General features: G+C 51.6%; 93 protein-coding genes and 1 tRNA gene (1 of these 94 running past the window's edge). 66 read left to right on the forward strand and 28 right to left on the reverse strand.

Annotated elements, in window-relative coordinates; translation table 11 throughout:
* Nucleotides 1-192 (forward strand): hypothetical protein (locus AAGJ81_03650; protein ID MEM0965233.1); only part of this gene is annotated, 192 nt, incomplete at its 5' end.
* Between the two features lie 3 nt (nucleotides 193-195).
* Here the strand turns inward: AAGJ81_03650 and AAGJ81_03655 are convergent.
* On the reverse strand, nucleotides 196-540 hold the full coding sequence (locus AAGJ81_03655; protein MEM0965234.1) for a carboxymuconolactone decarboxylase family protein: 345 nt from the start codon (nucleotides 538-540) through the stop codon (nucleotides 196-198).
* 417 nt (nucleotides 541-957) lie between these two features.
* Between AAGJ81_03655 and rpmI the strand changes: the two genes are divergently transcribed.
* The 5 genes from rpmI (at nucleotide 958) to AAGJ81_03680 (ending at nucleotide 7,132) form a co-directional block, all read left to right on the forward strand.
* Nucleotides 958-1,143, forward strand: a complete 186-nt coding sequence (gene rpmI, locus AAGJ81_03660) for a 50S ribosomal protein L35 (GenBank protein MEM0965235.1) — start codon at nucleotides 958-960, stop codon at nucleotides 1,141-1,143.
* Nucleotides 1,144-1,217: 74 nt separating this feature from the next.
* Nucleotides 1,218-1,589, forward strand: a complete 372-nt coding sequence (gene rplT / locus AAGJ81_03665; protein MEM0965236.1) for a 50S ribosomal protein L20 — start codon at nucleotides 1,218-1,220, stop codon at nucleotides 1,587-1,589.
* A gap of 52 nt (nucleotides 1,590-1,641) precedes the next feature.
* On the forward strand, nucleotides 1,642-2,685 hold the full coding sequence (gene pheS, locus AAGJ81_03670) for a phenylalanine--tRNA ligase subunit alpha (protein MEM0965237.1): 1,044 nt from the start codon (nucleotides 1,642-1,644) through the stop codon (nucleotides 2,683-2,685).
* Nucleotides 2,682-5,117 carry a phenylalanine--tRNA ligase subunit beta gene (gene pheT, locus AAGJ81_03675; protein MEM0965238.1) on the forward strand — a complete coding sequence of 812 codons (2,436 nt, stop codon included), beginning with the start codon at nucleotides 2,682-2,684 and terminating at the stop codon, nucleotides 5,115-5,117. Before pheS ends, pheT begins: the two co-directional genes overlap by 4 nt.
* Before the next feature lie 143 nt (nucleotides 5,118-5,260).
* Complete coding sequence (locus AAGJ81_03680; GenBank protein MEM0965239.1) at nucleotides 5,261-7,132, forward strand: serine protease; 1,872 nt, start codon at nucleotides 5,261-5,263, stop codon at nucleotides 7,130-7,132.
* A gap of 54 nt (nucleotides 7,133-7,186) precedes the next feature.
* Here the strand turns inward: AAGJ81_03680 and AAGJ81_03685 are convergent, their stop codons facing one another.
* Nucleotides 7,187-7,366, reverse strand: a complete 180-nt coding sequence (locus AAGJ81_03685) for a hypothetical protein (GenBank protein ID MEM0965240.1) — start codon at nucleotides 7,364-7,366, stop codon at nucleotides 7,187-7,189.
* 84 nt (nucleotides 7,367-7,450) lie between these two features.
* Between AAGJ81_03685 and AAGJ81_03690 the strand changes: the two genes are divergently transcribed.
* On the forward strand, nucleotides 7,451-7,675 hold the full coding sequence (locus AAGJ81_03690) for a hypothetical protein (protein ID MEM0965241.1): 225 nt from the start codon (nucleotides 7,451-7,453) through the stop codon (nucleotides 7,673-7,675).
* On the opposite strand, the gene AAGJ81_03695 is transcribed toward AAGJ81_03690, so the two are convergent.
* Entirely contained in the window at nucleotides 7,657-8,091 is a 435-nt protein-coding gene (locus tag AAGJ81_03695; protein ID MEM0965242.1) for an iron dependent repressor, metal binding and dimerization domain protein, read from the reverse strand. The genes AAGJ81_03690 and AAGJ81_03695 overlap by 19 nt on opposite strands.
* A gap of 85 nt (nucleotides 8,092-8,176) precedes the next feature.
* Here AAGJ81_03695 and AAGJ81_03700 point away from each other — a divergent pair, with 85 nt between their 5' ends.
* From AAGJ81_03700 to ppk2, 7 genes are all read left to right on the forward strand, one after another.
* Nucleotides 8,177-8,950 (forward strand): hypothetical protein, encoded by a 774-nt coding sequence (locus AAGJ81_03700; GenBank protein MEM0965243.1) that lies wholly within the window; start codon nucleotides 8,177-8,179, stop codon nucleotides 8,948-8,950.
* Between the two features lie 312 nt (nucleotides 8,951-9,262).
* On the forward strand, nucleotides 9,263-10,189 hold the full coding sequence (locus AAGJ81_03705; protein MEM0965244.1) for a zinc ABC transporter substrate-binding protein: 927 nt from the start codon (nucleotides 9,263-9,265) through the stop codon (nucleotides 10,187-10,189).
* Nucleotides 10,182-10,970, forward strand: coding sequence for an ABC transporter ATP-binding protein (locus AAGJ81_03710; protein ID MEM0965245.1), 789 nt, complete (start codon nucleotides 10,182-10,184; stop codon nucleotides 10,968-10,970). Before AAGJ81_03705 ends, AAGJ81_03710 begins: the two co-directional genes overlap by 8 nt.
* Nucleotides 10,971-10,975: 5 nt before the next feature.
* Nucleotides 10,976-12,304 (forward strand): iron chelate uptake ABC transporter family permease subunit, encoded by a 1,329-nt coding sequence (locus AAGJ81_03715; GenBank protein ID MEM0965246.1) that lies wholly within the window; start codon nucleotides 10,976-10,978, stop codon nucleotides 12,302-12,304.
* Nucleotides 12,305-12,413: 109 nt separating this feature from the next.
* Nucleotides 12,414-13,379, forward strand: a complete 966-nt coding sequence (locus AAGJ81_03720) for a metal ABC transporter permease (GenBank protein ID MEM0965247.1) — start codon at nucleotides 12,414-12,416, stop codon at nucleotides 13,377-13,379.
* Nucleotides 13,380-13,386: 7 nt separating this feature from the next.
* Nucleotides 13,387-14,040: a hypothetical protein gene (locus AAGJ81_03725; GenBank protein ID MEM0965248.1), complete on the forward strand. Its 654-nt coding sequence runs from the start codon at nucleotides 13,387-13,389 to the stop codon at nucleotides 14,038-14,040.
* Between the two features lie 436 nt (nucleotides 14,041-14,476).
* Nucleotides 14,477-15,454, forward strand: coding sequence for a polyphosphate kinase 2 (gene ppk2, locus AAGJ81_03730; GenBank protein MEM0965249.1), 978 nt, complete (start codon nucleotides 14,477-14,479; stop codon nucleotides 15,452-15,454).
* Nucleotides 15,455-15,537: 83 nt separating this feature from the next.
* Here the strand turns inward: ppk2 and AAGJ81_03735 are convergent, their stop codons facing one another.
* From AAGJ81_03735 to AAGJ81_03755, 5 genes are all read right to left on the reverse strand, one after another.
* Nucleotides 15,538-17,094: an MFS transporter gene (locus AAGJ81_03735; protein MEM0965250.1), complete on the reverse strand. Its 1,557-nt coding sequence runs from the start codon at nucleotides 17,092-17,094 to the stop codon at nucleotides 15,538-15,540.
* Between the two features lie 264 nt (nucleotides 17,095-17,358).
* Nucleotides 17,359-18,027: a lamin tail domain-containing protein gene (locus AAGJ81_03740; protein MEM0965251.1), complete on the reverse strand. Its 669-nt coding sequence runs from the start codon at nucleotides 18,025-18,027 to the stop codon at nucleotides 17,359-17,361.
* A gap of 164 nt (nucleotides 18,028-18,191) precedes the next feature.
* Nucleotides 18,192-22,334, reverse strand: a complete 4,143-nt coding sequence (locus AAGJ81_03745; GenBank protein MEM0965252.1) for a hypothetical protein — start codon at nucleotides 22,332-22,334, stop codon at nucleotides 18,192-18,194.
* Between the two features lie 20 nt (nucleotides 22,335-22,354).
* A complete protein-coding gene (locus AAGJ81_03750) occupies nucleotides 22,355-23,161 on the reverse strand; it encodes a type II secretion system protein (protein ID MEM0965253.1) in 807 nt (268 codons plus the stop codon).
* 153 nt (nucleotides 23,162-23,314) lie between these two features.
* Nucleotides 23,315-25,369 (reverse strand): helicase C-terminal domain-containing protein, encoded by a 2,055-nt coding sequence (locus AAGJ81_03755; GenBank protein MEM0965254.1) that lies wholly within the window; start codon nucleotides 25,367-25,369, stop codon nucleotides 23,315-23,317.
* Nucleotides 25,370-25,707: 338 nt separating this feature from the next.
* On the opposite strand from AAGJ81_03755, the gene AAGJ81_03760 reads away from it, so the two are divergent.
* The 5 genes from AAGJ81_03760 to AAGJ81_03780 all read left to right on the forward strand — a co-directional run bounded on the left by AAGJ81_03760 (nucleotide 25,708) and on the right by AAGJ81_03780 (nucleotide 33,093).
* Nucleotides 25,708-27,927: a carboxy terminal-processing peptidase gene (locus AAGJ81_03760; protein MEM0965255.1), complete on the forward strand. Its 2,220-nt coding sequence runs from the start codon at nucleotides 25,708-25,710 to the stop codon at nucleotides 27,925-27,927.
* Between the two features lie 157 nt (nucleotides 27,928-28,084).
* Entirely contained in the window at nucleotides 28,085-28,633 is a 549-nt protein-coding gene (locus AAGJ81_03765; protein MEM0965256.1) for a DUF5069 domain-containing protein, read from the forward strand.
* 86 nt (nucleotides 28,634-28,719) lie between these two features.
* A complete protein-coding gene (locus AAGJ81_03770) occupies nucleotides 28,720-29,172 on the forward strand; it encodes a flavodoxin domain-containing protein (GenBank protein ID MEM0965257.1) in 453 nt (150 codons plus the stop codon).
* Between the two features lie 598 nt (nucleotides 29,173-29,770).
* Nucleotides 29,771-30,907: a hypothetical protein gene (locus tag AAGJ81_03775; GenBank protein MEM0965258.1), complete on the forward strand. Its 1,137-nt coding sequence runs from the start codon at nucleotides 29,771-29,773 to the stop codon at nucleotides 30,905-30,907.
* A 173-nt stretch (nucleotides 30,908-31,080) separates the two neighbouring features.
* Nucleotides 31,081-33,093, forward strand: coding sequence for a thioredoxin domain-containing protein (locus AAGJ81_03780; GenBank protein MEM0965259.1), 2,013 nt, complete (start codon nucleotides 31,081-31,083; stop codon nucleotides 33,091-33,093).
* Here the strand turns inward: AAGJ81_03780 and AAGJ81_03785 are convergent.
* Nucleotides 32,994-33,677, reverse strand: coding sequence for a TetR/AcrR family transcriptional regulator (locus AAGJ81_03785; protein ID MEM0965260.1), 684 nt, complete (start codon nucleotides 33,675-33,677; stop codon nucleotides 32,994-32,996). The two genes, AAGJ81_03780 and AAGJ81_03785, sit on opposite strands and share 100 nt — an antisense overlap.
* Before the next feature lie 182 nt (nucleotides 33,678-33,859).
* Here AAGJ81_03785 and AAGJ81_03790 point away from each other — a divergent pair, with 182 nt between their 5' ends.
* The 3 genes from AAGJ81_03790 to AAGJ81_03800 are packed head-to-tail and all read left to right on the forward strand — an operon-like array spanning nucleotide 33,860 to nucleotide 39,492.
* Complete coding sequence (locus tag AAGJ81_03790; GenBank protein ID MEM0965261.1) at nucleotides 33,860-34,957, forward strand: efflux RND transporter periplasmic adaptor subunit; 1,098 nt, start codon at nucleotides 33,860-33,862, stop codon at nucleotides 34,955-34,957.
* Nucleotides 34,958-34,978: 21 nt separating this feature from the next.
* Nucleotides 34,979-38,038 (forward strand): efflux RND transporter permease subunit, encoded by a 3,060-nt coding sequence (locus AAGJ81_03795; GenBank protein ID MEM0965262.1) that lies wholly within the window; start codon nucleotides 34,979-34,981, stop codon nucleotides 38,036-38,038.
* The gene (locus AAGJ81_03800; protein ID MEM0965263.1) at nucleotides 38,035-39,492 is read left to right on the forward strand and encodes an efflux transporter outer membrane subunit; all 1,458 of its coding nucleotides are present in this window, start codon (nucleotides 38,035-38,037) and stop codon (nucleotides 39,490-39,492) included. Before AAGJ81_03795 ends, AAGJ81_03800 begins: the two co-directional genes overlap by 4 nt.
* A 45-nt stretch (nucleotides 39,493-39,537) precedes the next feature.
* Here AAGJ81_03800 and AAGJ81_03805 read toward each other — a convergent pair whose 3' ends face one another.
* Entirely contained in the window at nucleotides 39,538-40,251 is a 714-nt protein-coding gene (locus tag AAGJ81_03805; protein MEM0965264.1) for a potassium channel family protein, read from the reverse strand.
* Between the two features lie 147 nt (nucleotides 40,252-40,398).
* On the opposite strand from AAGJ81_03805, the gene cls reads away from it, so the two are divergent.
* Nucleotides 40,399-41,862 carry a cardiolipin synthase gene (gene cls / locus AAGJ81_03810; protein MEM0965265.1) on the forward strand — a complete coding sequence of 488 codons (1,464 nt, stop codon included), beginning with the start codon at nucleotides 40,399-40,401 and terminating at the stop codon, nucleotides 41,860-41,862.
* 265 nt (nucleotides 41,863-42,127) lie between these two features.
* Here the strand turns inward: cls and AAGJ81_03815 are convergent, their stop codons facing one another.
* Entirely contained in the window at nucleotides 42,128-42,925 is a 798-nt protein-coding gene (locus tag AAGJ81_03815) for a superoxide dismutase (protein ID MEM0965266.1), read from the reverse strand.
* 3 nt (nucleotides 42,926-42,928) lie between these two features.
* On the opposite strand from AAGJ81_03815, the gene gatC reads away from it, so the two are divergent.
* The 4 genes from gatC (at nucleotide 42,929) to AAGJ81_03835 (ending at nucleotide 47,868) form a co-directional block, all read left to right on the forward strand.
* Nucleotides 42,929-43,345: an Asp-tRNA(Asn)/Glu-tRNA(Gln) amidotransferase subunit GatC gene (gene gatC / locus AAGJ81_03820; protein MEM0965267.1), complete on the forward strand. Its 417-nt coding sequence runs from the start codon at nucleotides 42,929-42,931 to the stop codon at nucleotides 43,343-43,345.
* Nucleotides 43,346-44,833: an Asp-tRNA(Asn)/Glu-tRNA(Gln) amidotransferase subunit GatA gene (gene gatA, locus AAGJ81_03825; GenBank protein MEM0965268.1), complete on the forward strand. Its 1,488-nt coding sequence runs from the start codon at nucleotides 43,346-43,348 to the stop codon at nucleotides 44,831-44,833.
* Nucleotides 44,833-46,278, forward strand: a complete 1,446-nt coding sequence (gatB, locus tag AAGJ81_03830; GenBank protein MEM0965269.1) for an Asp-tRNA(Asn)/Glu-tRNA(Gln) amidotransferase subunit GatB — start codon at nucleotides 44,833-44,835, stop codon at nucleotides 46,276-46,278. The genes gatA and gatB overlap by 1 nt, the downstream gene beginning before the upstream one ends.
* A 90-nt stretch (nucleotides 46,279-46,368) precedes the next feature.
* A complete protein-coding gene (locus AAGJ81_03835; GenBank protein ID MEM0965270.1) occupies nucleotides 46,369-47,868 on the forward strand; it encodes a cryptochrome/photolyase family protein in 1,500 nt (499 codons plus the stop codon).
* A 283-nt stretch (nucleotides 47,869-48,151) separates the two neighbouring features.
* On the opposite strand, the gene eno is transcribed toward AAGJ81_03835, so the two are convergent.
* Complete coding sequence (gene eno / locus AAGJ81_03840; protein MEM0965271.1) at nucleotides 48,152-49,462, reverse strand: phosphopyruvate hydratase; 1,311 nt, start codon at nucleotides 49,460-49,462, stop codon at nucleotides 48,152-48,154.
* A 239-nt stretch (nucleotides 49,463-49,701) separates the two neighbouring features.
* On the opposite strand from eno, the gene AAGJ81_03845 reads away from it, so the two are divergent.
* The 22 genes from AAGJ81_03845 (at nucleotide 49,702) to AAGJ81_03950 (ending at nucleotide 75,271) form a co-directional block, all read left to right on the forward strand.
* Nucleotides 49,702-50,253 (forward strand): hypothetical protein, encoded by a 552-nt coding sequence (locus AAGJ81_03845; GenBank protein ID MEM0965272.1) that lies wholly within the window; start codon nucleotides 49,702-49,704, stop codon nucleotides 50,251-50,253.
* A gap of 120 nt (nucleotides 50,254-50,373) precedes the next feature.
* The gene (nuoB, locus tag AAGJ81_03850; GenBank protein ID MEM0965273.1) at nucleotides 50,374-50,925 is read left to right on the forward strand and encodes an NADH-quinone oxidoreductase subunit NuoB; all 552 of its coding nucleotides are present in this window, start codon (nucleotides 50,374-50,376) and stop codon (nucleotides 50,923-50,925) included.
* On the forward strand, nucleotides 50,922-51,542 hold the full coding sequence (locus tag AAGJ81_03855; GenBank protein ID MEM0965274.1) for an NADH-quinone oxidoreductase subunit C: 621 nt from the start codon (nucleotides 50,922-50,924) through the stop codon (nucleotides 51,540-51,542). Before nuoB ends, AAGJ81_03855 begins: the two co-directional genes overlap by 4 nt.
* Nucleotides 51,543-51,544: 2 nt before the next feature.
* On the forward strand, nucleotides 51,545-52,783 hold the full coding sequence (gene nuoD / locus AAGJ81_03860; GenBank protein ID MEM0965275.1) for an NADH dehydrogenase (quinone) subunit D: 1,239 nt from the start codon (nucleotides 51,545-51,547) through the stop codon (nucleotides 52,781-52,783).
* Between the two features lie 34 nt (nucleotides 52,784-52,817).
* A complete protein-coding gene (locus AAGJ81_03865; GenBank protein ID MEM0965276.1) occupies nucleotides 52,818-53,336 on the forward strand; it encodes an NAD(P)H-dependent oxidoreductase subunit E in 519 nt (172 codons plus the stop codon).
* Nucleotides 53,337-53,352: 16 nt separating this feature from the next.
* Nucleotides 53,353-54,717 (forward strand): NADH-quinone oxidoreductase subunit NuoF, encoded by a 1,365-nt coding sequence (gene nuoF, locus AAGJ81_03870; protein ID MEM0965277.1) that lies wholly within the window; start codon nucleotides 53,353-53,355, stop codon nucleotides 54,715-54,717.
* 29 nt (nucleotides 54,718-54,746) lie between these two features.
* Nucleotides 54,747-56,456: a 2Fe-2S iron-sulfur cluster-binding protein gene (locus AAGJ81_03875; protein MEM0965278.1), complete on the forward strand. Its 1,710-nt coding sequence runs from the start codon at nucleotides 54,747-54,749 to the stop codon at nucleotides 56,454-56,456.
* A 36-nt stretch (nucleotides 56,457-56,492) separates the two neighbouring features.
* Complete coding sequence (locus AAGJ81_03880; protein MEM0965279.1) at nucleotides 56,493-57,590, forward strand: complex I subunit 1 family protein; 1,098 nt, start codon at nucleotides 56,493-56,495, stop codon at nucleotides 57,588-57,590.
* Between the two features lie 11 nt (nucleotides 57,591-57,601).
* A complete protein-coding gene (locus AAGJ81_03885) occupies nucleotides 57,602-58,153 on the forward strand; it encodes an NADH-quinone oxidoreductase subunit I (GenBank protein MEM0965280.1) in 552 nt (183 codons plus the stop codon).
* A 199-nt stretch (nucleotides 58,154-58,352) separates the two neighbouring features.
* The gene (locus AAGJ81_03890; GenBank protein MEM0965281.1) at nucleotides 58,353-58,949 is read left to right on the forward strand and encodes an NADH-quinone oxidoreductase subunit J; all 597 of its coding nucleotides are present in this window, start codon (nucleotides 58,353-58,355) and stop codon (nucleotides 58,947-58,949) included.
* 32 nt (nucleotides 58,950-58,981) lie between these two features.
* The gene (gene nuoK, locus AAGJ81_03895) at nucleotides 58,982-59,287 is read left to right on the forward strand and encodes an NADH-quinone oxidoreductase subunit NuoK (protein MEM0965282.1); all 306 of its coding nucleotides are present in this window, start codon (nucleotides 58,982-58,984) and stop codon (nucleotides 59,285-59,287) included.
* 4 nt (nucleotides 59,288-59,291) lie between these two features.
* Nucleotides 59,292-61,142, forward strand: a complete 1,851-nt coding sequence (gene nuoL, locus AAGJ81_03900) for an NADH-quinone oxidoreductase subunit L (protein ID MEM0965283.1) — start codon at nucleotides 59,292-59,294, stop codon at nucleotides 61,140-61,142.
* 5 nt (nucleotides 61,143-61,147) lie between these two features.
* Nucleotides 61,148-62,773, forward strand: coding sequence for an NADH-quinone oxidoreductase subunit M (locus AAGJ81_03905; GenBank protein MEM0965284.1), 1,626 nt, complete (start codon nucleotides 61,148-61,150; stop codon nucleotides 62,771-62,773).
* The gene (locus AAGJ81_03910; protein MEM0965285.1) at nucleotides 62,770-64,296 is read left to right on the forward strand and encodes an NADH-quinone oxidoreductase subunit N; all 1,527 of its coding nucleotides are present in this window, start codon (nucleotides 62,770-62,772) and stop codon (nucleotides 64,294-64,296) included. The genes AAGJ81_03905 and AAGJ81_03910 overlap by 4 nt, the downstream gene beginning before the upstream one ends.
* A gap of 77 nt (nucleotides 64,297-64,373) precedes the next feature.
* Nucleotides 64,374-65,804, forward strand: coding sequence for a Mur ligase family protein (locus tag AAGJ81_03915; GenBank protein MEM0965286.1), 1,431 nt, complete (start codon nucleotides 64,374-64,376; stop codon nucleotides 65,802-65,804).
* 55 nt (nucleotides 65,805-65,859) lie between these two features.
* Nucleotides 65,860-66,510: a SprT family zinc-dependent metalloprotease gene (locus tag AAGJ81_03920; GenBank protein ID MEM0965287.1), complete on the forward strand. Its 651-nt coding sequence runs from the start codon at nucleotides 65,860-65,862 to the stop codon at nucleotides 66,508-66,510.
* Nucleotides 66,511-66,534: 24 nt separating this feature from the next.
* Nucleotides 66,535-67,527, forward strand: coding sequence for a 2-enoyl thioester reductase domain-containing protein (locus AAGJ81_03925; protein MEM0965288.1), 993 nt, complete (start codon nucleotides 66,535-66,537; stop codon nucleotides 67,525-67,527).
* Complete coding sequence (gene recR, locus AAGJ81_03930; GenBank protein MEM0965289.1) at nucleotides 67,520-68,128, forward strand: recombination mediator RecR; 609 nt, start codon at nucleotides 67,520-67,522, stop codon at nucleotides 68,126-68,128. The genes AAGJ81_03925 and recR overlap by 8 nt, the downstream gene beginning before the upstream one ends.
* 35 nt (nucleotides 68,129-68,163) lie before the next feature.
* Complete coding sequence (locus AAGJ81_03935; protein ID MEM0965290.1) at nucleotides 68,164-68,880, forward strand: uracil-DNA glycosylase family protein; 717 nt, start codon at nucleotides 68,164-68,166, stop codon at nucleotides 68,878-68,880.
* A gap of 262 nt (nucleotides 68,881-69,142) precedes the next feature.
* Nucleotides 69,143-73,489, forward strand: a complete 4,347-nt coding sequence (locus AAGJ81_03940) for an ankyrin repeat domain-containing protein (protein MEM0965291.1) — start codon at nucleotides 69,143-69,145, stop codon at nucleotides 73,487-73,489.
* A gap of 53 nt (nucleotides 73,490-73,542) precedes the next feature.
* Nucleotides 73,543-74,340 (forward strand): hypothetical protein, encoded by a 798-nt coding sequence (locus AAGJ81_03945; protein ID MEM0965292.1) that lies wholly within the window; start codon nucleotides 73,543-73,545, stop codon nucleotides 74,338-74,340.
* A complete protein-coding gene (locus AAGJ81_03950; GenBank protein ID MEM0965293.1) occupies nucleotides 74,321-75,271 on the forward strand; it encodes a CsgG/HfaB family protein in 951 nt (316 codons plus the stop codon). Before AAGJ81_03945 ends, AAGJ81_03950 begins: the two co-directional genes overlap by 20 nt.
* A gap of 144 nt (nucleotides 75,272-75,415) precedes the next feature.
* Here AAGJ81_03950 and AAGJ81_03955 read toward each other — a convergent pair whose 3' ends face one another.
* Nucleotides 75,416-76,795, reverse strand: a complete 1,380-nt coding sequence (locus AAGJ81_03955; GenBank protein ID MEM0965294.1) for an NAD(P)/FAD-dependent oxidoreductase — start codon at nucleotides 76,793-76,795, stop codon at nucleotides 75,416-75,418.
* Nucleotides 76,796-77,229: 434 nt separating this feature from the next.
* Nucleotides 77,230-77,784, reverse strand: a complete 555-nt coding sequence (locus AAGJ81_03960; protein MEM0965295.1) for a DJ-1 family glyoxalase III — start codon at nucleotides 77,782-77,784, stop codon at nucleotides 77,230-77,232.
* Nucleotides 77,785-77,894: 110 nt separating this feature from the next.
* Here AAGJ81_03960 and uvrB point away from each other — a divergent pair, with 110 nt between their 5' ends.
* The 5 genes from uvrB (at nucleotide 77,895) to AAGJ81_03985 (ending at nucleotide 84,259) form a co-directional block, all read left to right on the forward strand.
* Nucleotides 77,895-79,940, forward strand: a complete 2,046-nt coding sequence (uvrB, locus tag AAGJ81_03965; protein MEM0965296.1) for an excinuclease ABC subunit UvrB — start codon at nucleotides 77,895-77,897, stop codon at nucleotides 79,938-79,940.
* A 257-nt stretch (nucleotides 79,941-80,197) separates the two neighbouring features.
* Nucleotides 80,198-80,689 (forward strand): UvrB/UvrC motif-containing protein, encoded by a 492-nt coding sequence (locus AAGJ81_03970; GenBank protein MEM0965297.1) that lies wholly within the window; start codon nucleotides 80,198-80,200, stop codon nucleotides 80,687-80,689.
* Nucleotides 80,679-81,401, forward strand: coding sequence for a VTT domain-containing protein (locus tag AAGJ81_03975; protein ID MEM0965298.1), 723 nt, complete (start codon nucleotides 80,679-80,681; stop codon nucleotides 81,399-81,401). The genes AAGJ81_03970 and AAGJ81_03975 overlap by 11 nt, the downstream gene beginning before the upstream one ends.
* Nucleotides 81,398-82,750, forward strand: coding sequence for an exodeoxyribonuclease VII large subunit (gene xseA / locus AAGJ81_03980; protein ID MEM0965299.1), 1,353 nt, complete (start codon nucleotides 81,398-81,400; stop codon nucleotides 82,748-82,750). The genes AAGJ81_03975 and xseA overlap by 4 nt, the downstream gene beginning before the upstream one ends.
* Nucleotides 82,751-82,804: 54 nt before the next feature.
* The gene (locus tag AAGJ81_03985) at nucleotides 82,805-84,259 is read left to right on the forward strand and encodes an NAD(P)/FAD-dependent oxidoreductase (GenBank protein MEM0965300.1); all 1,455 of its coding nucleotides are present in this window, start codon (nucleotides 82,805-82,807) and stop codon (nucleotides 84,257-84,259) included.
* Between the two features lie 94 nt (nucleotides 84,260-84,353).
* Here the strand turns inward: AAGJ81_03985 and AAGJ81_03990 are convergent, their stop codons facing one another.
* The gene (locus tag AAGJ81_03990) at nucleotides 84,354-85,514 is read right to left on the reverse strand and encodes an ATP-binding protein (GenBank protein ID MEM0965301.1); all 1,161 of its coding nucleotides are present in this window, start codon (nucleotides 85,512-85,514) and stop codon (nucleotides 84,354-84,356) included.
* Between the two features lie 159 nt (nucleotides 85,515-85,673).
* On the opposite strand from AAGJ81_03990, the gene AAGJ81_03995 reads away from it, so the two are divergent.
* Nucleotides 85,674-85,747: transfer RNA gene (locus AAGJ81_03995), tRNA-Gln, on the forward strand.
* 19 nt (nucleotides 85,748-85,766) lie between these two features.
* Here the strand turns inward: AAGJ81_03995 and AAGJ81_04000 are convergent.
* Nucleotides 85,767-86,645 (reverse strand): sugar phosphate nucleotidyltransferase, encoded by an 879-nt coding sequence (locus AAGJ81_04000; protein ID MEM0965302.1) that lies wholly within the window; start codon nucleotides 86,643-86,645, stop codon nucleotides 85,767-85,769.
* 225 nt (nucleotides 86,646-86,870) lie between these two features.
* Here AAGJ81_04000 and AAGJ81_04005 point away from each other — a divergent pair, with 225 nt between their 5' ends.
* The gene (locus tag AAGJ81_04005) at nucleotides 86,871-87,908 is read left to right on the forward strand and encodes a hypothetical protein (protein ID MEM0965303.1); all 1,038 of its coding nucleotides are present in this window, start codon (nucleotides 86,871-86,873) and stop codon (nucleotides 87,906-87,908) included.
* A 125-nt stretch (nucleotides 87,909-88,033) separates the two neighbouring features.
* Here AAGJ81_04005 and glyA read toward each other — a convergent pair whose 3' ends face one another.
* The 6 genes from glyA to AAGJ81_04035 form a co-directional block, all read right to left on the reverse strand.
* Entirely contained in the window at nucleotides 88,034-89,326 is a 1,293-nt protein-coding gene (glyA, locus tag AAGJ81_04010; protein MEM0965304.1) for a serine hydroxymethyltransferase, read from the reverse strand.
* A gap of 39 nt (nucleotides 89,327-89,365) precedes the next feature.
* Nucleotides 89,366-89,857, reverse strand: a complete 492-nt coding sequence (locus tag AAGJ81_04015; GenBank protein ID MEM0965305.1) for a low molecular weight protein arginine phosphatase — start codon at nucleotides 89,855-89,857, stop codon at nucleotides 89,366-89,368.
* Nucleotides 89,858-89,960: 103 nt separating this feature from the next.
* Complete coding sequence (locus AAGJ81_04020) at nucleotides 89,961-90,647, reverse strand: ribonuclease HII (GenBank protein MEM0965306.1); 687 nt, start codon at nucleotides 90,645-90,647, stop codon at nucleotides 89,961-89,963.
* A gap of 6 nt (nucleotides 90,648-90,653) precedes the next feature.
* Entirely contained in the window at nucleotides 90,654-91,793 is a 1,140-nt protein-coding gene (locus AAGJ81_04025) for a helix-hairpin-helix domain-containing protein (GenBank protein MEM0965307.1), read from the reverse strand.
* A 120-nt stretch (nucleotides 91,794-91,913) separates the two neighbouring features.
* The gene (locus AAGJ81_04030) at nucleotides 91,914-93,488 is read right to left on the reverse strand and encodes an adenylosuccinate synthetase (GenBank protein ID MEM0965308.1); all 1,575 of its coding nucleotides are present in this window, start codon (nucleotides 93,486-93,488) and stop codon (nucleotides 91,914-91,916) included.
* Between the two features lies 1 nt (nucleotide 93,489).
* Nucleotides 93,490-95,046, reverse strand: coding sequence for an IMP dehydrogenase (locus AAGJ81_04035; protein MEM0965309.1), 1,557 nt, complete (start codon nucleotides 95,044-95,046; stop codon nucleotides 93,490-93,492).
* Between the two features lie 597 nt (nucleotides 95,047-95,643).
* Between AAGJ81_04035 and AAGJ81_04040 the strand changes: the two genes are divergently transcribed.
* The 5 genes from AAGJ81_04040 (at nucleotide 95,644) to AAGJ81_04060 (ending at nucleotide 99,659) form a co-directional block, all read left to right on the forward strand.
* Nucleotides 95,644-96,078, forward strand: a complete 435-nt coding sequence (locus AAGJ81_04040; GenBank protein ID MEM0965310.1) for a hypothetical protein — start codon at nucleotides 95,644-95,646, stop codon at nucleotides 96,076-96,078.
* Nucleotides 96,079-96,111: 33 nt separating this feature from the next.
* Nucleotides 96,112-96,981, forward strand: a complete 870-nt coding sequence (locus tag AAGJ81_04045) for an RHS repeat-associated core domain-containing protein (protein MEM0965311.1) — start codon at nucleotides 96,112-96,114, stop codon at nucleotides 96,979-96,981.
* Between the two features lie 158 nt (nucleotides 96,982-97,139).
* Nucleotides 97,140-97,406 carry a transposase gene (locus AAGJ81_04050; protein MEM0965312.1) on the forward strand — a complete coding sequence of 89 codons (267 nt, stop codon included), beginning with the start codon at nucleotides 97,140-97,142 and terminating at the stop codon, nucleotides 97,404-97,406.
* The gene (locus AAGJ81_04055) at nucleotides 97,400-98,311 is read left to right on the forward strand and encodes an IS3 family transposase (protein MEM0965313.1); all 912 of its coding nucleotides are present in this window, start codon (nucleotides 97,400-97,402) and stop codon (nucleotides 98,309-98,311) included. The genes AAGJ81_04050 and AAGJ81_04055 overlap by 7 nt, the downstream gene beginning before the upstream one ends.
* Nucleotides 98,312-98,681: 370 nt before the next feature.
* Complete coding sequence (locus AAGJ81_04060) at nucleotides 98,682-99,659, forward strand: hypothetical protein (GenBank protein ID MEM0965314.1); 978 nt, start codon at nucleotides 98,682-98,684, stop codon at nucleotides 99,657-99,659.
* Between the two features lie 469 nt (nucleotides 99,660-100,128).
* On the opposite strand, the gene AAGJ81_04065 is transcribed toward AAGJ81_04060, so the two are convergent.
* The 4 genes from AAGJ81_04065 to AAGJ81_04080 form a co-directional block, all read right to left on the reverse strand.
* A complete protein-coding gene (locus AAGJ81_04065) occupies nucleotides 100,129-100,842 on the reverse strand; it encodes an SDR family oxidoreductase (protein MEM0965315.1) in 714 nt (237 codons plus the stop codon).
* Nucleotides 100,843-101,149: 307 nt separating this feature from the next.
* Nucleotides 101,150-101,959, reverse strand: a complete 810-nt coding sequence (locus tag AAGJ81_04070; GenBank protein MEM0965316.1) for a PEP-CTERM sorting domain-containing protein — start codon at nucleotides 101,957-101,959, stop codon at nucleotides 101,150-101,152.
* Between the two features lie 208 nt (nucleotides 101,960-102,167).
* A complete protein-coding gene (locus AAGJ81_04075; GenBank protein ID MEM0965317.1) occupies nucleotides 102,168-102,884 on the reverse strand; it encodes a hypothetical protein in 717 nt (238 codons plus the stop codon).
* Between the two features lie 445 nt (nucleotides 102,885-103,329).
* The gene (locus tag AAGJ81_04080; GenBank protein ID MEM0965318.1) at nucleotides 103,330-103,560 is read right to left on the reverse strand and encodes a hypothetical protein; all 231 of its coding nucleotides are present in this window, start codon (nucleotides 103,558-103,560) and stop codon (nucleotides 103,330-103,332) included.
* A gap of 165 nt (nucleotides 103,561-103,725) precedes the next feature.
* Here AAGJ81_04080 and AAGJ81_04085 point away from each other — a divergent pair, with 165 nt between their 5' ends.
* The gene (locus AAGJ81_04085; protein ID MEM0965319.1) at nucleotides 103,726-106,797 is read left to right on the forward strand and encodes a hypothetical protein; all 3,072 of its coding nucleotides are present in this window, start codon (nucleotides 103,726-103,728) and stop codon (nucleotides 106,795-106,797) included.
* A gap of 317 nt (nucleotides 106,798-107,114) precedes the next feature.
* On the opposite strand, the gene AAGJ81_04090 is transcribed toward AAGJ81_04085, so the two are convergent.
* Nucleotides 107,115-109,238 carry an autotransporter-associated beta strand repeat-containing protein gene (locus AAGJ81_04090; GenBank protein ID MEM0965320.1) on the reverse strand — a complete coding sequence of 708 codons (2,124 nt, stop codon included), beginning with the start codon at nucleotides 109,236-109,238 and terminating at the stop codon, nucleotides 107,115-107,117.
* Nucleotides 109,239-109,631: 393 nt separating this feature from the next.
* A complete protein-coding gene (locus AAGJ81_04095) occupies nucleotides 109,632-110,381 on the reverse strand; it encodes an aspartate/glutamate racemase family protein (GenBank protein MEM0965321.1) in 750 nt (249 codons plus the stop codon).
* 386 nt (nucleotides 110,382-110,767) lie between these two features.
* Between AAGJ81_04095 and gltS the strand changes: the two genes are divergently transcribed.
* The 4 genes from gltS to AAGJ81_04115 all read left to right on the forward strand — a co-directional run.
* Complete coding sequence (gltS, locus tag AAGJ81_04100; GenBank protein ID MEM0965322.1) at nucleotides 110,768-111,997, forward strand: sodium/glutamate symporter; 1,230 nt, start codon at nucleotides 110,768-110,770, stop codon at nucleotides 111,995-111,997.
* Nucleotides 111,998-112,280: 283 nt separating this feature from the next.
* On the forward strand, nucleotides 112,281-113,921 hold the full coding sequence (locus tag AAGJ81_04105) for a sulfatase-like hydrolase/transferase (protein ID MEM0965323.1): 1,641 nt from the start codon (nucleotides 112,281-112,283) through the stop codon (nucleotides 113,919-113,921).
* Between the two features lie 224 nt (nucleotides 113,922-114,145).
* Nucleotides 114,146-115,063, forward strand: coding sequence for a 2-dehydropantoate 2-reductase (locus AAGJ81_04110; GenBank protein ID MEM0965324.1), 918 nt, complete (start codon nucleotides 114,146-114,148; stop codon nucleotides 115,061-115,063).
* Nucleotides 115,064-115,156: 93 nt separating this feature from the next.
* Nucleotides 115,157-115,343 carry the 5' end (the start) of a PEP-CTERM sorting domain-containing protein gene (locus AAGJ81_04115; GenBank protein MEM0965325.1) on the forward strand. 341 nt of this gene lie beyond the right edge of the window, so the window shows 187 of its 528 coding nt (coding positions 1-187); its start codon is at nucleotides 115,157-115,159; its stop codon lies beyond the right edge, outside the window.

Consider the following 115,343-nt stretch of genomic DNA (forward strand, 5'->3'; position numbering starts at 1 on the left):
CTGAAGCCCGTGAACACCAAGCTAACGCAGCGAACTCTCAGTTTAACCCCATCCAGAGGACTGGCTGCTTTTGAGCCGCAACAGCGTTCGAGCGACGCTCACGCACTTCTAGTGCGCAGCGCGTCGCTCCGCCTCGTTGAGGCGCAAAAGCAGTTCAGCCTGATGGTTCAAACTAATCGCAAAGTGCTCTAGAACCTAATCGAGTTCTTTCAGGGCCTTCAATGCGTCCAGCCCATGCATGAGAGCCGGGCCTCCGCCCATCAATACTGCCACACCGATTGTCTCGGTGATTTCCTCGGGCGTCGCTCCTTCGCTAAGTGCGGAAGCAACGTGGAGGCTGATACAACGGTGGCACTGCCCGTGGATGCTGATCGCAAGGGAAAGCAGTTCTTTGGTTTTCGATTCCAAAGCACCCCCGCCACCCACGGCGTGGTGCAAGCCTTGAAAAGCCTGCATCAACTTCGGTTGGCTCTTCGCCAGTTCCTGCATCAATGATTTGCTCTCCCGATTGAGAGCACTGTAGCTGATTTCTTCGCTCATGGGCGGACGATGGGTGACATCCTGGCATACAGCAAGGGCGAACGAATGGTATCTTCCGTCTTACACCGGCCATGGCATTTCAAAAGGGTTTTCGATCCATGTCGTAGTTTTAAGTAATTGAGCACTGGTTTCGGCTAGGTGATTTCACTACCCATTGTTTGCAATGGAGTCACGAAATCTGACGCCTTTGAGGATCTTGAGATTGGACCAACCCTCAAATAACTGCTTTCCCTGCGACTGCGTGGACCAAGGCACCGCAATCGTTCCGAAGAGGACTTAGATCGGTTCAAGTCCGACACTTGCCAGATCGAGGAGGTCAAAGGCATCAATTTGATCTTCACTCTATGACTTAGCGCTTAGTCAGGGGAAAAAGTTGACATGCGGTCGGAAAGGAGACTTTCTCTTTCGTTTTTCACCATGCAAAAGACCAAGAAATCGATCGCTAAGCGGTTCAAGGTGACGGGGACGGGTCGTCTCATTCGCCGCAAGCCGGGCAAGCGCCATTTGCTTCGCAAGAAATCTACGAAGCAGCGTCGTGCAATGCGCCAGGACCAGTCGGTTTCCAAGGGCTTTCAGAAGCGCTTGGAGAAGGCTATCCTCTGATTGAAAGATGAATTGACGAGTCCGGGTGAATCCACAGGCGACCCGGCATTCGTCCCAAAAACGAAAGAAACAACATGCCAAGAGCAACAGGAACACCAGCCACCCGCGCCCGCCGCAAAAAGGTTCTCAACAAGGCGAAGGGTTATTACGGGAACAAATCCCGGCTTTTCCGCTACGCAAAAGACGCGGTCGAGCGTGCCGAGAAATTTGCCTACCGCGACCGGCGGAAAAAGAAGTCCGAGATGCGGAAGCTTTGGATCGTTCGGATCAATGCAGCCTGCCGGGCTTCGGGTATCAACTACAGCCGCTTCGTGGCTGGTCTGAAGACAGCGGGAATTGAAATGAACCGCAAGACGCTCTCCGAGCTGGCGATTCACGATCCAGAGGCCTTCGAAGGTCTGGTGAAACAGGCAAAAGAAGCCGGTCTTCCCAGCGGTAAGAACTAAAAAGGGAGATTGGCCTGCGATTGCTGGGCACCCCTGAGATTACTCGCTGGTCATGGACGAGGAGATAACCCGGATAGTTGCCGAGGCGGAGGAACGTCTTTCGGCTGTAACCTCCCGATCAGCTTTGGACGAGGTGAAAGCTCTTTTCTTCGGAGGGAGCGGTTCGTTCACCGCATTTCGAAAGAGAATCGGCGAGTTGCCGAAGGAGGAGAAGCCAGCTTTCGGAAAGAAGGTGAATGAACTCAAGACCCGCCTGGAGGCCGTTTTTGATGAGGCTGTAAGGAAGAGCGAGAACGAGGAGTTTGCCAAGCGGCTGGGTCCCGAGATTGATCCCACGCTTCCGAGTCCGGATCCCCAACGGGGATGCATCCACCCGCTGACGAAGGTTCGCAATCGGATTGTCGAGATTTTCCGTCGGATCGGATTCTCGGTAGTTGAGGGCACGGATGTGGAAACGGAGTACTACTGCTTTGACGCTCTGAATACTCCGCCCGACCATCCTGCACGCGACCTTCACGACACCTACTACCTTAAGTGGGGAACGGACGTTTCCAACGTAACCAAGTCAAGTGCCGAAGAGCGCTATCTGCTGCGCACTCACACCTCAAGCACCCAGATTCGGACGATGCTGGCTAACAAGCCGCCGATCCGGATCATTTCTCCCGGGCGTTGCTTTCGCCGTGATACTGCCGACGCAACTCATAGCGCCAACTTTCACCAGGTGGAGGGTCTCTATGTGGACCGAAACGTCACCGTTCGGGATCTGAAGGCGGTGCTGGATTACTTTGTTGGCGAGCTTTTGGGAAAGGGAGCGAAAACCCGTTTTCGGCCCCACTTTTTTCCCTACACTGAACCGAGTTTTGAGGTCGATTTCCCGAGTGGTCATCTTGGAAAGGTAGGATCCGACTGGATCGAGATCATGGGATGCGGAATGGTGGACCCGGCAGTCTTTGAATCTGTGGGATACGATCCTGAGGAGTATTCCGGGTTTGCCTTTGGGATGGGGGTCGAGCGTGTGGCGATGAATCTCTACGGGATCGACGACATCCGTTACTTTTATCAGAACGACGAACGTTTTCTCAGGCAGTTCTCATGAAGATCAGTTACGAGTGGCTTTCCGATTACGTAAGGCTTGATCAGTCGATTGAAGAGATCGAAGAGGCTCTTACCCTGATTGGTTTTGAAGTAGAAGGAATTGAGACGGTCGGCGTTCCTGCATTGTCAAAAGTGGTGGTGGGGGAGGTCCTCAAAAAGGATCAACACCCGAATGCGGATCGCCTGAGCGTTTGCTCCGTGAAGGTCGACGATGAAAGCGAGCCTCTCGGAATCGTTTGTGGTGCCACAAATTTCAAGGTGGGTGACCGGGTTCCGGTGGCAATGGTCGGTGCCGTGCTGCCCGGAAACTTCAAGATCAAGAAGTCCAAGCTGCGAGGAGTCTCTTCGGAAGGAATGATGTGCTCCGCGAAGGAGCTGAACCTCGGGGATGATCACGCCGGACTCCACATCTTTGATGATCGACCCCAAATCGGGACCCCAATCAATGACCTTTTCCCTCAGCCGGATACGGTTTTTGATATTGAAGTCACCCCCAACCGGCCCGATTGCCTCAGCTACACTGGAATCGCTCGCGAGCTTGCTGCTTGGTTTCGGACAGAGATGAAATTTCCGGAGATTGAGACATCAGTTTCCGGGGGGACGGATGAAGACCATCTTCTGGAGAGTCTCGAGATTCGGGATTCACTAGCCTGTCCCCGCTACACGGCTTGGTCGGTTCGGTCGGTTACAATCAAGGAAAGTCCGGAATGGATGCAGCGACGGCTTCGTGCTGTTGGACTGCGTCCGATTAACAACGTAGTAGATTGTACGAACTATGTTTTGCTTGAAACTGGGCAGCCTCTACACGCATTCGATCACTCGAAAATCAAGGAGGAGCAGCTGGCCGTTAGGCGGGCGCTCGCTGGAGAGGGAATAACCACTCTGGATGGGAAAGAACGGGTCTTGGAAGAAGGGGATCTGGTGATTGCTGACGGAGAACGGCCTCTGGTGATCGCAGGGATCATGGGCTCTTTGGATGCCGAAGTTGATGATCAAACCCGCGATATCGTTTTAGAAGTAGCCGCTTTTGAACCGACTGGGATCCGAGCCACCTCCCGACGGTTGGGCTTGAGTTCGGACAGTTCTCATCGGTTTGAACGAGGTGTTGATCCAGCCGGTATTGAGTTCGCTGCTTCCCGCTGCATCGCTCTCATTCTCGAGACATCCGGTGGCACCCTGGGTGGTCCGCCTCAGATCGTGGGTCATCTTCCGGAAACGATCACAGAGATCCAGGTGACGCCTCAGCAGATCGTTGATCGGATTGGTTTCTCGGTCCAAGAGGATGAAATCGAAGCGGCTTGGGAGCGTTTGGACTTTGAGGTTACGCGTGCCTCGGAGCCTTCTGATCCGTGGACTGTTCGGATTCCGTCGTTTCGATTGGACGTTTTCCGTATTGCGGACTTGGCGGAGGAGTTTTTGCGCATGTATGGGACGGATCGAATTCCTGAGGCGTCGGTGGGTTGCCCGGCTGTATCGGCGTTACCAGAATCGGGTGTCGACCAGTCCGCTTCGCGAATTCGTGAGCACCTGGTCGCCAACGGTTTCAATGAGGCATTCAACTACACGCTGGTCTCCGGCGAAGAGGCGGAATTCTGGCAACCGGGTAACACGGACTTTCTTGAGCTGGAGAACCCTCTGGCGAAGGACCAGAGTCACCTGCGCCCCTCGCTACTCTCCGGTCTCCTCAACGTGCTTCGGTTCAACCGCGGCCGCAGCCGAAAGGACTTTCGTTTTTTCGAGTGCGGACGTGTATTTGGGGGTAATAGCGAATTGATGACCGAGAGTTTCTCGGTAGCGTTTGTCTCCTGCGGGCCTCTGCGAAAGTCCACTTGGTTGGAGCGGGAGTCTTTCGATTTCTATCACGCTTCCCGTTTGCTGCAGGACCTGTGCGAACTCGCCGGAGTTGGCTGGGCTGCTGACAAGGTCGGGACGGTCGTGGATTCCAGGGTTTGGTCGACGAATCGGGCAGCTGAGATCGGGGAACGTTCCGGCGTTCGGCTTTCCTGGGGTGCTCTCAGTCGAGAAGTTCTGGAGAAACATGAAATCGAGGATCCGGTTTTTGCGGGCGAATTGATTGTGGATCCGACTCTTCTTGACGTCTCAAATTCATCCTCAAAGCCTTTTGTCCCTCCGAGCTCCTTTCCTCGATCAGTGAAGGATATTGCGGTGGTTGTAGACCGGGGCGAATTGGCTGAAAAGGTCCGCTCCGAGCTTGAGAAAATGGCCACTGCCGGGGTGGGAGACTTTGCGGTAGAAAAGATTCAAATTTTTGATGTGTTTGAAGGGGCTGGGCTTCCTGAAGGCAAAAAGAGTATCGCATTCACGATCGAATACGGGTCGCCCTCCCGCACTCTCACCGACAAGGAAGTAGGGTTGGCGTTCGAAGATCTACAAAAGCGGATCGGATCCGCATCCGAAATAGAGATGCGTTAGAGCAAGCACTTCGGTTTTTCTCTGAAACAATTTGGTGTCTTTTATGCTCATCGTTTTGTGGGAAACCACGATGCAGGTCTAGACGGAACGAAATTGTTTGTGAATACTTCTAGAAAAGTCATTGTCCTGATATAGGCATGAAAATGAGAAGGTTAGTTCGGATCATCCCACACTCTGTGAGGGCTTCCCTGAACGGACTTTTCTTCGTTGTTTTGGCAGTGATTTTTGCGGGACTGTTCCCAATTAGCGGTTTGGCACTGTCTCTTGAAGATGCTGCGGGTCAGCCGGTAGAGGGCAAAGTTCAGGGAATCGAGGGAGAGGTAGTAATTCTCAAGACCGAAGCAGGAATCACGGCAAAAATTCCACTCTCGGAGCTATCAAAAGAATCGCGCACCAGCGTATTAGACTGGGCCCTTTCGTCGGTTTTCAGCTACGAATCGGCATGGAGGTTGGAGGTAATCGAGAATTCCGGTGGAGGCCTTTGGTCAAGTGATTCCGTCGAGATCAATTTTACAAACCTCTCGCCTATGTCTTTTCCCCCGGAATTAGAGGTACTTTACAACAATTACACCCTGATTTTCGATTTTGTGAGAGTGAGCGGAAATAAGGTCGGTGGTACTGATGGTTATTTCGCTTTAGGAGAGGTCCGCCCTTGGTATACAGATGGTGAATTTGAGGGTTTATCTTCGGGAGAAACCTTTTCTCTCAATTTCGATTTTGAGCGACCGACAACAAACAAGGAGGTGACTTGGGAAGATTTGGTGGAAAAGCGACCAATGGCACTTCCCCCAGTGCCCTCAATCCGGAGGAATCTTGTCGAGGTCCGGATTGTCTTTGAAGGTCATGTTTTAGCTACTGCGTGGAGCCGTCCAGAGGCCAAGGGGTTCGCGTGGGGAAAGTGGATGAACTCCGGCGATTGGTTACCGGATGCAGGGGCCAACAGTGATTCGCGGGAAAGTGGCGGCCCTGTTGATACCTCACCTTTTCAAGCGTCAATTTCGCCGATTTTGGAAGAGGATACGAGAGAACCCGATGTCCCCCTTCCTCCGATCCCAATGGGATCGATTGCGATCATTGATGTCGATGATGCAACCGGAACCGGCTTTATTTCCGAGATAAAAGGAAGACAGTTCCTCGTAACCAATGCTCATGTGATTGCGGGTGCGAGCGAGATTACTTGCAAGACTGCAGAGGGACAGGAAGTTCTACTTCCCAATTTCTGTTTTCTGGCGAAAGATCGCGATCTGGCGATTGTCCCGATTGACGGCAGAGAAGACTTTCTCGAGTGTGCGGAGGATATATTTGCTGAAGTCGAGATTGGTGACGACGTTACCGTTTTTGGAAACGAAGCAGGTGCTGCAGTGGTCACCAAGCTGACGGGAAGGGTAGATGGTATCGGGCCTCGGCAGGTCGAAGTGGATGCTCCGTTCGTAGAAGGAAATAGTGGAAGTCCAATTGTTCACCACAAATCGGGGAAGGTGATCGGCGTTGCTGCATACTACATTGAGTATACGATTCCGGAAGCCGATCGTGAAGATTCCGAGGGTAACTACGAGAACGAGTCGGATGATTCTGAAGAATCCAGCACGAAGAAGCGTAGAAGATTTGCTGAACGGATTGACAACGCGCAAGAGTGGGAACGTCTCACGCTGGAGGAGCTGAATCGAGAGAGGGTAGCTTTGGAGCAATACTCCGACGTTGTCTTTAGCGTGGTTGACATCGCCAACGTGATTCATACCGACGGAAGAGTCCTCTCGCCTGCACGCGGACACGAAGAGCTTCGGCGCCTTCTCACCAAATTCCACAGAGAGTTCGATTCGTCCTACCGCGTCGGTTCAGCAGCAAACGCCCGAGCGCTCAAAGACCTTCGGATGGCTCTCTTCGCATTGATGGACTCCCGTAAAAAGATGGCAGAAGACGAGATCAGGACTACTTACTTTCTAGAGGAGTTTGAGCGGGTCTCTTTATTTTCCGACCGGGTAAAGGATTATTTGAGTTCGGTTCGCTCGCGTTAGGAAACTCCTCAACAAATCGACCGGTAACGAGAATTTGTCGGTCCAACAGAGTGTTTATTTCAAAACCATTGGGACGTGCTCGATTCTCTCAATGGTAGGCTTTCCGTCAATAATTCTGGCGGTGACCCTCACATACTCCAACAAGTCTCCAAGCCTTATGTAGTCCTGCCGAGTGACTCGGTCTAGTTTCAGTTCTTCATCCTCCCAAACATAAACCTCTGTGCTGTGGAGCATGCTGCTGTGTCCTCCTGGCGAAAAGCACTCGATTTCTTCTTTTTCTTGGTTCGGACGGGGATTGTAGAGTTGGCTCAAGCCTAAGTGCCTTTCAAAGGTTTTTGTTGTAGGGGAGAAGAGGTAGATGTCGTAGTAGCCGAGGCGTCCATTGCTTTCTCTCCAGACTCGGTAGTCGTCGTGCCCATCGAAGTTTTAGTCGAAAAACTCTTTCTCGCTGCCGGAGAGAAAAGAGGACAGAACGGCAAGGAGCGGCAAAACGGTTTTTCTCACTTCACGATGGTGTTGCCAGGTTATCTCGATCCCAGATGATTACGGATGGCTTCTAAAGTTTGCGGGCTTAGGTGGTGTTCGATTCCTTCTGCGTCGCTCTCTGCGATCTCTTTTGGCACACCGAGGGACAAGAGAAAGGACTCGACTGTCTCATGGCGTTCGTAACATTCCTCTCCTAGGCGTTTTCCTTTTGCGGTCAGAGTAATGCCCTTCGTGGTTCTCCGTAGAAAACCTGCTCCCTCCAGCTTGTCGAGCGCCCGAATCACCGTGACGTGGGAGACTGCAAATACTTTCTGTAAGTCGACGATTCTCGTGGCTTCGTTTTTACGGGACCTCCGGTAGATGGACTCGACGTAATCTTCGGTCCGTTCTTCACGGTGCTGACCACGGATTAGGCGATGAGCACGTCTGAGACGTTTTCGAGTGTCAGTATCCGCATGTTCGCTGCTGCCCATGGGACGGACGCTAGGAAGAAAGATGGAAACCGAAAAGTCTAAAAACAGCGTTGACTGCCAAGAAGAAAAATGTAGCCAAGGCTACATGAAAGAAAAATACCAATTGATTTTGTCAGGAATGGTCTTGGCTGCAGCGCCAGTGCTCTCACAGACAGAGGCTGAACTCGAGGAACTCGAGAAAGACGCCCCTCTAACGTTTCTCGATGAACTGAAAGGCGAGGCTAATTTTACCGCTGGATGGGACAGTATCTATCTGGCGGAAGGACGGGATGATTTGGGAGATGGCGGTCTGGTTTATGCTGAATTTTCGGGTACGATTGGACCCGCCGCTTTGGGGACCTGGTTCGCCGACGGGACCGAGGTCGATTACAATGAGTGGAACATTTTTGGCGAGTTGTCTGCTGAACTAGCGGATGGCCTCGAGGGTTACATCGGTTACACACACTTGATCTTCTTCGATGATGGAGAAAGATCCGACGACGACGAGCTTGGGGTGGGTCTTACCTATGTGATCCATGAGTTTCTTGAGACTGCTGTTGATGCGGTCTACTCGTTTGAAGCCGGAGGAGCATTTCTCGAATTGGGTCTGGGAGTTCCTGTTGGAGTGACTGATTCGTTTTCTCTGGCGCCCAACGCGATCCTAGGACTCGATTTTGGATATAGGACGGATGAGTACGATGGCTGGAATCACTTTCAAGTTGGAATTGATGCGGAATATTCGATCGGTGAACGACTTGCGATTGGTGGATACGCGGCTTACGCCTTTGCGCTGGAAGACATCGATCGTGAAGAAGACGAAACTGGCGAGGACATTGGAGACAATCCAGCCTTTGGCGTCTTTGCCTCCATTTCATTCTAACGAGGATCTTCCATCGAGTAGGGAAAATCTAAGTGAAGAGTCTGCGAAGGTCCTTTATTCTACTCCCCCTTTTCTCCCTGAGTTTATCCCGGGCATTCTTTCGTACTCGGACACTAGGCTGCGGTTTTTGAAATGACGCTAAGCTCCTTTCGTCGCTGGAAGAAATTGGGGATTGACACACGGTGAAAACAATGTAGCCATAGCTACGAAATGAGAAATCACCGGAAATCCTTCAAACTTTTGACAGTGCTCCTCGGAAAACGTTTTCGCGCTTCCACGACTTTCTTCTTAGGACTGGCAGCTTTTTGCGGAATGACACTTTCCTCTTCTGAAGTCAAAGCGGGCCCGGAGGAATATCCTTATGAGGTAGCGGCTACCGTGGGCATGATTGCGGATATTGTCCGTGAAGTTGCTGGAGATAAAGCTGAGGTGACCGCAATAATCGGTGAAGGGATCGACCCTCACCTGTTCAAGCCCACAAGGAGTGCCCTCGTTGCCTTGGATCAGGCCGATGTGATTTTCTATAATGGACTGATGCTCGAGGGCAAAATGGGAGATGTCCTGGTGCGACTGGCGAGGAAGGGTAAACCAGTGTATGCCGTCACCGAGGTGATCCTCGATGACGGGAATTTCGTTTTAACCGATGAAGAGGATCATTTTGACCCCCATGTGTGGATGGACGTCAAGGGTTGGATTCTTGCCACGGGAGTGGTAGCTGACGCACTTTCCGAATACGACCCAGCCAACGCAGACTTCTACAAGGAGAATGCGGAAACTTACACGACCCAGCTAAGAGCTTTAGAGCAGTATGCGACGGAGGTGATGGAGACGATACCAGAGAGCCAGCGCTACCTTGTCACTGCGCACGACGCCTTTAGCTATCTGGGCCGGGCGTATGGAATTGAAGTGCGAGGAATTCAAGGATTGAGCACCGAGTCGGAAGCGGGTGTGCGGGATATCGAAAACTTGGTTGACTTCCTCGTTGAGCAAGGGATTCCTGCTGTGTTCATAGAGACGTCGGTTTCAGATAAAAATGTGAGAGCACTGATTGAGGGAGCCCGTTCCCGTGGACACGAACTGGTGGTCGGAGGCGAGTTGTTCTCTGACGCAATGGGCCCTGCAGGAACCTACGAGGGTACCTACATCGGTATGATCGATCATAATGTGACTATGATCGCGAATGCTCTTGGCGGCAAGGCCCCTGAGAGTGGAATGAATGGCAAACTCACGCATGAGTAAATCGAGCGAACGTGCGTTTGATCATTCCTCAAACGCGCCTATCTCGATTCACGATCTTACGGTCGCTTACCAACGCAAGCCAGTTTTGTGGGATGTTGATCTTGACATCCCGGAAGGCAAATTGATCGGTGTTGTTGGCCCAAATGGCGCGGGTAAAAGCACGCTCATTAAGGCTTGCCTTGACCTTGTCCCAAAGGCCTCTGGGGATATTCGTTTCTTCGGAAAGCCCTACCGCAAGCAAAGGGCTCTGGTGGGCTACGTTCCCCAAAGGGAAAGCGTAGACTGGGACTTCCCCGTAAGCGCAAGGGATGTAGTCGCAATGGGACTCTACGGCAGGATTGGCTGGTGTCGCCCGGTGGGGAGGAAAAACCGTGATCTTTCCGGGCAGGCGCTGGATCATGTTGGCATTGGCCACTTAGCGGATCGTCAGATTAGTCAGCTTTCCGGTGGGCAGCAGCAACGGGTCTTCCTCGCGAGAGCGCTGGCTCAAGACGCCCAGATTTACTTGATGGACGAGCCTTTTGCTGCGGTCGATGCGGCGACGGAAAGGGCAATTGTTAATCTTCTGAAAGAGCTGAAGGAAAAAAAACGGACTGTGGTCGTCGTTCATCACGATCTCGCTACTGTAAGCCAGTATTTTGATTGGGTGATTCTACTCAACATGCGGGTTGTTGCAGCCGGACCGACCAGTGAGATTTTCAATTCGGAGAATTTGAAAAAAACCTACGGTGGAAAGCTAACGCTGATCGCTGAGGCTGGGCACGCGCTGCAAACCGGCTAGGTTTGATGGAAACCGTTTGGAGAGTCCTCTTCCTCCTGGATTATAACACCCGCCTGGTGGTTCTGAGCACAATCATCCTGGGTGTTGCGTCGGGTTTGATTGGTAGTTTTCTGCTCCTCCGCAAGCGTTCGCTGATGGGCGACGCTCTTTCCCATGCCTGTCTACCGGGCATCGGCCTAGCGTTTCTGGTGATGGTTATGCTGGGCGGTTCAGGGAAGTCGCTTTTAGGGCTTCTGGTTGGTGCGACAATCACAGGAGTGTTGGGTGTGGGCTGTGTTTTGTTGATCCGCAATCTTAGCCGGATAAAAGATGATGCAGCGATGGGGATCGTCCTGAGTGTTTTCTTTGGCTTGGGGGTCGCGATTCTCGGAATGGTTCAGACGGTTCCAAACGTCAGTGCAGCGGGGCTTGAGTTTTTCATCTACGGTAAGACAGCATCGATGTTGTTCAGCGATTTTATCCTCCTTAGCGGGGTGGGTATTCTCGTAGTTCTTGGGTCTATCCTGTTGATGAAAGAGTTTACCTTACTCTGCTTTGATGATGGTTTTGCGCGGTCGCTTGGATGGCCCGTGCACCGACTGGATCTAATCATGTTGGCTTTGGTAAGCGCTGTAACAGTCGTCGGTTTGCAGGCAGTTGGCTTGATTCTGATTATCGCGTTTCTCATCATCCCTGCAGCAGCAGCCCGTTTTTGGACGGATGATCTGCGGACCATGCTCATTCTGGCCGGAGCAATCGGGGGATTGAGCGGATGGCTCGGCTCCTCGGTAAGTGCGCTCCTTCCCAGACTGCCAGCAGGATCGATAATTGTGCTTGTGGCAGCGGCTGTCTTTGGGTTCAGCCTGTTTTTCGGGCGCGCACGTGGCATTCTGCGCCGTTTTGCCGCGCAATTGCGGCTTCGGCGTAAGGTTGGACGGCAGCATTTGTTGCGTGGTGTCTACGAGATCCTCGAACATCGGCAGACGACAGACCCGTCCCACCTGGTGAATGAACCCGTCGATTTTCGAGAATTGTTGGCAAAGCGCACCTGGACGCTGGGTCATTTGCGGAAGTTGATCAAGGATGCTGATCACGAAGACCACATTGATCGGTTCGATGGCCAGTCGCTTCGCCTTTCAGAGTCAGGGTTCGGAGAGGCGGCGAGGACGACTCGCAATCACCGATTGTGGGAGATGTATTTGATTTCGCATGCCGATATTGCTCCGTCGCACGTAGACCGAGATGCGGATGCAGTAGAGCACGTGCTGAGTCCTGACATGGTTCGCGAGCTTGAGGAAAAATTGGGACTGCAGAAGATTCCAGTCAGCCCGCATTCTCTGGAGGTAGCCAGATGACCGGGAAGAGTGATCTAGTGGCAAATCGTTGCGGTTCTCAGTCCACGTCTTTCGGTGCACATGGGACTCTAAGATCTTCTAAGGAGGGAAGGTTGTGACGTGGTTGCCGATGGATTCCTGGATCGTGGCGATCGGGGCCCTGTGCGCAGTTGCCTGCTCTCTGCCGGGCTGCTTTCTCGTCCTGCGTCGGATGAGCATGATGGGTGATGCGATTAGCCATGCGGTTCTCCCCGGACTTGCGATCGCGTTTTTGGTTTCAGGGAGTCGGGCAAGTGTTATTATGTTCGTAGGGGCGGCCATCGTGGGAGTGTTGACGGCAGTCTTTACCCAGTGGATTAGTTCCTGGGGTAAGGTGGATCGGGGTGCTTCGATGGGGATTGTCTTTACAACTCTTTTCGCTCTCGGGCTTCTACTGATTGTGCAGGCTGCAAGTCACGTTGAGCTTGATGCCGGTTGCGTCCTCTACGGGGCACTGGAGTTGACACCGCTAGATGTGGTTGCGGAGATTTCCGTTGGTTCCACTATCCTCGAAGTTCCTCGGGCTTTCATAGTTCTCGGGATTGTGGCTCTACTGAACCTTTTTTTAGTGATCCTTTTCTTCAAAGAATTCCGCTTGAGTTCCTTCGATCCCTCGCTGGGCGATACGATCGGAGTATCCTCCGGACTGATGCATTACCTGCTGATGACGATGGTCGCGGTCACGACTGTCGCTTCCTTTGAAGCAGTTGGGAGTATTATTGTGATAGCGATGCTGGTCGTTCCTGCGGCTACTGCCCAACTTCTTACGGATCGCCTGGGCTGGATGTTGCCGATCAGTGCCGTGTTGGGAATGGTCGCAGCAGCAGCAGGCCATATTATGGCTTTGACGGTTCCGGTTTGGTTTGGCTTTGAGGATACGAACACATCCGGGATGATGGCGGTAGCGGCAGGCCTCCTCTTTCTTGCTGCTTTCGTTTTGAGTCCTCGTTACGGTTTGCTAAGCAAGTACCTTGCGAGGAAAGGGTTGAGTTCGAAGGGAGCGCCACCGATCCCCTCAGAAGCATTTTTTGGTAGAGACAGGAAAGATCCGCTTTGACAGGAGAGTGGGTAGGTCTGAGTTTTCGGAGTTTCCCTGCGTTATCATTCTTTGCCAAACCTACAGCTGTCCTTTTTCGATCTACTGGTTGACCCTGCTCGCAGCCCTATTCTGGTCTCCACATCCCGCTCATGCTGAGGAGGAATCGAATCCAACGAAGGAAGAAAGGAATTGGATGATTACGGTTTTCGGGGGGCAATTGACCGACAACGTGTGGGAAGAAGCAGTGAATCCAGAAAAGACTGACTGGATTGATTCGTATATCGCGGGAGTAGCCGTGGCCCGCGATTTTGCACACGAAGGAAGATTTGATTTTGGGTGGGAGCTGCAGATGGTCGTCCATTTTGGTGACCAGAATCACCTCGAAGGAAACGGTTTGCTCTACTCCCGATACGAAATGCCTTCGAGCTGGCGGATCTGGAAGAGCGCTGCTTTTGGGCTGGGGTTGAGTTATGCGACGGATGTTCCAGAGTCTGAGGTTGACCGCGGGGGAGACTCGACCAACACGCTGGTTTATTGGATGGCTGAGCTTGAGTTTTATCTGCCACCGGACCACCTGACACTAATCGTCCGGCTGCACCACCGTTCCGATGCGTATGGACTGTTTCCGGACGATACCGGGACTAACGCCTTTGTCGCGGGATTACGGTGGCGGTTTTGAGCGATTGGCTTTTTTCGGAACCCTTGAAAGTCCTCGAACTGTTTGCGGTTCTAGAGCACTTTTCGGTTAATTTGAAATGTCAGGCTGAGCTGATTTTGTGACTCAACGAGGCTGAGGGCCGCGCTGCGCACTAGGAGTGCGTGAGCGTCCCTCGAACGCTGTTGGGGCTCAAAATCAGCCAGTCCTTTGGATGGGGAGTAAAGTAGGAGTTCGCTGCGTTAGCTTGGTGTTCACGGGCTTCAGCCCGCTACACACCAAGCCGCCTTGCGCTGCTCCTATTTTTTTCCCACCTGACGGTTCAAATTAAACGAAAAGTGCTCTAAATGTGACGAAGCTGTTTCAAAAAAGGGGGAAGGAGGCTCCTGCTTGCGAATTACTAAAATCCCAGAGAGTTTCGAAACCAGAGACTACATCTATCAATCTTCCAACCTAAAGTATGAGTGAGAGAGACGACAGAACAGACCTAAGCGAGAGAACAGTGCAATTGGGCGGAAAGGAGTTTCCCTTTGAGCAGTTGCATGAAGAGCTGATTGAAGAAGTCGATGCCGAGTTCGAGCTCGATATGGAGGATGTTTTTGAAGACCGGCTACGATCGAAACGAAGTACTGCTACCGAGGATTACTCGGGAGACCGAAAGGGATTTCGGAAGTTCTATTTCCGCGAACTCCGTCGCCTGCAGATTGAGTTGGTGCGACTGCAAGACTGGGTTCAGGCGTCCGGTTTTAAGCTCGCTATTTTATTTGAAGGCCGTGACTCCGCAGGTAAAGGAGGCGTCATAAAACGCATCACCCAGCGACTGAATCCCCGGGTCTGTAAGGTGGTGGCCTTGCCAGCTCCGAATGATCGGCAGAAGACACAGTTTTATTTCCAACGCTACGTTCCTTACCTTCCAGCAGCTGGTGAGATCGTACTTTTTGACCGCTCGTGGTACAACCGAGCAGGCGTAGAGTCCGTGATGGGATTCGCCACAAGTGATCAGGTGGAACAGTTTTACGAAGATGTTCCTCTCTTTGAGAAGCTCATCACGAATGCCGGGATCATGCTTCTGAAGTTTTGGTTTTCCATCGATGATGAAGAGCAGGAACTCAGGTTCCTCTGCCGCATTCATGATCCTTTGAAGCAGTGGAAACTCAGCCCCATGGACCTACAGTCACGGGTCCGCTGGGAGGACTACACGAAGGCGAAGGAGAAGATGCTGTTCGAGACAAGTTTTGACTACGCCCCTTGGCGAGTCGTCGAGGGAAACGACAAGAAGCACGCTCGGTTGAATTGTATTCGTCATATTCTCGAAGTCGTCCCCTACGAGAGCGTGGAACATGAAAAGGTCGAATTGCCCGAGAGAGTCTATCACGAGAACTACATCCGGAAGCCCGTTCCGGAGGAAATGAAGGTTCCGAGATACTATCCGGATTGAACTACAGGAAGAACACCCAGTTTCGGCCGAATAGACCGCTGATTAGGACGGATCTAATGGCAACATTAGCCTCTTCGAGTAGCCTACGGTATCACCCCGATATTCTTGGCAGCAGTTGGCGCTGGATGAGTTGGCTCGTAGGTAGGCTCACCCGCTTCATCTTCAAATTCGACGTCATCGAGCGACTCGAGGTTCATGCCCTTGGTTTCAATACCAAACCAGATAGTGACCGCTGCGCCCAATAGAGAGGTTCCGACGAGGATGTAGAGGAGATTCTCGGTTCCAATTCCATTGAGTAGAATGGGGAATAGGAATGCCGTCGTGACCGCACCTACCTTTGCAAAGGATGCAGCGAAGCCAGCACCCTTGCCGCGAACCCGCGTCGGAAATACTTCCCCCGAGATCAAATAGGTCATCGCATTGGGTCCGATATTCGTCATGAAATTGAAAACCATAAAGCCTGCGAATATCAGGACGAGGTCGGTGGACCCATCCGGCTTGAGGGAAAGTGCGGCTAAAAACAGACCGACAGCACAACCTACAAAGCCGAAGATCTGAAGTTTTATTCGTCCGATTTTATCAACTAGGAACACCGCACAGACGATTCCGATGATGAGGAGGACGTCGAGGATGGCAGAACCCTTCGCGGCAAGGAGGTCGTCGTGGATGATCGAAGCCAGATTATACTCTCCGCTCTTTGCGCCGATCATTGTGGCGAGGATAGTCGGAGTGAAGATTCCGATTCCGTATGTTCCTAGATCCTGGAGAAACCAAGGGACCGAAGCGAGGATGGTGGCGCGTCGGTTCTTCTTGGCAAAGAGTTCCCGGTAACCGCTTTTCCTTTCTCCTTCCTTGTGTTTTTTAGGCATTTTAAGAAGAAAATCCTTCGGGTATTTCGGATCGCGATTGAGGAGCTTATGGAGTGCGTTTGATGCCTCGTCTTTCCGATTCTTGCTAATCAGCCAGTGTGCACTTTCGGGAACAAAGAAGCGGAGGAAGACAATGAGAACGCCGAGAGGCAGAAGACTCCCATACATCCATCGCCACGCATCTGGTTCTGGATAAACGCTCAGAATAAAGACGCCAAGAGCCGCTCCCGCTAGTGCCCCGATTGCCTGAAACGAGAATGCACCCAAGACCAACTTTCCTCTGATCCGACTAGGAATGCTCTCGGAGATAACCAAGTGCGCGGTTGGGTAGTCACAACCCAAAGCCATACCGGTTCCAAAGAGGAAAAGCGCGAACACCCAGAATGACGGACTCAAGGCAACCCCGAGAAGAAAAAGCGTAAAGAGGATCATTTCGGCAATGAACATTCGTTTGCGCCCGAAAACGTCGGCCAGTCCTCCAAGGAGGGTCGCCCCGACCAAAATACCGAACAGGGGAGCAGCGCCAGCCATTCCTTTTTGTGCGGCTGAGATATCGAAATTCAGGTGAAGAAGGGGGATGGCAACGCCTGTCATGAAAACGATCATTCCCTCAAAGAACTTCCCCGCCGTCGCCAGGATCCAAATACGTTTCTGCATCCGTGACATCGCGGAATCTGAAACCGGGGTTCCGTCTGCCCAAAAAGGAGTCTCGTCTATGTAGGCCTGTACAGTCTTCTTCTTGCGTTTCAGTGGCGAAGCGACAGACGTCATCGAACCCATGGTCGCTTCAACAGAAGGCCGTGATTTAAGGTGGTCAAGGAATTGCGCCTAAGTGACGGAAATGTTGCCGATGCAGTGAGACAATAGTGCTTAGGCTACCCGACGAAGAACACCCCAATTGTGCCTGTCTTCAGCACACGTATTTCCAACTCGAAGGTGCGGCGAAATCGCCTCGGTATTCCTCAGAAGCCAGGCCAATAAAGAAAGCCGCCCACATCGGGCGGCTCTCTCCAAATCAACGAAAGTCTGTTTCCCCTAGTTGTGACGGATTCTTCGTCTGGAGGCGGCAAAGCCAAGAGCGACTACACCAGCCAATGCTCCGAAAATACCCGGCTCAGGAATTACACCAGGAGATCCAATATCAATACCAGTTCCTCCGGCACCATCCCCAGGGGCGATGAAGGCCCCGTTTTCTCCTTGGACACTAAATCCGAGGGAAGTGCCCGAGGAATCCCATTCAAAACTCTTGCCACCGCCGTCAGAGTCGCCGAACACCGCAGAATCAACAATGCCGCCAGCAGAGTTGTAGAGATCTACTTGATCTCCACCAGCACTCAGACCGGAAAAATCGTTATCACCGCCGAAGTCGTCTCTGGAAATCGCGGTGAAACCACCGCCCCAAGCTGCTATAAAGCCCGCTAGGTTATCCGTTCCTTCATCCACGATCACAATGGACTCTCCAGCCCCTATGTTGACACTTGGAAAAACAGCACCATCAACACCAAATCCATCGCCATCATCCCAATAATAGTCGGTCAGATCGACTGCGCTGCCACCCGTATTAGTAAGTTCCCACCAATCTCCATTTGCGTCGCCTCCGGGATGATCAGAATTTGACATTACTTCTGTGATGACCAGCTGCGCTGAAGCCGTAGTTGCTAGAATGGAGAATGCTGAAATGAGTACTTTGGCGCTGTTGTTCATGGATCGATAAGTTGACTTTGTATGTAGAGTCTGTGATTTACTGAGCAGAGTTGAAAGGTGCTAGATACGATATCGGAGAGGCTTGTGATAAGTTCTTCTGAGGTCAATGAGCGTAGATTGACAATTCTGTAACAGACGGTCTGTGAAGTGAACCTAACGAAGCTCTACGGCGTTGAATTTTGTTCTAAAGTTATCCGCATAAACCCGCGGTCCGAAGGGTTGGCTCCCCGGATGGGTGTGACGAGACGGAACGTGCTCCACTCATAGTCCGTCGGTGCTACGGGAAGTCCATTTGGGTTTGTTGTTGCTTCGACCGGTTCATTCCAACCGTTCAAATCAAGCGAACCTTCGACGATGTAAACGATTCCGTCTGCCGTGTAGGTGTTTCCGGCACCGTTTCCTCCGGAACGGCGGAGAAAGGTCAGGGTGAAGTGCTCGTTTGCTCCGGCGATCTGTTGGCCTTCGCGCAAGACCGGGAGCGAAGCGCCAGAGGTGGGGTCGGTCGCGAAGGCGAACTCGAGAATCTGTAGTGCACCGTCCTTGTCGCTGTCCGCGTCGAATTGGAGATCCGCTCCGCTCAGTCCAAAGCCTGCAAGGTAGGTTTCCACTGGGTTGGATCCCCCGCTCGAAGGAATGAAAGAAGAAAAGTCCTGAATATTGGTTCCAGCGCTCCAGTCGTTGGGACGACCGAAGGTACTGGAGGATGAATCGTCGTAGCCATCCACAACGGGAGGACCGTTATCAAAAGCAATCAATGGTGAGACTGCAGGATCCGGGTCGGCTTGCAGTTCAAAAACTTCCGTTCCTCCAATCCCTGAGGCGGGGGCAATGCCTTCGCCAGCTGGTCCAAATATCAGGCTATTAGCGGAATCTCGGATCACAAACCACGTGTCGTTGTTCGAGGTGTTGATACCACGAACTTCTCCGGTGCCACCATCTACAGAGTATCCGTTGGTAACCTCGTCGGTGTAGCTAATTAGTGTGGAGTCCCCGATCCAAACATTGGACCATGCCCAGCCCTCCGAGTTGCGGTTGTCCAGAGCATTCAAAGAAGTGTCGAGCCCACCTTCAGAGGTTCGTTTCTCAGTAAAGGTGAGAATTGTTCCGGTGGGCACATCGGACCAGAACGTGTCGGATGACAGGACGATGCGTTCCTCGGCTGCAAAAGGGAAGGAAGCATTGTCTGCGATTTCGATCGTCCACCCGCGCAGGTCGACGCCGTCTTCGATACTGTCTCCAACCACGACCAATTCAAACCAATCACCACCGTTCCCTGCGATACGGCCGAAGTGCGGATCAGAGGCCGTGCCACCCTCGTCGTCTAAGGCGAGAGTCCCTCCGTTCAGAAACTCGTCTTGGGCAACGGCGTTGTATTCGTTCAGGATTACAGTTGCGGTTACGGGGTGGATGTAGAGAGAGAATGTCTTGGATACGCTATGAATACCGTCGTCGACTGAGACTGTAACGGTTTGCAACCCCGTTGCGTCGGAGCTTGATGGAGTGCCTGTGAGAGTCCCTGATCCGTTGCCGCCGTCGATCAATGAGATCCACGGCGGGCCGGTATCAAGAGACAGGGTGAGGGATCCGGTGCCGTCTTCATCGCTTGCGGTGACGGAATAGGAAAAGGAATCGCCTTGGCGGGCGAAGAATGGGGAAACAAAGTTAAAGAAGGGCCTGCTGTTTCCCGGTGTATTCGTCTCAAAGGCAGAAAAGTTCTGGGTATTCTGACCGGAGTTCCACTGATTGGGCGCACCGAACGAGCTACTGGTGCCGTCTGAATAGGAGGCGCTGAGCGGCGAGGCAGAAAGGGGTGTCGGGTCTTGTTCTAGCTTAAACACCTCCGTATCTCCCAATCCTCCGAGCGAGAGAAACTCTTCTCCGGCAGGCCCGGAACGAACCGTCCCAGTAGCGTCCTTTAAAGTGATCCGTAAGTCTGCGTTGCTGGCCGGGAAACCGTTGTTAAAGGTGCTTGCATTCAAGTCGACGTAAGTAGGATCGTTCACAAGAATGTTGGTCCATGCCCAGCCCCCGTTGTCGAAGCGGTTGACGCGATGGATGGCGGTGTCGAGACCTCCGTCGTCAAACGAGTCCTCTGTGAAGGTGAGAATGCTGCCGGCCTGAACGTTTTGCCAGTAGGAGTCTTGAGACAGAATGATCGATTCGGGAGGGTTGCCGTCTTCCGAGATTTCAATTGACCATCCGCGCAGGTCGATTGTCGATCCAGCTGATCCATCGCCTACGACCACCAGTTCAAACCAGTCGCCGCCATTTCCCGCGACGCGGCCGAAAAATCCGTCTGCCGCTGCTCCACTGTCACTATCTGTACCTTCATCGCCTCCGTTTAAAAAGGAATTGTCAGCAACGGCATTAAACTCATTGAGCACAACAGGACTGGATGTTGCGAATGCGAACACTTCGAAATTCTGCGACACGGTGAACTCTCCATCAGTCACCTCGATCTCAATAGGATGGGTACCTGCATCTGCTAGAGCAGGGGTTCCGAAAAGGTCTGCTGAACCATCGCCAAAGTCGTCAAGGGTTAGCCAGTCTGGTCCCTCCGACAGAGTGATCGTAAGGGTATCGCCGGCGTTTGGATCTTCGGTGGTCACTATCCAGAAATACTCATCGGGGATCTCTACTGCATAGTCGAGAAGTTGCGCTGGTTCGGCCGTGAAAAACGGAGGTGAATTTGGATTGGTTCCGGTGGAAAAGGCTTCAAAGTTCTGAAGAGAACCTTCGCTCTTCAGGTTGGGCTGTCCGGGAGTCGAGGAGTCAGAGTCGGCGTAGTCCCCGGCTATTGGGTTGATTTGGGTAGAAGGGTCGGCGTCGAGAATGAATCGTTCGGACCCACTCACTCCCCCGTCGGATTCGATTCCCTCGCCAACCGGGCCAAAGATGAATTCGTCTGCATCGTTCAGCACCGTGATGATTGCATCGTCATTGGAGACGGATAGTTCGGCGGATGTGTTCGTTGAGTCGAGATAGGTTTCGTCTCCAATCCAGAAGGTGGCTGACGCCCAACCAGCAGTCGAAATGAGATTCTGCGCTGCAATATTCGTGTCAAAACCACCGTTAGCTGCATCATCTTCACTAAAGAGTAGAATCGTGCCTGCTTGAACGTTCGACCAGAAATCATCGTTGGACAGTTGGATCGTCCCGCTGCCGTTGTCATCTTCGAGTGAGAGGGACCAACCTCGAAGATCTACAGTGGAACCTGGTGATCCATTGCCAACGACTACGAGTTCCAACCATTCTCCGCCTCCATCATATTCGTTTACGATGACCGGAACGGAACTTGCAAAAACAGTAATAGTAAACGCTAGGATGTCGGAACCGTCCTGAGGATCATCAGTGACTTCGAGGACGACGGGATGAATGCCAGCATCTTCATCTGCAGGGGTGCCTGAAAGATCGGCTGAGCCGTCTCCGTTATCGATGATGGAGAGCCAGTCCGGTCCTGATTGAATGTCGATCGTGAGTGTACCTCCATTTGCATCTGAAGCGGTAACGGTTTCGGCAAAAGGGTTTCCAGCGGTCAGAAAGGTGTCTGCGATCGGGGTAGTGAATCCAGGAGCGGGACCTGCGATGCGAAAGGCGAGAAAGCTCTGGGTTCCTGATCCTTCCAGTGGGTTAGGGGAGCCAAACGATGAATTGTCCACATCGTTGTATCCTACTGAGCTCGTAGCAACAGAGGGGGAAGGCGTTTCCTGGAGGGCGAGGACCTCCTCCGAGTTGACCCCTTCTGATGCAATATCTTCTCCCGCTGGACCAAAAACGGTGACGTCCTGATCGTCACGGATCGTGATTGCGGTATCCTGATTAGAAGTGTGGAGAACAGAGTCACTGGATGCCAAATCAATGAGGGTGCCATCTTGTATCCAAATGTTCGACCACGCCCAACCTTCGGAATTCAGACGATCCTCTCGAGAGAGATCGCTGTCGAGTCCTCCAGCCGAAGTGTTATCTTCCGTAAAAGTAAGTAGGGTACCAGCCTGAACATTTTGCCAGTAGCTGTTCTGAGAGAGAGTTATCGAGGATGAGCCATCATCAGAGTCGAAGACTTCAATTGACCAACCTCGCATGTCCACCGTTGATGCCGCGGTTCCGTCTCCCACCACGACAAGTTCAAGCCAGTTCCCCCCATTTCCGTTGACGAGAGGGAAGAATGTATCGGAGCCACTTCCACCTCCGATTTGGTTGGAGTCCGCAACGCCGTTGTACTCATTGAGAATAACGGAAGCACTAAAAAGAGAACCTGAGCACAGTGCTGTGCCAACAAGGACTGCTAACGTGCGCAAGTACTTCATTGGTTTGAAAGGAAGTGCGGCTAGTTCCAAGGATACCAGAGGAAGGAATCGAGCTGACCACCAACTAGTGCCGGATCCCGACCGTCGTTGTAGAGGTCAGCACTATCCACTGTCGCGATATGTCCGTCGAGGAATGCTACATTCGTCTGTTTGTTGAAGCGGAAGCTGATGCTGTTGTTGCGCCCCTTTGACCGGGCGACCCGTTCGTCTGATTCGTTGGGAGCCCCGTCTTCGGTCGAGGTGCGGGTTTCGGTGATAAAGATTGTCTTGGAGGGATTTTCAATCGACGTAATCCGAATGAGAATTTCGCCAGAGTTACTCGGGGCACTGTCCTCGCCACTGTAGAGCTGCGAATTCATCATGTAAGAGAAGAAAGGACGACGCAGATTTTCCTGTTCGTCTACTTCGGCACCCGGACTCAGGTGGATGGAGCCATCTCGTATGACAAGAGCGCGGTCATCGCGTGAGCGGAGGTCGTTTAAGGGTCTTTCACCAACGTAAGGAGGTAGAACATTGTACCACGCTTGCTCGTTGGCACCGGAACGAACACTTCCCCAGCTTGGTTGGTCTTCTTCACCTTCATACGGGATTTTCTTTTCATTTTCATTGATGAAGAGCATGAGAGCACTAGTCCACTGGCGAAGATTTTGAGCGCTGGATGAACGCTGAGCATTGGTTCGGATCAAACTAACAGCAGGAACTAAAATAGCTGTGAGAATGCCAACGATGGAAATTACCGCGAGTAGCTCAATCAAAGTGAAGGCTAGAACCTGCTTGTTCTGAGATCTAAGGTTCTCGGTTTTTCGGAGGGTTCCTACGAAAGTCATGTTCAAGCTGTTTGTTGAGAAGTCGGGAAAGTGATCGTCAGAGGTATCGTCCGGCCCCAAAAACAGTCAATTCGCGTAAAGTAACACTTACGTCACAAATGAAACGGACCCGGATTTCATTGGCAATGGGTCCTTTTCCGCAATGGTCTGAACTTACTTGAAATACCGATCCCAGTCCGGTCTCGAAAATCGGATGAAGTCCTTTTTCGGCAGCGCCTGGATAAAAGCTTTTCCGTATTCCTTCCGAAGTACTCGTGAGTCGAGAATGACTAAACGGCCGCGATCATCGACTTTCCGGATCAGTCGCCCCAGACCTTGGCGGAATCGAAGTACAGCCTCCGGTAAAGAGATCTCGAGAAAAGGTTGGCCTCCACGATTCCGCACATACTCCTCTCTTGCCTGAAAGATCGGATGGCTCGGATTCTCAAAGGGAAGTTTGGTCAAGATGACTTGAGACAATGCCTCCCCCGGAACATCGATGCCGGTCCAGAAAGTCTCGGTGCCAAAGAGCACCCCATTACCCGCGGCGCGGAACCGATCCAAGAGCTGTGAGCGTGGGCCTCCAGAGACTTGTTCAAAGAGGGGACGCTCCCGCTCGGCGAGGCGGTCCCTCACGGCAGAAACGACTGCGGCCAGGTCTCGATAACTGGTGAAGAGAACTAGGGTGCCGCCTGAATTCGAAAGAACCGCTCGAACAATGCACTCAGCCCAATAGGTGAGAGTAGGGCGGGAAGTCTGACCGCCGGAGGCAGGACAATCGGATGTGATCAGAATCTCGCAATGATTCTCGTAGTCGAAGGGAGAGTCGACCTGGCCATGCGATTGTCCGTCGGCTCCTATGCGTGCAAGAAATGGATCCATGCCTCCAGCTGTCGCGAGAGTTGCGCTGGTAAGAGTCACGGACGTGTGGCGTCGAAAGAGGATGGAGCGAAGAGCAGGAGCCAGGTCGATAGGTGCACTTCTGAGGCTAACAATTCTTTGTGTCTTACCGGTTCGTTCCACCCATGCGACGTCATCTTCGAATTCGAAGGCCAAGAAACGCCCGAGAATACTTCGGTAGGAATCCATACGCATTTGCTGATCCCGGATCTCATCCGCTTTCGTTTCGTCCTGCTCTCTCTGGGCAAGTGCTTTCAAACGACGAGACAATTCCTGGAGTGGGGTGTGAAAGACTGGCTCTGTCCATTCCCCCTCACTGAGTCTCACCTGCTCCCGGCTCTTCAAGAAGCTCTCGGCGGTTTGGGTAAAAAACTCTTTGCAGGCGTGGATGGCTTCATCCACGAGTCTTCGGTCGTCCGGAGTGCCGATCTTCTTGAGGAAACCTTTTTTTGTTTTGGGGTTGTAGAGAATGCGTAGCGCCCGGTCTACCGCGTAGCTGGAAACCGCCGCGCCAAGATGATTGGTTGCGGTCGCAGGAAGGGTATGAGCTTCGTCGACGACCAGAAAGTCATTGGGGAAGAGGACTCCGGGGGTTTCGTTTCCTGGGCTCATTCCCGCAGAGACCAAAGAAAAGAGGAGGCTGTGGTTGAGGATGACGAGGTGAGCTTTTTGGACTTTTTGGCGAGCGGCGTGATAAAAACAGGACTCGGGCGAACAGTTTTTGCGATTACAGGAACTGGCATCTGCGTTTACAGCGTCCCAAATTTCCGCAGGCATAGCGGAATCGAACTCTTGCCGGAGGCCGTTTTCCGTTTGAACCGACCAATCCGAGAGTTTAGACAAGGTGTCCTGATTGACTTGGTTAAAGAGGTCAGCGCTCTCCTCAATAGCACGACCGAGACGACGGGGGCAGAGGTAATTGCCCCGTCCGACTAAAAACGCGGTTTTGAAGGATGCGTAGGGTCTCAGCTCTTCAATCCGTGAGAAAAGCTTCCGACATTGCTCAATATCCTTCTCACGAATCTGCTCTTGAAGAGAAATCGTGTGAGTGGAGACGAGAAAAGGACGCTTCGTTCTCACCGAGTGAAGGATACCGGGTATCAGGTAAGCGAGACTTTTGCCGACTCCTGTCCCGGCTTCGAAAATCAGCGGACAGTCTGCGGCGAAGGCTTGAGCGACACGAACTGCCATTTCCTCCTGCTCGCCGCGGTGTTCAAGCCCCATCTCTGTTTCGAGCGATCCTCCTTTTGAAAAAACCGACTCAGTGAGTGCAACCAACTCCTTCGCATTGTCTGCGGGCGAGGGAGAATCGTCGAGCACTTGGATCATTCGGATCATCAAGAGACGGGTGTGGGATTACTTCAAACGGAAAGGGAAGAATCGAATGGGGTTTGTCGGGAGGTGCGATTCTGATCGATTTCTGCGGGAATCCAACCTGGAGCGGCTGCTTTAGCTGCCGAACAGCGGCCTCAAATCGATCTTGGTGGTCGCCGACTGAAGTCGCCGCTCCAAACGGAAATCACTCAAAGTCTCACCTTTCAATCTAGGATGTGGAGCCAGTTTCAAGGGCAGGAAAAAGTGCTCGGTTGTTATTCTCGGGTTTTGACCTCTGGGAAAAAACTGTTCTCTATACCGGTATGCAACGGTTACGAATACACTTGGGCTGCATGTTGGCTCTCGTGGTGGCCCACTTGGCACCCGCTGAAGACGGGGTATTTGAGGCAAGCGGTCTGATGCGGGCAGAAACTCGGTGGCTGGTCAACTCGCTTGAGAGGCTCCATTTTTCAGAAATCGCCCTTGAGGACCTGGAGATGTCTGAACTGATCGTGGCATTTATGGAGGATTTGGACTATAACCACCTCTATTTTACGGCCGGGGATCGGGACGGATTTCTTTCCCGCTTTTCGCCCCCTATGGTTCGCTACCTCAGGAGCGGAAATCTCCATCCGGCTTTTCAAGTATTTTCCGTTTTCCAGTCGAGGGTGAAGGAGCGGATCGCTTGGGTGCGTGAATACCTGGATCAGGACTTCGAGTTCAACGAGGGCCTAGTCTACAAAACGGACCGCTCCGAAGAGTCTTGGCCAGCATCGAACGAAGAGGTCGATGAACTTTGGAGGACCCGAATCCAGTATGAGCTGTTGAATGAGTTGATTCCATTGATGGCACCGAATTCGGACGATAGCCTTGACCTGGAAGACGGTGTATCGGAAGCAGATGTTGAGACGGGAGAACCACTTCCTTTCGAAGAGGCCCTTGCAGAGGCCAAAGAAATTGTTGCCCAGCGGTATTTGCGCTTGGAACGGGAAATGAATCGCTTTGAAGCAGCAGAGGTTCAGGAGATTTTCCTTACGACACTGGCAAGGACCTATGATCCTCACTCACTCTACCTCTCCGCTGACTCTTTGGAAGACCTCTCCATTGCTATTGAGAATTCCTTGGTCGGCATCGGTGCCGTTCTGACGGATGTGGACGGTTACTGCACGGTGCGCGAGTTGATTCCCGGAGGACCTGCAGGCCTGAGCAATCAGATTCACGTAGATGACCAGATTCTTGGCGTCGCTCAGGGTGAGGATGGTGAATACGTGGACGTCGTCGGGATGAAACTCAGGAAGATCGTGAAGATGATCCGCGGAGAGAAAGAGAGCGTGGTTCGTTTGAATATTCGACCTGCAGAGGCGGCAGACCCATCGGAACGAAAGGAGGTTGTCCTGGTTCGTGACGAGGTTCAGCTGACAGCTAATTTAGCGAGAGCAAAACTGTATCAGATACCTGTCGATGGTCGCACTGTCCCGATTGGTGTCATCAATCTCCCTTCTTTCTATGGATCCGAGCTACCTGACCATCCAAACTCGAGTGATGACGTTGCCGAGTTGATCGTGAAGATGAAAGCGAAGGGCGTGGAGGGTATCATTCTTGACCTCCGCGAAAACGGCGGAGGTCTCTTGTCCGAAGCAGTCGAGCTAGCCGGGCTCTTCATTCCAGAGGGCCCGGTTGTTCAGGTGAAGACGGTGCAAGGCGATTTGATGCATCATGATGACAGCGATTCCGGTATCGTTTGGGAAGGCCCGTTGCTGGTATTGGTCTCCAAGTTTACAGCCTCCGCTTCGGAAATCGTAGCCGGCGCTTTGCAAAACTACGAACGCGCTTTGGTCGTGGGCGACAGTTCCACTCACGGGAAAGGAACCGTTCAGGGAATCTTTAGAATGACCCCACCTCTCTTTTATTCCCTATCGGCTTCCGGACAGAATGTCGGTGCAACTAAATTGACTGTCCAAAAGTATTACCTTCCAAACGGAGAGTCGACACAGGTAGAAGGAGTGAAAGCCGATCTCGTGATCCCGTCGATGAGCGATTTTCTTTCGATGGGGGAAGCTGATCTCGATCACTCTCTTCCATGGGATACCATCACACCTCTCAGCTTTGGGCTTAAGCAGGAGGATCAGTTGGATTTGATCTTGGTTCAGGAAGGCCTTATCGATTCGCTGCGTGAGCTGAGTGGTGACCGTGTCGATACTTTGGAAGAGTTTTCCGTGATGGCGGAATCCATAGACTTTTTCCGGGAGCGGCGTGAGCAAAAGGAAGTTTCTTTGGACTTGGAAGAAAGGCGTCGGCAGCAGGAAAGCGACCAGAGTCTGCGGGAGTACTTCAATGAGAAAAGGGAAAGTCTCTCGGAGAATGCCTACGATTTTGAACTCTTTGTTCTGGATGCTGAGACGGAGACGGTCGAAGCTTCCGTAGTAGAGGAGGACAAGGATGGTCCCCCATTGGACGTTGTCTTGCGGGAAGGTATTCGGATCATGTCCGATTGGCTTTCGGTTATAGATAACGACTCTTCTTTGCCGAGAGCAGCCGTCGCGCAAAAGGACTTGGGCGTTACCAAGTCTTGACCAAGCTGAATATAGACCTCTCCAGAAGTCATTCCTAGAACGGATGTGACCGGCTTGGTCAATCAGGTAGAAGCCTGTCCTCACTGACCACTCTTGCGCAATTAAATTGGGTTGAGTGTTTGCGCTCGCTTTGGCTGTAAGCATCTTCCGGAGCAATATGGAAACGACCGCTATTGTGCCGGATCTTTATGATCTAACTAACAGGCTTCATCACCTATGGAATCAGGGTGTTGAACGTTATCGGGGAGGTAAAACTACTCCCGGGGATTTTTTCACAGAAAGTGAAACGACAGAGTTGCAGGGTATCGGTTTGGGGGTGATGGACGTTTTCGACTACGTGGAAGACTTTGTTTCTTCTGGAGATCCTGACGTTGGGACTTTCCTGCTAGTTTCTTTTGAGAGAGTGCTCTTTTTCTTCGAAGATCAGGGGGGAGAGCCGTCAAGTGAGTGGATATCCGAGGCGAGCCTTCCGCCAAGGGAGGAGACAGTCGCAGGGATTCCTTGGCTGCCTCGAATTTTGGTCAAGGCCAACGCAAAGCTACGTGGCCAATTGCCTGGCGAAGTGATGTATGGCTGCGGTGGTGACCGCAGATTTCTTCGGAGCTGTGGCATCCATCCGGCAGAGTTCCTGAGAAAGGTGAAGTCCTCGTCCGATGAAGATGTAGTTTCTTGGGTGGTGTCTCGTCTAGGAAATAGGGAAAAGTAAGGAGGATCCGCACAGCGGTTTTTTTGGAATCCGGTGTTATGGATTTGTGAATTGAAATTATCAGAAAGTAAAATTTGTCTAAGGTTATGAGCGAAAATGGAGCAGTGAAAATATTGTTTGGGACAATGACCGGCAACGCCGAGGAGTTGGCGAACGATTTGTCTGATAAGTTGGAATCCGCCGGGGTAAGCGCGGTTGTTGAAGATGCGGGTGATTATGACGTTACCCGCCTAAAGGACGAGAAAAAGCTCGCCGTAGTCATTTCTACGTGGGGCGAGGGAGATCCCCCTGACGACGCCGAAGACTTTTGCTTTGATTTGTACGATGGAAAAGCGGGCGAACTTCCGAATCTTGAATTCTCGGTTTGTTCGCTTGGCGATACCTCCTATGACGATTTCTGCGGATGCGGCCGGAAGGTCGAGGAGTCATTGGTGAAGGCAGGTGCCAAGAAAATTCTGGATCGGGCGGATTTAGACGTTGATTTCGAAGATGGCTACGAAGAGTGGGCGGAAAAGCTGGTAGCCGTACTCAAGGCCTAAGACCGCAGGAAATATTCGGGTTTGGTCAAAGCCCCGTGCGCTTCCTGCGACCAAGGCGAAAGAGGTCCAAAGGCGCAGGGCTGATGGTTTCAATTCCTAGTAGAGATCGGATTCCTTCGAGGTATTTGGGATTCTACCTATTTCCTTGTTTGCAACTCAGGTGTTCGCAGGGAAATCAGGGTGGCGGCATAGCGAAGTGCTTTCGCAAGCGTAGCATCGGTCGCGAAGACCAATGACCCATAAAGGCCGGTAATCACTCATGACACCACGGTCATCCGTCTGCGTGGGCTTCGGCCCTTCGACAGACTAAGGGCGGTGAGCTTGTTCGAACCGCGAGCTCAGTCGAGTCGCGGATGCTTCTACGGAAATTTCCAAATGGGTCTTTGGATATTGCCATTCAAGTGCCTGCTTTTGCTTCGCTTATTAATTCGCTACCTAAATAGAACAGACTCGGGATCCGATATCGGGATCGAAATCGGGTCTCGAGTGCTTTCGATAGCGATACCGATTTCGATTTTTGCGAGCATGCTTTGTATCAGGCGCGATTTAATAAAAAGGAAAGTCCACAGACGCCGGGTTCTTAATTCGTTTAAAAATCATGGTTTCTTTCCTTTCCATCAACGCCCATGTGAGTTTATCGTCTCTCCATACTATGAATAACCCACAGACGAAACCCATATTTCTTCTCACCCTTGCTGCAGCCGTCTTGATTGGTGGTGCTGCCTGTAGCCCATCGGGTGATTCTGGTAGTAGCCCTGCAGCCTCCAATGAAGCTCTCAAGGCTTTTCCTGAATCGGCTGATATCGCTATGTATTTTGATCAGAAGGCGATGAGTGAATCTGAGTTTTCGAAAGCAGTTGCTGGAATGCAGGAGACCCTCCCGCAAGCAGAGGAGTCACAGGAAATTGCAGACACAATCACCGAAATTACCGGACTTAGTGACGATGATGTGACGGTGTTTGCTTTGGCCGTTTCGGGCTTGGAAATGGTGCAGGTCGATCCCACAGCGCTCAAAATCAGCGGCGCTGTATCAGCCGACAAGGTAGTTACCGCTGATCAGATTGTCCAAGCAATCACCTACGTTACTGAGCAAAGCGGCGAGTCTTTTGATATGACGGTGACCGAGGGCGAAGGAGTTCAATACATTGAATTCCCCAAGGAGCCTGGGGCACCAGAGATTTTTTCTGCAGTGACCAATGATGGTTCTTCGACGACTGCTTTCTTCGGAGACAAGACGAGCGTGGACTCTTCGGTTGCGCGTTCCTCAGGTTCTATTCCTGCTGCTCTTTCGGCTCCGAGTATGGGGTTGATTGATGGCCAGCAGGGCTGGATCTCCATCATCTTGCCAGAGTCCTTGAAGGCTCAGTTGGCTGGAATGGCCGCTCAGGGTGAGGCGTTTGCTCCGGGTCTTTCGAAGATCCAGAGCCTCGAGAGTATTGGAGTCGGTATGATGGCTGCTGATGACCTAGCTATGAAGATTGGACTGAATCTTGGCTCAGAGGAAGATGCACAAGCGATTGCGAGCATCCTCAACAATCAATTGATCTCCTTTGCGAAAATGATGGTTGCGGGAAACACTCCAGAACCTCTCCCCGTTCTCGACTCGCTCGTCGCGGGTAGCGAGGGAAGTAGGGCAACGCTTTCTTTGGCGATCACGCTGAAGGATCTGGAAATTCTCCAAACCCAGCTTTTGAACTTTCTTCCGGGAATGGGTTTACCGGTTCCAGGTGCTTGAGCGGGTTTTTCCTCCAGACCGAAGAAGTCCTGGCGTCCGCGATTGTATCTGAGACTGACCTTTCTGGTATCAAGAAGTCCTGAGTGCGTTTTGCCTTTAGCCCTACTATTGGGTTGCTGATTTTCGTGGACGCAGGGTTTGCGAACCTTGTCTTTTATGGCGAAGAGTGAGGGATGGCCAACCAACTCGCTAAAGAAACCAGTCTTTACCTCCGCCAGCACGCGGAGAATCCAGTGGATTGGATGCCGTGGGGAAAAGAGGCCTTCGCCAAAGCCTCGGCTGAAGACAAGCCTATGCTCGTTTCGATCGGGTATTCCTCTTGTCACTGGTGCCATGTGATGGCTCATGAATCTTTTGAGGATGATTACATCGCCCGAATCATGAACAAGCACTTCGTGTGCGTTAAGGTCGACCGGGAAGAGAGACCCGATGTGGATCGAGTTTACATGGAGGCCGTTCAAATGATCAATCAGCATGGGGGTTGGCCTTTAAATGCCTTTTGCCTCCCGGACGGGCGGCCATTTTATGGCGGCACTTATTTCCCTCCACAGGACCGTGGTCAGGGAATGATACCTTGGCCGCAACTGCTGATGAGGATCTCAGACTATTTTCAGTCGAGGCGTGAAGAACTGGAAGAGAATGCAGGTAATATCGTCGCTAACCTCAAACACCAGTCGACGGTAACAACGGAAGAGGCTTCGAATTGGGAAGTTCGCGACTTGCTCGGTGCAGTTCGCAAGATTATCGGCACCGCGGATTTAGAAGAAGGAGGCTTTGGAGAGGCTCCCAAATTCCCACCGTCGATGGTTCTCCAGTTTCTTCTTGCGATGAGGCAGACCAGAGCTTGCGGAAACGAGAATCCAAAGATGGCAGATCGGATAGACAAGGTGGTTTCGTTGACCCTGGAGAAAATGGCCAGAGGGGGTTTATTTGATCAGATTGGCGGTGGTTTCTGCCGGTATTGCGTAGACGATGACTGGACGATCCCACATTTCGAGAAGATGCTCTACGACAACGCATTGTTGATCGAGACTTTCTCAATGGGCTGGTCCCGCTACCGAAATCCATTGTTTGAAAGGGTCGTTGCGGATACGGTTGAGTGGCTGGAGCGGGAAATGCGAACCACCTCAGGTCTCTTTGCGGCATCGATTGACGCGGATTCTCCTGAGGGCGAGGGTAGATTCTACTGTTGGACCCCAGAGCAACTCAGGGTATATCTCGATGAGGAGACGGCAGAGCGTTTTTCAAAGGCATACCGCATTACCAAGGCGGGCAATTTTGAGGATGGTCTGTCCTACCCCCAGTTTGATGGCACGGTTGAGGATCGCGATGAACTCTTGGAGGCGCGATCGATCCTCTACGAAAAGCGCTTGGAGCGTCCTGCTCCAGTTTGCGACAAGAAAGTGCTCGTTTTTTGGAATGCATTGATGGCCCGAGCCTTGATCCATGCAGGATCAATCTTTAACCGGAAAGAGTGGGTCAGCCGAGGTGGTGAAGTTTTGAGTATCCTGCTTCAGGAGGCGTTCCAAGGGGAGCACCTGCTTGCTCGGATTGACGAAGATGCGCCAGAGGCGTTTTTGGATGATTATGCAACGCTTGCCCATGCCTGTTTGGTTGCTTCTGGTCGAGAGGACCTACTTCCAACTCAGGATACCAAGCGTTTTCGTGAGGCGGCTGTTGCGCTCGGTTCCACGGTGCTGTCCCGGTTCCAGAACGAGGGCGGAAGCGGTTTTTACTTTACAGGTGTGGATGCGGATACACCGGTTTTAAGACAAATCGAGTGGTATGATAATGCGACTCCTTCCGGAAATTCGACGATGGTCCATGTTTTGGTTGGGCTCTCGACTCTCGTTGAGGATGTAAAGTGGCAAAGGGCCCTGGATTCATTCCGGCCTTCCTACGCGTCTCTTGTGGATCGGGTGGCGAATGGCGTAGCCTTTGGCCTGACTGCGTGGACACAGGAAGCGTCGGGACTGCTGGTGCTCAAAGCCTCGACGACCAAGGCTCTGCAAGAGTTTTCGAACGAAGTTTCAAAGCGAATTTGGAGACCCTATTGGACAATTATCGATCCTGACGTCCCAAAGGGTCATTGGCGTCTATGCGTCGGAACTACCTGTTTACCCGACTTCAAATCTTCAAAAGAGGCTGCTGAGACGGCAACCCTATCGGTGCCACTCGAAGAGTAGTTGAGCATAAGGTGAGTCATGATTCGGACGTGATCGTCCACTCTCTTCTCATCGGTCGGATCAAAACCGCAGAGTTTTTCGAATTCCAGGCGGCTCGCGAAAATGGCAGAGGAAGCACCGAGGAATATATAGAATGCATGAGGTTGTTCGCTAGCGTCGATTTTTGGGAAATGTCGGCAAAAGACTTCAAAACCAGGTTGCACGTAGCGAGGAACAATCCAATCGAGGCGTTCGTCATGACTGACATTGTTCTCGATCATGAAGCGCATAAGGACCGGGTTGCGCGCAGCAAATCGAACAAAGTGGCCAATCCATCGGCGAGCTCGATCTGCACTTGAATTTCCCTGATGATCGAGGCAGTCCGGAACTTCGGCGCGGACGCGGGAGAACAGGTGTTCTGTGACCGCTTTCCACAAAATCTCCTTGTTTGGAAAATGGTAGGTCAAAAGCCCCTGCTGAATGTTTGCTTTGCGGGCTATCTTGTAGCTACTGGCTTCACTGAAACCAACCGTGGCAAACGTTTCGAGAGCGGCGAGGAGAATTTTTTCCTGAGTATCAATTCTCTGCTTTTGACGTTGGTTCATGTAGGGGATGGTACTCTGGGTGCGACGGAACTTGCGAAGCGTATATGACCCGGTTTGAATTGTCTATGTTGATATTGGTGGGCTTGAAAGGGGCGGGTCTCAGAATAACGAGTTTTTGTGAAAGCGGCACGTTTTTCGCTTGTTAGATGACTAGTTAAGTGATGCTTATAGCGAAAGTTGCGATGGTTAGTTCATATTCATCCTCTTTTAGTCGGGGACTCTTGGTAGGAGTGTTGGGTGGTTGCATGGTAGTCTTGGCAGGCTGCGGTGATGCTGTTGAAGAACAGGTAGAAGTTCCGAGACCAGTGAGGGCGGTTCCTGTTTTCCCAAGTGCAGCGATTGCCGGTGGCGATTTGCCGGGGCGCGCTGAGGCGACAAACGAGGTGAACCTGGCGTTTGAGGTGAGTGGCGTTATCACCGAAATTCCCGTTGAGAAAGGAGACCGCGTAAAAGCGGGTGATGTTCTCGCGAAACTGGCTCCTCGCGACTACCAGAATTCGCTGAATTCTGCGGAAGCGGAGCGTGAACGGGCAAAAGCGCAATTTGACAGAGTATTTGAGGCCTCAAAGACCGGAGCGGTTTCAGAGCAGGAGGTGACGAATGCCAGAGCAAGCCTCGATATCGCAATCGCGGATTTCGATCTAGCGAAGAAGGCATTGGAGGACACGGTTTTGGTCGCACCTTTTGATGGAGTCATAGCGACCCTTTTCGCAGATGAATTTCAGAGAATTCGGGCGACGGAGACTGTCATTCGTCTTCTCGATGATTCACAAATCGAATTTACGGTTCAACTTCCCGAAAGATTCCTTCCTTATCTTTCATCGATTAAACGTTTTACTGTTACTTTTGACATTTTTGGGGATATGCCCCTTCCGGCGCTTATCGATAGCGTTGGCTCAGAAGCTTCTGAAGCGACGCGGACCTATCCTCTCACCCTCATCCTCGACCAGCCCGATGGACTTCAGATTCTCCCCGGTATGTCTGGGCAGGCGAATGCAGAGCTGGCATTCGAAGAGAACGGGAACATTCCGGCTGGTCTTCCAGTTCCCGGAGTTCGGATTCCACCCTCTGCTCTTGTTGAGCGTGACGGTTCTTCTGCGGTTTGGGTGTTGGACAAAGAGTCGTCTACCGTGTCTCTCGAAGAGGTCCAGACCGTTGGTGTTTCGGGAGATGGAGTGTATCTCCAGTTCCAAGAACTGGACGGAGTGGACTGGATTGTGACTGCTGGAACGCAGTTTCTCAAAGAGGGGCAGTCGGTTCGGCTACTCAACGAAGAGTAAAAGCACTTTGCCGAGAGAATAATGGGAATTCCAAAATTCGCGGTCGAGAAGGCGACTGTCACTTATTTCACCTCTGCCGTCCTTTTCCTTGTAGGTATTTTTAGTTTTTTCCAGTTGGGACAGCTGGAAGACCCGGATTTCTCGCTCAAAGTCGCTTACGTGATTACTCCCTACCAGGGAGCCTCACCGGAGGAGGTTGAGGAAGAGGTCACCGACTTGATTGAAACGGCGGTTCAGGAGATGACCGAAGTGGACTACATCGAATCGAGTTCCCAAGCTGGCCTCTCCATCGTCAAAATCGAGGTGCGGGCGGAGTTTTGGTCCGATAAGCTTCCCCAGATCTGGGACACTCTTCGGCGAAAGGTGCGGGACGTCGAAGGGAGTCTGCCGGAGGGAAGTGGTCGACCAATCATCAACGACGATGTTGGGGATGTGTATGGATCGGTTCTCGCTTTAACCAGCGATGGCTTTTCGGACGCCGACATGGCGAACTACGCTGACGATTTGCGGACGCAGCTTCTGGCAGTTCCCGGCGTAGGAAAGGTTCAAGTCTGGGGGGACCAGAGCGAGGCAATATACATCGATTACTCTCGAGCCAATCTCGCTACCCTAGGTATCGGGGAAGGTGACTTATTCGCCACTCTGCGAGGGCAAAATCTTGTGGTCGATGCGGGAAGCATTGATATCGGCGACCAAAGGCTCAGGGTAGAAACAACTGGCGGCATTAAAGACCCAGCTGATATCGCGGAGTTGATCATTCGTCCGTCTTCCGGAGAAACGGAGATCATACGTCTTCAAGACGTGGGAACGGTTCGCCGCGGTTATATTGAACCGGCTTCAACCCGAATGCGTTTTAATGGTCGGGATGCAGTCGCGATTTCGGTCTCTGGTAAACCGGGCGAGAACATTGTGAAGCTCGGAGCCCGGATCGACGAAAAGGTCCGGGATCTTCGTCTTGCTTTGCCGATCGGGTTGGAGCTGGATCGGGTCCATTGGCAGTCGGATGTGGTTTCGGATTCGGTGAACAGCTTTATTGAAAGCTTTGCCCAAGCAGTCCTGATCGTCCTGGTAGTCATCACTCTCTTCATGGGCTGGAGGATGGGAATTATCATCGGAACGGCTCTGATTCTCACGATTACGGCCAGCTTTATTCTGATGCTGGCTTTTGGGATCGACCTACAAAGAATGTCCCTGGGAGCTTTGGTAATTGCGCTGGGCATGATGGTCGATAACGCGATCGTGGTTGCGGATGGAACTTCGGCTCGGATCGCTAAGGGTATGAATGCAAAGGAAGCGGCAATCGAGGCGGCAACCCTCCCTGCGATGCCCTTGCTGGGGGCGACACTCATTGCGGTGATGACCTTTTATCCAATCTACGCGTCGACTGACGCGGCGGGTGAATATTGCGCATCGCTTTTTTCGGTCGTGGCAATCGCACTGTTTTCGAGTTGGATCATTTCGATCACAATCACCCCTCTCCAGTGTATCGGCATGATCAAAAAGCCTACCGAGGAGGAACTGGCCAAAGATCCCTATGGGTCAAAGCTCTACCGCACCTTCAAATCAATTTTGGAGGGCGCAATTCGTTTTCGGTTTTTCACAATTGCGATCATGGTCGCCTTGTTGGTTTCGGCCCTTTTCAGCTTCACCTATGTGAAGCAACTCTTCTTCCCGGAGTCATCGATGGAAAAGTTCATGGTTGATCTCTGGGCGATCGAAGGATCAAGCCTCGCCGCGCATAGCGAAGAAATCAGAAGTCTGGAAGCGTTTCTCTTGGAGGATGACAGAGTAGAGGACGTGGTCACTTTTATTGGTGAAGGCCCGCCACGATTCTACCTCCCGGTTTCTCCCGAGCTCAGCTACGCCTCCTATGCACAGTTGATCGTTAATGTCGCAGACGCGAGCGATATTCCTGAGTTAATTTCGAAAGTAAACGAGGAGGGGTCGATTCTTCTTCCGGGGAGTCTGGTGGCTCCCCGTGCCTACGGAGTCGGTCCCGATACTACTTATAAATTCGAAATGCGGATCACGGGTCCTTCAAATGCCGATCCTGGAGAGCTACGGGATGCTGCTGCAAAGGTGGAAGATGTCCTGTTGACCTCACCTCTTCTCGCATATGTCACGACGGATTGGCGCCAGCGGACCCCTGTGATTCAGCCTGCTTTTGATCAAAGTCGTGGGCGGTTTGCACAAGTCTCCCGTGAGGATGTTTCTAATTTGATAAAACAAGTCTTTGATGGATCGACAGTTGGCGTTTACCGAGAGGACGATGACGTTCTCCCGATCATTCTCCGAAACGAAAATAGCGAGCGAACCGGCTTCACGAACGTTGAGGTTCTTCAGTTGGCAGCAAATGAGACCCGTGGTCCCTTGCCTCTCGCGCAGGTAGTTAATGGAACCGAGATTTCCTGGGAAGATCCATTGATTTGGCGACGCGATCGTTTAAGAACCATTACAGTTCAAGCCAATCCAATCGCTGGGGTAACTTTTGCGGAGTTGATGGCTACGGTTCAAAGTGAGTTGGATGCAATTGAATTTCCCAGTGGCTACGTGGTGGAGATGGGCGGTGAGCAGGAGAGCAACGAGAAGGCGCAAAAATCCCTTATTCCAGGGGTGGTGCCAGCGTTCCTCATTGTGATTCTGACTTTGGTTCTCCTCTTCAACGCTCTGCGGCCTCCGGTACTGATCCTCCTTATTGTTCCGTTCGCGATCATCGGCGTTTCCTACGGCCTCCTGTTGTCGGGTGCAGCTTTTGGTTTTGTCGCGTTGTTGGGAGCCATGAGTCTTTGCGGAATGATCATCAAGAACGCCATTGTCTTGATCGACGAAATCAACCTCATCAAGAGCGAGGGTAAAAATGCTTACGATGCGACGATTGGGGCCGCACTTTCCCGTTTGCGGCCGGTTGCTCTTGCTGCTGCGACGACGGTCCTCGGAGTGATTCCTCTTTTAACCGATGTCTTCTGGGTGGGCCTATCAGTCACCATCATGGCTGGGCTGAGTTTTGGAACGATTGTGACGATGATTCTCCTGCCAACCTTCTATTGCACTTTCTACAACGCAAGGGCTGAGACCAAATGAGAGAAGCACTGTCCGAACGTCTGTATGCTTTCCTTCCTCTTCTAAGCCTCTTTTTTCTAGGTGGCTGCATCACAGTCGGTCCAGATTACGAGGCACCTGAAATCTCATTGCCGGATAGTTGGCAGTCGCCTTACGAGCGAAATGTTGGGGAAACAAAAGCGAACCAAGAGAGTTATTGGCTCGTTTTCAACGATTCGGTTCTCAACGAAGTGATCGAAAGAGTGGGAAAGCAGAATCGTGACCTTCGAGCGGCTCTGGCGGCGATCGACGAGGCTCGTGCTTCCCTTGGGATTGCCTCATCAGAGAGATTTCCGAGTATCGCGGTCGATGGTTCGGCTACTTTCGACCGAACGAGTGTCAATGTGTCTCCAGTCGAATCACCGATTCGTGATCGGGACGACACCACCTTTTCAATTGGGCCCAATGCATCGTGGGAAATTGATCTCTTTGGACGAGTTCGACGCAGTATTGAATCCGCATCCGCTTCGTTTGAAGCGAGTGAAGCGCAATACGCCGATCTTTTGGTGATTCTTTATGCGGAAACGGCTCAGGCCTACTTCGATTTCCGCGCAGTTCAGCAACGATTAGAGTTTGCGACTTCGAACGTTACCTCTCAGGAAAATACTCTGAATCTAACCGTAAACCGCGTGAAAGCGGGCCTGGCTCCGGAACTGGATCGAGCGCAGGCAGAGCTTAATTTGAACCGTAGTCGAGCTCTATTGCCCCAGCTGCGGGAGGCGCGGGACAACCTATTGAACGCCTTGGCTGTTTTGACAGGGGACTATCCGTGGGACCTGGCGCCTCTTCTCGGAACTGAGTATGCTGAGCAGGACTCGATTCCGATTGTCTCGGTTACAACAGTTCCAGCCGACTTGCTCAGGCAGCGCCCAGATATCCGCCAAGCGGAACGGAATCTCGCGGCTCAGACAGCGCAAATTGGTGTGGCGACTGCAGATTTGTATCCCCGCTTTTCGTTAAACGGGGTATTCACTTTTGACGCATTTGACGCGCAAGACTGGTTTAACGGAGACTCGCGGGCTTTTTCAATCGGTCCATTCATGAGTTGGAGAGTGTTTGAGTTTGGAAGACTCCGCGATCTGATCCAGGTCGAGGAGGCTCGCACGGATCAGGCTCTTGCGCAGTATGAACAAACGGTTCTAACCGCGATTCAAGAGGTTGAAGATTCTCTTTCCGGCCTTGCGAACGAGCGTCGCCGTAACGGTGATCTTCGTCGAGCCTCCGAGGCTGCTGAGGAATCGGTTCGCTTGTCGCTGGATCTTTATCGAAGCGGTCTGGTCGAATTCGATACGGTTCTGACCAGTGAGCAAGCCCTTCTCGAACTTCAGGATAGTCTCGCGGAAAGCAATGGAATCATGCGTCAGAACATCGTTCAGTTCTATCGCAGTATTGGCGGAGGCTTTGGAATAAGGTCACCAGAGGATCCAGACGATTGAGAACCAAAAAGGGCGAAAGATCAGGTTGCCACGTCGGCAATTCTGTCAGTTTTCCTTGTTCTTGGATACGATGCTCAGCCCGACGAGCCTACCAATTAAAATTGCCACGTAGATCTGCCCCATGAGGGCTTGGGCTGAGACCAGCATTCTCGCCAGCGAAGAGACTGGGGTAATGTCTCCATATCCAAGGGTAGTTTGGGTGACCGTACTAAAGTAAATGGCTAATCCTGCATTCTTACCTTCCAACACGATTCTTCCCTCTAAAGTGGATTGGAGAGCTGATGAGAAGGAAAACGCTGAAGGATCGAGCAGTGTACAGATTGAATACATAGCTGCCCAAAACACCGCCAGCATCAGGTAGGAAGAGATACCGATTAAGAGGGTATCTAAAGTCACTTCGCGAGTCTTCATCAGCAGCCGGATAAAACGGCAGAAGACAAGCCCGATGACTCCCGCCAAACCAGCGAAGTAGATGAGAGAAATCGCTTGGTTGCTGGTGATGGATGCAGAGATTTGAAGGATCGCGAGTACGCCAGCTATCGAAATGCCCAAGACCAAGGCGAGTCTTCCAGTCGTAATGATCAGGAAACTCACAAAAGAGAGCCCGACCAGTGAAATCCAAAAAAGCACGTTGGTCACCGTTTGCGAACCGGTGACCAGCTGGAGGAGGGGAGAAACAACGATCAATAAAACCTGAAACGTAAGAATCCAGCGAACGGAGTTGATGCGCCTGACCGAAAAGTCATCCTTCGAATCCACAGAGGCTGAAGTAATCTAAGGTGTATCGAGACGCCAATCCCTAAATTTCAAATGAGGGCTCTTGATTGGTTTCTGAATTCAGTTTTGCAGAGAACTATTGCATCGAGCCTATCCGGGTTGATGAAATAGAACCTTTCGCTACTATTCATGAATGCCTCTGTTGACTACTCGGACCTTCTGGCGGTTCTCCACCTTTCTCTGGTTCTCGTCATTTCGATTCGAGTGATCATGCGAAGGCCGGCTACCGGGGTGGCATTGACTTGGCTATTCGTCGTTAGCGCGATCCCGTTCGCCGGCGCCCTTTTTTACCTTCTGATCGGGGAACGGCGAATCAGCCGGAGGCGCATTCGTCGAATCGCAGAGCGTAAGGTCGACTACGAGAGTCTCGTGAGGCTCGGAATGGATCGAGACATTACGATTGTCGATTGGGGTAAACATCCCGGTGAAGCAAAGGGAATGAATCTTCTTGGAACGAACATGATTGGGTTTCCAACTGTTTCTGGAAGCAGCGGTCACTTGATTTCCGATACCGAAGAGATGCTTGATTCGATCGCCAGAGACGTGGATGCAGCCGAACACTCGGTCTTTATGGAGTTTTACATTTGGAACGAAGGGGGAAAGGCTGACAAAGTTCTCGATTCTCTCATTCGTGCGGCGAGCAGAGGAGTGGTTTGTCGTGTGTTGGTGGACTCATTGGGAGCGCGGCCTTGGTGGAAGGGCTCACAACCAGAAAAGCTGAGACAGGCGGGTGTCCATCTTGCGGAGGCCTTGCCGGTCGGGCTCTTCCGCACTTTCCTGGATCGAACCGACCTTAGGGTTCATCGAAAGATTATCGTTATCGATGGGAAGATTGCCTGGACCGGGAGCATGAATCTTGTTGATCCGAAGTATTTTAAACAGGATGCGGGAGTGGGAGAGTGGGTCGATGCTATGGCTCGAATGGAAGGGTCAGTGATTGTTCCCCTCGGTCTCACTTTGATTGGTGATTGGGTCTTGGAAACGGATGATTCGATTGAAACCCTCATTCGTGAATCCCGTCTCTCTACGGTGGAACCAAAGCCTGGGGTGGATATTCAGGTGGTTCCTTCTGGTCCGGGTGAGACGGATGACGGGTTGCTACAAATGCTACTCACTACGGTGAATTCAGCTGATCGGGAGTTGGTCCTCACGACCCCTTATTTCATTCCTGACGAGTCGTTGTTGCGTGCTATGAGGGGTGCAGCCGCACGAGGAGTAAAGGTACACCTGATCCTACCGGAAAAGGTGGACTCGGTCCTAACGAGGTATGCGAGCCGTTCTTACTACAGTGAATTGATGGAAGAAGGGATCCAGATCCATCTATACCGCGGTGGTCTCTTACACACAAAATCGATTACCGCAGATCAAAGCATAACGATGTTTGGCACTGTGAATCTCGACATGCGGAGTATCTGGATCAACTACGAGGTCGCCTTGTTCGTGTATGGGCATGCAGTTGGAGAGGAAGTGCGCGCCCTTCAACAGACTTACATCGACGACTCATTAGTTATCGATGCCGAAGAGTGGGAGACTCGGTCAATGGCTCAGCGGTTCTTTGAAAATGTTTGCCGCTTGGCAAGTCCGCTACTCTAGAGCATTTTGCGATTAGTTTGAACCATCAGGCTGAGCGGATTTTGCGCCTCAACGAGGCGGAGCGACGCGCTGCGCACTAGAAGTGCGTGAGCGTCGCTCGAACGCTGTTGGGGCCCAAAAGCAGCCAGTCCTCTGGATGGGGTTAAAATGAGAGTTCGCTGCGTTAGCTTGGTGTTCACGGGCTTCAGCCCGCTACACACCAAGCCGCCTTGCGCTGCTCTCATTTTAAATCCCACCTGACGGTTCAACCTAATCGCAAAGTGCTCTAGGCAGCTCCTCGAAGGCGCTTGTCTACCGCGCTCCAGTCGACGATGTTTTTCCACGCATTGAGGTAATCCCCTCGGCGGTTCTGATATTTCAGATAATAGGCGTGTTCCCAGACATCCACCCCAAGAAGCGGCCGAAGGGAAGGATCATCCATCCACGGTGTATCTTGATTGGGTGTCGAGACCACCACTAGCCCTCCCTCAGGATTTTTGCAGAGCCAGGACCACCCGCTACCAAAGCGTCCCAGCCCGGTAGAAACCATCTCCTCCAGGAGACCATCCACGCTACCGAACGCTCCGTCAATGGTGGCTTGCAGGGGTGAGGACGGAGTCACGCCTGGGTTCACTAAGGAATACCAAAAGAGGCAATGGTTGAGATGACCCCCTCCGTTGTTGCGAACTGCGGTCTGAATCGGAGCGGGGACCGCGTTGAGATCCGTAAGCATCTCTCCGAGGGTGAGGCTGTGGGTTGCCGGGTAGTTTTCTATCGCGGCGTTGAGCTTACGGACATAGCCAGCATGATGCTTTGTGTAATGGATCTCCATCGTGCGTGCGTCGATGTAGGGCTCCAACGCATCGTATGCGTAGGGTAGGGGTGGAAGTGCAAATGGGTAGGTCAGGGACTCGAAGTCGAGCATGGCAGGGACCCCGGAAGGTGTCTCCGAAGAATTGCCGGTTTGACCGAAAGTGCGTTTGGATAGAAGACCCGAAAAAGCGAAGGCACCCATTCCGAAGGTACTTTGCTTGAGGAATGTCCGACGACTGGAAGGAGAGCAGATTTGGGATCGTATATTCATGGGATGGATGAAAACGGACAGATCATCGGTTGGCAACTGACATCCGATTTATCCGTGGCTGTTCAAGAGTGGCTCAGAAAACCGCTTGCCTTCCCGATTGGGCTGTCTCTACTCCGAAAGAAAGCAATGGACACAGAAAAAGACCCAATTGATCTCGATCGGCTCAGCGTCTTGGCGCGCCTCTCCTTAACTCCAGAAGAAAAGGAAAAGCTGGGTCCGCAACTTTCGCGGATTGTCGGTTACGTAGAGCAGCTGAAAGAGGTCGATGTGGATGGCGTCGAGCCTATGGCCCATGCAATCCCGCTTTCCAATGTGCTTCGAGAGGACCGTGCTGAAGAATTGGACGATCGAGAAGCGTTCTTAAAAAATGCGCCAGCGAGCCGGTTGAGCCAAATTGTTGTTCCTCCTGTAATCGAATAGATGACGGACGGTAACTTAGAGGGGAAGACAGCAGTCGATCTGGCCAGTCTCCTTGACTCAGGTGAGACCTCCAGTGAGGCGATTCTAACTGCGTGTCTGAAGCGGATGGATTCGGTCGAGGGGTCGGTGAATGCTTTTCTCAGTGTCGACCGTGACGATGCGATGGCACAGGCGAAGGCGAGCGATGAAAGGCGAAGCAAAGGAGAGGTCCGTGGTCCGTTGGACGGGATTCCGATTGCCCTCAAGGACATCGTTGCCGTCACCGGACAGCCTTTGACCTGTAGCAGCCGTATTCTTGAGAATTTTGTGAGTCCTTACGACGCAACAGTCGTTCAGCGACTTAAAGAAGCAGGAGCGGTGCTCTTTGGCCGTTTGAATATGGATGAGTTTGCTATGGGTTCATCCACTGAGAATTCAGCTTTCGGTCGCACGTGTAATCCTTGGGACACTGAAAGAGTTCCTGGCGGTTCGAGTGGAGGAAGCGCGGCATGTGTTGCCGCGGGTGAATCGATTCTTTCCTTGGGAAGTGATACGGGTGGATCCATTCGTCAGCCGGCTGCGTTTTGTGGGACTGTTGGATTGAAGCCAACCTACGGACGGATCTCCCGGTATGGTCTGGTTGCGTTTGCTTCCTCTCTCGACCAGATCGGCCCCTTTACTAGGTCGGTTGAGGATGCAGCTCTTTTTCTGGATGCCGCTTGTGGTCATGACCCTAGAGACTCCACCTCCCTTCCAAATCAGGATACGGCCTTTCTTGCGGGCATGCGTGATCAGGTGGACCGCAAGTGGAAACTTGGGGTTCCCAAAGAGTTTTTTGCGGAAGGAATCAACGCTGAGGTTCAGCAGTCAGTGGAGAAAGCAATTCGCTTCTACGAGGAAGATGGTTGTGAGATCATCGAAGTCTCCCTGGCTCACTCTTCCTACGCAGTTCCTGTTTATTACATTTTGGCTACTGCTGAGGCCTCATCCAACCTAGCTCGCTACGACGGTATTCGATATGGACATCGTTCTGAAGAGTCGACCGATGGAATCGATCTGTATTTCCGGTCGCGCGGTGAGGGATTTGGAGAGGAAGTGAAGAGGCGAATCATGCTGGGTACATACGTCCTCTCCAGTGGTTATTACGACGCTTATTACCTTCGGGCTCAAAAAGTGAGATCGCTGATTCGTAAGGATTTTGACGAGGCCTTCACAAAGGTAGACTGTCTGATCGGACCAGCGACTCCTACAGTTGCCTTTCGTGCTGGGGAGAAAATGGACGATCCTCTGTCGATGTATCTGAGTGACGTGTACACGATTTCGGCGAATTTGGCGGGTCTGCCTGCGATGTCAGTTCCCTGTGGTCTGGATAGGGAGGGGTGCCCGATTGGGCTCCAGGTGATTGCACCAGTGCTTCGAGAAACTGATATGCTCGCAGTCGCCCGGAAGTTCGAAGAAGCACACGAATTTGAGGGAATGGTTGCGCCTTTGGGGAAGGAGGATCTCTGATGAACTACGAAGCAGTCATTGGTCTTGAGGTTCATGTCCAGTTGAAGACGGAGTCCAAGATGTTCACCAGCGTTCCGTACCGGTTCGGAGAGGAACCGAATCGTCTGATTGATCCGGTGGTTATGGCACTTCCAGGTAGCCTACCGGTTATTAACCGGGAAGCGGTAGCGAAGACCGTGAAGGTTGGAATGATGCTGGGGTGTGATATCGCGGAGACCTGTAAGTGGGACCGGAAAAACTACTTTTATCCCGATTCTCCAAAGAACTATCAGATTTCCCAATATGACCAGCCGCTGTGTTTGAACGGGCAGGTTGAAATCGAGGTGGCGGGAGCTTCGAGGTCGGAGGAGGGACCTCATCGGTGGGTTCGGTTGACCCGTATTCACCTTGAGGAAGATGTCGGTAAACTCACTCATTTCGAGCGAGATAGTCTGGTTGACTACAACCGTGCCGGAACACCCTTGATCGAGATTGTAACGGAACCGGACATTTACTCTGCAGAGGAGGCTTTTGCGTTTTTGACAGCGTTGCGGAGGCAACTTGTTTACGCTGGGATCTCCGATTGCGACATGGAGAAAGGGCAGTTGCGGTGCGATGCAAACATCAGCATCCGACCCGTTCGAGAGACCACTCTGGGGACCAAGGTGGAATTGAAGAATCTGAACAGCATCAGCGGTGTGAAAAATGGGGTTGCCTATGAGATTGCACGGCAAAAGCGGGTTTTGTCGGAAGGCGGAGAGTTGATACAGGAAACCCGCAGGTGGGATGCAGACAGAGGAATGACGACTGGGATGCGAACCAAAGAGGAGTCTCACGACTACCGCTACTTTCCAGACCCAGATCTAATGCCCGTGTCTGTGGATTCCGATTGGAAGTCAGAATTGGCGTCCGAGCTTCCAGAATCGCCCTTCGACCGGCAAAGGCGTTACCAGGAGGAACTCGGACTCCCGTATTCGAGCGCATCCGTTCTCGTTTCCGAGCGGGAACTTGCCGATTTTTTCGAACTAGCGGTCAGTGAGGGGGGAAGCCCGATTTTGCTGGCTAACTTTATTGCCAATGATCTGCAGCGAGAGTTTGCAGAGGGAGAGGGTAGCCTTGGTGACTCTTTGGTGACTCCGGCTAGTCTGTCTGAACTGGTCAATTTGGTGGAGGAGAATGTCATTTCCAACCAGATCGCAAGGGAAGTATTGACAGAGATGCTGAAGAGCGGCGCAAGCCCCCGTGCAATCGTGAGGGAAAAGGGCTTGGAACAGTCTTCGGATGAGGGTGAGTTGGAGTCTCTTTGCCGGGAGGCAATTGCAGCGAATGAGAAAGCGGTTTCTCAATACCTGGAGGGAAATGCCAAGGCGATAAACGCAGTAAAGGGATTTGTCATGAAAGCCACGAAGGGAAAAGCAAACCCCAAGGTGGTGAATGATGTGATCGAGCGGTTGTTGAAAGAATAGACGAGAATTTTGTGTGAGGTCGTTGACCTTGCCGGTTTGGATTCTAAGCTGCCGGGTCGGCGGGCAGAGTTGCACCCCCGGCCTCACCTTATGAATTCCGTAAGCCTTATCTACCCGCACCAATTGTTCTCGGACCATCCTGCTCTCGATTCATCGATCCCCGCTTTCCTAATTGAAGATCCTTTGCTCTTTGGGACCGATCAGCACCAACCTCTCAATGTTCACAAGCAGAGGTTGGTCTTTCATCGGGCCAGCATGAAAGCGTTCGCTGCGGAGATGAGCAGGCGAGGCTACAAGCTACAGTATATTGATTGCCCCAAAGGTTCGCGGAGTGATTCCTACAACGTCTTGAGATCCCTATTGGATTCTACGGTCAAAGAGATTCGGTTAGCTAATCCCCATGATTTTCTTCTTGAGAAGCGAGTTCGACGGATAGCGAACGAACTCGGGGCTGAGTTGGTGCTTTTCGATACCCCTGCATTCATAAGCTCCGAGGAACTGCTGGAGAAGCACACCGGAGAAAGTCGCAAGCGTCCGTTTATGGCAAACTTCTATAAGGACCAACGAAATCAGCTGGGGATACTCATGGAAGGGGATGAGCCAACTGGGGGGCGCTGGTCTTTCGATGAAGACAATCGAAAGAAAGTGCCGGCGGAACTTGAGTTACCGTCAGTTCCTGCTGCGAGACGGAACAAATATGTTGGGGAAGCTCTTGATTACGTCGAAGAGCGGTTCAAGCGGAACCTTGGCTCGGTGGATTCTTTTGCGTGGCCTACGACTCACGCAGCCGCGAAGAGTTGGCTGGATTCATTCCTTGAAGAGCGGTTTCGTGAGTTCGGTCCTTACGAGGACGCGATTCATCTGGAGCATCGAACCCTTTTTCACTCTGTCCTTTCTCCGGCGATCAACGTTGGGCTTCTCACTCCTCAGGAAGTGGTTGATGCCGCTATTGGTTTTAGCGAATCAAACGACATTCCACTGAATTCCTTAGAGGGCTTCATACGGCAAATCATTGGATGGCGGGAGTTTATGTTGGGTATTTATCGCTACCGGGGTGTCGAGATTCGGAATGGCAATTATTGGGGTCATGATCGTGAAATCCCGAAAGCATTTTACGATGCATCGACAGGGATACCTCCGGTGGATGACGCGATCCGTCACGCTCTTGACTATGCTTGGGGTCACCACATCGAGAGATTGATGGTGATTGGCAACTTTATGCTCCTCTGTCGTTTTTCGCCAGATGCGATCTATCGCTGGTTTATGGAGCTCTACATTGACGCTTACGATTGGGTGATGGTGCCCAATGTATACGGGATGTCGCAATTCGCAGATGGTGGCACGTTCACCACGAAGCCGTATCTTTCGGGCTCGAACTACATCCGAAAGATGTCTTCCTACAAGACAGGGAAGTGGTGTGAAATCTGGGATGGGCTCTATTGGAGCTTCATTGGTGACCACGAGGACTTCTTCCAGAAAAATCCGCGCCTTTCGATGATGACCCGGTCATGGCAACGGATGGATTCACAAAAGAAGAAGGCGCATAGGGAGAATGCTCGGGTGTTTCTAGAGAGTGTTGGGGTGGAGTAGGTTTTGTTGGCGGTGACTGGAGGGACAACGGCTATCGCCGTCGTATCACAAGGGACTTTAGCCCCGGAAGCGAGACCTCGTAGCCTCGGTTCTCTGAACCGGGGAGGTTTTCTTAGATGTGAGTTGGATGGGCGTCCTAAAGGAGCGGCGACTTCAGTCGCCGACATCGGCTTCATTTGCGGGATCGATCTTCGGCGGCTGAAGCCGCCGCTCCTCTCTTCAAAAAAAAGCGGCCCGGAAACCGGACCGCCTTTTCAAACAGTGAATACGCGAAAAATCTCTCTTACAGCTTGCCCCCGTAGATCGCGTTGTCGCCGAGTTCTTCCTCGATTCGCAGGAGCTGGTTGTATTTAGCCACACGGTCTGTGCGGCAAAGAGAACCCGTTTTTATCTGACCGGCGTTGGTGGCTACGGCTATGTCTGCAATTGTGGTGTCTTCGGTTTCTCCGGATCGGTGAGAAATGACTGAAGTGTATTTTGCCTCACGGGCCATTTCGATGGCGTCAAGGGTTTCAGTGAGCGAGCCGATCTGGTTCACTTTTACCAAGATCGAGTTTGCGACACCTAGATCGATTCCCTTTTTCAGGAACTTGGTGTTTGTAACAAAAAGGTCGTCACCGACTAGTTGGGTGGTTGCGCCCAGTTCGTCAGTTAGGACCTTCCACCCGCTCCAGTCGTTCTCATCGCAGCCGTCCTCAATGGAGAGAATCGGGTAGCGCTTCTGGAGATCCTGGTAGAATGCGACCATTTCTTTCGCGTTCTTTTTCGAACCGTCACTCTTAGAAAAAACATACTTCTTTTTCTTAGCGTCGTAGAACTCAGAGGAGGCGACATCAAGAGCGATGAAGATCTCTTTCCCGAGCTTGTAACCGGCTCCTTTTACCGCTGCTGCAATTGCTTCAAGGGCCGCTTCGTTGGAAGCGAGTTTTGGTGCGAAACCGCCTTCGTCGCCAATTCCAGTGCTCAAACCCTGAGATTTCAATACGCTCTTCAATTCATGGAAGATCTCGCAGCCCATGCGAAGAGCCTCCCGAAAAGTCTTCGCCCCCTTTGGCATGATCATAAACTCCTGAATGTCGATAGGTGCATCGGAGTGAGACCCTCCGTTCATGATGTTCATCATGGGCACGGGAAGCACCTTGGCGTTCGGACCACCAATGTATTTATAAAGAGGTAGACCTACGGCTTCGGCTGCGGCCTTTGCAGTTGCAAGGGACACCCCTAATATAGCGTTGGCTCCCAGAGTGCTTTTCGTCGGCGTTCCGTCGAGCTCGAGCATTGTTTTATCGACCGCTACTTGGTCACAGGCATCGAGCCCAAATAGCTCGGGAGCGATCATGTCGTGAACGTTGTCGACCGCTTTAGTTACCCCTTTTCCACCATACCGTTTTTTTGGTCCGAATCCTTTTGGGAAATCTTTGGCAGGGAGAGCTCCGTCCCGTAGCTCGAGAGCTTCGTTCTCGCCCGTACTTGCTCCAGAGGGAACAGCGGCGCGGCCAACGATTCCGCTCTCCAATTCAACGTCGACCTCGACGGTCGGGTTTCCGCGGGAGTCGATGATTTCCCGTGCACGAATGTCGCTAATGGTGGTCATAACCTTATCTTTTTTGATGGTTTGGAGGACAGTATTGTCCTGAAAAACGACTCTCAGACTGACCGATTCGGGTCAAGACTCAAGGGAAGGGTTCGGAGGGCTCGTTCTCGGCCCAGCCGAGGTATGCTGATGTGAAATCTCGACTTCAATCAGTTTTGCCGGGATAGAAACTCCACGGAACTTGGAATTCGAACCGGTATTGAATTGCGTCTGTTTCGAATTCGATCATTGGGTGGAGGGTGCGATTCGTTGGATTACTTTTGCTCGTTTTTATGGTGGGAGCTTTAGGCGGGTATTTTGGCTTCCGTTTCGCCGAAATGGGTCAGTCTCCTGTGAGGGGAAGCAACAGTGATGTGGATGGCGTTAGTGCGGAAGCGACTGACATGGAACAATTGAGGTCGGAAATCGTGTCGCTAAACGAACGGGTGGATTTCTTGGACAGAAAAGTTGAGAATGGTGATTTGCCAGAGCGAGACCCACTTCCGGTATCAGAGTCAAAATGGACACCTGAAGAAATCACTGGTTTCGAGGCGCGGGCTAACTCTGGATCTGTCGTGCTGACTGATCTCACAGGGAGGACAATCGAAGCGGAGATCGTTGAAATTAGCGAAACCGAGGTGAGTGTCGTTCGCTTTGGTGATCGGAGGAGCTTTTCCATCCCGATGAATCAGTTGAGTGACGGCGATCAGGAGTTCCTGCTTTACCTCATCGAACGAGACGGAAAAAGCGAGAAAGTGTCTGGATCGGAGGAGGTTGTAGACTGGGATGCAATCTTCCGAGCTTTAGACTGAGTCTCAGTATCGAAATAAGAAAAAAAATTTTTCGTAAGTGCTTGCTTATGTGTAAGATCGAATAAACGTCTGAGCTGAGATTGGCAGGGAATTTTCCTCTCTCATTCCGCTCAAAAAGACGTGCAGAACAAGACAAAATCCGGTCCGCATACAAGCCACATTGGATACAACTCCAAGGTAGAGGGCGATGTCATCGTCACTAAGGTGGATGCCGTGATTAATTGGGTGCGGAAAAACTCGGTTTGGCCCATGCCGATGGGGCTCGCTTGCTGTGCAATTGAGTTAATGGGTGTGGCAGCCTCCCGGTTTGATATTAGTCGGTTTGGGATGGAAGTGATGCGTTTTTCCCCACGGCAGTCGGACTGCATGATTGTTGCCGGAACCGTCACGTATAAAATGGCACCGGTCGTTCGGAGAATTTACGATCAAATGGCCGACCCCAAGTGGGTAGTTGCGATGGGTGCCTGCGCATCTACGGGAGGGATGTATCGATCCTATGCAACGATGCAGGGCGTAGACCGGATTGTTCCTGTTGATGTTTACGTCAGCGGTTGTCCCCCGCGTCCGGAAGCACTTCTCGATGCAATGATGAAGTTGCAGAAGAAGATTGAGGGCGAGTCGTCGTTGAAGAGTTTGGTGAAGGAGCCTAAGGAAGAAAGTATCTGGGCGTGAGCACTCTTGTAGAGACGCTTCAACCGAGGTTTGTCGGTTTGGCACCTCGGCAATCCGGGGATCATCCTGCGGTTCGGTGTCCCGCGGAGCTGGTTCTTCCGCTACTTCAGTGTCTGCGGGATGAGTTTGGCTATTCGCTCTTGATGGATGTGACCGCAGTTGATTGGGAGGAAGATACACCGCGTTTTTCGGTTTTTTATCACTTGTTTTGCGTGAGTGATGCTCGATACATCCGTGTTGCGATTGACTGCCCAGATGACGAAGAACCGTCCGTGCCTTCGGTAGTGAGCCTCTTTCCGGCGGCCGATTGGCACGAGCGCGAGACTTTCGATATGTTTGGAATCCGATTCGAAGGTCATCCTGATTTACGAAGGATTCTTATGTGGGACGAGTATCCGTATTTCCCTCTTCGAAAAGAGTTTCCTCTAGCCGGAATCGAGACCGAATTACCGGATGAGGAGGTTTCGGAAGAGACGAGGGCGAAGGTTCTTTCGGCACCCATGATGGGTGGTCCCTTTGTCTCGAAAAGTGGCGCTCCGATGAGCCGGGCCGAGCCGCGTGCCAAAGATCAGAGTTGGACTGAGTGGGATAGAAAACCGACGAAAGAAATTGAGTAAAGATGCCTGAGACGAAGGAGATTTCGATCGGTGATGTTGGAGCGCGTGCGAGCGTCTACCAAGACGAGCTGCAGGGAGAAGACATTGCGATCAATGTCGGCCCCTCACACCCGACGACCCATGGTGTTCTTCGCCTGATCATGGAGCTCGATGGTGACGTCATCACGAAGTGTGAGCCGGTCGTCGGTTACTTGCACAGGGGCGACGAGAAGATCGCCGAGAACATGACCTATAACCAGTTTGTTCCCTACACGGACCGGCTGGATTACATTGCGCCTTTGGCAAATAATGTGACCTACGCACTGGCTGTGGAGAAGCTGGCTGGGCTGGAGGTTCCTCCTCGATGTGCAGCGATCCGGGTGTTGGTCACTGAAATGGCCCGTCTTTCCTCCCACCTATTGGGCGTTGGGGTCTATGGAATGGACGCGGGAGCGTGGACGCCATTCATGTATACTTTTACGGAGAGGGAGAAGCTCTACACGCTTTTCGAAGAGCTGACGGGGGCGCGGTTCACCACATCCTACACCCGGATCGGCGGGGTCTCCCGTGACGTTCCTGACGGTTGGTTGAAAAAGGTGTCTGCTTTTTGTGACCAGTTTTTACCGATCCTTGAGGAGACTCAGAAACTCCTGACACGAAACCGCATCTTTATGGATCGGACTGAAGGGATAGGCGTAATCAGTAAAGAAGACGCCCTTGCCTATGGAATGACAGGGCCAAATCTACGGGCCGCTGGGGTAGATTTGGATCTTCGTAAAGACAGGCCCTATCTTGGCTACGATCAATATGAATTTGATGTCCCGATTGGCCAAACAGGTGACTGCTATGATCGGTATTTGGTTCGGCTAGAGGAAATGAGGCAGAGTGTGAGAATCATTCGTCAAGTGATTCAATCTTTCCCTGATGGACCGTGGTATGCGGAGGATGCCAAAAAAATCTATGCTCCGAAGAAGGATAAGATCCTCACAAGTATGGAGGAGCTTATCCAGAATTTCATGATCGTAACGGAGGGCCCTCGGATGCCCGAGGGAGAGGTGTATTTCGAAGCTGAAAATCCGAAAGGAATCCTGGGATTTTTCATTGTCTCGAAGGGTGGGGGTGTTCCCTACCGTCTGAAGATTCGCTCACCTAGCTTCTGCAATTTGAGTATCCTCCCCAAAATAGTCCCGGGTCATTACCTCTCTGACATCACAGTTCTTCTCGGAAGCTTGGATTTTGTGATGGGAGAGTGCGACCGTTGAGTGCCCGTTTGAATCAATCATTACACTTTTTCTCATGATTCAAGCTATCGAAACCGCCGAGACTTTTGAGCTCTCAGCCGATACTCTGGCTAAGATCGACAAGTTGGTCCCTCGGTACCCGTCCAAGCGGAGCGCTACGCTGCCACTGCTGCATTTGATCCAAGACGAGAAGGGCTACATTTCAAAAGCGGCTACAGAGTGGATTGCGGCGCGCTTGGACCTTGAGCCGATCCACGTGTACGAACTCGTAACCTTCTATCCGATGTTTCGAGAAGAGCCGATCGGAAAACACCATGTCAAAGTGTGTAGGACTCTCTCGTGCGCTCTGAACGGGGCTGATTCCGTCTGTCAAAAGTTCAAAAGGGAATTTGGTGTGGAATTGGATGATGTGTCTACCGATGGATTGGTCACGGTCGAGTATGTTGAGTGTATTGCAAGCTGTGGAACTGCTCCGGTGGTTCAAATCAATGAAAAGCTCCACGAGAACGTAACCGAGGAGAGAGCAAGTGACTTGATTAGCCAGATAAAGGCTGGTGCTGAGGAGCTCGTGTAGCGTGGAGGAACTGGAAATGCCCACTGGAGAAAACCGAATACTGTTTAAAAATATCGACCGTCCGGGTTACGGGAGGGACATCGATTCGTACCTCGCCTCAGGTGGCTACGAAAGCTTGCAAAAGGCGATTGGTATGAAGCCCGAAGAAGTTTGTGCGGAGGTGATGGACTCTGGGATTCGCGGACGCGGGGGTGCTGGTTTCCCCGCGGGGATGAAGTGGAAGTTTCTCGATCGAAAGTCCGGGAAGCCGATTTATCTGATTTGTAACGCGGATGAGTCCGAGCCTGGGACGTTTAAGGATCGTCAAATTATCTACAAGGACCCTCATCAGCTGATTGAGGGGATGATGATCTCTGCTTACGCAACACAGACTGCTCTGGCTTTCATCTACATTCGCGGGGAGATGTATAGCGGAGCGAGGATTCTTGAGGAAGCGATCGAAGAAGCTCGGGCTAAGAATTTTCTCGGAGACGATATCCTTGGGTCCGGCTACTCATGTGACCTGATCGTTCACCGCGGCGCAGGAGCTTACATCTGTGGGGAGGAAACGGGTCTGATTGAGTCTCTTGAGGGAAAGAGGCCTTACCCTCGGATAAAGCCACCTTATTTTCCCGCGGTTCTCGGTCTCTACATGTGCCCAACCATCGTCAACAACGTAGAAACGCTTTGCCACATAAAGCACTTGATCGAGCGGGGAGGGAAGGAATACGCCAAAATCGGTCGTCCGGGAAACACGGGCACGCGGATCTGGTCCGTTTCCGGTCACGTTCAGAAGCCGGGGTACTACGAGATCGAATGCGGTGCGATGACCTATGGAGAATTGATCTATGATCTTTGCGGAGGTCTGAAACCCGGTCGAACGCTCAAGGCGGTGATTCCGGGCGGTTCGTCGTCCAAGGTCCTCCGCGGCGACGAGCGATTCAAGGGAAAGCTAAAAGACGGAACCGAGTTTGATTGGGGCATCGAGGACATTCCTCTCGATTTCGACGGTCCAATGGCGGCGGGCTCAATGTCGGGTTCTGGCGCGGTGATCGTGATGGATGACTCGACCGATATAGTCGCGGCGCTCGCCAACATCAACGCCTTCTACGCGCACGAAAGCTGTGGTCAGTGCACTCCCTGCCGAGAGGGCTCGTTGTGGATGAAGAAAGTGACTGCACGGATGGTTGCCGGAGAAGCGAGAGAGGAGGACGCTGATCTGCTGAAATCAATTGCCGACCAAATCGAAGGTCGGACGATCTGCGCGCATGGGGAGGCTACTGCATGGCCGGTCCAGAGCTTCATCCTAAAATTCCGGGACGAATTCATTGAGTATGCGAGAAAGCAAGCTCGTGAGCGCCAAAAGAGCGAACCTTCGAAGGAGACTGTAGCGGTAGCGTAGAGACCACCCGAAAGATTGTTTTAGGTAGAATGAACAAAGCAGACACAGTAGTCGTAAACATCGACGGAAAAGACGTCGAAGTCCCACAGGGTCTGACGATGATCGAAGCTGCAGAGGTAGCAGGAAAAGAGGTCCCACACTACTGTTACCACCCGAAGCTGAGCATCTCCGGGAATTGCCGGATGTGCCTGGTTGAAATGGGTATGCCCATGAAGGATCGGCAGACTGGTGAGCCGATCTTGGATGAGAACGGAAAGCAAAAGATTGGCTGGATGCCGAAACCGGCAATCGCCTGTAATTCCAAAGTCTCGCCCGGTCTCCACATCAAAACGGACTCGGAACTGGTTAAGGATTGCCGAAATGGCGTGATGGAGTTCCTCCTCGTCAACCATCCTCTGGACTGTCCGATTTGCGACCAGGCAGGAGAGTGCCGCTTGCAGGAGTTTGCAACCGACTACGGACGAGGCTACTCACGATTCGTGGAGGAGAAAAACGTGAAGCCGAAGCGAACGGTGCTCGGTCCTCGCGTGATGCTTGACGATGAGCGCTGCATTCTTTGTTCCCGCTGTATCCGCTTCATGCGGGAAGTCGCTGATGATGATGTGCTTGGCTTTACCGAAAGAGGAAGCTATTCGACTCTCACCTGCTTCCCGGGAAAGGAGCTGAACAGCAACTACTCCCTCAACACGGTTGATATTTGTCCGGTTGGGGCCCTGACCAGCCGGGATTTCCGCTTCAAAATGAGGGTTTGGTTCCTCAAGCCTGTAAAAAGCATTTGTACGGAGAGTAGTGTGGGAGCTAATACCGAGGTTTGGCACCGCGAGGGCAAAATTTACCGTATTACCCCTCGGCGCAACGATGATGTGAACGACACTTGGATGACAGATAGCGGGCGCTCCATTTACAAACAGGTCGAAGCGGAGAATCGTTTGACTCAGGCTACTGTACAGGGTCGGCCTGTTACAGCGACTGAAGCGGTTCGTGTAGCAGCAGATAAACTACAAAGCTCTGGCAAAGTAGCTGTTGTGGGTTCGTCTTTCTCATCAGTTGAGGAGCAGTTCGTTTTGAAGAGGATTTCGAAGAACCTGAGCGCATCGGTTTACATTGTGCGTCATTGGGGTGATGAGGACGGTCTTCTGCTTTCTGCGGACAGGACGCCAAATACTCGTGGGGCTGTCGTCACTGGCTTGATTTCAGAACTTCCCGAAGAGAATTTGTCTGGTCTTGGTCGTCAAATTGACTCCGGGGCCGTTGACACTGTTTTGGCTGTTCATGAGGATCTTTTAGCGGCAGGGCTTTCGGAGGAACAGCTGGAGAAGGTGGACTTGATTCAAGTAGCGACCCACGAGTCAGGGACCTCGGACAAAGCAGCGGTCGTGATTCCTGCGTTAACGGTTTTCGAGCGGTCGGGAACTTTCGTCAACCAACAGTTTCGACTTCAGAAGTTCGGCGCGGTGGTTCCTGGTCCAACGGGATTGCTCTCCGACCTTCAGATTTTTGCATCGATAGAGTGTTTGCTTTGCGGTGATCCAATTGCCTCGGTTCAGCCGGGTATAGTGTGGAAACAGATGGCTTTGGAAGTGATTGCCCTCGCAGAAATTGAGTTTCGAAAAATTCCGGACGAAGGGTTGGAGCTGCCTTATGGCGAATACGCACATCTGCCTTTTCCCGAAAAGAAGTCGTTGAAATTCGATGCGCGAGAGTATTCGGGCATGCCCGCTGAAGTATCCAAGGCGTAAGAGTAGTTGTAATTCGGTCGAAAGAATAAGGTATCGATGGAAATATCTTCTCTCCTTCTAAAAGTCGTTTTTGCCGTCGTGATGATTGTGGTGGTGATGACGCTTGCCGGTTACTCGGTTCTTATTGAGAGGAAAGTCTCGAGCTGGGTTCAGGGGCGGGTGGGTCCCAACCGAACCGCTATTCCTTGGATCCATGCCATTCCGGTTCTCGGTCCATTTCTCACCAAGCTGGGGATCTTCCAACCGCTCGCCGATGGCCTGAAGTTTCTCTTCAAGGAGGAAATTACACCGGGGCACGTCAATAAGGTCTACTATTACCTCGCACCAGTAATCGCATTGGTGCCTGCGTTGACGACCATGGTGGTCATTCCTTTCGGGCAGTATACTCACCCCGATACGGGGGTGACCCACTCCTTGATGCTGGCTCCGCTTGATATCGGCATCCTTTTCATTTTTGCGGTTTCGTCCCTGGGAGTTTATGGAGTAGTGCTTGCTGGTTGGTCCTCCAATAGTAAGTATTCATTCCTTGGATCGATTCGGAGCTCTGCGCAGATGATCTCGTATGAGCTCTCGATGGGGCTTTCTGTATTTCCGCTTCTCCTTTGGTTGAACGCTCCTGGGGTTGAGGGAGGTCTTGGACTGACGGCTATTGTGAACTACCAGGAAAATGTCTGGTTTATTTTCATTCAGCCCCTGAGTGCTCTACTTTTCCTAGTTGCGATCTTTGCTGAAACCAACCGACTCCCATTTGATATGGCAGAATCGGAGACGGACTTGGTGGGAGGCTTCCACACGGAATATGGGTGCTTTAAGTTCGGAATCTTTTTCGTGGCGGAGTATGCCCATATCGTCATTGGGTCCGCCGTTTTTGCCCTTCTTTTCTTGGGAGGATGGCATTTCCTTCCGGGGATCGCTGACCCATGGCCGGCAGGATGGCTGGGTGCCGTGTTGTCGACGGTTTGGTTTCTGATCAAGATCCTGGCCCTCATTGTATTTTTCGTTCTGATCCGATGGACCATCCCGCGGTTTCGATATGATCAGGTGATGCAGCTCGGATGGAAAGTCCTTCTTCCATTGGCGATTGGAAACTTAATCCTGAACGCGGCGATTCTCGCGTTTATTGATTCACCGTAGAAAAGCGTAAAATGGCCGAAACCAAAATAGTTGAGCGTAAACCGCTGAGTCTGTCGGAAAGGACTTACCTTCCTCAAATTGCCTCAGGATTGAAGACTACGGTATCGCATATTTTTAAACCGTCGGTCACTTTGCAGTATCCGGAAGAACGCCCTCCGATTCCTGAGGGTTACAGAGGAGTTCCGACACTTGTGAAAGACCCAAATGGGCGAGAGAAGTGTGTATCCTGCCAGCTCTGTGAGTTTGTCTGTCCGCCCCGCGCTATTCGGATCACACCGGGTGAAATCGTTGAGGGAGACGAGCATGAGCATGTGGAGAAGGCACCTCAGGAGTTTGAGATCAATATGCTGCGATGTATCTACTGCGGCCTTTGCCAAGAGGTCTGTCCTGAAGAGGCGATCTTCTTGCAGGACGTGTACTCTCTTTCTGGCTATTCACGTGAGGAACTTGTGAATAATAAGGAGAAACTGTACGAGCTTGGGGGCACTCTTCCAGACGAACACTTCAAGTGGGATAAGAAAAAAGCTGCTGAAGAGGCGGCTCTGGCGGGTAGCCATCACTGATGGATAGCGACGGTCTGATTTTCGAAGGAAATAGATCGTTCGAACCAGACCAGGATCAGGCATAGGCGTAAATGTCCCGATTTTACTTTTACAGTAGGGGTCCGATAAACCTTTTCAGGGGCTGCCCATGCCAAGCAAAACCTTTGGACAAAAGGGACTTTGCTTCTGTTGATCTGAGTCTGGATATCCGAACGGATTTTTGTCTTTTCCCCGTAACGGGTTTCTTACACGTTGGTCGGCTGTGGACGCTCTTTTTATAGTCTTTGCAGTTTTGACGGTGCTGCCCGCTTTCTTGATGGTGGTCGCCCGGAATCCTGTGAACGGGGCGATCTTTATGATCATTTCCTTCGTAGGAATGGCAGCGCTTTTGGTTCTCCTTGAGGCGTTTTTCTTGGCGATCCTCCAGGTCCTCGTCTACGCGGGAGCAATTATGGTTCTTTTCCTTTTCATCATCATGTTGTTGGACATGGATGAGGTTGAAAAACTTCGACCCAAGACGGTCACTGCCCTCGCAAGCGTAGTCGGTTTGGCCCTGATCGTTTTGGGAGTGGTATACCTTTTGCGTGCAGACGGCCTATCCGACCAGACCTTTGCGGCCCTACAAGATGCACCGGATTTTCCTTCAGCGGAACAACCTATGGAGTTTGCGATCAAGACAAAAGCCTACGGATTTGGGCTCTTCACCAAGTATATGCTTCCATTCCAAATGGTCGGAGTCCTTCTATTGATCGCAATGATCGGAGTGATCGTCCTGAGCAAGAAGCGGGATCAATCGGTCGCTGTAGAGTCTACCTAAGAAAGAGTAATCTGGTAGAAGTTCGTTCGTAGATGGTTCTCAGTCTCAACTCCTTTTTGTTGGTTTCCGGACTCCTTTTTGGAATCGGTTTTTTCGGAGTGCTTTTGCGCCGGAATGCTCTTGTGATCTTCATGTCACTTGAGCTTATGCTCAACGCCTCGATTTTAGCTCTTGTCGCTTTCTCCCGCTACAACGGAATTATGGACGGCAACTTGTTCGTGTTTTTCATCATTACGGTTGCTGCCGCAGAAATCGCTGTCGGTCTCGCCATTATAGTCGCTCTGTTCCGGAAGCGGCAGTCCGTCATGGTCGAACATCTGAGTAGCCTTAAGAACTAAGGTCATGACGATTTCTCATCTCATGGTTTTCATTCTGATTACGCCGCTTTTGTCGGCGGGATTAATCGCTCTTTTCTTTCGTGATCGAGGTGGCATTGCTTCTTACCTTTCCGTGGCGGCCAGTGGTTTGGTCCTCATTTTTTCAGCTCTGGTCTTGCTCGATGCGCCAGTAAATTCAGATCCGGTTGGGATAGAGTGGCTCTCTCTCGGAGGTTTTACCGTATCGATGGGTTTTCTCTTCGATGAGCATACGGCATTACTACTTTTCGTAGTCTCGTTTGTTGGGTTTTGGATTCATCTATTCAGCCTCGGTTACATGGATGACGACAAGGCGAAGGCACGGTTCTTTGGTGGTTTGTCGATTTTTATGTTCTCAATGCTGGGGATCGTCTTGGCAGACAATCTGGCGATGATCTTCATCTTTTGGGAGCTGGTTGGCTTTAGCTCCTACATGCTCATCGCGCACTACTGCGATACGGATGAGGCGGCGGCGGCTTCAAAGAAAGCGTTTATCGTAAATCGGATTGGAGATTTTGGTTTTCTTCTCGGTATCGTCTGGTGCTTTTGGCAATTCGGGACCCTTGAACTCGAGGAGATATCGGCAGCGGTTGGGTTGGATCCATCTCTGGTAAGCACGGGCATGGGGTTGCTATTGATTTGCGGCTTTCTTGGTAAATCAGCTCAATTCCCCCTCCACGTCTGGCTGCCGGACGCGATGGCTGGTCCGACGCCAATCTCTGCTTTGATTCATGCTGCGACAATGGTCGCGGCAGGGATTTTCCTTCTGGTTCGGATTGATTTTCTCCTCACCCCTTTCGTTTTGGAGTGGATCGCCTGGACGGGTGCTGCGATGGCTTTTTTTGCGGGACTGGTTGCCTTGGGTCAGGACGACATCAAGAAGATCCTCGCGTATTCTACTTTGTCCCAACTCGGTTACATGGCGGCCGCGGTTGGAATTGGTTTACCGGGCCTCGCATTGTTTCACCTAACGACGCACGCTTTTTTCAAGGCCCTCCTCTTTCTCTGTTCCGGTTCGATTATTCATGCCTGCCACCACGAGCAGGATATCTTTAAAATGGGTGGCCTTTTTCGGAGGATGCCGCTGACTTCGCTGACTTTTCTGGCGGGTATGCTAGCCCTTATGGGAGCGAATTACACTGCAGGATATTGGAGCAAGGAGGCTATCATGACTGCTTCTCTTGCTCTGGACGCCCCGATTTTCTGGTTTTTGATTGGAGGCGCGGTGTTGACGGCACTTTACATGGGCCGACTGTTCCTCATTGCCTTTTTTGGAAAGCCCAGATCTGACCACGTTGAAAAGGCAAAAGAAAGTGGACCTGTTATGGTGTTACCGTTGTTGGTCTTGGCGGTCCTTGCGCTTGTAGGAGGCTTCTATACCTACTGGCCTGAGTTGCTCTCCGCTTCGTTCTTCTCCGAGGTGAACGAGGTCTACACAGGGGAAGAATTCCACTCGGCTCACAAGACCCTGATGGTTTGGGGAACTGTCGCTTGGGTTTCCGGTCTGGTGGTCGCATTTTTAGTTTATGGATTTGGAAGTGACCATGATCGTCTAAACGCGAGGCTGCCAAATGTGGTCGCTGTGTTTCGACGCAGACTTTTTATCGACGACTTGTATGATTTCTATGTCATCAAGATCCAACAGCGGGTTGCTGACATCATTGGTTTCCTCGATCTCTTTTTGATCTCGGGGGTAGTTGTGCGCGGTGCTGCAGGAATTGCTGGGTTGATTGGTGTTTTCACGAGAAGCCTGCATGTGGGGAGTGTTCATGGATACGTTTACTGGTTTCTCCTCGGGGTCGTTCTCTTTTGGGGATTCTCACTTGGCTGGTTTTGAGCGAAATGATTTCTGAAGGCACTCTTCTCCTCCTTTCTTTGGTGATTCCGCTTATCGGCGGCTTCGCTTTATTGGGTTTCCGGAATCTCTCACCTTCCGTTGTGAAGTTCGTGGCACTAGCCGGATTTACGGTCCCGCTTTTGATCGCTCTCTGGTTGTATTTTTCGTTTGCCTCTTCGCCAGTGGTGGACGGCTATCGATTCTACTCGGAGCGGGATACTGGTCTGGGCAGTTTTGGCATCTACCTCACTCTTGGGTTAAACGGTGTATCGCTGCCGATGTTTTTTCTCGCTGGAATCGTTGGGCTTGCAGCGGGAATTCACGCTCTTCAGTCGGACGCGGACCGGCGCCAGTTGTACTTGAGCCTTCTTCTCATCATGCAGGGGGGATTGATGGGAACTTTTTCATCGGTCGATATCTTCTTTTTCTACTTTTTCCATGAGTTGGCCCTCATACCGACCTTTGTGATGATCGGAATCTGGGGAGGTTTTGGTCGGAGATCGGCAGCAATTGAGATGACCATTTATCTAACGCTCGGAGCCTTGATCTCTCTTCTTGGCTTAATCTTTCTCTACCAGGCGACTGGGGATACAAGCTTCAATCTGATCTCTATTCGTGAGTACTTGCTACGGAATTCATTAAGCGAAGTCTTGGAAAACAATATCTTTGGGCTTCTCCTCTTTGGTTTCGGAATTCTGGTTTCTCTTTTTCCATTCCACAGTTGGGCTCCCCGCGGGTATGCAGCTGCCCCTACTGCAGCGGCTATGCTCCATGCAGGAGTACTGAAGAAGTTCGGGCTCTATGGTCTGATTCAGATTGCCTTTCCCTTGCTTCCGTCGGGAGCTGAAAACTGGGGACCGCTGTTGGTCTGGCTGGCACTGGGTAATGTCATCTTGATCGGCATCATTACGATGGCGCAGCGCGATCTAAAACAGATGGTGGGATATAGCTCGGTCATGCATATGGGATACTGCTTTCTTGGGTTGGTCACCTTCGATGTAATTGGTGTGGGCGGAGCAGTGATTCTGATGTTCGGGCATGGTCTTTCAGTCGCCTTACTCTTTGTGCTTTCTACCGCGGTGTTTCACCGGACCCAGACTTACGACATGAAAGAGATGGGGGGGCTGGCTTCCCGCACTCCGATTCTGGCTGGTATGTTTGTTGCGGTATCGTTTGCGAGTATTGGTCTACCTGGGTTTGCCAACTTTTGGGGGGAGTTCGCGATCTTCGTTTCGCTCTGGCACTTCAACCCTTGGGTGTTAGTGGGTGCGGCTACGGGTATTGTCATCTCTGCGATCTATGGTTTGCGGGCAGTGGCGTGGATTTTTTTCGGGGAACCGTCAAAGACTCTGCAAGAGTATTGGAAGGAGAACAAACCGTTCGACCTTCGTCTTGGCGAACGGCTGACAGCTACTCTTCTATTTGTGGGTCTGGCAGTTGTCGGATTCTACCCAAAAATCTTTTCGGATTTTGTAGATGCAGATCTGTCCAAGATGTATCGAACGGATATCCCGGGATCTGGGAGTATCATCCAGGAGGAGTTGGTCGGGAGAGATCAGAGAATCGAGAACGTTGGATTTAGAACAGATCCCCTCCCATTGGTTTCCGCTTACGAGGAGGAGGTAAAATGAGTCTGGAGGCATACCGTCAGTTTGCCGAGACCAACGTTTGGTCTATGCTTCTTCCCGAGATCTACCTAGTAGCGCTAGCGCTGGTTCTTCTTGTTTTCGAGATGATCTTCCGCAAGCAGGATCTTCTACTTGTTATCCGAGTCGGGTTGTGGGGCCAGGTTTTACTTCTGGTTTTGATGGGACTGAGTTACCTGGAAGGATTTCCATCTGAGAAAGCCGAAGCGTTTGCAGGACTGATTGTACAGACTCCGGTTTCGGAACTGATGCGAGTCTTCTTCGTGACGTCTTCTATTTTGGTCAGTTATCTGGCAACCACTTATCTCAAACGTCAGGATCTTCCACGGACCGAGTTTCTTACAATTACCATACTCATTACGGTGGGCTTGATGATTCTCGTCCAGAGTGGGCAGTTTCTCCTGTTTTTTGTGGCACTCGAAACGGTTACAGTCGGGTTTTACGTTCTTGTAGCTTATTGCCGAAGGAGCCCGTTTTCCTTGGAGGCGGGGCTGAAGTATCTGGTTCTCGGTGCACTGAGTTCGGCGATTCTCCTGTTTGGTATTGTTCTCCTTTACGGAGTTGCAGGTAGTCCCGCCTTGCCTGGAAGGGTAGAGGATCCTTTCAACTTCCTCGCACTTGGGTCCTTCATTACCATGAATCCAGGGCATCCAATGGTTCTGGTGGGGGCCTCACTCGTCTTGGCAGGAGTCGCCTTCAAGGTGGGGGCGTTTCCATTTCAGATATGGATACCGGATGTTTATCATGGTGCGCCTACACCGGTGACCGCATTCCTTGCAGTGGCCTCCAAGGCAGCAGGAGTATTCGTCCTCTTTCTTTTGGTCACAGGTCCATTCGCGGCACTCGATAGATTCCTGGTCCCACTTCTTTCAACGGTAGCTGTTTTGACGATATTGTTTGGAAATCTAACCGCGTTGCCGCAGCGAAATGTAAAGCGTTTGATGGGATTGTCTGGTATTGCCCACGCCGGCTATCTGTTGGTGGGCATTGTTGCCGCAATGACGGTAGACTGGGCGATCTACGCGATCATTTTCTATCTCATCACTTACCTTTTAGCCTCTTTTGCTGTTTTTGGTGTGATGGTCCATTTGTCTAACGATGATGATGCGGATCAGGAGCTCGACCATTACGAAGACCTGAGTCGACGTCAGCCGTTTCTCGCAGGGGTTCTCACCATCGGTCTGTCCAGCCTCGCGGGTATCCCACCGCTCGGAGGTTTTATCGGAAAACTTTTGATCTTTTTGGCAGCTTTTCAGGCCGGACTCTATGGCTTGTTGGTTGTCTCTGTGATCGGAGTGGTGATTTCTATCTACTATTACTTCGGATGGATTCGGGAAGCGGTGTTTCGTGTTTGGAGAAGTCCGGAAGGCGATGGATCTCTTTCCCGGCCGGAATCGGCGCCTATTTCGGTTCCGACTCTTGACTCAGTGACCCTCGGCGGAATCTCTGCACTTTCAATTGCAATTGGGCTGTTCCCCGCTCTTGTCGAACTATTGATGGTGCTGTGATTAGTCTTACCTTAACTGATCGCCGTAAGGTTCGCCCTTTGGCTTTTGCCACCCTGGCAGACTCCTTTTAGGTGCCTGTGAGGCTTCCTAAGAGAGTTTTTCTCATCGGCATCGGTGGAACTGCGATGGGAAACCTGGCAGTCTGCTTAAACAAAGCAGGAGTCGAGGTTTCGGGATCTGATGCCGGCGTTTATCCTCCGATCTCGGATCTCCTTAGCGAGAACCGTATTTCTTTTTCCCCGACAGAGGATCTCGGAGCGATCGAGGAGATGTCGGATGGAATTGTAATTGTTGGCAATGCGGTTTCACGGGGCCATCCGCAGGTGGAGTGGCTGATGGAAAATCCAAGTGTCACCCGCATGTCTTTTCCTGAGTTTCTAGGCTCGTTTCTGGTAAATCGAACAAGAAACCTGGTGGTTGCTGGCACTCACGGGAAATCAACGACTACTGCCGCAGCATCTCATATTCTTCGAAATCAACAGGCAGATTGCGGATGGTTCGTAGGGGGGGTTATGGCAGATACCTCTCCTGCTTTTTCATGGTCCCCTGATAATGAGTTTTTTGCGATTGAGGGAGATGAGTACGATTCAGCCTTTTTCGACAAACGCTCCAAGTTCGTTCATTATCGGCCGTGGGTTCTGGTTTTGAACAACCTTGAGTTTGACCACGCGGATATTTTTCGAGACACGGCTGATGTTCAGCGGTCGTTTCGTCAGTGTATCTCGCTAGTTCCGTCCTCTGGAACAATCTTGTTTAATGGAGACGATGAACGCTTGCAGGCTCTCCTACCCGTGAATTGGACAAACTGTCGATCTTTTGGTTTCGGAGAGAACAACGACTACAGGATTTCACGAATTGTCGAAGGTGATGTCTCTAGAATACGGGTAACCGAACGGGCTTCTAGGCGAGTCAAGGTTGAGCTGACATCAAGACTTATTGGGAGTTTCAATGCGCAAAACCTGGCAGCCGCTGCTTTGGGGGTAGGGTTTTTGACAAATTTTGTTTTTGAGAATGCGCCCGTTTTGGACCTTTCGGCCTTTGGGGGTCTGAAGCGGAGGCAGGAAATTCGATTCGAGACCGAACGCAGAATTCTAATTGAAGACTTCGGCCACCATCCAACTGCTCTGAGTCTTGCGCTTACGGCGCTCCGGGAATTCTATCCCGGTTGGCATATCCATGCTATGGTGGAGCCCCGAAGTAACACGATGCGGACCAATTGCCTCGAAAAGGAGCTGACATCCGCTCTTTTGAAGGCGGATTCCGTAACCTTAGCACCTATTCATCGGAAGGAGTTGATTTCGGCTGAAGAAATGTTGGATCCTGCACGCGTTGCAGGGACCCTGTGGGAAAGTTCGATTGAGTGCACGGTCTGTGAAAAGGATTCAGATCTTCTCGATGCGTTTCACTCGCGGTTGGGTAGTCAAAAGACACTTACAGTCATTTTTTCCAACGGTGCTTTTGGAGGGTGGCTAGGAGAATTTGAGAAGCTCCTTGAGACAGGTGTCTAAAGATGGTCTCCCAGAGATCTTGTTTTTTAGGCGGAGGGGACTAAAACGCCTAAAAATGTCATTCGACTACCACAATCGTTTGGTGGTCAGCGTTCCTTGGAACGTATCGACGCGTAAAGCGGAGGCTTTTGTGGCCTCTAGTCGGGATTGGATACGGAAGCAAATGCTGGGTTTGTCACCCGTTCTCGGTTTGAAGCAGTATTTTGATCGCGAACCTTGGATAGCAATAGACGGGAGAAAAATTTCTGTAGGCATCCGTTTTGCGTCCTCCGGTCGAAATTATTGGATTTACCAAGAGAGGCACCAGCAAGGACTGTTTCAGATAAACGATCGAAGCGACCCCGCGATATCTCTGATTCGATTGGTGCGAGACGTTGCGAAGGATTTCCTTGAGAAACGGACGAGGTATTGGTCAGAGGCCTACTCTCTTTCGGTGGGAAGAGTCTGTGTGCGCAATCAGAGCACTCGTTGGGGGTCCTGTTCTCAAAGTGGATGTATTTCACTGAATTGGCGGCTTCTACTTCTCTCTCCAGGTGCACAGGACTATGTAATTCTTCACGAACTCGCTCACTTGGTTCATCTCAATCATTCCGCCGAATTTCACAACTTTCTGTCGTCTCTGGATCCGAAGCGGTCCGAGCATGAAGCTGAATTAGAGGAGCGTGGTCCGCTTCTTATGCGAGTGGGGCGGGGACTTGCCACGTGAGGCAATCCCGCTGTAGGTTCCGGTATGAGTGAGCGATCTAGTGTTGCCCTGGTGTACGAGGAACACGGTAGGCCGGAGGAAGTTCTCAAGATCAAGAAGCTCGAGTTGCCTCCTTTGCGTGACGGAGAGGTGAAAATAAAAATGGAAGCGGCGGCAATTCATCCCTCGGATCTGGGGATGATCGGGGGAAGTTATGGTCGCCTAAGAGATCTTCCTGCCGTAGGGGGTAGAGAGGGGGTAGGGCAAGTCGTCGAAACTGGACCTGGAGTAGCCGCTACCTGGGAAAGTACGCGGGTCAGAATCCCAGAACACGTAGGAGTTTGGCAATCGGAGCAAATCGCGTCAGTAGAAGGATTGGCTCGGATTCCGGAAGGGGTTTCCTCGGTTCAGGCGGCTCTTGCTGCGGTCAATCCGACGACAGCGATTCGGCTACTCGAGGATTTTGAGCCGCTCCAGCCTGGCGATTGGGTGGTTCAGAATGCGGGAAACTCCGCAGTTGGAGTGGCAGTAATCCAATTGGCGAAATCCAAAGGTTTGCTAACGGCCTCTTTGGTTAGAAGAGGTGAACTGTTTGAGCCGTTGAAGAGACTGGGAGCCAATCTTGTAGTCCTTGATGAACGATCTGCCCCTGAGCGGATTCGAGAGGCACGGGGCGACTCCCGCATGCCGCTTGGGTTAAACTCTATAGGTGGATCCAGTCTGCTCAACTTGGCGCAATCGGTAAGTGACGGTGGGACCGTCGTGACGTTTGGAGGGATGACAGGGGAGAAGATCCGTTTTCCAACGCGTCAGTTGATTTTCAATGATATCGGTTTCAGGGGTTTTTGGATGGATCGCTGGAATCGGGAGCACAGTTCGGAAGAAGTTTCTGGTCTTCTAGATGAGGTTTACAAATTAATCCGTGATGAAGTGATTGTAACTCCGGTAGCGGCTGTCTATTCACTTGCCGACTATCGCGAAGCTTTGCAGCAGGCTCAGTCTTACCGGATGGGTAAAGTGTTGTTTGGTAATGTCTAACTCGTTCGATAATCTGGTAGCGGCATTGAAAAAACTCCCGGGTCTGGGTAAGCGGTCGGCGGAACGGATTGCCATCGATCTTCTAGTGGGTAAACGGGAGTCCCTCGATAACCTTACTCGTGCTCTCACTGTTGCGGGGCAAGAAATCACTCTCTGCCCTGAGTGTGGGAATCTTTCTGAATCTGGGCGGGTTTGTAGTTTATGCGAAGACCCGAATAGAAATCGGGAATCACTCTGTATTGTTGAGAAAATTCAAGACCTTGTCGCTATGGAGGAGGCGGGAACTTGGCGCGGGTTGTATCATGTCCTGCACGGAAAATTGTCTCCATTGCAGAATCGTGGTCCGGAAGATGTGAATCTGAGCGGATTGAAAGACCGGATCTCCCGATTGGGAACGAAGGAGATCGTTTTTGCGCTCTCAAACGACATTGAGGGAGAAGCTACTTGCCACTATATTCTTGAGAGCGTTCTACCGCCAAACCATGGGATTGCGATTACCCGAATTGGCTTTGGCCTTCCCAGCGGGGGTGATTTGACCTACGCGGATTCCGTCACTCTTCGAAGCGCGATGGACTCGAGGCGGGAGTTTGGACTCCACTAGTCAGAGATTGAGCCTAGGGGAAAAGTAGCAACGCGATGGCTGACGATCTAATTCGAGCAACGAAAAAGCTATCGGATTCCGTTAATCGATTGCGTTTCTCTGCGCCAACGACTCACGTATATAATCCGCTGGCCTATGCGTGGGAGTCTCACGAAATCTATCTTCGACGCTTTGGTCTTGGGAAAAAGAAGACAATTTTCCTCGGAATGAATCCGGGACCATGGGGAATGGCACAGGTTGGTGTTCCTTTTGGTGAAGTGAGTCTCGTGAGAGACTGGATGAAAATTGAGTGTTCTGTGAAGAAGCCAGACAAAGAGCACCCCAAGAGGCCAATTGAAGGTTTTGCGTGCAAGCGCTCGGAGGTGAGTGGCCGGCGCCTTTGGGGTTTTTTCCGCGATCGCTTTGGAGCTCCAGAAAAGTTCTTTGCCGATCACTTTGTCCTAAACTACTGTCCGCTGGTCTTTATGGAGGAAAGTGGACGGAACCGGACCCCCGACAAATTGCCCGCAGAGCAGCGAAGGCCACTTGAGGGTGCCTGCGACGATTTCCTGAAAAATGCCTTGGAGATTCTTGAACCAGAGCACGTAGTGGGCGTTGGTGGTTTTGCTGAACAGTGTCTTCTCAGAAACTCTTCGGGCGGCACCATCTCCCGCATTTTGCACCCGAGTCCCGCGAGTCCGGCTGCCAATCGTGATTGGGCAGGAGCTGCTGAGAGAGCACTAGTGAGAAGCGGCATTTGGCCTAAGAGATAATCTGTTTTTTCTCGAAACCTGTTTCCAAAGATAGGGTAGGCGAATAGACTAGGTGCGGTCGGCTCTGGAATTGAAGCGTTAGGCTGTTCTATAATGCAAGGACAACGTAAAACCACTTCCCTTTCATCAAGCTAGAAGAATGGGAGCTCAGGATGGAAATTTGGTATTGAAGCTCAAAGAAACGGAAGGAGACAAATTCCTTGCCACTTTTAGGTTCCGGAACGATCCTCAAACGACTGGTTTGAGACGAGGCCCCAAGTCCATGAAACAAATCTTTAAGCGTAGACCATCCCTTGTTCTCCTCTTCGCGATTGGAATTCTTTTTTCCGTCTACAGTGCCCACGGGAAAGAGCTTTCGGCTCGTGCTCTCATGGAAGCCTGTCGTTTAGGGGATCTGGAAACAGTAAAAGCGGAATTGGAAAAAGGCGTCGATCTAGAGGCGCAAGATGGGAGCAACTGGACTTCTCTCTTTCATGCCCTCGATGCTGGACAGGGCGAGGTAGCGCGCTTTCTCATCGACCGTGGCGCAGACTTCACCCAGATGCTCCCCTCTTACGAATATCCCTTGAATCTCGCGATTCGGGGATCAAAAAATGATACGGTTGCATACCTTATCCTGAAGGGAGCACCTCTCCATCCCGAGGAATATGAAGACAGCCGTGGAAGAAGCCCCTTGTTCTCAGCATTGGTCTGGGGTGATTCGGAGCTCCTTCAGATCCTTGAGGAAAACGGTGCCGATTGGCTGGATTGGGAACACGATGATGTGGATGCACTCTCCTTGGCGGCAAAATTTAACAACTCTGAGGCGGTCCGCTACCTTATTGATCTCGGGGCTGACGTAAATCAGCGAGCTCCTGACGGCAATTTCCCTTTGGCTCTCGCCGCCTTCGAAGGCCATCTTGCGATGGTCAAACTGCTTCTTGCGAATGGTGCCGAGATTAACGCCATAAGTCGTGGGTCGATGAACGTAGATGGAAATCGAGCAGAACCGCACACGGCCCTCGTTGGAGCAGTGCGGGACAACAATCTGGGCGTTGTTAATGTTCTCTTATCAGCCGGAGCCGATCCTGCACAGATCGACAATCTTGCGATAAAGTATGCTGATTTTGCGGGCAATCTTGCGATCTACGACCGATTGCTGGAAGCGGGTGTTCCTGAGCCCGAACCCTACAGTTTTACCAAGATCAACCGATTCGAACACATCTGGCGTCAGCAGGATGTCGCAATGGACAGCGAAGATGGAGTTGAATGGATAGACCTCTCCATCCTAAACAATCCCTCCCAGAAAACAGCAGAAGAATCCCCGGTATACAACGGTCCGCCAGTGACTGTCGCGGTCATTCCAAGTAGAGCCGAGGTTGAGTCCGCTGAAATCTTGGTGACCGCCGAATTGACCGAAGAACCGAGTTTCAAGCTTCTCGAAAGAGCTCAATTGCAGCAGGCCTTGAAAGAAATCTCTCTCCAGCGGGCCGGTTTGGTCTCAGCCGAAAGCTCAATTCAAGCAGGGCAACTATTAGGAGCTGATTGTCTGATTTTGCTTGATCAGGAGGGCGACACCCTCGAAGCGCGGATTATCTCGACCGCCACCGGATTGGTTTTGCGGGTTCTAGTTGGAGACACGGAGACAATGGGTGAATGGGTTGGCCAAATACGTCGAACTTTGACGACCAAGGCTCCGCTCCTGCACAGTGGAACCGAAGGCCTGACCTTGGTCTCGATTCCTCGAATTACTTCTATCCAAGGTGGACCAAATGCAATTGATCAGGAACGCATCCTCTCACGGGCGTTAGCCATTTACCTCGGCTCTCTTGATAACATTTTTGTGTTGGATCGCCAGAACATGCTCCAACTAGCCGGAGAAAAAATCCTTACTGAGGATGTGCGGCGCTTTTACTCCAGCGGCTGGCTGATCGATGGAGGCTTTGATCAAGTCGGTGATAACCTTTCGATTACTCTCCGTTTGCGACAACCCGAGACCAGCGAGGAGGTGGTCCTGACAGCTGGCGGGAAGGCAAGCCAGCCAAGGGAGATTTTACAATCCCTGCGAGATCAGGTCGGAGAGGCTTTGGAAATCTCAGTTACTGAATCAGAGGAAAGTGTTAACGAGGCAGAACTCTATCTTACTGAGGCCCGAAAGGCGTATCGCGTTCGCCAGTTCGAGAGTGCACAGCATGCTGCTGATGCGGCTTGGGCCTTGGGTAACGGGTTCGAGGAAGCAACAAGTCTACGACTATTGTCGCGTCTTAGGAGGCTTGGTCTTGCAGAAAATTTGATCAAAGGAAGAGCTGAGGAAATTCGCTGGGGAGGCCCGATACAAGTTATCGCCTACCGCACCCCGTTTCTGCTGGCAAGGCAGGATCCACGCGAGCTGACAGCGAGGCAGTTTATTACTCTTAGTCAGGACATCATGGACATCTACCGACCGCTAGCTGCTAGAAAAAGCGGATTTAGTGCTTTGGAAAAAGACCTCCTTATGTATTTTTCCGAGGCAATCAAAGGTGCGATTCTGCCTCTGAAATTTCTCAACACTGTTTCTGACCAAAAGTTCTATCGGAAAGAACTCGAGACTCTTCGAGAAGGAGTATTGCGGACATCTTTAGATCTTCTGGAGATCGCGGAGAAGAATCAGTATCCTCATCTTCGACAGACCATCTTAAACAGTTATCTGTTCGCGCTTCCCTATCTACTCCGAGACGAAAACGAGCTGTATTGCGAGCTTGAGGAACGAATGAACGAGGCATCTGCCATGAAAGCTCCGCTTAGTAAGCATAACACGTTTGCGGCACTCCTTAGAATTGCCGAGGAGCAAATGAATACTGTTGGTGGCCAGCCTGGAACTGCTTGGCAGCGCATGGCCCTCCGTATGATCGATAGTGACAATCCAGACGCTCGCTATCTCGGACACGCTTTAATGCGCAGAGACCGCCACGATTATCAAGGCAGAGTCGCCGATTGCGAAGCGATGGTGCCTCTCTATTTCCAGCTCGTGACTGACGACGACTCGCTCTGGGGAATTTCTGCCAACAACTTTGACCCGGAAATTAATACGGGCTTACAACTGAAAAACTCCTTCCGAGTCTACCCCGAGTACGCGATGAGTATGTGGTATCCGAGTCCATACGAACTAAGCCTCTCTCTTTCAAACAGTCACGGCCCGTATAGGATTTCATGGATGCCTCCTGGGGAAGTAAGCAGCGTTCTGTCACCGGATTATGCAAGAGCGGCCTATCAGATGAATTTGGCGAGAATACAGAGTGCTTCAAAAACCGGATCAGCGGCTGTTGATTATGGTTTTCCGCTCAATGGTATCGATCTCGACCAGTTGAAAATCTTGAAGGAACTTTCGGAGGATTCGTTAGAGCAATTGAAGATTCGTTCCGAAGACAAAGACTACATGGAGAAAACTGTCTATCGCTTTAACAGCTATGTTGTAAGGCCTATAGAGGAAGCTTACGTTAGAGCCCTACAGGATCAAAAACTTCGTTTTCTTGAGAGAGATAAATCTCCAAAGATCTACACTTCTCAGTTTCAAACACCGCTCTTCGCGCGCGAATTTTTGAACCAGAAGAACGAACGCGCGCGAAGAAGTCTTCAGGAATTCCTCTTCTTCCATGGTTCAACGTGCGTAACTTCAAGGGAACTCTGGATTTTAGATAGGAATCACGGTGTCTTTCGGTACAACGTGGAGCAAGATACGATCAGTGAAGCTATTTTTTTTCCAATTGGAAAAAGGTTAAGGGTTTCGAGCGATTTCATGGGCGAGAAGTTGTTCTCAGGTTCATTTATCGAATATCCAAACCTTTCCAGAGAGAAAGAGTCAGCTGGAATTGGTATCTTTCATCGGGGTAACGGAAAATGGGATTTTATCAATCCGGAACGAGTGGATCCCGACATCCAAAGGAGCTATGAGGGAATTCAGAATACCGTGATCATTGGCCAAGAATTGTTTTATTCTTTCCTCAACTTAGCGCCGAATGCTGCCGGAGCTCGATTTGAGGTTTTAAAGGATACAAGAACATCAAGTGGTGTCTCGCGCATAGACCTCGAATCGGGTAGAGAAATTTTGCTGGCGAGTTCAAATCGAACGCCTGCGAAAAGTCCTTTGGACAACGTTCGTCCAGATAGTTTTAATTTCTATGAAATTGGGCCAATCTCAGGGAATCTTCTACGAGTCAACAAACACGTATACAACCCGGTAACAGATGAATGGAGACGTAAGAAACGGCGTGACGAACTTGAAACCCGACAGTCGAAAGACTCTGGCTCCTTTCACAAGCTAGCCAATGAAATGCTCTTACGAAGGGCAGACTACGACCCAAAAGAAAGGGTTCTGAAAGCGCTTATTGAAGTTTACCAAGACCGGGAACGAAAGATTTCATTTGAAATTGATGTTCCGCTCGAATTGACCGGCTGGTTAGAGATCGAAATTCCGAACGAGCTCCCGGAGGCTGCTCGTTACTATGAGAAAAATCTGGATGAGCCTGACTTTTCTGTTTCGGCTGCGGGTGAAGGGTTGATTCTTTCAAACAGTCTCGGGTTTTACTTTATCCACTTCGACCAGTTATACCCGATTTTTGAAGATCGGATGAGATTTTTAATCGGTGACTAAGCTTCCTCTTTTGCATCCTTATGACTCGTTTCTTTCCACTTTTCTTCACAGCTATGAAGGGTTCTCTTCTCAATCTCGTTTTCTTGTTTTCGGCACTATCTGCAAAGGCTGATCCCGCAGAATTCTTCTCTGCCTCGTTCAACGGTCAATCCCTCGGTCAGGCTGTTTCTTTCTACGATGACGATGAGGGTGACCTGATCCTTCGCTTCGCAACAGAACAAGAGGTCGAGGTCAATCAAGTGCGGTGGAGCCTCGTTGTTGGTGATTTGGTTGCACCTTTGGGTCAACCAGTGAAACCGAATGGGATTGAATGGAAATCTCCGTTTACCGAAATTTCCGTTGAGATTTCTGCCCGAGAAATTCCAGCTCAGCAGACGCAGCTTCTCGAATTGTTCGCTGGAGGGGTTCGGATTGGTCCACCCCTTTCCATCCAAGTCTTCCCAGCCGAAGAACGGAGGTCTTTGATCAAAAGACTTTCTGAGAACCGGTTGTTTTTGGATAGTCGACTCGAATCGATCAGTGACCTATTCGACCGTTACCGTCTACGCTATCAGGACTTCATAGCGAGCCGCTCAATCAGAACAGCAAGCTCGGGTCTTACTTTTCTCCTTGAAGAGGGGGCTCCTCCTTCCGGACCAACCAGCCGGGTTTTTATCTTTGCTCCTCGTTCGACCGGCATCCCGGTTCTGAGAGTTGAGGGAAATAGAGCCCGTTTTTCTTATATGGATGCTCTTTCCTTAACCGGTAATGCAGCTATGGAAATGCTCATTTTTCAAACCGCAGTCGACTTGAACAACACCGTCCCAAACCAAAATCAACCAAACATCAGAAATGAAGAACCTCTTTTTTAATCCTCAGACCGCTATCGCCCTCGTTGGCTTCTTGGGTCTCTCTTTCTCCTTACTGGCAAATCCTGTTAGCGTTGCGGTTCTTGACTTCGAGACTGATAACGAGGTCAACGCGGAATATGGACGTGATCTTGCGACCCTGCTTGCCGTCGACCTCAGCTTTGATGACCAACTCGCAGTTGTAGAAAGAGCAGACCTCGCCAAGATCCTGAGCGAACAGGAGATTGGACTTTCCGGTGCCGTCGACCCCGCCACAGCAGCACAAATCGGCAACCTCACCGGAGCCCAAGTCATTATTATGGGGAGGATTCTGGACGTTAGCGACACAACCTATCTTGTCGCCAAGGCTTTTAGCACCGAAACATCAAGGGTCTTTGGCTCCAAATCAAAAATGCAACGCGGCGATAATCCAGACGAAATCGTAGCAACTCTAGCGAAGGATCTGACTAGCGTTATTACCGACAACCGGGAGTCTCTTGTGGTCGACTCAACCGGTTCGGATGAACTCATTTCAGAGCTTCGGGCCCTAACTGAGGGGCGCACTCTCCCAAGTGTAAACGTGTATATACCCGAAGAACATATCGGTCGTCGCATTCCCGACCCCGCAGCTCAAACCGAGCTCATAAGACTTCTCAAGGCGAGCGGATTCACGGTTCTTTCCGACCAATCCAAGAACGAGGCTGATGTTCTGATCACGGGTGAAGCGTTCAGTGAATTTGGAATGCGTTTCAGGAATCTTCTTTCTTGCACCGCACGAGTCGAGATTCAGGTCACCGATCCTAAGACGGGAGAGATCATTCTTGCTGATGCAAGGAACGGGGTCGCTCTCGACATTGCCGAGAATGTTGCTGGCAAAACCGCTCTTCAAAACGGTGCCACTTTGCTTACCCCTGAGGTGGTGAAGGCACTTGTGAACTACTCCTCAAAAAAGTGAGTGGGTACGAATGCGGAAGGCTCGTATTAAACGACCGATTACGGTACTTTCGCCTAAGGCTCTTGCGGAACGAAGCCCTGCTCTGTTGAGTCCGCAACGTTAGCGAGTTCTCTCCTTCTCGGAAGGGCAACGTGCTCTTGAAGGTCAGCCTGCCAGATCTTCCAGTGGATAGGTCCAGATCTCTGATAGGGTCGGGTGATACCAAGGTGCTTCCAGTGTTTCCTGAACGGTAGCACCCGTGCCAATAGCAACTGCCATTGAATGAATCAGTTCGCCGGCATCTTTTCCAACGCACTCGGCTCGCACGATCTTACCATCTTCTTTGTTACTGTATAGTCGCACATAACCCCGCTTAGCTTCCATTAGAATAGAGCGCCCGTGGTCGGAGAAAGGATAATCGGCAACTGCAAGAGAGTCTCCGAATTTCTTTTCGAGGTCTTTTTTTGGTGGACCAATGGATGCCACCTGAGGGTCCGTGAAGATCACTGAAAGGATCTTGTCGTAATCAACTGGCCTAGGCTCAAGACCGAGAGAATGGCGAACCGCAACCTCTGCCTGCTGAATGGCAACATGAACGAGTTCATGCGGTCCTGTGCAGTCGCCCGCAGCGTAAACGGAATCCAACGAAGTCATCTGGCATTCGTTGGTTTGAATGTGCCCACTGTCGCGAAGAACAATTCCTTGTGTTTCAAACCCGAGGCCACTTGTTCTTGGCTTGCGCCCTAGCGCATTGAACAGCGAGTCCGCCTGCACAACCTCGACACGACCGCCGAACAAGAACTGGACGGAAACTCTCTTCTCTTTGGACTCAATGTTAACGATCTTTGTGTCTGTAAAAAGATCGATACCTTCGTCGATTAGGCTTTCTTCCAAAACCGTTGCCATATCCGGCTCCACATCCGAAAGAATGTGCGGGCTCCTTTGAATCATGGTCACTTTCGTGCCGATTCTGTTGAGAAACTGAGCTAACTCGCAGGCAACAATACCACCCCCGAGGACAATTACAGATTCAGGGACCGAATCGAGCTCCAGAATATCGTCACTCGTTAGAGTCGGTGTTTCCGCCAGTCCGGGAACCCCGGGAACGGCAATCTCCGAACCCGTCGAGAGGAGAATCCGGTCTGCTCGAATGGTCTTTCCGTCATCCAATAAGATTGTCCGATCAGGCCCCAACCGACCATTCTGCCTAAAAAGGCTGAAGCGGTCAGATTCGATCTGGGACCTTCGGTAGCTCGCGAACTCCCCGATGATCTGCTTCTTCCTGTTGTGAAGTGCCTTCATGTCCACTTGTGGGTCCGGGATGTTGAGCCCGAATTTATGCCCTTCACTCGCGAGATGCAGCACGTCTGCCGCATACAAAAGCGTTTTTGAGGGCATACATCCCCGCAGGATACAGAGGCCGCCCAGCTCTTCGCTGCCATCTACGATCGCTACCTTCGGCAGGTGCTTTCTCGCCAATGCTGCAGCGTTATATCCAGCACTCCCACCGCCTAGAACAAGAAAATCAAAATGCTCAATGCTCATCCCAAACAGCGGAGGATTGACCCAATTAGAGTCTTTGGCAAGTCGGAGAGCTTTCGAGTAGGATAGGGGTGCAATTATTATTTCGCTGCTTAAATAGAACCTACTCGGGATTCGATATCGGGATCGAAATCGGGTCTCGAGAGCATTCGATAGCGATACCGATTTCGATTTCGATTCTTGCGATCATGCTTTGTGTGCAGCGCGGTTTCATAAAGCCACGGGGTAAGCTCATTAGTATTTCGGGAGGGACCACCTCCGCGTGGTCCGCGCGCTGGAGTGGTAGCCCAGCCAAAACGATTTGGACGGGACAGAACCCGTCCCTCTCCCCCCTAATACCCCGCATAAAAAATTGGACCTAGGATAGGGATTGAGACGGTCGCTCTGCCCCATACCTGTTCTTCAAATTGGCAACGGTCGGTATGGTCTAAAACCGATCAATTTTCATTTGCCGAAAAGCAGATGGAGTCAGCGATCTCGTTTCTCTTCTCCTGTCCGAGAAGGGAGCGGATTATGGTGAGTCCGAACTCCACAGCCGTTCCAGCCCCTTGAGAGGTAATCAAATTACGGTCTACGACTACAGCATCCTTACTAGCGGAAGGAAGTTCATCCAAAGTTGATGGGTGAGCAGTGAATGACCGATCAGAAAGGACCCCGGCGTCTTTCAAGATAAGCGATGCTGCACAAATAGCGGCGATCAAAAGTTCATTCTCGTGGAAAGATCGAACCAACTCCAAAATTTTAGGGTTCGTTCGCAGCTTTTGAACGGCGGGACCTCCCGGGAGAAAGAGAATTTCATAATCATTCGTGTCACAGTCTCGCAAGAGCCGTTCGGCTTGAACGCAAACTCCCGTTTTTCCCTTTACGGTGAGAACCTCTCCTACGGATACCAAATTCACTTCGACTCCCGCTCGGCGCAGAAGATCAACAGGGGTAATCGCTTCAATTTCTTCGAACCCAGATTCGAGAATCGTCATCACTTTTGTCGCCATTCTTCTTGGATATCCTCTTGAGCACTGGTGATCAAGGAGACTTCGGAAAACGATGTGGAAGTGGTCCGGAGCCGATTGACCATAGTCGCAAATCAAGCATGATCCTGGTGATGGAAAACTTCCGCCTACATTCCGACTACGAGCCAACTGGAGATCAGCCAGTCGCTATCGGAAAGCTGGAAGAATCCATCCGAAAGGGGAATCGCTATCAGACTTTGGTGGGGGTGACGGGATCTGGAAAAACCTTCACGATGGCGAATCTTATCCAGCGGCTGAATCGGCCGACCCTTGTGATTTCGCACAACAAAACCCTCGCTGCTCAGCTCTACTCGGAGTTTAAGGGTTTTTTTCCGGAAAACGCGGTCGAATATTTTGTGAGCTATTACGATTACTATCAACCGGAGGCTTACGTTCCACAGACCGACACCTACATTGAAAAAGACTCGTCGATCAACGAGGATATTGAAAGGCTCCGGATCTCGACTACGAGTGCTCTTCTAAGCCGTCGAGATGTGGTTGTCGTTGCCAGTGTATCCTGTATCTACGGCCTCGGAAGTCCGGAAGATTTCAGGGAGATGATGATAGAAATCAGAACCGGAGATGAGCTGGGGCGCGATGCATTTCTTGAGCGGCTCGTCGAGAACCTTTACGAGCGGAATGACATTGAACTGACCCGAGGAAAGTTCCGTGCGAGGGGAGAGATTGTCGACGTTTTTCCTGCCTATCTCGAGAGTGCGATCAGGGTCGAATTTTGGGGCGACGAGGTGGAATCGGTTCGTCCGCTGGATCCTTTGACAGGAGAAACGGGTGAACCCTACGGCTATTTTTACCTGTATCCTGCAAATCAATACATCACGCCCCGCAACAAACTGAAAGATGCAGTAAAGGGAATACGGGAAGAGCTGGATGACCGGGTGGATGAATTTGAGAAGGAGCAGCGACTTCTTGAGGCACAGCGTGTCAGGATGCGGACTGAGTATGATTTGGAAATGCTGGAGGAGATTGGGTTTTGCAGTGGAATCGAGAATTACTCCCGCCACCTGAGTGGCCGAAAACCGGGAGAAAGGCCTTTTTGCCTCATCGACTTCTTTCCGGATGATTTTCTTCTGATCCTGGACGAGAGTCACGTGACCATGCCTCAAATTGGTGCCATGTATAACGGTGACCGCTCGAGAAAAAGCCGGCTCGTTGATTTTGGATTTAGGTTGCCCTCTGCTCTCGATAATCGGCCGTTGCAGCCAGAGGAGTTCAGGAATGTGACCGGACAAACTCTCTTTGTTTCAGCTACTCCGGCATCCTACGAACTTGAAGTATCCGAAGTGATCGCAGAGCAGGTGATTCGCCCTACCGGACTGGTGGATCCGATCATGGAAATCCGTCCACTCAAGGGACAGGTAGAAGATACGATGGCAGAGATCCGCAAAACCAAAGAGGCTGGAGACCGGACTCTGGTGACAACTCTCACCAAGCGAATGTCTGAGGACATTGCCTCGTTCATAGCGGAGGATGGAATCGCTGTAGAATACCTTCACTCTGATATTGATGCGATTGAGCGAGTGGAGATTCTCCGACGTCTACGAGCAGGAGATTTTGACGTTCTTGTGGGAGTCAACCTTCTACGGGAAGGCTTGGACCTACCGGAGGTGGCGTTGGTCGTGATTCTGGATGCGGACAAGGAGGGTTTTCTTAGAAGCGAAACCAGCTTAATCCAGACTGCCGGGAGGGCGGCTAGGCATGAGAAAGGGCGTGTCATTCTCTATGCCGATGCTCTTACAGGTTCTCTGGAGAGGGCGGTAGAGGTGACCCGGTATCGACGGGAGAAGCAATTGGCCCACAATAAAGAGCATAACATCACGCCCAAGGGCGTTCGCCGAAACGATCAGTCCAGTCTTTTGCGGAACGGCGGGACTACAAAGGATGAATCCTTCGCGCTGGCGGTTGGCGAAGGGAGCGATGATCGGGAAGTTGCTGCAGTAATTGCTGAGCTGGAGGAAGATATGAATCAAGCCTCACTCGATCTCGAATTTGAGAGAGCGGCCGTTTTGAGAGACCAGATCAAGGCTCTGAGGGAGGGAGAGGTGAGTTTATCGGATGGCCCAACCAGGAGAGGCGGCTTGAAAAAGCGGAGGAAGAAATACCGAAAACACCGTCGATGAGTCCTTTCAAAAGGATAAAAAGAAGGGGCGCGGTCTACCCCAAAACCGCGCCCCTATTAGCTTTCTGCTTTATTGTTACCCCAATCTCTCTTTACGAGAGAAAGTTTGTTATGACGGAGAGAAAAGTGTTCTTAGGGTCAGTTTGCAAGTGAAAATTTAAAAAATTGTGATTTTTCCAGTATTTTCCCGGATTCGGCTCTTTTTTAGCTGCTTAGAGTCGATTGACAGGCTTCATCAGATCGACGAAATTGCAGGCTGTGGCGGATAATACTACAGAATCATCAAATCTCCCGAAGATCTACCTGACGAAAATCATTGGCGGAAAAGTCTTTTCCTCCACTTTGGAGAAGAGCGACCCTGGTGCTTCGGTCCTCAAGGATTCTGGTTATTCTTTGATCCCTGATGGTGAAAGTTTGGGCCGGGTGAAAAATCGCATATCGATCGAGTGCCCCGATTGCGGTTGTTCCAAGGAAAAGTTTGAGGAAACAGGACGTTTTGGCTGTCCTGGGTGTTACGCCGCTTTCGGACCGTTTCTTCCGGGTCTCCTGCGAAAAATGCACAAAGGGGAAAGACACGTGGGAAAGGTTCCTTCCGGACTACTGACCGACGAGCTTATGAGGGAGCGGATCGATTTACTTTCGTCTGAACTCAATCAGGCCATAAAGACCGAGGATTTTGAGGAAGCCGCCCGTTTGAGGGACGAGATCCGGTTGTTGAAGGAGAGTCTCCCGGTTTCTGGTGAATCGTAAGCTGAGAACGGCCGCATTGCTGGCGGCGGCTCTCGTTTGTGCGATCGGGCTAGTTCTGCTCCTACTGCCTTCTGCGGCGGTCGACGGTGCTTTAACGGTCCTAGAGGATTTGTCGGACAAGCTGGGAGAACATCCGGTCATCCTTTACGGGGCTATGGTTGTTTTGCCGGCCTTTTTTGTTCCTCAAAGTCCGATGCTCGTCCTAGCAGGGCTGGTCTACGCTGAGCCAATGGGAGAGGTGATGGGTGCGCTCGTCGCTTCCAGTGCTGTAGCCTTGAATATTTTGTGGTGTTACTTTCTCACGGTTGGGCCCCTCCATCGTGTGGCGAATTTCTTTCTCTCCAAATTCGGATTCTCTCTACCGAAGATTCCCTCGCAAGATCACTTAAAGTTTTCGTTTTTAGTCCGAGTGACTCCCGTCCTGCCGTTATGCATCCAAAACTATACTCTGGGGCTGTTGCGGGTCCCTCTTCGTTACTACCTGATCGCCAGTTGGACGACGCAGGTTCCTATTGCCTTTGGAATCGCATTTACCGCAGGAGCGATTCTTGAAGGAAACTTCGTGATCATTCTGATAGCAGTCTTTGTCCTTCTTCTCTTCCTTTTTGGCGTTAAGTGGCTTCGAAGGAAATTGCAGACTGATCCTGACCTGGTTGAGGTTTCTAAAGAATTCGCGGCCGAAGGAGGGTCGGACTCTTTACCGTCCGAATGATGATGGGACCGGAGAACGCTATCTCGGTTTCAGACCTGAACCGGCAAATTAAAGAGGTGGTGGAGAGGAGTTTTCCTACAGTCTGGGTGAGGGGAGAAATTTCGAATCTTAGGCGGCAACCGAGCGGACACTGTTATTTCTCCCTCAAAGATGAGGGTGGCCAGATCTCATCGGTTCTTTTCCGGGGCAACGCTCTTCGGGTCGAGTGTGAACCTGCCGACGGAAAGCAGGTGGTAGCGTTCGGCGAGGTTTCTGTTTACGAGCCCCGAGGTTCTTATCAGGTCATCGTGCGAGAACTTTTGGAGGATGGAGTTGGTCGTCTACAGCGGGAATTTGAAGCACTCAAGGAAAGACTGCGAAAGGAGGGACTTTTTGAAGAAGCACGAAAGAAATCCCTTCCGGAATATCCTCTGACTGTAGGCGTGATCACCTCTCCAAGTGGCGCGGCGATCCGTGATATGATCAGCGTTTTCGAGCGAATGGAATGGAGAGGGAACCTTCGCATCTTTCCTTCCGCGGTCCAAGGCAATGCCGCCATTCCAAAACTGATTCGCCAAATCGAGAGGGCAGGTTCCATGGAGGAACTCGATCTTTTGGTCTTAGCTAGAGGCGGGGGTAGTCTTGAGGACCTTTGGTGTTTCAATGACGAGAAGATCGCTAGGGCTCTGGCGGCTTGTCCTGTCGCTACTATTTCCGCAATCGGGCACGAAACTGATGTGGTACTGACCGACTTTGTCGCCGATCTGCGTCGGGAAACTCCCACTGGAGCCGCAGAATGGATTAGTAGCTTGATTTCCGTTTTCAATCGTCGTTTGAGCCAGTCTGGTCAACTGCTTCTTCGCGCGACACGGCATTCCATCCAGAAGCGGACTACAGCGGTCGGCCAAATAGAGGAGCGGCTTAGTCTGAGACCCCTGGTCAGGCGATTGGAATCCAACAGCCAGCGGCTTGATGATTTTCGGGACCGATTGGTGCGAGCAGTTGACGGGAAGTTGCAGTATTCCTGGGTGTCTTTGGCGCAGGCTCGAAAGCAGCTTGCCATTTATGATCCAACTAAGATTTTGGGAGTGCGGCAGAAAGAGAAAGAGGAGATTCAGCGCCGTTTAAAGCTCATCGTTCAGCGCCGATTTGAGTCCAAAAAGGAAGCGTTGTCCGTGCAGCTCAGGTCACTGCGAAGCGGTGGTTTGGCCCATAACCTGAAGAGAGGCTTCGTGATCGTGCGGGACTCTTCTGGAAAACCGATCACCAGAAGCGAGCATTGTCGGAGTGAGCGACAGGTTTCCCTTCAGTTTCATGATGGGACCATCGGTGCCACCGTCGAAGGGGATGGAGGAAGAGGAACTGATTGATGGACTCCTTCTTCCACACTTGCGCTGTCACGGTTTGATAGTTGGTTTTCTTGGATGCCTCTGGATCGGTTAAAAGGAATTAAGGACGAATACGATGTCATCGTGATCGGCAGCGGACTTGGCGGTTTGACTGCCGCTAACACACTGGCGAAGGCTGGGCATTCGGTTTTAGTCTTGGAGCATCATTACCAGCTGGGTGGCCTCGCTACTTGGTTTAAACGTCCCAGAGGTCACATCTTCGACATTTCGCTTCATGGCTTTCCTCACGGGATGCTGAAGTCCTGCCGTAAATATTGGACCAAGGAGATCGCGGATTCGATCGTCCAGCTAAGGGACGTGAGGTTTATTAATCCCCAGTTTGACGTCTGGACAACGTTTGCCCGGGACGACTTCAGTCGAATTCTGGAAGAGGAGTTCAAGATTTCCCGATCTACGGTTGAGGCTTTCTTTGAGCACCTGAGGGCGATGAACTTTTATGATCAGGACAATCGGACTACCGGCGAGTTGTTTGAGGAATTTTTCCCAGGGCGTTCAGATGTAAAACGTTTGCTGATGGAACCGATTGCCTATGCGAACGGTTCTTCGGAAGAAGATCCGGCGATTACTTTTGGAATCGTTTTCTCGAATTTCATGAGTAAAGGGGTGTTTACCTTTCAAGGTGGCACCGACGTTCTTGTTGGAAAGATGGAAGAGGAGCTTAAGGCCAATGGCGTTGATATTCGGAAGAAGGTTTTAGTTGAGAAAATTGAAGTAGAGGAAGTAGCCGGGAAGCCTGTTGTCAGGGGTGTGACTGCAAACGGTAGATTCATTCCAGCAAAAGCCGTTGTTTCCAATGCCAACGTCAAGAACACCACGCTGCGTTTGGTGGGGGATGAGTATCTGGATGACGAATACGCGGATGCGGTTCGCGGAGTCCGGGTCAACACGAGTTCCTGTCAGGTCTACATGGGCTTACGGAAGGGCGAATCTATTGAGAACATCGGGGACCTTGTTTTCACCTCCGAAGCTGAAAAGTTTTCGAGCGATGAACTGACGGATATCAACACGACTAGTCGGACTTTCTCAGTCTATTATCCGGACATGCGTCCACATTTGGATCCTCCTCGCTATTCGGTGGTTGCCTCTCTCAATGCAAAGTGGTCGGATTGGTCAGATCTCGACGAGAAAGCCTACCAAATCGAGAAGGACCGTTTGTGCGAGGAGTCCATCCTGTCTTTGGAAAAGTATCTTCCGGGAATCCGGGATAAGCTGGACCATGTGGAGGCGGCAACCCCTCGAACCGTGAACCATTACACCCGACATATCGGAGGCACCTCCTTTGGCACAAAATTTGAAGGACTTCAGGTATCAATGGACCTCCCTGAGAAAGTGCCTGGCCTGTATCATGCCGGAAGCGTCGGAATCATCATGTCCGGTTGGCTCGGAACCATCAATTACGGGGTGATCGTGTCGAGTAAGGTCGATCGATTCTTGGGAAGTAACTCAAAACCTGCAGTCGTGGCTAAATAGCGTAAAAGGCTTTGATCGAAGTTTCGCGCTGCTTACAAGATCAAGGACGAATTTTTCAAGCGATTTAGACTACAGAGCCGATTCAGCAGCAATCTTATGGGAGTGATCCAATGTCTTTAAAATGGATCGCTTCAATGGACTCACTGAGTTGATGGGCCTTGCCTGAGTAGATTAAGTAGCTTGAACAGACTTTGTCTGTGAGATCCTTAAATCTACTGATTCCTTTGAGGTGCTCTATTTTGAATGTAGCTGCAGCTTTGATCTCGATTGCCTGAAGGGATCGGCCTAATTGAATTAAGAGATCGACTTCATTGCCATTGCTATCTCTGAAGTAGTAAAGCCCGGCTACCCGGCCTTTGTTGTAATGGTTTTTCAGATAATCAATGACAGCCATGTTCTCAAAGATTTGGCCAACCAACGGGTCGCGTGTCACCTGTTGGGGCTCGCGTATGCCTAATAGGTAGCAGAGCAAGCCAACATCCGTAAAAAAATACTTCGGACTTTTGATTATCCGTTTCCCGAAGTTCTCAAAGTACGGCGGTAGCTTAAAGAGGATGAACGAAGCTTCGAGGATAGAGGTCCAGTTCCGTATTGTCTTTGCATCGACACCCACATCGTTGGCCAGGGAGCTGTAGTCAAAGATCTGACCCGTTCTTCCAGCAAGTAACTTTAGTGTTTTTTCAAAGAGGCTGGCATCCTTGAGATTGATCAGCTGACGGACGTCACGTTCGACATAAGTCTGATAGTAGTTCGCGTAGGCTGTGCTCGGTCGCTGTTTTTTCTCATAAATGCGCGGCATAAAGCCAGTGAAACAGTAGTCTTCGAAGCGTTCGAATTCGATTCCATCACTGCGTAGTTCATTGATAGAAAAAGGCAGTAGATTCAGGATGGCGGTTCGACCGGCAAGTGACTGCGAAATCGCCTCCCGCAGGCTGAGTTGATGTGAACCCGTAAGAACGAAACGGCCATTTTCCGATACGGAATCGACTTCAACTTGAATGTAACTCAGTAACTCTGGAGCACGCTGGATTTCGTCAATAATGACTTTCTCTGAAAATTGCTTCAGATAGGCTTTAGGGTCGTTTCGAGCGATTTCACGGGTTTCTGGGTCTTCCAAATTAGAATATGGGTAATCTTCGAGTGCTGTTCTAACCAGAGTAGTCTTTCCCGCCTGTCGTGGCCCAAGAACGGTTACTACAGGATACTCTTCGAGCACCCTTCGCAGTTCCTCTTCTATTTGCCGCCGAATCAGCATAAGTATACATTATTTATGTAAAACAGGAATTCAAGTCATAATTTGAATAATTCAAAGTTTTGATACTGTTTGTCGCTTCGATAGTCTTTCGCGTAGCTAGTAAGCGGATTGCCGGCTTGACCCTACAACCAAAAGTGAGTCTCGTTGGGGTTGAGCTGCAGGCCCGTGGTGTAATGGTAGCACCGCAGTTTTTGGTACTGCTTGTCGGGGTTCGAATCCCTGCGGGCCTGCCACTCATGAAGCCGTCTGGTCCTACCGTTCAGTCAATCGGCGAAGGTGTATTTGGACTCGCTCCTTGTCTTCTGGATAGGTTACGCCGAACCATTGACTATTACTTTCAAGGACAGGGCATTGAACCAGGCCTGAACGGATCCAACGATCCACAGCTTCTGGCAGATACCATTCCGATTTGGGGTCCTTCGATCTTTCGGTTAGAAAATCCTTAAAATCCTGCTCAAGGAGTGGGAACACAGCCGGGGTGAATCCCCAAAAATTCAGGGAGACAGAAGCGTTTTCATCCAGTTCTATTCGCGGTTGATGGGGTGGGGTTCCCCGGAGAATTTGGTCCTCGTCCCGACTGATTTCTTCGAACTCCTCAATTCGTTGAAGAAGATGATGTTCAACGGAGCAAATCCCACGATTGACGACCCCAAAGTCTGAGAGAGTGTTGCCGAGAGGGTAGGAGACCATCGCGGCTGCGATCTGGCCGGGATCTTGTTCGATGAGCCAGTCGGCGAGCGTCTGGTAGGCTTCCCTCCCGTAAAAATCATCAGCGTTGATCACGGCGAAAGGCTCATTGATGAGGGAGCGCGCGGCTCGGACCGCATGGGCCGTTCCCCATGGCTTCACCCGGTCCTTCGGGACGGAAAAATCAGGGGGAAGATCGCCTAGATCCTGGAACACATATTCAACCTCTACCTGAGAGAGAAAACGATCTCCGACAACTTCGCGGAAAGCCGATTCAATGTCCCTTCGGATAACAAAGACAACTTTGCGGAAACCAGCGGCTGAGGCGTCGGTTACGGAATAGTCGAGCATGATCTCGCCACTGGGACCCATTGCGTCGATTTGTTTGAGTCCACCATAGCGGCTTCCCATTCCAGCCGCGAGAATGACAAGAGTCGGTTTCACTTCCGAAGGCTCCGCGATGACCAGCTTGGAGGCAAGCCTATGGTCGATCGACGGGGTTTTATTCCCCCCTGAGGTCGTTTCGTTTCTGGTTCTGGCCTTTCGTAATGAGGGTTGGTCCGCAATACTGGTGTTTGAGTTTTTGATCCCATCTGGGATCTTTTCTCTTTGCTCCTAAGTGATACTAGTGAGAACAGTGGGGGTGCTCCTTCAATGACAGTTGGATAGATGAAACCAAAAACACTCTTGCAGGCTCTCTTTGTAGGGCTTTTCGCGATTGCCAACTCCTCTGTCTCTGAGTCGACAGAATTGCCAGATAGTGGTCAGTCAGCGACTGAGGTTTCAATTGCAGTAACACTTCTCGACCTTCTGGAAGTCAATGAACCAAGCCAAAGCTTTCGGGCTCGTGGTTTTCTTTCGCTTCGTTGGATCGATCCGGATATCCGTCTGGAGAATGTGGATCAGCCGGTGGAGCAGACGCTTTTGGGTTCACAAGCTCTGGCAAAATTGGAGAACATTTGGTGGCCTCAAGTTGAATTCATTAATGCGATTGGCGCGCGGACAGTGGAGAATCGAGAGCTGATTCTCAAGACTTCCGGAGAGAGAGAATACCGGGAGATCTTTGATGCGAGCTTCCAGAGCAGTTACGACCTTCGTAAATTTCCACGGGATTCCCAGCAATTGAAGATTGCAATCGAATCGTTCGCCCACCCAGAGGACCAGCTAGTTTGGGCCATCAATCGGGAACAGAGTGTGGTGGATGCTGCAGTAATAGATCATGTTGTCGAGTGGGAGGTAGTCGACCATTCCGCGGAGGTATTACACCGGAAGGAAGTCCGAGAAGAAACGGTTTTCTCTGAAGCAGTCTTCACGTATGACGTGGAACGAAAGATGTTTTTCTACTTCACCCGGATTTTCCTACCTTTTTCGTTTTTTCTTCTTCTTTCGACCTGTGTGTTCTGGATGGAGAATGACGCGTTGGATCGCCGGGTTAGTATCGTTTTCTCAGCAAATCTGACGGCGGTCGCCTTTAGTTTTTTCGTCTCGAGACAACTCCCAAGAGTTCCTTACCTGACCTTGATGGATCAGTTGATCATCTCCGGTTACCTGATGACAGGAATTTGCGTCGCCACCGTCATTGCTTTCGAAAGGGCCAAGATCAATGGGAACGAAAGGCTTTGGAAGTCAGGGAATTTTTTGGCGCGGTTTCTAATGCCGAGCCTTTACGTAATCGTTTGGGCTTCGATTTTAGTGGTCAGTTTGTAAGGACGGCCCGTTTTCATGTTTGCTCGTTAAAGCGCAGCTACAGCCTCTCAGCACGATTCAGGGGTAAAGGAAATTGCACCCGACCTTGCACCGAGCGTCTTGTATTTGGCTAAAATCGCTCCCGGTCAGGACGATCCGCCGTAGGGCAGCGGAAAGCGGCTGCAAAGTTCCAGAGCAATCTCTTTGGCCTCCCTGACCGCGTCGCTGCTGTCAGGTGCTCGGAGGACTGTGTCGATCGCGCCCCCGATCGCTATCATTTCCTCTTCACCCATTCCTCGACTGGTCACGGCAGGTGTCCCCAGCCGTAGCCCGCTGGTCTGAAAAGGACTCCGAGTCTCACCGGGAACCGTATTTCGGTTGGTGGTGATGTTGGCCTCGTCCAAACGGTTTTGAGCAATCTTTCCCGTTAGTTCCGGGTCGGTCCCTCTCAGGTCGATCAGGCAAAGGTGATTGTCCGTTCCGCCGCTCACGAGAGTATGCCCATTATCCGCCAGAAAGGCCGCAAGAGTTTTAGCGTTTGCTTTCACCTCCGCTTGATAAGCCTTGAATTCGTCTTTCATGGCTTCGCCAAAGCAGACCGCCTTCGCCGCGATCACGTGCATGAGCGGTCCGCCTTGAGTACCTGGAAAAACAGCCGAGTCGATTTTCTTTGCCCATTCTTCTTTGCAGAGAATGAGACCCCCCCGCGGTCCACGCAGTGTTTTGTGAGTCGTGGTCGTCACGAAATCTGCGTGGGGGACTGGGGATGGATGTTCCCCCGCAGCCACAAGACCTGCGATGTGCGCGATGTCGGCAAGAAGCAACGCTCCGTTCTCCCTTGCGATTTCTCCCATCCGGCCAAAATCGATTTCGCGCGCATAGGCAGAGGCACCCACGGTGATCATTTTTGGCTGAAACTCCTTCGCGCGAGCAGCTACCTTATCATAGTCTATGCGACCGGTCTCCGGCTCTACACCATAGTTTTCGACGGTATAAAGCTTTCCACTGAAGTTCATAGGATGACCATGGGTAAGGTGCCCACCGTCTGAGAGGTTCATCGTTAAGATCCGATCTCCAGCGTCGAGGGAAGCCAAATAGACCGCTGCATTCGCCTGACTACCCGCATGGGGCTGCACATTTGCATGATCCGCTCCAAACAGTTTCTTGGCTCTTTCGATAGCGAAGGTCTCCGCGCGGTCCACCACATCGCAACCGCCGTAGTAGCGCCTTCCGGGATAGCCCTCCGCGTATTTGTTCGTGAGAACGCTTCCGGTCGCCTCGATTACCGCCGGCAGAGTAAAGTTTTCTGATGCAATTAGCTCAATGTGGCACTGTTGCCGCTCACGTTCCTCTACGAGGACGTGGTAAAGCTCTGGGTCCAGGTTTGCCAGCGACTCAGACGATAGAGTGGGAATAGAAGTGTCGGTATCTCTGCTCATTTAGTTAAAAAAACGACTATGCGGGGAGACGTGGAATTTTCAACCTCCTCTTTGTGGGAAGACCTCTTGGTAAAGAAAGCGAAGCATACCGGGAATGGCATCCAGCAAACTATCGCGACACTTCACATATTCGTCGAGGTCTCCTCCGAACGGGTCGGGAACTTCCTTACTTCCAGACGAGGCATACTCGCGAAAGAGGCGTAGTTGGCCGTTGTGAGTGGGAAAAAGAGCCTCTATCATGCGGAGGTGCGCGGAAGTCATACAAAAGACAGCTGCAGATTGGGTGATTTGCTCGGGGGTCAATTGAGAGCTCTTGTGCTTAGAGAGGTCGATTCCTACCTTTTTCATGGCGATAATCGAGTTCTCCGAGGCTTTCGTTCCAGGCTGAGAAGCGATGCCAGCTGAGTCTACCCGGAAGGGCGGCTTGTTGTCCTCACCATCAAGTGCGTGGCGGAGAAGCCCGGCGGCCATTGGACTACGGCAAGTGTTCGCAGTGCAAACAACAGTAATAATGGATGGCTCCTCCGTCACTTGCGGGAGAAAAACCCAGAAACTTCAGGCCGTCAACTGGAGAGCGGTTCGATTGGATTTGTTCCTTCCAACTGATACGCGGTTCGAAGTGCGGCACCGTTGGTCACTGCTCTTGAAGAATCTTTCTTAGAAAGAGTCTTCTGTGCTGCGGGGATGGTCCGTGTTCCAGCAGGGCTCGGCGATGCACTGCGGTTCCATATCCTTTGTTCCGCTCCCACCCGTACTGAGGGTAAGACTTGCTGGCCTGAGACATCCAGCGGTCCCGTCCAACTTTTGCAACTACAGAGGCTAAAGCGATGGCTAGTGATCGGCTATCACCTTTGACGAGTGCTTCATGAGAAAAAGGGAACTTTTTCAGCGGTCGTCCATCAACAAGAATGGATGGGTAGGTATGAGCGGTTCTTTCGAACAGAGATTGCTCTTCGGCTTGAAGTGGAACCGAGAGCGCTTTGAGGGCTTTGCTCATTGCTAGTGTAGTTGCTCCAAGAATGTTGTGCTCTTCTATCTCAGCGACAGTGGAGACTCCCACCGATGAGAGAATTCCCAGAGATGCTCCTTGATTCGATAAATAGTCGCGAGCGACTCCCCGCTCTTTCTCAGAGAGCTTTTTTGAATCGTCGACGTGTGGAGCGGCAAGTGCCGTCCACGGCATGGAAAAGAGTGATTCGGGTAGGTAGACGGCCGCAGCAAACACCGGGCCGGCCAAGCAACCTCGGCCCGCTTCATCGACGCCGATTAACCCTCCACCCGTCCTCTTCCAAGAAAGATCGTGTTGCCATAGAATCTCCATTCCGACCTATGGATAGATCACGAGGATCAGCTCGCCTTCGTAGTCCCGCAGCCAGGCACGAATCTCGAGTGGTGTTGCCGACTGAGAAAATCTTTGCACCGCAAATTTCATATTCTGTGTGGGGGCAAAAAGGCGCATCTTACCCCCTCTCGTTCCTTCGCCGATTGTATAGGCATCTGCTACTGAAAATCCTTCCGGTGCCGCATCTTTTAGGGGATCCAGTCGCTCGACCTGAACCCGGATCGAAGAATCCAAATAGAATCGTGCGTTTTCGCGAAGGTAATTTGCCGTGTTGGGGATGAGCGGGGGTGGAATTACGATGACTAAGGGCCTAAGATCCTCGATGGTGCCAAACGAGATCCCTGAGACATACTCAAGCTCTTCGAGGCTAAAGAAGGGACGCATCGATATGATCCTTGAAGCGAGAACAGGTCCTATTCTTGGTAAGGCTTCAAGAGCGTCCTGATCAGCAGAATTGATGTCAACCAACCCGTTCGGATTCGTGAGATCTCGATCCTCACCTATCGCTGGTTTTGCTTGTTCAGACCATCCACCAACTCCTCTTCGTTTGGCTTGTCGTTCCATTTCCTCCAATTCAGAACGGTATTCCCAAACGGTTCCGCTGAGACCGGGCCATGGCGTATCCGGCACAAAACCGGAAGCTCGCGCCAGACCTCGCTGAACCAGTTCTTCAGCAAGGTTTTTCCCATCTTTCTCAACGATTGCACGATAGCGTGTGGTGGCCCCCCAGCCGTCGCTCCAATCGGTGTAAACCGTAAATGATCCAGAAAGGAAATCCTGTACGAAATCAGCCGCTTCTTCTCCCAATTCCATAGCCTTTCTGGATGAAATTGAAAAGTAGCGGGCCTGTCCCTGCACTCGTTCCGGATAGCGATCATTTGTCTCCGGAGTATCTACGTAAAAGAGCCGGAAGGTATACTCTTCCCCGTCGTAGCGCACCCGGAAAGAGTCTCCATCAGCGAAAGAACCTCGATCCAAGCGGACCCCTTCCAAGGTTTCCCAATCCGCAGCAGAGGCCACGCAAGGAAGTAGTGAAAGAAACAGTCCTGCAAATGCTGAACGAAGGACCGTGGTCAGGACCGATGAGAGACGCCTATGAAGTTGAATGGCCAAATCGAAATCCAAATCGCTTTCGAAATCGAAGATTCCTCAACACGCTACAGAACGTGGCCCAAATACCTGCGGTAAAAAAGCGACTTCGATTGTCATCCCGATTTGGATTTCGAAGAAAATTCCCACCAAAAGTCACTGCTGAATCGAAACCGCATTCTTTTCTGGAAGCATCTTAATGACTTCCGTTGTTTCGGGGATTTCCTTGATGATCTCGTCTGGGTTGGGACCGACCCCGATATAACGCAAGTTGGGTAAGTCCTTGGGCCATTCTTCATCTCCGTAGGCGCAAGAAAGGGTGTAGTAGACCATTGCGGCGACGTAGATTTGTGCGTTGACAGGTAAATCCTGAAACGTTCGAACTGATCGGATATCCTCGTCCCAAGGCTCCATATCCTCGAAAACGGGTGTGCTCTCGCGGCGCACTACCTCATCTCTTGGAACTCTGCCGACTATCTCTCCATCAGGTCTCTTGTAGGAGGTGCAGATTCGGAGGGATCCTTCCCAAGAGCCATCACAAGTAAGGGCATCGAGCTTGTTGATCACCAGATCGTCGAAACCATTGTAGCGGAGGGTCGTTCCTTTCTCGACGGCGTCGAACCATCCTACCATTCGTTGTCGCCCGGTCGACGTTCCAAACTCGATCTTGCAGAGCTTCTCGGATAACGAGTGGTCGGCTGGAATCCGGGTGAGGAAATCGTGAGTGCCCACTTTCGTGTCGTAGGCTTTGCAAACTCCAAAAGTGTGTAAGGGCTGGACGGGTACGCCAGCGGACTGGAAGAACTCGGGAGTGGTGGTGTGCGAAGCGGTCACGTTCGGAGTAAATCCGTGCCGCTTGTCCAGCCAGTAGGCTTGACCAAACTCGCCGATGACGCTCCGGCCATCGTTTACAGCACTGAGAACCACTTCTCGAATGTCGCAGATCGCGTCGCGGAACTGGATACCGGTTGCCCAGTAGGTGTCGAAAAGAGATTTGTTGAGGGTAAACGGCTCCGATCCACAGAACTCGTTAAAGTCGACCTCTTCTTCGGAGAGAATCCCTTCGGCGATTCCAGCACTGTTCGCCCGTTTTTCCGCGTTGGTTAGTTTACTAAAAAATTCGAACCACTCGTCCTCAGTCACTTTGCAAACGTTCTTGATGGTGTCGATCGCCCGCTCGAGACGGGAAGCAAAACGTTTCCGAAGGCGATCGGGGTTGCCCAAAAAGTCAGCGTAGTAGACTTGCCACTGGCCGACCTCGTCGAGATAGGCTGGCGTGATTCCCCGTCCGGTTGAGCCCCTTGCCGGAAGTTTGAGTTGATTCTCTCGGTAAGATTCCCAAGCAAGATCGAGAAGTCGGTGTCCGAGGTCACTCACCATCGTTCTTTCGTCAATCTTCAGGCGGGAGAAAACCTCAAATCCGCGGGATTCAGTAGTCCGGCATTCCCATAATAGCTTCCGAGGGTCGGCAACTACCCCTGATCCAAGCCCAAGGATACTTACGCTCGACTCGATCACTCCGCCAGGAAGAAGGTTGAGCTTGAGGCCACCCGCGGTGTGGCCGGAATTGGCCCCGCCATTTACTTTAAGCACAACGCGAACCGGATCATTCAAACCGGTTGAGGTCTGCAGCTCTCGAATGACTTCGGAAATCAAGCGGCCTTTACCCTCATCTCCGAAGCTAATTCCAATGTCTGCAATGAGCGGACTACGAAAGGGGAGGAGAGCCATTCTAGTTTTCCTCCGGGGATTCCGTCTTTACGACAATCACATCGTGGGGGGAAGCTTCGCGCTGGCCGGCGGGTGAGACTCGCACATAGAGCGCATTCTTCTTGAGAGCCTCGAGATTAGCTGCGCCCAAATAACCCATCCCACTGCGAAGCCCTCCCGCAAGTCCTGAAATCACTTCTTCGACAGACCCAGAAATCTCTTTGAGTGCCTCAATTCCTTCAGCGGCAACCTTTCGGGTCACATCTTTTTTCTGATGGCCGTATCGCGCCGCAGAGCCCGCTTTCATTGCAGACTCGCTGCCCATGCCGCGGTATTGTTTGTAGAGCTTTCCTTTGATCTCAAGGATCGTCCCGGGAGCTTCTTTACAGCCCGCAAGCAAACCTCCGCACATGACCGCGTCTGCCAGAGTGAGCGCTTTTACCATATCCCCCGACTTTGTAATTCCGCCATCTGCGAGCACCCGCACTCCCGATTTGCGAGCCGCACGCGAGCAGACGTGAAGAGCAGTGAGTTGAGGAATCCCAACCCCAGCAATCTGTCTCGTGGTGCAGATTGAGCCCGGACCCTGACCGACCTTCACCACATCGGCTCCAGCCTCAGCAAGAAACTCAACTCCATCGCCACTCGTGACGTTACCGGCCACAATCGTCAGATCTTTGAATTCGGACCGGAGCAAGCGGACGGATTCTCCTACACCCTCGCTAAATCCGTGGGCGGTGGATACGGCGACCACGTCGAGGCCTTCTTCGACCATTTCACTGACGTGGCTAAGAATTCGGTCCCGGTCAAGGGACCCGTCCTCCCGGCGAACAGTGCTGATGGCGGCCCCACAAAGTAAACGGAATCTCTCGTCGCGCGACGGGCGAAGATTCGACTGTGCCTCTTCGATAATTCGTTCGATATCACTCAGGGTGAAGAGTCCTTTTAGGCGATCTTCGCTGTCGACCACCAGCAGCTTATGGATGCCCAGCTGGCTGCTGAAAAACTTGTCTGCCGTTTCAACGGGATTATCTCCTAGTTCCGTATCGAGGATGGTGTGGACCTCGTCCCGAGAATGCATGGCTACCCGCACATCGTAGTCCCGGTAGCGATTCTTGACGACTCTACCCGGAACAAGGCCGACCAGCCGTTCGTTTTCATCAACCACGGGAAAAGTGCGAAACTTCACGTTCTTCCGTTCCACCAGCTCGAGAACATCGCCGATCTTTTGGTCAAGATGAGCAACGAAGGGTTCCTGAATCAGACCGTTTACGTGGTTCTTGACGCGCGCCACCTCCCCGACCTGTTGCTTCTCGCTCATGTTGTAGTGGATGATTCCGAGCCCACCCTGCAGCGCCATTGCAATTGCCATCTGATTCTCGGTCACCGTATCCATATCTGAAGAGACCATGGGCAGATGAAGCGCGATACCCTCGGAGAGCTGGAGATTCAGGTTCGCACTTTTAGGCAAGACTTCGGAGTAGCGGGTCGCCAGCGAAACGTCGTCAAAGGTGAGCCCAGTAGGCAGGTTAGCCGCGAAAAACTCGTCTGCAGCTTGGTAGGGAGAGGAATTGCTCATGAATAGAAGACTTGGCAGAACCTTTCATCCCTTCGGAACCGGAGCAAGAAAAACAGAAGGAGATAGGATGGAAGTTTATCAATTCGTTGCCTATGCACTCCTGGGAAGTCTGCGTACCACTCAATGTTCTCCGCTCCGTCAGTCATCGGAGTCTAGCGTCTAAAATCGGAGGCTTACGGGACCTACCATGAGGAAATGGCAACGTGCAGTGAGGAACGAGGTTATCACTGCAAGGGTTCATTGCTACGGCTGCATTCGATCTGAGTTGCGCCTCCGTGGACGAAAAACCATGTTCCCCCAGAGTGAAAGAGTCCCACGATCGAAGAGTTGGTTCGGGACGCTCGAGAAGTTGTAGCGGAGGCCGCCGAGACACGTGAATCAAGGTGGTAGCGAGCGTCCGGGAACTGCTAGAAGTACCCGATTCTAACGGAGGGCAGGTGAAATCCCGTCCAAAAACCGTGCTGCGGAAAGTAGCATTGCGCCGAGACCCATTCTCCACTATCACATCTCCAACTTGTGCTGTCAGCATGCTCGTTGAATCAATGAGAAATCGTTACTTTTTGCATTTGACCTCTGCTATGGGAGGCCCGATCCCGAGTGGAGGCTGCTGAAAACATGAAGACTTGGACTCACCCCATTTTCGCCTCCTTCAGAATAATGAGATTCAGTATAATAATGAGTTTTATTTTGGTGTTCTCAATTTGTGCAGATGATTTGTCTGAAAATTATTATGAACACTTGAAGGAAGTAGAATTTGTTCCTGGGAAGGTAGAAAACTTTTCTCTTGTAGAAGCTGGAGAAATATTATTAGAATACTTGAATGGTTCAATTGATAAAGAAAAGTGGGAAATCTCTTTTAGACTAGAAAATCCCAAAAGAGAAATTCCAGATTGGTATCTAGAACGAAAGAGTATATCATTTAAAATTACAACTGAGATAAGTGCATACGACTACCTCCGCACAATCTGTGCTATCGATGATGTGAATTTTTTGTTACGCGATAGGACTATAGTCTTCTTTTGGGGACTTTGAAGATAATCGGTAGGTTGGAGGAATCAATTGGCGTTGGACAACAGCTCCTTGACTCTGGACAAACCCGTTCTGGTTCCGATACCCGAATGTCCGTCTCTTTCGGCCGATCCGATTCTCTCGCTGGGTCTTGATCCTCAACCTCCACAGCCGATCGTCCCGATCCTCGGGCAGGAAGGCGTTCTCGAGGTAGAGTATATTCGTGGATCTGACTACGGCGGCGGAGTAGGGGGCATCCTCTACACTCTCCGCGGGGGAGCACCTTCCTACAAGCATTACAATAGTCGGGGTGATGTGGTTGCGGCGACGGATTCGTCGGGATCATTGACTTACCAGGCCGCCTACGAAGCCTTCGGCACTCACGGCAATTCAGCGGGCAGTCGTGAATGGGACGACGGCTCGGTAGAGAACGACCGACAGAGAGCGAACACCAAGGATGAAGATCCCACCGGACTGCTCAATGAAGGCTTCCGCTACCGCGACCTCCAAACGGGCACCTTCATCACTCGAGATCCCCTGGGCCACGTGGACGGCCCAAATGTCTACACATACGTCACTCAGAACCCGTGGACCTTCTTCGATCCCTTAGGGCTGTATGATGATGAAACTCTTGAGGATTTGGCAAAAGGAGTGATTGGAAAAATCCAAGAGATAATTGAACCACCAGAGAGAGATTCAAACGAGCGAGAAGGTGAGAATAGCGTAGCAAAATTTGTGAACGAATCTCAGAGAATTCAAAAACTTACTTCTGAGTTATCGACACAAATCAATGACTATCTTGAGCAAAAACAGATAAGAGAACTGATCGACAGCCAGATTAATTCCTCCGGTTTGAGTGATTTTCAGAAACATTTGGCAACACGAATGGTGGCAAGGTCTCCAGAGAGCTGGTATCTTAAATATTAGGCTTTGAGAGAATCATTTTTTCAAAAAATGACTAATGGATACGGAACGAAAGAAATGCCAATAGTATTGACTTTCGATGACATTACAACTGACCTGACCCCCGCAAACTGGACCGCTTGAAATGTTAGTCTGGCTTCCCCAGAAAGGAAGACAGACCAATGAAGAAGAAACGGCACAGCCTGGAATCAATCATGCGTATACTGCGCGCCTCGGAGACGGGGACGCCGGTCAGTGATCTATGCCGCGAGCACGAGATCACCGAACAGACGTTTTACCGCTGGAGGCGCAAATACGCGGACATGGAGCTATCGGATGCGCGCAAGCTCAAGGAGCTCCAGGAGGAGAACCGCCGCCTGAAAGCCCTGGTAGCTGACCAAGCACTGAACATAGAGGTATTGAAGGAGGTAAACTCAAAAAAATGGTAAGCCCGGAGCACAAACGCCGTGCAGTCGCCTCAGTGGTAGAGACGAGCCTGTGTTCTTTGCGCCGGGCTTGTCGCTATCTTGGGTTGGGCCGATCAAGCTACTACTACAGAGCTCTGGCAAAAGAGGATTATGAGCGACAGTTGGTGAACAGGGTCAAGGAGCTCTCGAAGGAGAACCCCACCTACGGCTACCGCTTCATCACGGTCCTTTTGCGCCGTGAAGGCTGGCGGGTAAATCGAAAGAAAGTCCAACGTCTTCGTCGAGCCGAAGGTCTGCGTGGTCATATTGCGGTGAAGAAGAAGACTTTGCGGGGAGCTTCGAGTGCTCCAAGGCCTGTTGAGGCTCATAAGCCCAACGACGTATGGAGCTGGGACTTCATCTTCGATACGACCGAGGAGGGCCGAAGCATCAAGATCCTTAGCGTTGTTGATGAAGCCACACGCTTCTGTGTGGATCTGAACGTCAATCGAACGATCAATGCGAAGCAGGTAAGAACGGCAATGGACCAAGCCTGCCTGCGCTACGGACAGCCCAGATGCATCCGTAGCGACAACGGTCCCGAGTTCATTGCCTCAGCTATCCGTGAATGGATTGAGAGCCGCAAAATCGACTGTATCTTCATCGAACCGGGCTCACCGTGGCAGAATCCCTACGTGGAAAGCTTCCACAGCCGCTTCCGCAACGACTGCTTGAATCGCGAATGGTTTATCAACGAGCTTGATGCCAGAGTATCAATTGCGGACTGGCGGGAGAAATACAACGAACGGCGTCCACACAGTGGGATCGACTACAAGTCACCAGCCGAGCTTTACCTTGGCAAGGGCTCCGGCTCCGGTCAGGCTACGCCTTCCCTCCACCGGAGCCCTTGCCAAAATCCAAACCAATCCCTAACCATCAAAATATAACTGACAAGACTAACACTCAAACTGGTCCAGTTGCAGGGGTCTTCTCATTTTGGGCAGCTTTCTATGACCGGCTGGGCGATTGGCTGATCGAAATACTTCTATCGCTCAGGTGAGCACAAGCATGAAAACTTGGACTGACCCCTTTGGTTCCCCTCTTCGTTCACTGCGGTTCAGTATGATACAGCAATGCAGCAACAGCTCTGAAGTCTACTTTGAATTAAGCTACAGAAGAAAAAATAGACAAATCACTATTTCTAGTTGCTTTGTCCAATAATCGTAGCTTCAACCAACAAACAGCTCAAACTAATCACGGCAAAGTAGACTCGGAATTAAAGATTCAACGTGGTCCGTCATCACAAAGAGCAGTGTAATGAAACTTCGACTCACAACTTTCATCCTTTTATTCGTAGCTTCTGTAAAGCTTCAAGCGCATGTAGTCTATTGGTCTGAAACCAATTCGGATGCTGTCTTTGGCGCAAACGCCAACGATGGCTCGGATCAAAGCAAGATCCGTGACCTTGATGATACCGGCCGCGGAGAGAGAGTCTACGGCATCAACGGCATTACATTTGCTGACGACCTCCTCTATTTCACAGCTGCCAATCAAGATCGCATCTACTACGCAAGCACACTCGGCACTACACCAAGAGGCCAGTTCATCAATCTCGACAATACATTTGGTAGCGCAGATTACCGGCCGCAGGACATAACGGCAAATAGCGACCATGTGTATTGGACCGACCGTTCAAATAACATTATCTATCGGGCGGATGCCGGGCCTGCCTTAAACCGCACCGGGGCGCAGGAACTGATTTCGACCAGCGGTGCTCCTCGAGGCATCACAGTATTTGGCGACGATCTCTACTGGACCGACACCAGCCAAGACGCAATTTTTCGAAGCGACCTTGACGGAAACGATGTCACCCAAATCATTGACCTCGAAGCATCATTCAGTGGTAGCACTTTCAACCCGGGCACGCTCACAGCGACTGACCAATACCTATTCTGGTCTGACACTGAAACAGATATCATTTACCGCTCGGACCGGAACGGTGGCCAACTGACCGAGTTGATCGATACCGATATACCTTCTTCTGACGGCCCACTTGGCCTGACCACCGATGGCATCTTTCTGTATTGGACCACCTTTCTCAACAACGGCATCAATGTCGCGACACTCGACGGCATTATTCTGGACGAACCTCGCTTTACGCCGTCGCCCGACCCTACAGCTTCGGGCTTCAATGTGAACGCATTAGCGATAGAATATCTACCAGAACCATCATATGTTTTGCTTTCTCTGGCAGTCGGCCTTGCAGTGTTGCTTCGCCGTCGCGTCCGTCAGTAAGCGCTTACGCCTTCTCGGCGTGAAACATGATGCCCCTCCTCTAATTGATTCTTCGCTTCAATCCACCGGCTCATGTATACCGTGCTGGGGTGTCGGTGATGCCGGAGCATGCGACCAATAAAACGTAGTTGACGGTCCTTGGTGTGGAGTGACTCCATACGCTCGATCAGAAGGAGGGACCGAAGAAGACGTCGTGCCTTGACTCTTCACAGGTAGCAAAGCGTGTCGCAAAACTAGAATTTTGATCAAAGAAATACGTCTCTCCGGAAGGGGAGGAGTCTTTTTGTGTATTCAGGCAACTTTATATGACCGCCTGATTAAAGTGCGTTTATTGCTCACTTGAGCAGAAGCATGAGAACTTGGACTGACCTCTTTGGTTTCCCCATTCTTTATATTTTGCATTTCACCCCTCCATTTTTTGGTGTCTTCGACTGCCAAATCAGGACGTTTCGCAAAAAAAGAGAATCGGTCACATCGTTGACCGGGTCGGCGTCACCACCAGATCACGAATGCAGAGATGGGCGGGTGCCTCGTAGCAATAGCGAACGATCTCCGCAAACTCTTCCGCCGTCATAAAATCCGGATCGCCGACAAGCTTTTTGTATTCGTCAAAAGTAATCCCCATTCCGGCGTGGATGTTGGTGCGGATAAAAGCCGGGGCCAAGTTGATGACGCGGACCCCGTGCGGAGCACCGGCTTCCCGCAGTGATTCCGACATGCTGCGCATCCCAAACTTGCTCGCCGTGTAGCCCACGGCGACTGAAACCGTTTTCCGGTCTGAAATCGAGCTGACGTTGATGATGGTGCCACGCTTGCGTCCGACCATTCCATCGAAAACCGCCTTGGCGCCGTTCATGGCTCCAATCAAGTTTGTCCGGATCTCGCGCTCGAAGTCATTCGGATCCACTTGATCGAATGGCCGGCAATCAGCCACTCCCGCGTTGTTGATCATGCAGTCAACGGGTCCAAACTCCGCTTCAGCGTCATCAATTGCCCGTTTGAGGGTGTCGTAATCCGCCACATCGGCGGAAACGCAATGAGTTCGAGGAAAGTCGAGCGGCGGCATCTTGCGCGCGACCAAAAGCAGGGCGTGGCCTTTACCCGTAAATAATTCGGCCAATGCGCGGCCAATTCCAGCGCTGGCACCGGTGATCACGATCAAGGGTCGCGAAGACTCGGACATGTCATTTGAACGCTAGGCGGCGTGGTCCGGATGTCAATGGTTGGGCAGGGCGCCGCATTAGGTCATTGGCCTTGCCGAAGCGGTTTGTAGCGTGAGTGCTTCTTCCATAACGGCATTTGCCACCAAAAGCGAATGTCTGACCCGCGCCTTTTGAACTTTGCGTTTAACCCATTTTTGGCGGTCTAGTGAGAACTGGAAGAATGGAAACAGGCTACCTCTTCGCCTAAACAGCCTTTGGATTTTACAGTTTGACCCCTGCTTTTTTTGCTTTGCGGAAAAAGCAAGCACTCGGAGGCTGAATTTTGTGTCAACGAAGCGGACGCCGGCGAAGCAGCACGAGGCCCAACGCGCCTGCCCCAAAGATCATTGCGTAGGTCGAGGGCTCGGGGATCGGGATGAATTCGTACTGCAGGGTGGCCTCCCCAGCGACAATCTCAACAGTGATTGTGAGCGAGGGTTCTCCGTGGTTATCCAGAGTGGCCATTTCGTTCAACTCCACAAAGGAATCCAGCGAGAGGGTGGTCACTTCGCCGCTGCCGACGAAATCCGATTCTACAAACTCGTCGTCCGTGGAAAAGATAACTCCTTCCGAGGGCAGACCTTCGATCCCAAAGGCGCCGTAACTGTCGAAGGCTTCGTCGGTGAAGAAGAAAAAGTCGTCTTCGATGAAGTTCTGCGGATCCTCGTCAAAGGCACCCAGCACTGGCACATCGTTCAGGTCAAAGGTAACCGCGAAGCCGCTGAAACCATCATTGGGCCGATAAATCACGCTAGTCTGCACCAAGTCGTTGAAACCCGGCTCGTAGCCTGCTGTGAAGGGCTCGTCGACGTCGAAAACGTCCGAAGCTTCAAAAAGGTAGCTCACCTCCACCGAAACCTGCGCCGTCAGCAGCACCTGCTTTAGCGTCCCGAGGCTAGGGTCGAACTTTTGGAAGCCGGTAAAGGGGCTCGACGTGTCGACGGAGATCTGGCTGTCGTCAATGCTGACAAAGGTGTCGTTGATCGACCCCCCAAAGTTGATCGTCTGCACGGGCGTCAAGAGAGAGGCTGAAGCCAGAGTGGCTGACAGGGCGAAAACCGTGGAGCTGGCCAGAAGTGTTTTGAGAGGGGTATGCATGGGGCCTTTTGACATGACGCCAAGGGCAGCTGAATTCGTGCCAAAAGACACATCCTTCGCCAAGAAAAATAAGCATGAGCCTGCGTTTCTCTCGAAAGCCTCGCGATCAACGAAAGAATGGACACTCAATTAGGGTTTTTAACCCTCGATTCATTTTCTAAGCTTATTCGATGCATAAGAGTCTGCCGTTTTCTCATCTGGCGGTAGATTATTGTCCTGCTTCGAGTGGAAGAGAGAGTTCACTTCTTGGTATCGCTGGTAGATTAGTTTTTCGAACACTTACATTGTCCAGATACCACTCGTGTTCTTCGTGGGTTAGCATGAATCCAAAAGTAACTCTGTCACCTGAAATTTCGGAAAGGTCTGCAACCCACTCGAAGTGATGCCATTCTCCGGGATTCAGAATCTCTTTATAGGTAGAAGGAAATGAGTAACCAGAGCCTTCTACATAACGAAGATTCGGGTCCGTCGCACGCATGCTTAAAGCCCGAAAACCTCTCTCATCTGTTCCGCTATACAAGGCGTCAATACTCACCAGGACCCTCGCAGGTTTTTCCTTGAAACTTACAGTTTGAGTTACGTAGGGGGGACCGTCCCGGTGATACTTATCGTTTTCTGTAGGACGAACCTTGAGAACTCGAGATCCAAGATCAGGACTGTTTGAATAGTCCTCAACAATCTTTGAAGAAGCCCTTCGAAACGCCTTTTCTTGATTCGGAAATGACCACGTTTTAGAGGATTTCTCGAAATCACCAGCAACAATGAAATTCGTTTCGAATTCGTCTCCAGAGCTGTCCGATAGGATCGCATTTATTGAGGAAACGTAAAGTTGATCGGCCTCTGAAAGTTCATCGATCTCCAACTCAAACACTCTATTGTCCGAGCTTCTCAGGACAGAAACCGAATTCTCATCGAACGATATCATCGTTCCACGTAACGTCCTACCTTGGTGGTCTGTCCAAACTCTGAACCCATATGGAGAGGGGGCAAATGCAGTCACCAAAGCAAGGAAAGTCAGGATCAAAATAGACCTCATTTGATTTAAAAAAACATAGGAAGGGGAAAAAGGGGTCGTAGCGCAGGGTAAGCACGTCAAATTATTTCGAGTTCACGGAGATTTTATCCAGGTCGCCCGTGTTCTTCACGGTGCGATGGACTTCAGCCGCCATCTGCATAAGGATGACCTCTTTTTCTAGAAGAGGTCGCCTTCGAAAGGAAACAACGGCAAAGATTCGTTGGACCGTGGAGCGATCTAGCGAGAGCACTCGCGCTTCTTTGGGAACTTGCCTAGTCATCTTTCAACAAACAAGACCCGAGATCGTTTTGTATTCCCCGGTTTGAAACCTGGGGGAAGGACTTCGGCGGAAATCTCATTTCCGTTTGGAGAGGGCCTCTCTCTTCGCAAAGGCCGCTTCGACAACGCAGCAGATGCCCGCGTTGACAAGGACCAATCCCGCTGTGCCCCAGGCTATCCAACTCAGATAGGTATCGGGTGGTGCGGTACTCTTGAGAAGAATGGCGTGACCGGTGAGGCTAAGCCCGGAGCCGACGAGAAGGAGTCCGCCGACTGCGAGCAAGAGGTGTTTCGAAACGAGATTCATGGGGCAGAGATCGTCTGGAAAAGCACCGGATCTTCAAACATTCTCCGACCGTGATTCCTTCCGTCTTCCGATGGCAGGTAACAACACAGCGGTTTTATCGAGGGTTGAATCTGTAGTGGGTTTCCGAATCATTGGACATTTGTCATCAATCCCTCGACCCACTTTATGCTAAAAGTTTTCCTACCGCTACTGGCAACTGGCTGCTTACTGGCTAGCGATCCCTTGGTTTGGACGAATGACGCTGAGCTCAACGGCAATCCTGATACTTCCTTTCTTTCCGCAGACAACTGGGATTCGGATACGGTCCCAACGGCAACCGACGACGTTCAACTCCTTTCGCACAGCGACCCGGTCAATCCGGTCAATCTACCCAGCTCCTCGGAGGTAAAATCGATCATCAGCCGGGTGCCCTTCGATATCGATGACACACTCACCGTATCGGCCGCATCGATCTTCGAAAACTCGATCCAGTCTGCGAGCAGCGGAAGACTGCGAGCCAACGGCCCCATCACCTTCGAAGGGAACAATTTTCTTCAGGGGATGGTCCTCGACGGCTCTTCCGACTTCACCAATGAGGGAACGATTCTCATTGGCTCGCGCGGCGTCTCCGCAAACTTTACCAACAAGAGTTCCGGCGAGGTTATCATGACTTCCGGCATCACGCGTTTTAGCTTTTTCGTCAACGAGGGTATCCTCAACCTTGGTGGGAGCGGCAGCATCGACTCCTCCAGCATCTTACTCAACGAGGGCACCGTCAAAAAAGCGATCACTCCCCAGAATCCCGCTGCCATCAGCGGGGACTACACGCAAACGGGAGACGCGATTCTTGAGGTCGCCACAGGACACACGCTTTCTCTCAATGGTCCAGTCCAGAGCTTTCTCGGAGGCACCATCCAAGCCGATGGCACCCTCAATTTGGCAATCGGAGGGAGCGGCACCACGAATCGTAAATTTGATGGAATCTCTAGCATCTCTGGTGATGGCACGATCAATCAGGTCGCTGTTTATACCCTTGAGAAATCCACTCAGGTAAACTTGCCCAACGAGCCAGGCTTCCAAATCGGCAACCTCTTCTTTGGCGACTCCGACAACGGGACAGCGGCCACCTTCATCAACAACGGCTATCTTACCTTTGGAGGCTCGGAGCTGCTCGCCTCCTCCATCACCGAAGAAGACGGGGGAAACCTTTTCCTCAACCAGCCCAATGCCACGGTCGAACAAACCATCACCTCAAACCCAACCTTTGAGATTGAGGTCCAAAATGCCGGCACGTGGCTCGCGAACTCGATGCGTCTAGCCAAGTTCACCAACAACAAGACGATGACTTTGCTCAGTGGCTCCGAACGGATTCAACCGCTGATCGGGAGCAGCACGGGCGAGTTCAAAAACAACGGGAGGGTGAACTTCGACGAATCGACCACCGCCAGCAGCTACGACGTGACCGTGAAATACGATCAGCCGCTTGGAGGTTCAACAACCATACGGGAGGGTTCTCTAATCCTAAACGGGGGCTCTGATACGCTATCCGGCCTTTTCGAGATCGAGGCCACCGGCACGTTAAGCCTTCGTTTGGGAGATTTCGACCTATCCATCTCGGAGGAAAACCCGAGTGGTTACCTTGAGATGAAAGGCGCGGGTCTGGCGATCATCGGTGACGGAAATCTAAACCCGAATCTGCAGGATTCCAATCGAGACTCGATCTCCGACCAATCAGAAATCGACAACAAGCTGGGACTCTTTGAAGGAGGCGCGATCAACAGTGAGGGCGGACTTCGTTTCCGATCGGGAACCCTAAGCCCGATCGTTGAGAATACCGGACTCTTCATCTGGAACGGTGGGACAATCAGAGGTAGGCTCTTCACCAACAAGAGGGCACTGGAAATCAGACCCGGCTCCCGCCCGAGAGTCCTCGAAGGCGCGATTTTCAATGAAGCTAGCGCCAGTGATCCCGTGATTCAATCAACCTCGATCACCATTTCGGAATTTGGAAACTTCAATAACGAACCCGGTGCAAGGCACGAATTGTTTTCCGGTGCCTCCATCTCGGGAGACGGTGACTATGAAAACAAAGGGACATTGGTTTGCACCTCCGGCACTGGAGCAACGGTTTCAGTGCCCTTTACTAACGACGGCACGATCGAAGTTCAGGGCACGGGTCAGCTGAACCTCCCGTTTCTAACCAACATTGGCGTATCTGGAGAGGTTATTGTCGGAGGGACTTACATTGTCGGACCGAGCGCAAAGATCATCATACCCGAAATAATCAGGGAGCTTTTCGATGCCGACTGGTCCGGACCGGGAACTGAACACGTCGTGATCATAAACGGGCGCGATGCACGACTTCACAAAACAACCTCCGATACGCACAACGAAACGCTGTCGGTAGAAAACGGCGCGACTCTGGACCTCGGTGCCGGCACGACCACCACCGCTCCGACCATTGAAGTGAAAGACTTCGGAATCATCAAAGGATCGGGCGGATGCGATGCCGATGTCGACTTAACTGATTTTGGCATCATCGGACCGGGAAGCTCCCCTGGCACGCTCGCCATTACAGGTGCCGCAACTTTTTCTTCCTCCTCCACCTACGAGTGGGAAGCTGCCTCTGCCTCATCCTCGGACACGATCACCGGGGACACCGTGACCCTTGCCGGAACGCTCAAGGTGTTCCTCCTGGATGATTACCTCCCCGTCAACGGGCAGTCCTTTACCATCATCACCGGAACATCGATCACGGGCGGCTTCGACTTCATCGACTTGTCTGAAATTCCGGCTGGATATTCCGTGATGCCGACCTACAACCCAACCTCGGTCACGATCACCTTTACAGAGAACACACCCTACAGCTATGACGACTGGGCTGCTGGACGATTCACTCCGGCCGAATTGCTTGACCTGACCATCTCCGGCACCGACGGGGATCCCGATAAGGATCGACTCAAGAACATTCAAGAGTTCGGATTCGGACTCAATCCGAAGGAATTCTCCAAGAATCCGTTCGAGCTAATCGCGACGACCCCGACCTCGATGGACTTTCGGTTTACCTGGGCCGACGACTCCAATGCGACCTACAGGATACTCACCTCGAATACCGTAGGCAGTTTCTCTCCTGCACCGACCCATGTCCTTTCAACAACAGCCGATGTCTCTCCGGGCATTGATGAGATCACCATCCGGTCAACCCACACCGAGTCCGACACCCAATTCGGCGTGCTTGAGATTTTAACTCCGGATTAGGTACTGAAAGAGAGGACTCTCTAATTACGGTATTCCACTCTCGCGCCGCGGAGGCAGCGAGTAAAAGAGTTAACGTCAGAATCGAACCAATTGTTAGTGCGATTCGTAGTTCTTCCTTTCGCACAAGCAATGGGTGATTTCAGGACCTTATCTGAAATTGAGATAGCCGTTGGAGATGGCATAGTAGGAATTGTCAGGAGCGAGTAATTGTAGAATGGCTCCCCTTGCAATGGAATCTCTCGCGAGCGTGATTTTTGTTAGCGGCTCTTTACGGCCAGAGTTCGGCCAAGCGGCGATTGCGGTTCAGTCCCTTATGCCTATCGCTTGCGAATCTTTTGGATGATGACAGCAATGCGTTTGCGTTCGCGCCAGCCAATCAGCGAGGCCAAGCCGAAAGTGGCGGCGACTGCGGCTGGCTCGGGTACGGGAACGACTTCACCGCTAGGCAGTAGTCGCGCACCATAAGTACCTGGGGCAAAGCCTGCAGGATTCTGGAAACGAATTTGGCTAACTTGGCCAGAGGTTAGTCCCGCAAGACTATTGCCGAATAGGATCTGATCGCTACCACCGCCCGCTCCGTCGCCCTGCCAATTGGTAATAAGGAGGATGCCACCACTCCAGATCTCGCCTCCGCTGCCATCGAACTGAAGAACGCTTCCACCGGAATTCAGATCGATGGTCGAGTTGCTACTGAGTGTGAGCGTCCCGAGTACCTCGTTATTTCCACCAGTGTTTAGAGTGCCCCCGTCAAGGGTCATGTTTGAGCTGTCATTGATCTGGTCGTTCTCCGCGAGGAGTAGGGTGCCGCCGTTGATGAGGATGTCCCCGACGATGGCGGTGGCGCCGGATTTATCCAGTGCCAGGGTGCCGTCACTGACCGTTGTCGCTCCTGTGTAGGTGTTACTGTCCGATCCGGAAAAAGTCAGGGTGCCCGAACCCGTCTTGGTAACCGAGCCACCCGTTCCGGCGATGACCGACTCCACTGTGGTATCGTTGCTGCCGATGAAGACTGCATTGACTCCGCCCGTATCGCTCAGATCAATGGTTCCGTCCGGGCCAAAGGCAAATGAGCCACCGGGCGTCGAGCCGGAGTCGATAATTAAGGTGCTGCCCTTGGCGTTGATATCAAAATTTAGGTTCTGGGCGGCAGAGGAATTGTTCACGATGGTGGCACCGTCCTCGAAATTGAGGCTGCCGGGACCGCCCGGTGTCACGTTCGCATTGATCGTATAGGCTGTGCTGCCTGCAAACGTAATCCCTGCAAGGTCCGGCGTGTAATCTTGTGTGACGTAGCTGGTGGTGACGCCGCTGCCCATATCGTTGAAGACTAGAGTATCGCCGTTCTGCAAATTGCGGTCGTTACCATCCCAGCGCTCCCAGTTCGCATTGGTTGTCCACAAGCCGGAGGCATCTTGCCCATCCCACGTGATGTCGATGTTCCGGCGGGTGAGGGTTGCGTCAAAAGCCTCTGAGAAAACCGCGATACTGGCCCGCTCGGTGGTATGACTGCGCTCAGGGTCATTGAACGTATCTTCATCAATCAACAGGCCAATGCCGGTGGCGGTCCGGCCATCCGTCCTCAACCAACCGCCATTGGGTCCGTCGCGCGTGGCCTTGCTGGCACCGACGATTGGAGTCGAGCTGTAAGTCGAATTGTAGCTGATCGTAGTCGACCCTTCATCCCAGCCCACGATGACATCGGGCGAGATAAAGGCTTCCCAGTCGATGGGGTTGGATCCGTTGTCGAGGAAGGAACCCGTGGTATCCTGCAAGGCCAGATAGCCGAGAGTCTCGTTTGTCGAAACAACCGCTCCGTTATCGACCTCCGAACGTTCCATCGAGATATCAAAGTTGTTGGTGCCCTGATTGACAACAGACGTCGTCAACCAAGGCGAGCTGGGCTGGAGGGGCACATTGTTTTGCTCGTTGTTCATCGTCTGAATGTCGCCCAGAATGGCGGGGCCTGAGGCGAAATCCTGACGGTACTCCACGTTATCGAAACCTCCTGGACTGGCGAACGGCGGTGAACTCTGAATGGTCGTTGTCGTATCTCGGACACCCGCATCTATAAAGATGCCAGGCTGTATTTCGTAAAGTCCAGGCTGGATGGCTATATAACTCACGTTGGTCATGGCGACGTGAGGTCCATCATTGTTGGGAGGTTCGGTCTGTAGTGCCCTGAATCCTGTGGTGGTGACGTCTTTGATGCGAATGGCACTTGGATCACCGCCTTGGGTGGTCGCCAACAGGAAGACTACTGGCACCCGGTCGAAGGTCTGACGGAAAGTAACGGCTGTGAAATCCGGTGTGATAAACGTGTCCTGTAAGGTCACCGTATCGACTTCGAAATTGGCCTCGACCTTCCCTGGCAACAGCAAGGTGGCAATCAAAGCAGATCGCATCACCCGTGCTCTTGCTACGCTATTCTCTTTGGCTCTCATACAGCTAGCGCCCGTTTTCCTGACGCTCAGTTGTTAGCATTTGGTAAAATACCATCAGTTTACAATGTCTTTATTTTGAGCTGTGCTAACGATTCGCCGAAGTGAATTGGTCCACTAAGGTGTAGTGACTTCGGTAATACCCAAGGACATGAACAACAGATAGCACAGGCACAACGTGCGCTTTGATGGCATGTGCGCTGTGGAATAATATCGATGATTTGAGAAAAAGAACGATTTTTTCTCTTGCTATGTGTGAGTCGTGTCACGCTGGGTAATCTTTGCTCTGATGCTGGGTTTAGCCGAAGGACGGGGCAAAAATATCCGCAGTGTTGAGCGAGCGAGGGCCGCGGGAGCAAAGTCGCCGCTTGTGAATTCCTTTGGAGAGAGAGTTGTTTAGTCATCCTTTCGCTCGATTCGCCTGGCGAGGATATCGGGCAGGCCGATACTTGATTTCGCTGGCGGCCTTGCGAAACTCCCTTCCTTGGCGATACCGAGGCGCAGACGAACAAGACCTTCTGCAAAGACGACGGCACTTGGAACTGGGTCAACGGCCGGGACCGGCAGGCGATGGCCGATCTTCGATGCGAGACCGGCGAGTGGTCCACCGGCGAGAACTGCAACGTCCGCTCCGTCGATACGCACGGCTTCCTCGACCAGTTCTACGAGGCGGTCCTCCAGTTCTTCCCGCACGTTGTCGATTGATTGAAAACCCTCACTAGGCAGTCGCATGCCGGCGTAGCGACTTTCCAAACCGGTCCGAGTTACACAGTCATGGAAAAAGTCCGCTAGTTGGTGGGAGAATGTGACGATCGAAAAACGCCCTCCAAGTGCGCAGGCTGTGAGCATTGACGCCTCGGCAACGCCGATAACCGGAATATCGAATAGTTGGCGAGCGCCGATAATGCCGGGGTCTCCGAACGCCGAGATGATGACCGCATCCATATCGGCGTGGTGCTCCGCAATCGTTTCGAAGATATGGGTGGCGCTGACTTCTGCTTCGACCCGACTAGACACGAGAGGAAACCCCACTCGGGCAGTCGTTGGAAAGATCTCAGTTCCAGGCGAAGCAACGCTGGATGCAGCGCTTGCCATGAGTGACGTCATGGATTCCGAAGTGTTGGGGTTTAGAAGGTGTAATCTCATGTTTTGCGCTTAGCGGGTGATCGGGAGACTATGAGTGGAAGAATACATCTCTACGGTTTGTCCTTGATAAAGTCCAGATCGCCCTATTCCTCGCCAGATAAACATTCATCGGGAGAATTCAAAAAGATGATCTGGTTTGAAAAGTCATCTTGCGATTCCTCGGTCCGGACAACTCCACTAAAGCTATCTTTAATGGCCGCTCGACCCGTACACGACCCTTTTGGTTGCAAGTGGAAAAGACGGGATCTGAGCCTTGAGTTAAGGATTTCGGTGGACTCAGTTCTGTCCAGACTTGGAAGGGAAAATGCTACGGTGGTAAGAAATGCACCGTCCAAAAACGGATCATGGAAAACCCGAAATTAAACGTTTAATCTTTAGATCGATTCATGGAATTTGTTAACGGAGTCTTACAATTCGACCAGTTTATGGCCCTGACTTTAGGGATCGTGGTCCTCTTCATAGGGAAACGGATCAATGGTAGTGTCCGGTTCCTTCGCGAGTTTAGTATTCCAGAGCCTGTCACGGGAGGGCTTATTGCGTCGGTTTTACTGGGGATTCTATATGCGCTTACCGGGACAGTCGTGGAGTTTGATCTTTGGTTCAGAGATCTTTTGCTGGTCTACTTTTTTACGACTATCGGGATCAATGCGAGCCTACGCGATCTCGTAACTGGCGGGAAGCCGCTACTCATTCTTGTGGTCATTACAGTGGGTTACATGTTTGTGCAAAATCTGACCGGAGTTGGAGTCATGACACTTTTTGGGTTTCCTGCGCAATCCGGGGTGATTGCCGGGACCGTATCGTTAATTGGTGGTCACGGTACGGCGATTGCGTGGGCCCCCAAGCTTGCTGAGGATTACGGGATCTCAAACGCGATGGAAATGGGAGTCGCTTGTGCGACCTTCGGCCTCATTCTTGCGAGCCTTCAGGGCGGTCCGGTCGCCCGCTTCCTTATCAGTAGGCACAAACTAACGCCTGCAACGACTGAGCCTATCGACGTTGGCATAAGCGAGGAGCAACCACAGGAAAAAATAGAGCCTTACGTCCTTCTTGATGCCATTCTTGCGGTCCATGTTTCGATGATTCTAGGCTACGGATTCAATGACTTTGTCATTAAAGGGATTATTGGAATCGACCTTCCTGCTTTCGTAGCCTGCCTTCTCGCGGGCATTTTTCTGACGAACATTCGGGTGCCGCCAAGGTTTCGCATTAGTGGCCGCGAATGGCCTACTCGAACTCCTTCGATCGCGCTGATAGCGGACATGTCGCTCGGAGCCTTTCTAGCGATGTCTTTGATGAGCATGCAGCTTGCGTCGATAGCCAGTCTTGCCGGGCCGGTTCTTGCTGTGCTTCTAGCTCAGGTATTCGTTGCTCTCGCAGTTAATCTTTTCATCGTTTTTCCAGCGATGGGAAGAAACTACGATGCCGCCGTTGTCTGTGCGGGTTTCGGCGGAATCTCTCTTGGAGCGACTCCGACAGCCATGGCCAATATGTCTGCCGTAACACAGCGGTACGGTCCATCCCATCTTGCCTTTATCGTCGTTCCGCTTGTTTGTGCGTTTTTTATAGATCTAGCGAATGCACTAATTATCCCGTTCTTTTTGAATGCGTTTTAATTTTGGCCACGGGTAGTCAAAAAGATGAACCATCGGGATATCGGTCCTGACAGCTTTAGGACTTACGCCGTCGGTTTCCGATGTGGCGGCACAGGTCGGTTACACTTTGATGTCGGCTATCCCGTAGAGAGACCGATAGAATGAGCGAAAGAGAACAACTGGTCATCGTGGCCTGATTGGGTCGTAGAGTGAGGTGAGCTTTCCGCAAGAGTTGGGATCCGTCGAGAAATTGGACATCGTAAACCGCAGGTGTTTGTGTTTTACCCTCGAGCCTTTCGTTACCGTGATTAGATCTGTTGGTTTTCTGCTGCTGTTTTGGGCGGTTCTTCCCCTATATTCCACCGCTGAAGTCAGCCCTCCGAACATTGTCCTCATCTTCAGTGATGAAATGCGGCCGGAGTATCTTGGATGTTACGGTGGAAAGTATCCTACACCAAACATCGATCGACTTGCGGAGGAAGGCATCCTTTTTGAAAACGCTTACACTGCCGCCTCTGCTTGTACGCCGAGCCGATACTCCGTCTTGACCGGACAATATCCGGGAAGATCTGCCGCGATGGCAGAGAAATTCGAAGTCAATGAGCCCTACAGCGTTGCGTGGGACACCTTCATTGAAGGTGATCGCCTAACGATTCCGAAGATTTTACGCGGAGCGGGTTATGTGAGCGGGATGTTTGGAAAGAACCACGTAACTGCTTCAGCGATTGAAAGACACCTCGGGTTACCGGATCTTCCAAAAGCTCAGCTTTCAGACCCAACTGTGAATTCGTGGCTTGAGGACCATCAAGCAAAGCTCGTCGAGATTGTTACTTCAAAGATTGGTTTCGATCACGCTGGCGCAATTACGTATTCGAATAGCGAAAAAATCCCTCATCCCGAGCTGCGCCATCACAATATTCCTTGGATTAGTGCCGAGGCTTCCGACTTCTTTGGCAGGTATTCCGGCAAAGAACCGTTTTTTGCATTTCTAGCACCCACTGCGGTCCATGGTCCCTGGCACCCAGAGCAGTATGAAAACGACCTCCGCTATACCCCCGGTGGATTCCGCCCCGATGTGCCTCAATACCAGATTCCTAGTGCTGACATGCAAGCTCGGTTGGAGGGATTGAGTAGCGGAGAGAAACACCATACTGCAGGCCTCGCGGCTCTGGATCAACACGTTGGAGTGGTCTTCGATACGCTCGAGCGACTAGGATGTCTTGATGACACATTGATTATTTTCACGGCTGACCATGGCGTGGAACCGGGGAAAAGTGGGGTTTACCGTTTTGGCAATCATGTGCCATTGATCATGAGGTGGCCGAGAGAGATTTCTCCCGGAACGGTCAGCCAGCAGTTGGTCGCTCAGGTGGATCTTCTGGCGACTTTGACGAGGATAGCAGGGCTTGATTTGCCGGAAGAGCAAGTCTTTGACGGAGTGGATCTAACCCCTCTCTTCAAAGACCCGAACGAAGCTGTTCGCGATACGATCTACACGGAGATGGGACATGTGCGTGCAGTTTTTGACGGGCGGTATCAATACGTTGCTTTTCGTTATCCGGAGAGGGTTTTGGATGGAATTCGAGAGGATCGATCTGTTCGAGCACCCAATCATATTGGGTATCCGCAGGTGCATGCAGAGTTTACCGCGACCTTCTTCCCGGCCTATTTCAGTCCTGATCAGCTTTACGATTTGCGGACCGATCCGTATCAGCTGAAAAACCGATGGGATGACCCCGAACTTTCGACGGTTCGCAAACGACTGCAGAAGACTCTATTTGAACAAACGGATTCCTTTCCTCACGCCTTTCCGCAAGAGGCGGATCCATTCTTTTCGTCGGAAAGGTACAAAGAATTGGTTGAGGCTTTTTTGAGTGAAGGCCCCCGCGAGACCGTTTGGGAGGCTCGTGACCTCGACGAGATCTCATGGCCACCGGTTCGATGAGCGGCTCCTTAGGTATCATTCTGAACGACATGCACTCAGGGTTCTCCTGTGTCTCATGGTGAATTACGGAGATAGGTTTCAATAAGAGTTCGGTGGGGTTCCTTTTTTCGTAGGGAAGCACGGGATCAGACTTCCACGGGAAAGGTAAAACTCACGTTTTTCGGTGACCTATCGATGGCGGTTATGCCGTTGATGAAGGCAGATCCAGGGAGTTATAAAGTTGCATGAGGATCTGTGTTTTCGGAGCAGGCGGACTCGGCGGTTTTTTCGGCGGTTGGCTTGCTGCTAGTGGAGCGGACGTGACGTTTATCGCCCGTGGAAGGCACTTTGAGGCAATGGAGCAGCGCGGCCTTGATGTTCGGAGCGGTTTTGGCAACAAGATGATCTCTCCGGTGAAGGTAGTCGAGGATCCGAAACAAGTTGGGGGAATCGATATTCTGGTTTTCGCAGTAAAATCATTTGATCTGCCTGAAGCCGTTTCGCACTGCCAACCTCATATCGAGCCAGGAACCTTGATTGTCTCTCTTTTGAATGGGGTGGATTGGGTCGATACTTTGCGAGGAGCTTTTCCCGAATGCCCGCTCGCGGCCGGGATCACTATGGTGCCCTCCAACATCCTTTCACCCGGCATCATCCAGCACCAAGGTTCAAATAAATCTATCGTCTTGGGGGTGGTTGGCGGGGGGACTCCCGATTCACTCGTGACGTTTGGAGAATTAATGAACCAGGCTCATATCGACGCCCGGATCATTGAAAATCCTGAGGTTTCGCTATGGAGGGAGTTCATTGGCTGGTCAGCAGGCGCTGGGGTTACGAGCCTTTGCCGTCAACCTTTCGGAGTGATCCAGGAGGATTCGGCTCTGAAAAAAACGGTGAAGGCAGCAATGGAAGAGGTGGCGGCACTCGCGAGAGCTAAAAATATAGCGATTTCCGACGATACCGTTTCAGCAATGATGAATAGGTTTCTTAGCCTTCCGCCATCGGCAAAGTCTTCGATGTTGGTTGACTTAGAGAAGGGGAAACCAATCGAGCTGGAAGCGGGTCCAGGAACAGTTGTCCGCCAGTCACAAAACAAGGGAATCGATACTCCAGTCAATAGAGCCATCCTTGCGGCACTGGGACCGTTCGCGAACGGACAATGAGTGATTCCCTATTTTGTGAATAGGTAGGCCCGCTATTCCTGTTTTTGGTCCTTTGACCTCTACTTTGCGGAAAGGATTCGGAATCGTACAGGGGTGCTCAGGAAGCCAACGTCACTCTTTATTTTTGCTACTGTGACCCTTGCGGGAGTGGCTCAGGCAAACATCAACTGGACGTGGAGTTGGGTCGGGACTGCGGGAATAGAGGCCGGGTTTTTCGAGACCAATGGTAGCTTGAGCGGAGGAAGCGCTCCGGCGGCTACCTACACGCTTACCGATTTCG

The organism is Verrucomicrobiota bacterium (assembly GCA_038744685.1).
Taxonomy (GTDB): domain Bacteria; phylum Verrucomicrobiota; class Verrucomicrobiia; order Opitutales; family Puniceicoccaceae; genus Puniceicoccus.

What these genes read in the sequence shown, in the direction of transcription:
- AAGJ81_03950 (MEM0965293.1), top strand. Translation starts at nt 74,321, where the DNA reads ATGAAGAACCTCTTTTTTAATCCTCAGACCGCTATCGCCCTCGTTGGC.
- AAGJ81_03750 (MEM0965253.1), bottom strand. Translation starts at nt 23,161, where the DNA reads ATGACTTTCGTAGGAACCCTCCGAAAAACCGAGAACCTTAGATCTCAG.
- AAGJ81_03780 (MEM0965259.1), top strand. Translation starts at nt 31,081, where the DNA reads ATGGCCAACCAACTCGCTAAAGAAACCAGTCTTTACCTCCGCCAGCAC.
- AAGJ81_04085 (MEM0965319.1), top strand. Translation starts at nt 103,726, where the DNA reads ATGCTAAAAGTTTTCCTACCGCTACTGGCAACTGGCTGCTTACTGGCT.
- AAGJ81_03835 (MEM0965270.1), top strand. Translation starts at nt 46,369, where the DNA reads ATGAATTCCGTAAGCCTTATCTACCCGCACCAATTGTTCTCGGACCAT.
- AAGJ81_04070 (MEM0965316.1), bottom strand. Translation starts at nt 101,959, where the DNA reads ATGCATACCCCTCTCAAAACACTTCTGGCCAGCTCCACGGTTTTCGCC.
- AAGJ81_03755 (MEM0965254.1), bottom strand. Translation starts at nt 25,369, where the DNA reads ATGATCCAAGTGCTCGACGATTCTCCCTCGCCCGCAGACAATGCGAAG.
- AAGJ81_03710 (MEM0965245.1), top strand. Translation starts at nt 10,182, where the DNA reads ATGAGTAAATCGAGCGAACGTGCGTTTGATCATTCCTCAAACGCGCCT.
- AAGJ81_04020 (MEM0965306.1), bottom strand. Translation starts at nt 90,647, where the DNA reads ATGGAGATTCTATGGCAACACGATCTTTCTTGGAAGAGGACGGGTGGA.
- AAGJ81_04055 (MEM0965313.1), top strand. Translation starts at nt 97,400, where the DNA reads ATGGTAAGCCCGGAGCACAAACGCCGTGCAGTCGCCTCAGTGGTAGAG.
- AAGJ81_03815 (MEM0965266.1), bottom strand. Translation starts at nt 42,925, where the DNA reads ATGAATATACGATCCCAAATCTGCTCTCCTTCCAGTCGTCGGACATTC.
- nuoL (MEM0965283.1), top strand. Translation starts at nt 59,292, where the DNA reads ATGACGATTTCTCATCTCATGGTTTTCATTCTGATTACGCCGCTTTTG.
- AAGJ81_03875 (MEM0965278.1), top strand. Translation starts at nt 54,747, where the DNA reads ATGAACAAAGCAGACACAGTAGTCGTAAACATCGACGGAAAAGACGTC.
- AAGJ81_04035 (MEM0965309.1), bottom strand. Translation starts at nt 95,046, where the DNA reads ATGAGCAATTCCTCTCCCTACCAAGCTGCAGACGAGTTTTTCGCGGCT.
- ppk2 (MEM0965249.1), top strand. Translation starts at nt 14,477, where the DNA reads ATGAGTGAGAGAGACGACAGAACAGACCTAAGCGAGAGAACAGTGCAA.
- rpmI (MEM0965235.1), top strand. Translation starts at nt 958, where the DNA reads ATGCAAAAGACCAAGAAATCGATCGCTAAGCGGTTCAAGGTGACGGGG.
- AAGJ81_03655 (MEM0965234.1), bottom strand. Translation starts at nt 540, where the DNA reads ATGAGCGAAGAAATCAGCTACAGTGCTCTCAATCGGGAGAGCAAATCA.
- AAGJ81_03940 (MEM0965291.1), top strand. Translation starts at nt 69,143, where the DNA reads ATGAAACAAATCTTTAAGCGTAGACCATCCCTTGTTCTCCTCTTCGCG.
- nuoD (MEM0965275.1), top strand. Translation starts at nt 51,545, where the DNA reads ATGCCTGAGACGAAGGAGATTTCGATCGGTGATGTTGGAGCGCGTGCG.
- AAGJ81_04080 (MEM0965318.1), bottom strand. Translation starts at nt 103,560, where the DNA reads ATGAATCTCGTTTCGAAACACCTCTTGCTCGCAGTCGGCGGACTCCTT.
- AAGJ81_03880 (MEM0965279.1), top strand. Translation starts at nt 56,493, where the DNA reads ATGGAAATATCTTCTCTCCTTCTAAAAGTCGTTTTTGCCGTCGTGATG.
- nuoF (MEM0965277.1), top strand. Translation starts at nt 53,353, where the DNA reads ATGCCCACTGGAGAAAACCGAATACTGTTTAAAAATATCGACCGTCCG.
- AAGJ81_04095 (MEM0965321.1), bottom strand. Translation starts at nt 110,381, where the DNA reads ATGAGATTACACCTTCTAAACCCCAACACTTCGGAATCCATGACGTCA.
- glyA (MEM0965304.1), bottom strand. Translation starts at nt 89,326, where the DNA reads ATGAGCAGAGATACCGACACTTCTATTCCCACTCTATCGTCTGAGTCG.
- gatA (MEM0965268.1), top strand. Translation starts at nt 43,346, where the DNA reads ATGACGGACGGTAACTTAGAGGGGAAGACAGCAGTCGATCTGGCCAGT.
- pheS (MEM0965237.1), top strand. Translation starts at nt 1,642, where the DNA reads ATGGACGAGGAGATAACCCGGATAGTTGCCGAGGCGGAGGAACGTCTT.
- eno (MEM0965271.1), bottom strand. Translation starts at nt 49,462, where the DNA reads ATGACCACCATTAGCGACATTCGTGCACGGGAAATCATCGACTCCCGC.
- AAGJ81_04060 (MEM0965314.1), top strand. Translation starts at nt 98,682, where the DNA reads ATGAAACTTCGACTCACAACTTTCATCCTTTTATTCGTAGCTTCTGTA.
- AAGJ81_03955 (MEM0965294.1), bottom strand. Translation starts at nt 76,795, where the DNA reads ATGAGCATTGAGCATTTTGATTTTCTTGTTCTAGGCGGTGGGAGTGCT.
- AAGJ81_03885 (MEM0965280.1), top strand. Translation starts at nt 57,602, where the DNA reads ATGGCCGAAACCAAAATAGTTGAGCGTAAACCGCTGAGTCTGTCGGAA.
- AAGJ81_04075 (MEM0965317.1), bottom strand. Translation starts at nt 102,884, where the DNA reads ATGATATCGTTCGATGAGAATTCGGTTTCTGTCCTGAGAAGCTCGGAC.
- cls (MEM0965265.1), top strand. Translation starts at nt 40,399, where the DNA reads ATGAATGCCTCTGTTGACTACTCGGACCTTCTGGCGGTTCTCCACCTT.
- AAGJ81_03735 (MEM0965250.1), bottom strand. Translation starts at nt 17,094, where the DNA reads ATGACGTCTGTCGCTTCGCCACTGAAACGCAAGAAGAAGACTGTACAG.
- AAGJ81_04030 (MEM0965308.1), bottom strand. Translation starts at nt 93,488, where the DNA reads ATGGCTCTCCTCCCCTTTCGTAGTCCGCTCATTGCAGACATTGGAATT.
- AAGJ81_03700 (MEM0965243.1), top strand. Translation starts at nt 8,177, where the DNA reads ATGAAAGAAAAATACCAATTGATTTTGTCAGGAATGGTCTTGGCTGCA.
- AAGJ81_04005 (MEM0965303.1), top strand. Translation starts at nt 86,871, where the DNA reads ATGAAACCAAAAACACTCTTGCAGGCTCTCTTTGTAGGGCTTTTCGCG.
- AAGJ81_03785 (MEM0965260.1), bottom strand. Translation starts at nt 33,677, where the DNA reads ATGAACCAACGTCAAAAGCAGAGAATTGATACTCAGGAAAAAATTCTC.
- AAGJ81_03765 (MEM0965256.1), top strand. Translation starts at nt 28,085, where the DNA reads ATGGAAACGACCGCTATTGTGCCGGATCTTTATGATCTAACTAACAGG.
- AAGJ81_03990 (MEM0965301.1), bottom strand. Translation starts at nt 85,514, where the DNA reads ATGCTGATTCGGCGGCAAATAGAAGAGGAACTGCGAAGGGTGCTCGAA.
- AAGJ81_03720 (MEM0965247.1), top strand. Translation starts at nt 12,414, where the DNA reads ATGGATTCCTGGATCGTGGCGATCGGGGCCCTGTGCGCAGTTGCCTGC.
- uvrB (MEM0965296.1), top strand. Translation starts at nt 77,895, where the DNA reads ATGGAAAACTTCCGCCTACATTCCGACTACGAGCCAACTGGAGATCAG.
- AAGJ81_03775 (MEM0965258.1), top strand. Translation starts at nt 29,771, where the DNA reads ATGGTTTCTTTCCTTTCCATCAACGCCCATGTGAGTTTATCGTCTCTC.
- AAGJ81_03910 (MEM0965285.1), top strand. Translation starts at nt 62,770, where the DNA reads ATGAGTCTGGAGGCATACCGTCAGTTTGCCGAGACCAACGTTTGGTCT.
- xseA (MEM0965299.1), top strand. Translation starts at nt 81,398, where the DNA reads ATGATGATGGGACCGGAGAACGCTATCTCGGTTTCAGACCTGAACCGG.
- rplT (MEM0965236.1), top strand. Translation starts at nt 1,218, where the DNA reads ATGCCAAGAGCAACAGGAACACCAGCCACCCGCGCCCGCCGCAAAAAG.
- AAGJ81_03740 (MEM0965251.1), bottom strand. Translation starts at nt 18,027, where the DNA reads ATGAACAACAGCGCCAAAGTACTCATTTCAGCATTCTCCATTCTAGCA.
- AAGJ81_03925 (MEM0965288.1), top strand. Translation starts at nt 66,535, where the DNA reads ATGAGTGAGCGATCTAGTGTTGCCCTGGTGTACGAGGAACACGGTAGG.
- AAGJ81_04090 (MEM0965320.1), bottom strand. Translation starts at nt 109,238, where the DNA reads ATGAGAGCCAAAGAGAATAGCGTAGCAAGAGCACGGGTGATGCGATCT.
- AAGJ81_04050 (MEM0965312.1), top strand. Translation starts at nt 97,140, where the DNA reads ATGAAGAAGAAACGGCACAGCCTGGAATCAATCATGCGTATACTGCGC.
- nuoK (MEM0965282.1), top strand. Translation starts at nt 58,982, where the DNA reads ATGGTTCTCAGTCTCAACTCCTTTTTGTTGGTTTCCGGACTCCTTTTT.
- AAGJ81_03770 (MEM0965257.1), top strand. Translation starts at nt 28,720, where the DNA reads ATGAGCGAAAATGGAGCAGTGAAAATATTGTTTGGGACAATGACCGGC.
- AAGJ81_03800 (MEM0965263.1), top strand. Translation starts at nt 38,035, where the DNA reads ATGAGAGAAGCACTGTCCGAACGTCTGTATGCTTTCCTTCCTCTTCTA.
- AAGJ81_03960 (MEM0965295.1), bottom strand. Translation starts at nt 77,784, where the DNA reads ATGGCGACAAAAGTGATGACGATTCTCGAATCTGGGTTCGAAGAAATT.
- AAGJ81_03905 (MEM0965284.1), top strand. Translation starts at nt 61,148, where the DNA reads ATGATTTCTGAAGGCACTCTTCTCCTCCTTTCTTTGGTGATTCCGCTT.
- AAGJ81_03935 (MEM0965290.1), top strand. Translation starts at nt 68,164, where the DNA reads ATGGCTGACGATCTAATTCGAGCAACGAAAAAGCTATCGGATTCCGTT.
- AAGJ81_03705 (MEM0965244.1), top strand. Translation starts at nt 9,263, where the DNA reads ATGACACTTTCCTCTTCTGAAGTCAAAGCGGGCCCGGAGGAATATCCT.
- gatB (MEM0965269.1), top strand. Translation starts at nt 44,833, where the DNA reads ATGAACTACGAAGCAGTCATTGGTCTTGAGGTTCATGTCCAGTTGAAG.
- AAGJ81_04065 (MEM0965315.1), bottom strand. Translation starts at nt 100,842, where the DNA reads ATGTCCGAGTCTTCGCGACCCTTGATCGTGATCACCGGTGCCAGCGCT.
- AAGJ81_03685 (MEM0965240.1), bottom strand. Translation starts at nt 7,366, where the DNA reads ATGCTCCACAGCACAGAGGTTTATGTTTGGGAGGATGAAGAACTGAAA.
- AAGJ81_03795 (MEM0965262.1), top strand. Translation starts at nt 34,979, where the DNA reads ATGGGAATTCCAAAATTCGCGGTCGAGAAGGCGACTGTCACTTATTTC.
- pheT (MEM0965238.1), top strand. Translation starts at nt 2,682, where the DNA reads ATGAAGATCAGTTACGAGTGGCTTTCCGATTACGTAAGGCTTGATCAG.
- AAGJ81_03745 (MEM0965252.1), bottom strand. Translation starts at nt 22,334, where the DNA reads ATGAAGTACTTGCGCACGTTAGCAGTCCTTGTTGGCACAGCACTGTGC.
- AAGJ81_03985 (MEM0965300.1), top strand. Translation starts at nt 82,805, where the DNA reads ATGCCTCTGGATCGGTTAAAAGGAATTAAGGACGAATACGATGTCATC.
- AAGJ81_03790 (MEM0965261.1), top strand. Translation starts at nt 33,860, where the DNA reads ATGGTTAGTTCATATTCATCCTCTTTTAGTCGGGGACTCTTGGTAGGA.
- gatC (MEM0965267.1), top strand. Translation starts at nt 42,929, where the DNA reads ATGGATGAAAACGGACAGATCATCGGTTGGCAACTGACATCCGATTTA.
- AAGJ81_03680 (MEM0965239.1), top strand. Translation starts at nt 5,261, where the DNA reads ATGAGAAGGTTAGTTCGGATCATCCCACACTCTGTGAGGGCTTCCCTG.
- AAGJ81_03760 (MEM0965255.1), top strand. Translation starts at nt 25,708, where the DNA reads ATGTTGGCTCTCGTGGTGGCCCACTTGGCACCCGCTGAAGACGGGGTA.
- gltS (MEM0965322.1), top strand. Translation starts at nt 110,768, where the DNA reads ATGGAATTTGTTAACGGAGTCTTACAATTCGACCAGTTTATGGCCCTG.
- AAGJ81_03920 (MEM0965287.1), top strand. Translation starts at nt 65,860, where the DNA reads ATGTCATTCGACTACCACAATCGTTTGGTGGTCAGCGTTCCTTGGAAC.
- AAGJ81_03715 (MEM0965246.1), top strand. Translation starts at nt 10,976, where the DNA reads ATGGAAACCGTTTGGAGAGTCCTCTTCCTCCTGGATTATAACACCCGC.
- AAGJ81_03695 (MEM0965242.1), bottom strand. Translation starts at nt 8,091, where the DNA reads ATGGGCAGCAGCGAACATGCGGATACTGACACTCGAAAACGTCTCAGA.
- AAGJ81_03865 (MEM0965276.1), top strand. Translation starts at nt 52,818, where the DNA reads ATGATTCAAGCTATCGAAACCGCCGAGACTTTTGAGCTCTCAGCCGAT.
- recR (MEM0965289.1), top strand. Translation starts at nt 67,520, where the DNA reads ATGTCTAACTCGTTCGATAATCTGGTAGCGGCATTGAAAAAACTCCCG.
- AAGJ81_03945 (MEM0965292.1), top strand. Translation starts at nt 73,543, where the DNA reads ATGAAGGGTTCTCTTCTCAATCTCGTTTTCTTGTTTTCGGCACTATCT.
- AAGJ81_04110 (MEM0965324.1), top strand. Translation starts at nt 114,146, where the DNA reads ATGAGGATCTGTGTTTTCGGAGCAGGCGGACTCGGCGGTTTTTTCGGC.